96 protein-coding genes and 4 pseudogenes (2 of these 100 cut by a window edge) are annotated in these 115343 nt (G+C 42.6%); 56 read left to right on the top strand and 44 right to left on the bottom strand.

Annotation, left to right across the window (positions count from 1 at the left end; genetic code table 11):
• Both L4D20_RS02105 and L4D20_RS02110 read left to right on the top strand, forming a co-directional pair.
• Positions 1-531, top strand: the 3' portion of a protein-coding gene (locus tag L4D20_RS02105; protein WP_428799907.1) for a 2-hydroxy-3-oxopropionate reductase. It extends 384 nt beyond the left edge of the window; 531 of the gene's 915 nt are visible here — the last part of the coding sequence; its start codon lies beyond the left edge, outside the window; its stop codon occupies positions 529-531.
• 382 nt (positions 532-913) lie between these two features.
• Positions 914-1531, top strand: a complete 618-nt coding sequence (locus L4D20_RS02110) for a TetR/AcrR family transcriptional regulator (RefSeq protein ID WP_428799908.1) — start codon at positions 914-916, stop codon at positions 1529-1531.
• Between the two features lie 36 nt (positions 1532-1567).
• Here the strand turns inward: L4D20_RS02110 and L4D20_RS02115 are convergent, their stop codons facing one another.
• Positions 1568-2485 (bottom strand): LysR family transcriptional regulator, encoded by a 918-nt coding sequence (locus L4D20_RS02115; RefSeq protein ID WP_428799909.1) that lies wholly within the window; start codon positions 2483-2485, stop codon positions 1568-1570.
• A gap of 90 nt (positions 2486-2575) precedes the next feature.
• Between L4D20_RS02115 and L4D20_RS02120 the strand changes: the two genes are divergently transcribed.
• Positions 2576-3478, top strand: coding sequence for a PhzF family phenazine biosynthesis protein (locus L4D20_RS02120; RefSeq protein ID WP_428799910.1), 903 nt, complete (start codon positions 2576-2578; stop codon positions 3476-3478).
• A gap of 86 nt (positions 3479-3564) precedes the next feature.
• Here L4D20_RS02120 and L4D20_RS02125 read toward each other — a convergent pair whose 3' ends face one another.
• The gene (locus L4D20_RS02125) at positions 3565-3741 is read right to left on the bottom strand and encodes a hypothetical protein (RefSeq protein WP_428799911.1); all 177 of its coding nucleotides are present in this window, start codon (positions 3739-3741) and stop codon (positions 3565-3567) included.
• A 273-nt stretch (positions 3742-4014) separates the two neighbouring features.
• On the opposite strand from L4D20_RS02125, the gene L4D20_RS02130 reads away from it, so the two are divergent.
• A complete protein-coding gene (locus tag L4D20_RS02130; protein ID WP_428799912.1) occupies positions 4015-4608 on the top strand; it encodes an HAD family hydrolase in 594 nt (197 codons plus the stop codon).
• A 252-nt stretch (positions 4609-4860) separates the two neighbouring features.
• Here L4D20_RS02130 and L4D20_RS02135 read toward each other — a convergent pair whose 3' ends face one another.
• The 3 genes from L4D20_RS02135 to L4D20_RS02145 all read right to left on the bottom strand — a co-directional run bounded on the left by L4D20_RS02135 (position 4861) and on the right by L4D20_RS02145 (position 7267).
• Positions 4861-6018 (bottom strand): GGDEF domain-containing protein, encoded by a 1158-nt coding sequence (locus L4D20_RS02135; protein WP_428799913.1) that lies wholly within the window; start codon positions 6016-6018, stop codon positions 4861-4863.
• A gap of 186 nt (positions 6019-6204) precedes the next feature.
• Positions 6205-6633, bottom strand: a complete 429-nt coding sequence (locus tag L4D20_RS02140; protein ID WP_428799914.1) for a MarR family winged helix-turn-helix transcriptional regulator — start codon at positions 6631-6633, stop codon at positions 6205-6207.
• A 4-nt stretch (positions 6634-6637) separates the two neighbouring features.
• A complete protein-coding gene (locus L4D20_RS02145) occupies positions 6638-7267 on the bottom strand; it encodes a cytochrome b/b6 domain-containing protein (RefSeq protein ID WP_428799915.1) in 630 nt (209 codons plus the stop codon).
• A 121-nt stretch (positions 7268-7388) separates the two neighbouring features.
• On the opposite strand from L4D20_RS02145, the gene L4D20_RS02150 reads away from it, so the two are divergent.
• Together L4D20_RS02150 and L4D20_RS02155 are read left to right on the top strand one after the other, a co-directional pair.
• Positions 7389-7850 carry a c-type cytochrome gene (locus tag L4D20_RS02150; RefSeq protein WP_428799916.1) on the top strand — a complete coding sequence of 154 codons (462 nt, stop codon included), beginning with the start codon at positions 7389-7391 and terminating at the stop codon, positions 7848-7850.
• Between the two features lie 104 nt (positions 7851-7954).
• Positions 7955-8425, top strand: coding sequence for a hypothetical protein (locus L4D20_RS02155; protein WP_428799917.1), 471 nt, complete (start codon positions 7955-7957; stop codon positions 8423-8425).
• A gap of 14 nt (positions 8426-8439) precedes the next feature.
• On the opposite strand, the gene L4D20_RS02160 is transcribed toward L4D20_RS02155, so the two are convergent.
• The 3 genes from L4D20_RS02160 to L4D20_RS02170 all read right to left on the bottom strand — a co-directional run bounded on the left by L4D20_RS02160 (position 8440) and on the right by L4D20_RS02170 (position 11519).
• The gene (locus L4D20_RS02160; protein ID WP_428799918.1) at positions 8440-8676 is read right to left on the bottom strand and encodes a hypothetical protein; all 237 of its coding nucleotides are present in this window, start codon (positions 8674-8676) and stop codon (positions 8440-8442) included.
• Positions 8677-8835: 159 nt separating this feature from the next.
• Positions 8836-9462 carry a hypothetical protein gene (locus tag L4D20_RS02165; RefSeq protein WP_428799919.1) on the bottom strand — a complete coding sequence of 209 codons (627 nt, stop codon included), beginning with the start codon at positions 9460-9462 and terminating at the stop codon, positions 8836-8838.
• A gap of 152 nt (positions 9463-9614) precedes the next feature.
• Entirely contained in the window at positions 9615-11519 is a 1905-nt protein-coding gene (locus tag L4D20_RS02170) for a tetratricopeptide repeat-containing diguanylate cyclase (protein ID WP_428799920.1), read from the bottom strand.
• A gap of 244 nt (positions 11520-11763) precedes the next feature.
• Between L4D20_RS02170 and L4D20_RS02175 the strand changes: the two genes are divergently transcribed.
• Positions 11764-12423, top strand: coding sequence for an alpha/beta hydrolase (locus tag L4D20_RS02175; protein WP_428799921.1), 660 nt, complete (start codon positions 11764-11766; stop codon positions 12421-12423).
• Between the two features lie 63 nt (positions 12424-12486).
• Here L4D20_RS02175 and L4D20_RS02180 read toward each other — a convergent pair whose 3' ends face one another.
• From L4D20_RS02180 to L4D20_RS02190, 3 genes are all read right to left on the bottom strand, one after another.
• Positions 12487-14034 carry a glutamate synthase-related protein gene (locus tag L4D20_RS02180; RefSeq protein ID WP_428799922.1) on the bottom strand — a complete coding sequence of 516 codons (1548 nt, stop codon included), beginning with the start codon at positions 14032-14034 and terminating at the stop codon, positions 12487-12489.
• A 208-nt stretch (positions 14035-14242) separates the two neighbouring features.
• On the bottom strand, positions 14243-15226 hold the full coding sequence (locus L4D20_RS02185) for a glutathione S-transferase family protein (protein ID WP_428800737.1): 984 nt from the start codon (positions 15224-15226) through the stop codon (positions 14243-14245).
• A gap of 57 nt (positions 15227-15283) precedes the next feature.
• Positions 15284-16141 carry a pirin family protein gene (locus L4D20_RS02190; protein WP_428799923.1) on the bottom strand — a complete coding sequence of 286 codons (858 nt, stop codon included), beginning with the start codon at positions 16139-16141 and terminating at the stop codon, positions 15284-15286.
• A gap of 159 nt (positions 16142-16300) precedes the next feature.
• Between L4D20_RS02190 and L4D20_RS02195 the strand changes: the two genes are divergently transcribed.
• From L4D20_RS02195 to L4D20_RS02215, 5 genes are all read left to right on the top strand, one after another.
• A complete protein-coding gene (locus L4D20_RS02195; protein ID WP_428799924.1) occupies positions 16301-17206 on the top strand; it encodes a LysR family transcriptional regulator in 906 nt (301 codons plus the stop codon).
• An 82-nt stretch (positions 17207-17288) separates the two neighbouring features.
• On the top strand, positions 17289-17648 hold the full coding sequence (locus tag L4D20_RS02200; RefSeq protein WP_428799925.1) for a DUF6559 family protein: 360 nt from the start codon (positions 17289-17291) through the stop codon (positions 17646-17648).
• 274 nt (positions 17649-17922) lie between these two features.
• A complete protein-coding gene (locus tag L4D20_RS02205) occupies positions 17923-19437 on the top strand; it encodes an Lcl C-terminal domain-containing protein (RefSeq protein ID WP_428799926.1) in 1515 nt (504 codons plus the stop codon).
• 76 nt (positions 19438-19513) lie between these two features.
• Positions 19514-19819, top strand: coding sequence for a DUF1330 domain-containing protein (locus L4D20_RS02210; protein WP_428799927.1), 306 nt, complete (start codon positions 19514-19516; stop codon positions 19817-19819).
• Between the two features lie 429 nt (positions 19820-20248).
• Positions 20249-21871 (top strand): ATP-binding cassette domain-containing protein, encoded by a 1623-nt coding sequence (locus L4D20_RS02215; protein WP_428799928.1) that lies wholly within the window; start codon positions 20249-20251, stop codon positions 21869-21871.
• A 66-nt stretch (positions 21872-21937) separates the two neighbouring features.
• On the opposite strand, the gene L4D20_RS02220 is transcribed toward L4D20_RS02215, so the two are convergent.
• Positions 21938-24328: a PKD domain-containing protein gene (locus tag L4D20_RS02220; RefSeq protein ID WP_428799929.1), complete on the bottom strand. Its 2391-nt coding sequence runs from the start codon at positions 24326-24328 to the stop codon at positions 21938-21940.
• A 265-nt stretch (positions 24329-24593) separates the two neighbouring features.
• On the opposite strand from L4D20_RS02220, the gene rsgA reads away from it, so the two are divergent.
• The gene (gene rsgA, locus L4D20_RS02225) at positions 24594-25643 is read left to right on the top strand and encodes a ribosome small subunit-dependent GTPase A (RefSeq protein ID WP_428799930.1); all 1050 of its coding nucleotides are present in this window, start codon (positions 24594-24596) and stop codon (positions 25641-25643) included.
• A gap of 166 nt (positions 25644-25809) precedes the next feature.
• Entirely contained in the window at positions 25810-30423 is a 4614-nt protein-coding gene (locus L4D20_RS02230; RefSeq protein ID WP_428799931.1) for a response regulator, read from the top strand.
• A gap of 241 nt (positions 30424-30664) precedes the next feature.
• Here L4D20_RS02230 and L4D20_RS02235 read toward each other — a convergent pair whose 3' ends face one another.
• A complete protein-coding gene (locus L4D20_RS02235; RefSeq protein WP_428799932.1) occupies positions 30665-31705 on the bottom strand; it encodes an alkene reductase in 1041 nt (346 codons plus the stop codon).
• A gap of 140 nt (positions 31706-31845) precedes the next feature.
• Here L4D20_RS02235 and L4D20_RS02240 point away from each other — a divergent pair, with 140 nt between their 5' ends.
• Positions 31846-32424: a TetR/AcrR family transcriptional regulator gene (locus L4D20_RS02240; protein WP_428799933.1), complete on the top strand. Its 579-nt coding sequence runs from the start codon at positions 31846-31848 to the stop codon at positions 32422-32424.
• 5 nt (positions 32425-32429) lie between these two features.
• Here the strand turns inward: L4D20_RS02240 and L4D20_RS02245 are convergent, their stop codons facing one another.
• The 6 genes from L4D20_RS02245 to uraH all read right to left on the bottom strand — a co-directional run bounded on the left by L4D20_RS02245 (position 32430) and on the right by uraH (position 38822).
• Positions 32430-32849 carry a GNAT family N-acetyltransferase gene (locus L4D20_RS02245; protein ID WP_428799934.1) on the bottom strand — a complete coding sequence of 140 codons (420 nt, stop codon included), beginning with the start codon at positions 32847-32849 and terminating at the stop codon, positions 32430-32432.
• Positions 32850-32915: 66 nt separating this feature from the next.
• Positions 32916-33356, bottom strand: coding sequence for a hypothetical protein (locus L4D20_RS02250; RefSeq protein WP_428799935.1), 441 nt, complete (start codon positions 33354-33356; stop codon positions 32916-32918).
• Positions 33357-33623: 267 nt separating this feature from the next.
• Positions 33624-34982 carry an 8-oxoguanine deaminase gene (locus L4D20_RS02255; RefSeq protein ID WP_428799936.1) on the bottom strand — a complete coding sequence of 453 codons (1359 nt, stop codon included), beginning with the start codon at positions 34980-34982 and terminating at the stop codon, positions 33624-33626.
• 167 nt (positions 34983-35149) lie between these two features.
• On the bottom strand, positions 35150-36580 hold the full coding sequence (locus tag L4D20_RS02260; protein WP_428799937.1) for a nucleobase:cation symporter-2 family protein: 1431 nt from the start codon (positions 36578-36580) through the stop codon (positions 35150-35152).
• Positions 36581-36921: 341 nt separating this feature from the next.
• Positions 36922-38262: an NCS2 family permease gene (locus tag L4D20_RS02265; RefSeq protein WP_428799938.1), complete on the bottom strand. Its 1341-nt coding sequence runs from the start codon at positions 38260-38262 to the stop codon at positions 36922-36924.
• Between the two features lie 206 nt (positions 38263-38468).
• A complete protein-coding gene (gene uraH, locus L4D20_RS02270; protein WP_428799939.1) occupies positions 38469-38822 on the bottom strand; it encodes a hydroxyisourate hydrolase in 354 nt (117 codons plus the stop codon).
• Between the two features lie 434 nt (positions 38823-39256).
• On the opposite strand from uraH, the gene puuE reads away from it, so the two are divergent.
• From puuE to L4D20_RS02300, 6 genes and pseudogenes are all read left to right on the top strand, one after another.
• Positions 39257-40168 (top strand): allantoinase PuuE, encoded by a 912-nt coding sequence (puuE, locus tag L4D20_RS02275; RefSeq protein WP_428799940.1) that lies wholly within the window; start codon positions 39257-39259, stop codon positions 40166-40168.
• A 27-nt stretch (positions 40169-40195) separates the two neighbouring features.
• Positions 40196-40711 (top strand): 2-oxo-4-hydroxy-4-carboxy-5-ureidoimidazoline decarboxylase, encoded by a 516-nt coding sequence (gene uraD / locus L4D20_RS02280; RefSeq protein WP_428799941.1) that lies wholly within the window; start codon positions 40196-40198, stop codon positions 40709-40711.
• 98 nt (positions 40712-40809) lie between these two features.
• Entirely contained in the window at positions 40810-41817 is a 1008-nt protein-coding gene (alc, locus tag L4D20_RS02285; protein ID WP_428799942.1) for an allantoicase, read from the top strand.
• A gap of 88 nt (positions 41818-41905) precedes the next feature.
• Positions 41906-42481: an ureidoglycolate lyase gene (locus L4D20_RS02290; RefSeq protein WP_428799943.1), complete on the top strand. Its 576-nt coding sequence runs from the start codon at positions 41906-41908 to the stop codon at positions 42479-42481.
• Positions 42482-42532: 51 nt separating this feature from the next.
• A pseudogene (locus tag L4D20_RS02295) lies at positions 42533-43460 on the top strand (urate hydroxylase PuuD); the annotation flags it as partial.
• A gap of 92 nt (positions 43461-43552) precedes the next feature.
• Positions 43553-43807 (top strand): annotated as a pseudogene (locus L4D20_RS02300) (urate hydroxylase PuuD); the annotation flags it as partial.
• 138 nt (positions 43808-43945) lie between these two features.
• Here the strand turns inward: L4D20_RS02300 and L4D20_RS02305 are convergent.
• Together L4D20_RS02305 and L4D20_RS02310 are read right to left on the bottom strand one after the other, a co-directional pair.
• Positions 43946-44647 carry an SDR family NAD(P)-dependent oxidoreductase gene (locus tag L4D20_RS02305; RefSeq protein WP_428799944.1) on the bottom strand — a complete coding sequence of 234 codons (702 nt, stop codon included), beginning with the start codon at positions 44645-44647 and terminating at the stop codon, positions 43946-43948.
• A gap of 246 nt (positions 44648-44893) precedes the next feature.
• Entirely contained in the window at positions 44894-45769 is an 876-nt protein-coding gene (locus L4D20_RS02310; protein WP_428799945.1) for an AEC family transporter, read from the bottom strand.
• Positions 45770-45983: 214 nt separating this feature from the next.
• Here L4D20_RS02310 and L4D20_RS02315 point away from each other — a divergent pair, with 214 nt between their 5' ends.
• From L4D20_RS02315 to L4D20_RS02325, 3 genes are all read left to right on the top strand, one after another.
• Positions 45984-47132, top strand: coding sequence for a sugar diacid recognition domain-containing protein (locus tag L4D20_RS02315; RefSeq protein ID WP_428799946.1), 1149 nt, complete (start codon positions 45984-45986; stop codon positions 47130-47132).
• A gap of 173 nt (positions 47133-47305) precedes the next feature.
• The gene (locus L4D20_RS02320; RefSeq protein ID WP_428799947.1) at positions 47306-48661 is read left to right on the top strand and encodes a GntP family permease; all 1356 of its coding nucleotides are present in this window, start codon (positions 47306-47308) and stop codon (positions 48659-48661) included.
• Between the two features lie 22 nt (positions 48662-48683).
• Complete coding sequence (locus L4D20_RS02325; protein ID WP_428799948.1) at positions 48684-49817, top strand: glycerate kinase; 1134 nt, start codon at positions 48684-48686, stop codon at positions 49815-49817.
• A 122-nt stretch (positions 49818-49939) separates the two neighbouring features.
• On the opposite strand, the gene L4D20_RS02330 is transcribed toward L4D20_RS02325, so the two are convergent.
• The gene (locus L4D20_RS02330; RefSeq protein ID WP_428799949.1) at positions 49940-50905 is read right to left on the bottom strand and encodes a DUF2860 family protein; all 966 of its coding nucleotides are present in this window, start codon (positions 50903-50905) and stop codon (positions 49940-49942) included.
• Between the two features lie 404 nt (positions 50906-51309).
• On the opposite strand from L4D20_RS02330, the pseudogene L4D20_RS02335 reads away from it, so the two are divergent.
• From L4D20_RS02335 to L4D20_RS02355, 5 genes and pseudogenes are all read left to right on the top strand, one after another.
• A pseudogene (locus L4D20_RS02335) lies at positions 51310-51396 on the top strand (DNA-binding response regulator); the annotation flags it as partial.
• Positions 51397-51664: 268 nt separating this feature from the next.
• Positions 51665-53146, top strand: coding sequence for a DUF1800 family protein (locus L4D20_RS02340; RefSeq protein WP_428799950.1), 1482 nt, complete (start codon positions 51665-51667; stop codon positions 53144-53146).
• A 6-nt stretch (positions 53147-53152) separates the two neighbouring features.
• On the top strand, positions 53153-54910 hold the full coding sequence (locus L4D20_RS02345) for a DUF1501 domain-containing protein (RefSeq protein ID WP_428799951.1): 1758 nt from the start codon (positions 53153-53155) through the stop codon (positions 54908-54910).
• 316 nt (positions 54911-55226) lie between these two features.
• A complete protein-coding gene (locus tag L4D20_RS02350) occupies positions 55227-55376 on the top strand; it encodes a hypothetical protein (protein ID WP_428799952.1) in 150 nt (49 codons plus the stop codon).
• Positions 55363-57555: a hypothetical protein gene (locus L4D20_RS02355; RefSeq protein ID WP_428799953.1), complete on the top strand. Its 2193-nt coding sequence runs from the start codon at positions 55363-55365 to the stop codon at positions 57553-57555. Before L4D20_RS02350 ends, L4D20_RS02355 begins: the two co-directional genes overlap by 14 nt.
• 58 nt (positions 57556-57613) lie before the next feature.
• On the opposite strand, the gene ykgO is transcribed toward L4D20_RS02355, so the two are convergent.
• Positions 57614-57757 (bottom strand): type B 50S ribosomal protein L36, encoded by a 144-nt coding sequence (gene ykgO, locus L4D20_RS02360; RefSeq protein ID WP_428799954.1) that lies wholly within the window; start codon positions 57755-57757, stop codon positions 57614-57616.
• Positions 57758-57770: 13 nt separating this feature from the next.
• Positions 57771-58028 (bottom strand): type B 50S ribosomal protein L31, encoded by a 258-nt coding sequence (locus tag L4D20_RS02365; protein ID WP_428799955.1) that lies wholly within the window; start codon positions 58026-58028, stop codon positions 57771-57773.
• A gap of 183 nt (positions 58029-58211) precedes the next feature.
• Between L4D20_RS02365 and L4D20_RS02370 the strand changes: the two genes are divergently transcribed.
• Together L4D20_RS02370 and L4D20_RS02375 are read left to right on the top strand one after the other, a co-directional pair.
• Positions 58212-58568: a hypothetical protein gene (locus tag L4D20_RS02370; protein WP_428799956.1), complete on the top strand. Its 357-nt coding sequence runs from the start codon at positions 58212-58214 to the stop codon at positions 58566-58568.
• 119 nt (positions 58569-58687) lie between these two features.
• Positions 58688-60190 (top strand): PepSY-associated TM helix domain-containing protein, encoded by a 1503-nt coding sequence (locus L4D20_RS02375; RefSeq protein WP_428799957.1) that lies wholly within the window; start codon positions 58688-58690, stop codon positions 60188-60190.
• A 124-nt stretch (positions 60191-60314) separates the two neighbouring features.
• On the opposite strand, the gene L4D20_RS02380 is transcribed toward L4D20_RS02375, so the two are convergent.
• Positions 60315-61100, bottom strand: a complete 786-nt coding sequence (locus tag L4D20_RS02380) for a hypothetical protein (RefSeq protein ID WP_428799958.1) — start codon at positions 61098-61100, stop codon at positions 60315-60317.
• A gap of 624 nt (positions 61101-61724) precedes the next feature.
• Here L4D20_RS02380 and L4D20_RS02385 point away from each other — a divergent pair.
• Positions 61725-63218: a DUF1214 domain-containing protein gene (locus L4D20_RS02385; RefSeq protein WP_428799959.1), complete on the top strand. Its 1494-nt coding sequence runs from the start codon at positions 61725-61727 to the stop codon at positions 63216-63218.
• 92 nt (positions 63219-63310) lie between these two features.
• On the opposite strand, the gene L4D20_RS02390 is transcribed toward L4D20_RS02385, so the two are convergent.
• Positions 63311-64960 carry an SgrR family transcriptional regulator gene (locus tag L4D20_RS02390; protein ID WP_428799960.1) on the bottom strand — a complete coding sequence of 550 codons (1650 nt, stop codon included), beginning with the start codon at positions 64958-64960 and terminating at the stop codon, positions 63311-63313.
• Positions 64961-65092: 132 nt separating this feature from the next.
• On the opposite strand from L4D20_RS02390, the gene L4D20_RS02395 reads away from it, so the two are divergent.
• On the top strand, positions 65093-65656 hold the full coding sequence (locus L4D20_RS02395; protein ID WP_428799961.1) for a porin family protein: 564 nt from the start codon (positions 65093-65095) through the stop codon (positions 65654-65656).
• Between the two features lie 54 nt (positions 65657-65710).
• Positions 65711-66952: a YadA C-terminal domain-containing protein gene (locus L4D20_RS02400; protein WP_428799962.1), complete on the top strand. Its 1242-nt coding sequence runs from the start codon at positions 65711-65713 to the stop codon at positions 66950-66952.
• A gap of 135 nt (positions 66953-67087) precedes the next feature.
• Here L4D20_RS02400 and L4D20_RS02405 read toward each other — a convergent pair whose 3' ends face one another.
• The 6 genes from L4D20_RS02405 to L4D20_RS02430 form a co-directional block, all read right to left on the bottom strand.
• Positions 67088-67303, bottom strand: a complete 216-nt coding sequence (locus L4D20_RS02405; RefSeq protein ID WP_428799963.1) for a hypothetical protein — start codon at positions 67301-67303, stop codon at positions 67088-67090.
• 197 nt (positions 67304-67500) lie between these two features.
• On the bottom strand, positions 67501-68835 hold the full coding sequence (gene guaD / locus L4D20_RS02410) for a guanine deaminase (protein WP_428799964.1): 1335 nt from the start codon (positions 68833-68835) through the stop codon (positions 67501-67503).
• A 45-nt stretch (positions 68836-68880) separates the two neighbouring features.
• Positions 68881-69729, bottom strand: a complete 849-nt coding sequence (gene xdhC / locus L4D20_RS02415; RefSeq protein ID WP_428799965.1) for a xanthine dehydrogenase accessory protein XdhC — start codon at positions 69727-69729, stop codon at positions 68881-68883.
• A 281-nt stretch (positions 69730-70010) separates the two neighbouring features.
• Positions 70011-72398, bottom strand: coding sequence for a xanthine dehydrogenase molybdopterin binding subunit (xdhB, locus tag L4D20_RS02420; protein ID WP_428799966.1), 2388 nt, complete (start codon positions 72396-72398; stop codon positions 70011-70013).
• Positions 72391-73836 carry a xanthine dehydrogenase small subunit gene (gene xdhA / locus L4D20_RS02425; protein ID WP_428799967.1) on the bottom strand — a complete coding sequence of 482 codons (1446 nt, stop codon included), beginning with the start codon at positions 73834-73836 and terminating at the stop codon, positions 72391-72393. The genes xdhB and xdhA overlap by 8 nt, the downstream gene beginning before the upstream one ends.
• 426 nt (positions 73837-74262) lie before the next feature.
• The gene (locus L4D20_RS02430; RefSeq protein ID WP_428799968.1) at positions 74263-74994 is read right to left on the bottom strand and encodes a GntR family transcriptional regulator; all 732 of its coding nucleotides are present in this window, start codon (positions 74992-74994) and stop codon (positions 74263-74265) included.
• A 748-nt stretch (positions 74995-75742) separates the two neighbouring features.
• Here L4D20_RS02430 and L4D20_RS02435 point away from each other — a divergent pair.
• The 5 genes from L4D20_RS02435 to L4D20_RS02455 all read left to right on the top strand — a co-directional run bounded on the left by L4D20_RS02435 (position 75743) and on the right by L4D20_RS02455 (position 83024).
• Positions 75743-77521, top strand: coding sequence for an extracellular solute-binding protein (locus L4D20_RS02435; RefSeq protein WP_428800738.1), 1779 nt, complete (start codon positions 75743-75745; stop codon positions 77519-77521).
• An 11-nt stretch (positions 77522-77532) separates the two neighbouring features.
• The gene (locus tag L4D20_RS02440) at positions 77533-78621 is read left to right on the top strand and encodes a microcin C ABC transporter permease YejB (RefSeq protein ID WP_428799969.1); all 1089 of its coding nucleotides are present in this window, start codon (positions 77533-77535) and stop codon (positions 78619-78621) included.
• Between the two features lie 43 nt (positions 78622-78664).
• Positions 78665-79717 (top strand): ABC transporter permease, encoded by a 1053-nt coding sequence (locus L4D20_RS02445; protein WP_428800739.1) that lies wholly within the window; start codon positions 78665-78667, stop codon positions 79715-79717.
• Positions 79718-79719: 2 nt separating this feature from the next.
• A complete protein-coding gene (locus tag L4D20_RS02450) occupies positions 79720-81342 on the top strand; it encodes an ABC transporter ATP-binding protein (protein ID WP_428799970.1) in 1623 nt (540 codons plus the stop codon).
• Positions 81343-81545: 203 nt separating this feature from the next.
• Positions 81546-83024 carry an esterase/lipase family protein gene (locus L4D20_RS02455; RefSeq protein WP_428799971.1) on the top strand — a complete coding sequence of 493 codons (1479 nt, stop codon included), beginning with the start codon at positions 81546-81548 and terminating at the stop codon, positions 83022-83024.
• Between the two features lie 187 nt (positions 83025-83211).
• On the opposite strand, the gene L4D20_RS02460 is transcribed toward L4D20_RS02455, so the two are convergent.
• Positions 83212-83496: a malic enzyme-like NAD(P)-binding protein gene (locus tag L4D20_RS02460; protein ID WP_428800740.1), complete on the bottom strand. Its 285-nt coding sequence runs from the start codon at positions 83494-83496 to the stop codon at positions 83212-83214.
• Positions 83497-83844: 348 nt separating this feature from the next.
• Here L4D20_RS02460 and L4D20_RS02465 point away from each other — a divergent pair, with 348 nt between their 5' ends.
• Entirely contained in the window at positions 83845-86187 is a 2343-nt protein-coding gene (locus L4D20_RS02465; protein ID WP_428799972.1) for an exo-alpha-sialidase, read from the top strand.
• A 268-nt stretch (positions 86188-86455) separates the two neighbouring features.
• Positions 86456-88201: a methyl-accepting chemotaxis protein gene (locus tag L4D20_RS02470; RefSeq protein ID WP_428799973.1), complete on the top strand. Its 1746-nt coding sequence runs from the start codon at positions 86456-86458 to the stop codon at positions 88199-88201.
• Between the two features lie 249 nt (positions 88202-88450).
• Here L4D20_RS02470 and L4D20_RS02475 read toward each other — a convergent pair whose 3' ends face one another.
• Positions 88451-89350, bottom strand: coding sequence for a LysR substrate-binding domain-containing protein (locus tag L4D20_RS02475; protein ID WP_428799974.1), 900 nt, complete (start codon positions 89348-89350; stop codon positions 88451-88453).
• 130 nt (positions 89351-89480) lie between these two features.
• Here L4D20_RS02475 and L4D20_RS02480 point away from each other — a divergent pair, with 130 nt between their 5' ends.
• Positions 89481-91358, top strand: coding sequence for an alkyl sulfatase dimerization domain-containing protein (locus L4D20_RS02480; protein WP_428799975.1), 1878 nt, complete (start codon positions 89481-89483; stop codon positions 91356-91358).
• A gap of 78 nt (positions 91359-91436) precedes the next feature.
• Positions 91437-91928, top strand: coding sequence for a hypothetical protein (locus L4D20_RS02485; RefSeq protein ID WP_428799976.1), 492 nt, complete (start codon positions 91437-91439; stop codon positions 91926-91928).
• A 147-nt stretch (positions 91929-92075) separates the two neighbouring features.
• Here the strand turns inward: L4D20_RS02485 and L4D20_RS02490 are convergent, their stop codons facing one another.
• Positions 92076-92714, bottom strand: coding sequence for a DUF2268 domain-containing putative Zn-dependent protease (locus L4D20_RS02490; protein WP_428799977.1), 639 nt, complete (start codon positions 92712-92714; stop codon positions 92076-92078).
• A gap of 112 nt (positions 92715-92826) precedes the next feature.
• Here L4D20_RS02490 and L4D20_RS02495 point away from each other — a divergent pair.
• A pseudogene (locus L4D20_RS02495) lies at positions 92827-93099 on the top strand (response regulator); the annotation flags it as partial.
• 11 nt (positions 93100-93110) lie between these two features.
• Here L4D20_RS02495 and L4D20_RS02500 read toward each other — a convergent pair.
• The 3 genes from L4D20_RS02500 to L4D20_RS02510 all read right to left on the bottom strand — a co-directional run bounded on the left by L4D20_RS02500 (position 93111) and on the right by L4D20_RS02510 (position 95784).
• A complete protein-coding gene (locus L4D20_RS02500) occupies positions 93111-94403 on the bottom strand; it encodes a hypothetical protein (protein ID WP_428799978.1) in 1293 nt (430 codons plus the stop codon).
• 379 nt (positions 94404-94782) lie between these two features.
• Positions 94783-95205 carry a hypothetical protein gene (locus L4D20_RS02505; protein ID WP_428799979.1) on the bottom strand — a complete coding sequence of 141 codons (423 nt, stop codon included), beginning with the start codon at positions 95203-95205 and terminating at the stop codon, positions 94783-94785.
• A gap of 156 nt (positions 95206-95361) precedes the next feature.
• The gene (locus L4D20_RS02510; protein WP_428799980.1) at positions 95362-95784 is read right to left on the bottom strand and encodes a PPC domain-containing DNA-binding protein; all 423 of its coding nucleotides are present in this window, start codon (positions 95782-95784) and stop codon (positions 95362-95364) included.
• A 469-nt stretch (positions 95785-96253) separates the two neighbouring features.
• Here L4D20_RS02510 and L4D20_RS02515 point away from each other — a divergent pair, with 469 nt between their 5' ends.
• A complete protein-coding gene (locus L4D20_RS02515; RefSeq protein WP_428799981.1) occupies positions 96254-96760 on the top strand; it encodes a YgjV family protein in 507 nt (168 codons plus the stop codon).
• 174 nt (positions 96761-96934) lie between these two features.
• Positions 96935-97489 (top strand): RNA-binding S4 domain-containing protein, encoded by a 555-nt coding sequence (locus tag L4D20_RS02520; RefSeq protein WP_428799982.1) that lies wholly within the window; start codon positions 96935-96937, stop codon positions 97487-97489.
• 129 nt (positions 97490-97618) lie between these two features.
• Here L4D20_RS02520 and L4D20_RS02525 read toward each other — a convergent pair whose 3' ends face one another.
• Complete coding sequence (locus L4D20_RS02525; protein ID WP_428799983.1) at positions 97619-98371, bottom strand: NAD(P)-dependent oxidoreductase; 753 nt, start codon at positions 98369-98371, stop codon at positions 97619-97621.
• 95 nt (positions 98372-98466) lie between these two features.
• Between L4D20_RS02525 and L4D20_RS02530 the strand changes: the two genes are divergently transcribed.
• Complete coding sequence (locus tag L4D20_RS02530) at positions 98467-99378, top strand: LysR family transcriptional regulator (RefSeq protein WP_428799984.1); 912 nt, start codon at positions 98467-98469, stop codon at positions 99376-99378.
• 182 nt (positions 99379-99560) lie between these two features.
• Positions 99561-100400, top strand: coding sequence for an isopenicillin N synthase family dioxygenase (locus tag L4D20_RS02535; RefSeq protein WP_428799985.1), 840 nt, complete (start codon positions 99561-99563; stop codon positions 100398-100400).
• Positions 100401-100620: 220 nt separating this feature from the next.
• Here L4D20_RS02535 and L4D20_RS02540 read toward each other — a convergent pair whose 3' ends face one another.
• From L4D20_RS02540 to L4D20_RS02550, 3 genes are all read right to left on the bottom strand, one after another.
• On the bottom strand, positions 100621-102075 hold the full coding sequence (locus L4D20_RS02540) for an amidase (RefSeq protein ID WP_428799986.1): 1455 nt from the start codon (positions 102073-102075) through the stop codon (positions 100621-100623).
• A 60-nt stretch (positions 102076-102135) separates the two neighbouring features.
• A complete protein-coding gene (locus tag L4D20_RS02545; protein ID WP_428799987.1) occupies positions 102136-103812 on the bottom strand; it encodes a M28 family peptidase in 1677 nt (558 codons plus the stop codon).
• Positions 103813-103930: 118 nt separating this feature from the next.
• On the bottom strand, positions 103931-104947 hold the full coding sequence (locus tag L4D20_RS02550; RefSeq protein ID WP_428799988.1) for a helix-turn-helix domain-containing protein: 1017 nt from the start codon (positions 104945-104947) through the stop codon (positions 103931-103933).
• A gap of 289 nt (positions 104948-105236) precedes the next feature.
• On the opposite strand from L4D20_RS02550, the gene L4D20_RS02555 reads away from it, so the two are divergent.
• From L4D20_RS02555 to vctC, 6 genes are all read left to right on the top strand, one after another.
• On the top strand, positions 105237-106619 hold the full coding sequence (locus L4D20_RS02555) for an MATE family efflux transporter (RefSeq protein WP_428800741.1): 1383 nt from the start codon (positions 105237-105239) through the stop codon (positions 106617-106619).
• A 139-nt stretch (positions 106620-106758) separates the two neighbouring features.
• Positions 106759-107835 carry a PQQ-dependent sugar dehydrogenase gene (locus tag L4D20_RS02560; RefSeq protein ID WP_428799989.1) on the top strand — a complete coding sequence of 359 codons (1077 nt, stop codon included), beginning with the start codon at positions 106759-106761 and terminating at the stop codon, positions 107833-107835.
• A 176-nt stretch (positions 107836-108011) separates the two neighbouring features.
• Positions 108012-108953: a siderophore ABC transporter substrate-binding protein gene (locus L4D20_RS02565; protein ID WP_428799990.1), complete on the top strand. Its 942-nt coding sequence runs from the start codon at positions 108012-108014 to the stop codon at positions 108951-108953.
• A gap of 25 nt (positions 108954-108978) precedes the next feature.
• Complete coding sequence (gene vctD, locus L4D20_RS02570) at positions 108979-109917, top strand: iron chelate uptake ABC transporter permease subunit VctD (RefSeq protein WP_428799991.1); 939 nt, start codon at positions 108979-108981, stop codon at positions 109915-109917.
• The gene (gene vctG / locus L4D20_RS02575) at positions 109907-110857 is read left to right on the top strand and encodes an iron chelate uptake ABC transporter permease subunit VctG (protein WP_428799992.1); all 951 of its coding nucleotides are present in this window, start codon (positions 109907-109909) and stop codon (positions 110855-110857) included. The genes vctD and vctG overlap by 11 nt, the downstream gene beginning before the upstream one ends.
• A 5-nt stretch (positions 110858-110862) precedes the next feature.
• Complete coding sequence (gene vctC / locus L4D20_RS02580) at positions 110863-111618, top strand: iron chelate ABC transporter ATP-binding protein VctC (RefSeq protein ID WP_428799993.1); 756 nt, start codon at positions 110863-110865, stop codon at positions 111616-111618.
• A gap of 32 nt (positions 111619-111650) precedes the next feature.
• Here vctC and L4D20_RS02585 read toward each other — a convergent pair whose 3' ends face one another.
• Positions 111651-112457 carry a hypothetical protein gene (locus L4D20_RS02585; protein ID WP_428799994.1) on the bottom strand — a complete coding sequence of 269 codons (807 nt, stop codon included), beginning with the start codon at positions 112455-112457 and terminating at the stop codon, positions 111651-111653.
• Between the two features lie 234 nt (positions 112458-112691).
• Between L4D20_RS02585 and L4D20_RS02590 the strand changes: the two genes are divergently transcribed.
• The gene (locus tag L4D20_RS02590) at positions 112692-113405 is read left to right on the top strand and encodes a DNA alkylation repair protein (protein WP_428799995.1); all 714 of its coding nucleotides are present in this window, start codon (positions 112692-112694) and stop codon (positions 113403-113405) included.
• Positions 113406-113440: 35 nt separating this feature from the next.
• Here the strand turns inward: L4D20_RS02590 and L4D20_RS02595 are convergent, their stop codons facing one another.
• Complete coding sequence (locus L4D20_RS02595) at positions 113441-114661, bottom strand: cyclic di-GMP phosphodiesterase (RefSeq protein WP_428799996.1); 1221 nt, start codon at positions 114659-114661, stop codon at positions 113441-113443.
• A gap of 330 nt (positions 114662-114991) precedes the next feature.
• Between L4D20_RS02595 and L4D20_RS02600 the strand changes: the two genes are divergently transcribed.
• Positions 114992-115343 carry the beginning of a succinylglutamate desuccinylase/aspartoacylase family protein gene (locus tag L4D20_RS02600; protein ID WP_428799997.1) on the top strand. Its footprint extends 647 nt past the window's final position, so only the first 352 of its 999 coding nucleotides appear in the window; it begins with the start codon at positions 114992-114994; its stop codon lies off the right edge, out of view.

A 115343-nucleotide genomic window follows, 5' to 3' on the forward strand; every position in this document is an offset into this window, starting at 1 on the left:
CCTGTTTCAGGTGGTGAAGTTGGTGCAGTAGGCGGTACGCTAAGCATCATGGTGGGTGGCGACCAAACGGCATTTGACGTGGCAAAACCTCTGTTTGAAGTGATGGGTAAAAACATCACACTAGTGGGCGACAACGGCGCAGGTCAAACAACGAAAGTAGCAAACCAAATCATTGTTGCACTGAACATTGAAGCGGTTTCAGAAGCCTTAGTCTTTGCTTCTAAAGCAGGCGCAGATCCAGCGCGTGTTCGCCAAGCTCTATTAGGTGGCTTTGCTAGCTCGAAAATTCTAGAAGTGCACGGTGAACGAATGATTGAAGGGACGTTTGATCCAGGCTTCAAAATCGCACTTCACCAGAAAGACCTTAACTTGGCGTTAAGCGGTGCAGAAGAGCTGAAAGTAGCTCTTCCTAATACAGCAAACGCACAAGAGTTATTTGGTGAGTGCGCGGCATTAGGTGGTGAAAACTGGGACCACTCAGCACTGATCAAAGCAATTGAAAATCGTTCAGACCATTCGATTCGTAAGTAACTTTACGTTGAGAATGAATTGATCAAAGAAGGCTAGTATTTACGCTGTTTGGGCCGTTATGTTTAGATTATTTCCACTAAATTATACCGACTCAAATAGAAGCAGCGTAAATACCCTATAGAGTGATTACTTGGGCAGGCGATCACTCGGATTTTTCCTCGCAAATCGCGTAGTTTCGTCTCCTTTTATGCGCGTTCCCGTCCCTTGAAGACAAAGCGAATAGGCGCTTCACCTATTCATTCTTAGCAGGCGCTTTTGATTCAAGGTCGGGATTTTTTCTTTCCCGCTTTATCCCATAAATAGTTTTAACTCTTTATATCTATTGGACTTATCGAACAAATTAATTACTATGACAAAGAAGACCCTATGGATAGGTAAACGCATGTCTCGGATTAGAGAGAAAAACCAACAGCTTATTATTGAAGTTGCCAGTGAACAGTTCGCCATAAATGGTTACGCTGCCACAAAAATGGTCGACATTGCCAAAGCTGCCAACATTCCGAAACCCAATGTATTCTATTATTTTAGTAGCAAGGACAAGCTCTACTATGCGGTACTGGAAATGGTTACTCAGCCGTTACTGGAAGCCTCCCGTCCTATCGAGCATCTCGACAACCCCGTCGAAGCGTTAACTCAATATATTCAAACCAAATTACGTATCTCTCGTGATTACCCTTATGCCTCAAAAGTATTTGCTAATGAAGTTATGTCGGGGGCAAAAGTATTGCCTACTGAAGTGGGTGAAGAGCTTTTCAAGCAGTCTCAAATGATTCTAGATAAATTTAAAACTTGGTCTGATAACGGCTTAATGGACGTAGTCCCACCACATCATTTAATGTTCACTATATGGGCAGCAACTCAAACCTACGCTGACTTTAGCTGGCAGATCTGTAATGTGATGGAAAAAGATACCCTAGATAATGAAGATTATGCTGACGCAGCAGAGTTCTTAACACAACTTGTGATCAAAGGATGCGGCGTAAAAAGCGCAACTGAATAGTTCTAATTTGTCACGCTTGTTTGTACATAACTATCATTAGGTTCGTTTAATTTCCTCTTTGAGCCATTGGTATAAGGATTCAAAACGCTGGCTCTCAGAGAAACTTGGCTTACACACTAGCCAATATCCTGATTGGATTACGACAGGTGGGCCTACCTTTTTTAAAAATCCGGACTGAATATCCTGTTCAATCAGTAGGGTACGCCCCAAAGCAACGCCAATACCGTTAATAGCGGCTTGCAGCATTAAATCGGCGCGGTCGAACTGATGTGTGGATAGTTTCGATACATCACCATCATAGCTAGTTCCTTCAAAGTAACTTTTCCAGTCGAATTGAGTACGATCTTTTTCTCCAAGACGATCACCCAATAGCGTTGTATCGCTGCCAATAAATAATGATTCAACGTCTTCTTCAAAGGTTCTCATCAACGCAGGGCTAACGACAGGCTGTAACGAACAGCGGCTAAGACGTGTAGAGTGCAACCCAGGATATGGGCCTGTTCCAAACCTAATGACAACATCTATAGGTTCATGATCAAAATTCACAGGTTCATCACTCACATTGAGCGAAATATTAAGGTCATGTGATTGTGCATGACTCAGTATCGGTATCATCCACTTCATTGCCAGTGATGAAGAGAGCGAGAGTTTTATTTGTGCAGTCGATTGTAACTCACTGAGCTTATCAAGTGCCTTTGGCCATATCGATTGGGACTTTTTAGCTGCATGGCATAATACTAAGCCAGCCTCGGTTGGCACGAGTTTCCTTGTTGTGCGTTCAAAGAGCGTAACGCCTAGAGCTTGCTCGAGAGATCGAACTCGATGACTCACTGCCGATTGCTGAATATTGAGTGTATCAGCGGCTTTGGTAAAACTCAGTTCTTCCCCAATAGCGGCCAGCATCGGTGCAGCTTGGCTCAGGCGAATGAGTAACTTCTCTTTATTGTCATTCATGAATTTAACTCATGTTTATATGAGTATTTATAGTAGTCGAACCTATCTATTATTCCTAACAACAAGATGAAACTTTGATAGGGAAATAGCATGAATACTGAACAACGTCATATAAAAGCGCACATCGTGAATGGTTTCGTAACTAACGGGCAAGGTGGTAATCCCGCGGGTGTGGTTCTCAATGCTGATGATTACTCTGAAGCGGATATGTTGAACATTGCACAGCGTATTGGATTGTCTGAAACGGCTTTTGTTTCTAAATCGCAGACTGAGGCATTTAAATTAGACTTCTTCACTCCCAATCGCCGAATTGCCCATTGTGGGCATGCGACTATAGCGACTTTCTCTTATTTGGCTGAAAGTGGCACAATCAAAGAAGGCGACTCAAGCAAAGAAACAGTGGACGGTCCGCGGAAAATACTCATTAAAAATGGCGCGGCTTATATGGAGCAGTTAGCCCCAAGGTACTCTCAAGAAGATGATTGGAAATCGAAGGGCGTTACCACCGACGATGTCCTTGCATCATTAAATATCTCAGAACAAAGCTTGGCTCCTAGCGCACCGATTACATTAGTGAATACCGGAAACAGTTTCATTATTATCGGCGTACGAAGCGGTGAGGATCTAAGAAATATAGCGCCGAATTTTGAACAGATCGCTGAGATTAGTGAGAAGTTGGATTTGATTGGCTATTACGTATTTACAGTTGATGAAACGGTGACGGATAAAGACGCAACGACACGTATGTTTGCACCTCGATTCGCTATAGAAGAAGAGTCAGCTACAGGTATGGCCGCGGGACCATTGGCGAGTTATTTACGAGATTATCTTGGTGTGAGAAAAACCACGCTTCTTATAGAACAAGGCGCTTATATGGAGCCTGCTTCGACGAGTTTAATCACGGTCGACCTTGAAGTCGAAAAGGGGAAAATTACAGGACTAATGGCGGGTGGGTATGGTCAGGTAATGCGTGATTTGGATATCTATATTTAGTTGTGTAATGAATGTATGGGTAAATAAGAATTCATAGAGAAGAAGTCTACATTTTAGACTTCTTCTCTAATCATTTAAACCATGCGCTAGTTAACTGCTGCTTCTAAAGATCTGTGTTCCTCAATGTGAGGTACTTCAGCGTGCGTACTGAGATCAAGTTGGTAGGCATCATAAGTGCAGTCTCCAATGGCGTGTCTTGGGCAGACATGAACATTGGCTCTACCGATCAATTCTGTATGGCAGTTTGGGCAGTACTTTTCCATTGTAACCTCCAGATTAGCTAATGATTGTCCCAGCCAAAATTGGCGTGGAATTTAAACTCTAGTCAACAAGTTTACTATCTGTATGAACAAACAATGCTAACTTACATCTATTAACCTTTGCTTACACTTTTATGAATTGTGGCTCATATTGGATGATGTTGTATTGCGAACGTTTCTAATCCGCGTAAAGTGGAAGTTAAATGGTGTTTTCGTCAATGTTTACAACAAAGTAAACGCTCGAAGCCCCTAGTTACCTTTTCTTTGGAGATACGATTGAACCTTTCTCATATTAAAGCCGTTATTTTTGATCTTGATGGTACGCTGGTGGACTCGAAACTCGATTTTCATCAATTAAGACAACAGCTTGGTTTTCCTCATGGGGAACCAATTCTTGAATATATTGATAAAATGGAGAGTGAAAAGGAAAGAATCTCGGCGAATAAAACGGTTTTTGATTTTGAAATGAAAGCGGCTAAAACTGCAACCCTAATGCCCGGAGCGTTAGAGCTTATCAACGCGTTACATCAAGATGACTATCCAACCGCTATTCTGACTCGAAACATAAGGCCTGCAAGCCAAATGATGCTCAGCAACTTAGCCTTACCGATTGATTTGATGCTCACGCGAGAAGATTGTCCGCCTAAACCAAGCCCTGAAGGATTATTCATTCTTGCTAACACACTGAAGCTAGATGTCAGCGAGCTGGTTTATGTGGGTGATTATAAGTTTGATTTAGAAGCTGCTCGCAATGCCAATATGCTCGCGTGTCTTTTTGATAGAGACGGCGACAGTGAGTTTAAAAACCAAGCCGATATAGTGATTAATAATTTTGAACAACTCCTAGGCATGCTAAGAGCTGATGCATAATTGATAGGACGTTACTCATTCCACTGAGGTAATAGAGTAGAGGTCTTGCCTTTTCCATTGCAGCCAGTAAGCTACTGGCACTTTCAAATATCCACTTACTAGGCTCAGTATGTTTATCTTTATTCGTCTTTTTAAACTAGCGATCATTTGTGCGCTGTTTTTCACTGTTTTTGATCTTATTGAATCAGGGGAAATTACTTGGGTTGGCCGCTTAATGACTAGCGTTAATCTGTAAGCCTTTCGAACGCTTTTCTAATCACTCACTACAACACGATTTCTACCTGCGCTTTTTGCGTCATAGAGCGCTTTATCTGCACGCTCAATAGCTGACTCCCAATGCTCGTCAGCTTTTAATGCGCTAACTCCGAAGCTGGCGGTACAAAACTCTCGGTTACTCGGCAGCATAGACGTTCTTTGGATTACGCCTTTCAATTTTTCAGCAACAATTTCTGCGTGGTGTCTGGTCGTTTCAGGTAACAAAACTAAAAACTCTTCCCCACCATAGCGGAAACAGAAATCATTACTGCGAGTTTCTACTCGTAAGATTCGGCCAATATCACGTAATACCTTGTCGCCCGTTTGATGCCCATAGACGTCGTTAATATTCTTAAATTTATCGATATCGATGAGAAGTATTGATAGCGAGTGGTCGAATCGTTGGGCTCTAGCGGCTTCTTTTGGGACGAGTTCTTCCAGTGCTCTTCGATTGTAGAGTTTCGTTAACTCATCTTTGAGTGATGAATCGTATATCGTTGCCACCAAGCGTCCTGTCAGCATCCACGTAATAGAGAGCCCGATAAAGATAATCAACGTAATGATTGTGACAAACGTAAGTTGCTGCACTACATTCGCCGCCATGAAGTCTTCAATTCGTTCGTCGAAAGGCAGCCGAATAATTCGAAATAATGAATAGAGTGCATAGATCACTAGGCCCGTAGAGAGTAAATGCTTAGCGGGTACTATGTCATCCACGGTTCCTTTATGGTTGGCATAAAAAGCAAGAATGCTTATTAGCCCCGTGTGCGTTGCCATTATAGCGATGCGCGCGTCGGTAGAGGTGGAAAAATAGGTGAAGTAGGTTAATCCAATCACCACGGCAGGTAAGGAGTAATATCCCCAGTTTGCTATGGCGATAGGGTAGCCTCTAATCCGACACACACCATGTAGAATCAGAGTGTAACTCACTGATATGAGGGAGTTCGCGAGTATTTTCGATACCCATAGTGTCGTGTTGTTACCAAAGCTTAAAAGAAGAAAACCGACACCGAGCAAGAAGAGTGCAAAAGCAATGATGCTAACACCGTGGATGCTCGGCTGAAGCCTTTGAATGAGCGCAAGGCTAATGCCGTATGTGAAAGAAAGTAACACGCAGACGATAGATAAAGTGGGTATATCTAGCTCGATCAACATACAGCCTCTCATCTGTGATTATATCGTTCAGTGTAGGTCATATCTGAGCAATGGTAAGGACAGGTCAGTGCTTATTGATGAGCATTGATATAAACAAAGGAGGGGCAATGAATTAGTCGAGTCACCAAGCGTGATATCGCTGTTGGTGACCCGATGGTAACCCGATTTATTAAGATTGTTTTCTTTCTAAACGACTGCGACCATTTTCTGTAATAGCCTAATCATCTCAGCTTGCTCGCCTTTATCTAACGAGCTAAGCATATCTTTGTTCACGGCAAGAGGGATCGGCAACAGCACTTCTTTTAAAGCGTGTCCTTGATCGGTTAAATAAATACGAAAAGATCGTCGACTATTAGGATCATCACGCCTTTCAACTAGCCCAAGTTTTTCGAGCTTATCGAGTGTTCGGGTCGTGGTGGAGTTCTCGACCTTAGATTTTGCTGAAATATCCCGTTGAGTCACGCCTTCTTCTTCCCAAAGGCACATCATGGTTGGCCAAAGGGCGAGGGTTAAGCCGTGTTTTTTTAGCTCTACTTCAAATTTCTTAGCGGCTTGTCCTGCGATGACATTGATCATCCACCCAAAGCTTGTTTGCCTACTAAACTGTTCTGTCATTTCGTTATGCCATTGATGGTGCAATTATTGTCATGGTAACTAATCCTGCAATAACTAGCATTAAAAAAGCGCGTCGGTGAGAGACAAACTTCACTGCCATAGGGCCTGATTTAGTTGCTTGGCTTCCAGTCAACATCGCCTTTAGTAAAGGTTTTCTTTTGAACTTATAGACAATAATAGCTGCGACATGGAGAACAACGACGAGCGGTAAAATGTTGGCGAGCAATAAATGCGTTGACTCTAGCCAGTCGAATACGCCATCAGTTAGCCAAATATCTGAATTGGGTAAACTATCTAAAAAACCTGAAAGTGCTAAACCAGAAATACATTGAAGCAGCAGTAAAGAAATGAGCCCGATAACCATAAGAGCTCCGAGCGGGTTATGCCCGATATTGGTTTGAGGCTGACCTTTTAAGTATCGAATGATCTTAATAGGTGACACAACAAATTGAGTGAAACGATTGGTATCACTTCCCCAGAATCCGAGCAGTACTCGCCAGATTATTAAACTCAAAAGCGCTAACCCTAATAGAGTATGTGGGCCATTCCCTGAGAAACCAGAAATGAGTAATCCACAAAAAATTGCGGCTTGTAACCAGTGATAAACCCGTGTCGCTAAATCCCAAACTTTCATGTTTTTTCCTCGGTATTAATTATGTTCGAATTTAATTTACACCGCAACAGTTGCAATCGCAACAGTTGTAATGTAAATTGTCAATCAAAGGTCAACGAGGAACCCGAAAAGAGGACTTACCATGAAGAAAACAGTTGTTGCTAAAAAGACGATAATGCATGCATTACTGGCAGTAGCGCTAGTGATTCCAATTGTTGCATTAGCGAGCGGTTTTGAGAAACAAATCGATGATAGGCAAAATGCGTTCTCTCAAATTGAACGTGAATTAAAGTCTGCAAAAAATGTTATTGATGGAAGCAGCACTGATTGGTACGAGCTGAATGAACGCAGTCAGGCGTTACAAAGTTATGGAGATACCTTACACGCCTCATTTCCAGTCGGTAGCCAAAACGGAAGTAAGGCCAAACAAGAAGTATGGGATAACCCAAAGAAGTTTAATTCGTTACTGAGTCAGATGACGTCGAGTTTCGAAGCGTTAGAGAGAGCAAGTGAGAGTAAAGACGTAGCAAAGGCAAACTCAGCGCTTAAAAGTGCTAATAGTACGTGTCGAAGTTGTCACCGAGCTTACCGTTCTCGCTGGTAAAACATGTTTGTTCAAAGTGTACGTCTATATAAGTATTTCCATAAATGCCTGCCTATAACTGAGTATTGCCATTTTTACCCTCAAGCTTCATTAGGATTATAACGATGAAAACTACAATTACAGCCATACACCGAATCGCAGCCATGCTGGCGTTTTTAATGATATTTTCATTTTTCACGAGCACAGTAGTAGTTGAATTATTCGGTGATCATCAGGACGTTTATCAAGTCAAAACGGTCATCTCTTATGCGGTATGGTTGCTTATACCGATGATGGCGATCACGGGGTTCACCGGAGCAAAAATGGGCGGGAAAAGTTCGTATCCGCCTATTCTAGCAAAGAAAAAGCGAATGCCTTTTATCGCGATAAATGGGTTATTGATTCTCACCCCATGCGCCTTTTACTTACAGTACCTAGCTGAACAGTCTCAATTTAATGATATCTTTTACGCTGTTCAAGGACTGGAACTGATGGCTGGAATGATCAATCTCACCTTGATGTCGCTCAATATTCGAGATGGCTTAGCGATGAGCAAACGAAGAAAGAGCTCATCTAATCGAACAATTAAAAGCTAAAATCCTTGTTGAGTTTAACGAACTTCTAGACCGAGATTATATTGGGCTAAGCAGCGTGTGACGTAACTGATCTTTAGAAATGCCGCGATGATAATCGTACTGAGATGCGCGGCAATTTGTACCGGCAAAGAGAACTGGTTAGCCAATGGGTACGCAATAATAATACTGGTAATCATGGCAATCACTGTGAAAGCTAAAATGATATTGGATACTGAAAGAAGTGTTTGAAATCGTTGAGTAGTGTTCGACATAGTAATCACCTAAATAGTAATAGTTACCATTATCTATAGCGAAAACCATGCCAATACATAAAACTCATATAAATCAATTGAATGGAAAATTCATTGATTTAAATCATGTAATTATGACATAGTATAAATTAAGTCATAATGACTCTAGTGTGTTTTTTGTTACCAGCTTCTAAAACCACAGGTATCAATGTGGAATCGAACGCCAGAATAGAGCCCTAATCCAACTTCATATTTTTGCCCATTTTTAGCATGGATAGCTTTGAGTTTTTTATGTAAATCAGGGCGAGAAATATCAGAGGAAGGCACAAGGTCTAAAGCGCAAAAGTCTAAGTGCTTACTACGCAGCGCTCCTCCAGCTTGTTGATTATAAATGTCGGTTCTTTCTCCCGATACAGGGATCACGACACCAATTTCAGGTTCAATATAGGTTTGAATGAAGATGAGCGTACGAATCATGTTAGGGAGGTGTTTCGAGTTTGGCAGCGTGAACAGGGTCGTATTACTCATCACCCAATCCGTCCCTTGTAATAAGATTAAATGCAGAGGCATAGTTGGTTTTATCCCTGCGTCTCTTAACTGCTTTCCTATTTTTAATACCTTGTCTTCGGCATGGTTCAGCAGTGTCCAACCCCGAAAGGCGACCCGCGTGGGAAGCTTGTAACCATGAACATCAACAATCAAATCGTCGTAGTTGATTTCAGTTTCTTCAGTGTAGAGCTTTTGCAGATCATCAGAATGAGGCTGGGAGGTCATCAGGAGCAAGGAAATAAACAGGTGAGAGTACATGGCGTCGCTCCAATGTTTGAGGTCTATTGAGTATAGACGCTCGTTTATTTCTTATTGATTGATGTGATTTTAAGGCGAGTTTCAAAAGACTTAGGCATGCTCCACTTAGAGGGGAGCATAGTTTTTGATTATCGACAGCCCGTTGGAAGTGGCTAAGGAAAGGTCGCTTGATTTCGACCGTTTTGTTTTGACTGATACAAGAATGTGTCGGCCTCAACAAACGGGGAGGAGTCATGGCGAAGCGAAGCAATACGGTTGGGTTTACTAACGCCAACGGAGATCGTAATGGTCAATTCTCCTGCTTTGGTTAAGTAAGGATTTTCACCTATCTGTTGCAGAAGTAAGTTGATGCGAGGTTGGATATCTTTACTCTCTTTGATTAACCACAAAAACTCTTCGCCGCCCCACCGAATGAGCAGCTCGTCGTCATTGATGCATTGCTTAAGCCTTATCGCGGTTTGGATTAACACCTCATCACCCACATCATGCCCATGGGTATCATTAATACTTTTGAACCAATCTAAGTCGATGAGAACTACGCGATATCGAGTGGCTTTGTCTAGCTTTGAACCTGACTCCAGCTCTTTTTGATAGTATCTACGGTTATTCACATTTGTTAGTGGATCTTGATAGGAAAGCTGCTGAAGCTCGGTGTTTTTACTCCTAACGATTAGGGTTTTACGAACGACAAGAACGAGTAGAAGTAGACCAACTGTTCCCCAAATAGACAGTATTCTAAAATGCAGTTTTTCTTTACCAAGTTGTAAGGCATTTAATTTGTTTTGTACGCTGAGCAAATCACGCTCTTGCTGAACTTCTTGGGTATCAAAAGCAAATTCTAGAGCGTATATTTCATTAATGAATTGCTCACGCTCTTTATCATTATATTCTTTATAAATGCGTAGAGCCTCCGTTGAATTCCCTTGAAGCTCATATATTTCAGCTTTGGCTTTATAGGAGTTTATCAACCACCGATCATGCTCAATTTCCTTGAATATGGCGATTGCGCTGTTTAACTGATCCATAGCCTGAGCGTAATTCTCTAAACCGATAAAGCTTTTGGCTGTGATAAATCGGCATATTCCGAGTTGTTTTGGGTAATCTTTGGCAGTTGGATAGGATTGGCAATCCATAGATACATTATTCGCTTGTTCATATCGGTTTTCGAGTAACAGCAACCGAGCTTCAACTTTAAGCTTTAGGATTTGGTAGTAGTCACTCAAATCAGAATCAAAGTACTTTAGTGCTGATTCATAGGTATTTCTAGCGGCGGTGGCATCTAGTAGTTTGTTGTAGATAAATGACTGATTGAACAGTACCACTAACAGCCTTTGTTTAGGGGCGTTGTCACTGGATTCGAACGTGGTATAAGCCTGTTTTAAGTAAACTAGCGCCTTTTCCCATTGCTCTAAATGAACGTAAAGTAGACCAAGATTATTGTAAAATCGTCCGTTGTATTCGTTTTTCGGGTACTTCTTTCCTAGTTCTAAGCCTTTGTGAAAGTACAGTTGTGAGGCTTTGAGTTGGTTTGATGCATTATAGAGAGCGCCGGCTGTATTATAGGCTCTCAATAATAAAAATTCCGCGCGGTTACGTTCAGCCATCTCAATAGCCTTTTTAATATTTTCTATTCCGGTATTGATTTCACCACTCTTTACTGTTTTTTCAGCTTGCTCTATGAGTAATTGGGCTTGAAGCCATTCCACATCCTTCGCCAATAGAGTCAGTTGTTGATTTAGATCTAATGCTAAAGATGCAGCGCTTTGCTTGTTTGCAATATCACGCTTTAAAAGCAAGTTGACAATGTTTTCTAGTGTACTCCATGTCTTATTTGACCGAGCTTCTAATTCTTTTAAAGCTTGATGAGCTTTAATTGGATCTTGATGGATGAGTTTACCAATGCGAATAAGTTCGTAACCGACCGTGCTATCAGCCAACTGTTCATTTGGGCTTAACATTATGGTGGCTTTTTGAGAAGGTAAGTGATTGGTACTGAATAAAAAAACTTCAATTGTAATGATTGCAAGCATTGTGAACAGTGACGCTACAATGATCAATCCAACTCTTTTAAGAAGCGTATCTTTGCTAATCAATTTCAATTCTCAATTACTATGAATGTAGCCACTGCTGCTTAAAGTGGCATTGGCCTAAGTATAGCGTGAAATGTTTAGTAGTAGACGATTACATAACTACTTATTATTGAATTACTTGGGGCTAATGCGATTGTATTATAATATTTGGCCATCAAACATAGGTGTCAATGGAATCTACTTAGCCTATGAACATATATGAGAAGTGATTATGAAATATTTGTCGAGTGTTGAAATTGAACCAACAACTAAAGCGACCGCTTCGGTAATTTGGTTGCATGGTTTAGGGGCTGATGGTCATAATTTTGAGCCAATAGTAGGGGAGCTGAATCTTCCTGAAAGCTTAGCGGTTCGCTTTGTATTCCCTCATTCCCCTTCTATACCAGTCACGGTCAATGGAGGAATGGTCATGCCCGCGTGGTACGACATTTTGGATATGAGCATTGAACGAAAGGTGGATTTGCCGCAGTTAAATGATTCAGCCATTGCTGTACAAGCGCTAATCGACCGTGAAATAGAGCGTGGTGTTGAACCTAACCGTATTATTATCGCAGGCTTTTCTCAGGGAGGTGCTGTCGCGTATCAAGCTGCATTGACTTATGAAAAACCATTAGCGGGATTATTGGCAATGTCGACGTACTTTGCTACTAAAGAGTCTATTCAAATACACGAAAGCAACAAGAGCATTAACATCAGCATACAGCACGGTAGCCTAGACCCTGTTGTTGCACCTTTACTGGGTGACCAAGCGCTAAAAACATTGGAAGATAAAGGATTTCAACCAAGTTATAAGCAGTACCCTATGCAACATTGCGTGTGCGAAGAGCAAATAGCCGATATCTCGGTGTGGTTACAAGAGCGTTTAATGTAATAAAAAGCGCGACTCATAGGTCGCGCTTAAAGTTTCTAGTGATTAATGAAAATTACTTGGTCTCTAATTTAGCTTACTCGCTCCCGAATACTTAACTCCAGATAGCATCGCCATTTCTCTGTCCCATGTTGCTAGATCTTTCGGGTTAAATTTACTGAGGTCATCATGACCACAGGCTCGTGACATCACTTGCATTAACTCAGTTGACGCCTCAAAGAAATTCTTGAGTTGTTTTGATGCTTTGTCGACATTCAAACGTTGGCGCAAATCTGCTTTTTGTGTCGCTATTCCAGCAGGGCAGTTATTGGTGTTGCACATACGAGCAGCAACGCAGCCAATGGATTGCATTGCGCTGTTTGAAATCGCTACCCCGTCGGCGCCTAATGCCATCGCTTTAACGAAATCCATTGGAACACGCAGACCGCCAGTGACGATCAATGTGACACGTCCGCTCGCGCCTTGCTGGTCTAAATAGCGTCTGGCTCGTGCTAGTGCAGGAATAGTAGGTACGCTAATATGATCGCGGAACATCTCTGGCGCTGCCCCTGTACCGCCGCCACGTCCATCTAGAATGATGTAGTCAGCCGTTGCATCTAACGCAAACTGAATATCCTCTTCAATATGGTTTGCGCTAAGTTTAAAGCCAATAGGAATACCGCCGGTTACTTCACGAACTCTGTCCGCAAACGCTTTGAAGTCTTCTACTGTATTTAGGTTTGAGAAAGTAGGAGGGGAAATTGCTGGTTCACCTTCAGGGATGCCGCGAACTTGAGAGATCTTTCCGATATTTTTATTACCAGGGAGGTGACCACCCGTGCCTGTTTTTGCGCCTTGCCCGCCTTTAAAATGGAACGCTTGTACGTTCTTGAGTTTTGACTCGTCATAACCAAAGCCTGCACTGGCGTATTCATAGAAATAGCGAGAATTCTCAGCTTGTTCTTCGGTGAGCATTCCACCCTCACCAGAACAGATACCCGTGCCAGCGAGTTCAGCGCCTCTCGACATCGAGACTTTTGCTTCTTCCGACAGCGCGCCAAAACTCATGTCAGAAACAAACAGTGGGATTTTAAGTGTGAGTGGTTTTTTAGCATCAGGTCCAATGACGAGTTCAGTAGCAACAGGTACATCTTCCATCAATGGCTTAGTTGCCATTTGTGCAACCATGACTTGTAGATCATCCCAGTGGGGTAGGAGGTGTCTTGGCACTCCCATAGAAGTCATAGGACCATGATGCCCAACTTTAGAAAGACCATCTCGCGCCAACTGGTGAATAAACTCGACCGTAGGCTCTTCTATTGTTGCAGTTGCTGTAGGGGAAGCATCCACTGATTGAATTTGAACGCCAGGGCCTTCTTTCCCAACTTGTTCGGTCGTAAATTGTTTATGGGAACCGTCGCAAAAAGGCGTGTTCGCCGAGTGCTTACACTTACAAAGGTAAGCGTCGCCACTCTCTTCAGCAACAAAGCTTTTTGACTTCATGCCTGTTCCAGCGTGTGAGCCGTCGCAGTAAGGTTGATTTTTGGAACGTCCACAGGCACAAAAATAGTAGGTTTGATCTTTCACCAATTCGACTTTAATTGGTTTGTTGTCCGCGATTATTGGATTGCTCATGCTGTTTCCCTCTCCATGGGGTTTTTATCATTATGATTTGATTTTTCTTTTACAAGTAAGCTATTCGTTAAGAACTAAGCATAGGAAACGCAAAGAGAATTAGCGCAGATTTATTTGCGATATCAACGCTAATTCTATGTGTAACGCCTACATAAGTTTCATTTCTCCTATTCACTTTAAGGTCAATGCCTGTAAGTAGGTGTTTGCCTTATAGGTCAACGCGGTGGTGAGGTGTGGTGAAATCCAATTCAGGGCCTTTTGGAATCACAAGCGTTGGGTTTATGGTCTCGTGGCTGCCGTAGTAGTGCGCTTTGATATAAGGAATATTAACGGTTTCAGCAACGCCCTCAACTTGATAGAGGTCGCGCAGATAGCCCCAGATATTCGGGTAGTCGACAATGCGCTTTAGGTTACATTTGAAATGGCCAACGTAAACTGCATCGAATCGAACCAAGGTAGTAAATAAGCGCCAATCCGCTTCCGTTATGGTGTTACCCATTAAATAACGCTTGGTCGATAAGCGTTCCTCAAGCGTATCAAGAGCGTTAAATACGTCGACAACAGCTTCATCATAAGCAGTTTGAGTGGTTGCAAATCCTGCTCGGTAAACACCGTTATTGATATTTGGGTAAATGAACGCATTAAGCTCGTCAATTTCAGCTTGAAGCGCTTGTGGGTAGAAATCGAGAGGTGTCGTGGTCGTCTCAATATCATCAAACGCTTCATTAAACATACGGATAATTTCCGCAGACTCGTTGCTCACAATCGTTTCGGTTTTCTTATCCCAAAGAATGGGCACCGTGACTCGACCAGTGTAATCAGGATCTGCTTTGGTATAGATCTGGTGAGCAAATTTTGCATCCATAATTGGATCTGGGATCACACCGTCTCCCGCCTCAAAATGCCAACCGTTTTCACCCATATAGGCGTTAACGACCGACATTGAGATGATATCTTCTAACCCTTTTAGCGAGCGATAGATAATGGTTCGATGAGCCCAAGGGCAGGCTAGTGATACATATAGGTGGTAGCGATTCGCTTCTGCTTTAAAACCATTATTACCGGTTGGCCCAGCGCTGCCATCCTTTGTTACCCAACTACGAAAGCTCGACTTTTTGCGTTTGAATTTTCCGCCGGTTGATTTAGTGTCATACCAATCTGTATGCCATTCGCCATTAACTAATAATCCCATCATATTCTCCTTTTCAAATCGTGGTAGTGCTAAGTAATTAGTGGAAAGCAACGAGTGTTAAGCAAATTTTCCGCTGCTGTAGTCTTGAAATGCTTGCATCAATTCTTGTCTGGTATTCATCACAAATGGGCCGCCTCTTACCACAGGCTCGTTCAGTGGTTTCCCCGCTAAAAGCAGGAACTGTGCATCGCTGCTTGCTGTGATTGAAAGTTGCTCTTCGCCTTTGCTAAGAATACCGATGTACTTCTCTTCAACAGATTGGCCATCAATATAAATGCTACCTTCGATAACGTAGACAAAGGCGTTGTGTCCTGCCGGAATATCTTGAACAAATGTTCTGTTATGAGGCATCGACACATGCATGTAAGTCGGTGACGTGTAGGCATTATCAACGGGTCCCGTTGTCCCTTGATTAGTCGTTCCTGAAATAACACGAATCGATGTACCATCTTCGCGCTCTTCGAGTGGCGTACGTTCCGGTGGAAACTCTTGGTAGCCCGGCTCAACCATCTTGGAGTCTTGAGGAAGGTTTACCCACAATTGATAGCCCTTGAGTAGTCCATGTTCTTGCTCTGGCATTTCAGAGTGCAGGATCCCTTTTCCAGCTGTCATCCACTGTACGCCCCCGGGTTCAATCACACCTTCATTGCCAGTGCTGTCTTTGTGGCGCATCTTACCGTTTAGCAAATAAGTGACCGTTTCAAAGCCTCGGTGCGGGTGAGTTGGAAAACCGCCTACGTAATCAGACGCTTGATCACTTTCAAAACAATCGAGCAATAAAAATGGGTCGAGCATATCGAGTTCGTTAGTCCCGATGATGCGAGTCAACTTCACGCCGTCACCATCAGAGGTATTCACGCCTTTGTAGACTCGGCTGAGCGTACGGTATTGAGTTTTCGTTTTTGTCATGTCCATCGGTTAATCCTCGTTGTCTCTCTGATTCATCTGTTTCTTCAATAAACCTGTTTTTCAATAAACTAATACTAGTTGTTGATAAAAACGCATTAAACAGCAAGAATGAGAAATGATTGTTCTCATTTCGAGATTAATGGGCAAGGTTAGGAGAGTGCTGGTATGGGGCAGCTAGAGAGTATTCACATATTCATCAAGGTTGTTGAAACGGGCAGTATTACTAAAGCTTCTGAGCAGCTAGGTTTAGCAAAGTCAGCCATCAGCAAAAGGCTCAGTGAGTTAGAGCAGCAATTGGGCGTGAAGCTGATAAACCGTACCACACGTAAATCGAGTATTACTGAAGCGGGCCAGATCTACTTTCAAAAAAGTAAATTGATCTATGAAGAGCTTGATGAATTGAACTGTGAGATCTCCTCAGTACAAAAGAACTTAATTGGGACGTTAAAAATCGCCGTACCACTCTCTTTTGGTATTGAGCATTTAGTCCCTGCTCTTGATGAGTTCTCAAAGTTGCATAGTGAGCTAAAATTGGATGTCGACTTTTCAGACCGAAGGGTAGATTTGGTTCAAGATGGTTTTGACCTCGCGCTTAGAATCGGTCATTTGGCAGATTCCACACTCAAAGCGAAAGCCATCACGCCTATCCGACACATATTATGTGCAAGCCCCGCTTATCTTAATGAGTTTGGCATTCCAAAATCGCCAGACGATCTTAAAAACCATAAGTTTCTTAGGTACAGCCAAATGTCATTATCAGGGTTGCAGCTTATGGATGAAAACAAACAGAAGTTCATGGCGCAGATTGATGTGGTTCATAGTGCTAACAATGGTGAGTTTCTTAAAAGTATGGCGACATCAGGGCACGGCATTACCCACTTACCAACATTTATTATTTGGAAAGAGTTGAAAAGTGGTGCGTTAAAACAGATCCTAACGGCATACACGCCGGAGCCACAAAACGCTTATATTGTTTACCCAGAGACGCGTTACTTACCTCAAAAAAGCCGTGCGCTGATTGATTTTTTAGCTGACTACTTTGGTGATGTACCATATTGGGATGACGAGTAATCAAGGTTATTGATGTAAAGAAGTGGGCTCGGAAGTTGGGCCCTATTGGCGATACTTCTGACAAACAGAGCGAGAAATCTAAGTGATAAGATACATTCAACGACGCCGTATTAAAAAGGTAATAAAGTTACTTTCTGCGCGCTTGGTTAAGAGTTATGGGAGTAGAGAATACTTTTCTATTGGTCAGGTCAAGACCTCCACCAGTGAGCTAAATAAACGTCAACAGCAAATCGCCTTGGCGTTGTACGCCAATCCACAAGATTTGGATCAAGAGGACAACTTGGCACTTCACTCACTGCGCAGTGACGTATCGAACGATTTTTTTGGTGGATGTGATTACACAGGCCAAGACGTTCTCAATTTACTGGGTTCAGGCGGTTGGAAAGGCGGCCGGATGAACGATGATATGTCACACCGATTTGGTATGGGGAGTCGGTATTAAGTTGCGTACTACTGTTTCTGGGAACTAGAAAAAAACGCCCCTATATTGGGGCGCTTTTCGTTTGTTGATACTTCCTGTATCCATAGACAAGTCCAATCTGCAGCACCTTTACGGAAAGCCAGATCATCGATATCTCCAGTTGTGTATCACTGTCGAGTTTAGCACAGTGATGCTTTGAAAGCTGACTGTTCTTTACGCAACTTTACGGCCTGACACTGTTTATTTACTTAGCAGCATCTACAGTATGATGAGGATTCATTGTAGGGAAATTCAAATGACTATCGATCATCGCATGACACCCATTAAATTGGCTTTAACACTAGCCTCAACAGTGGGCGTACTTCTATCTGCAAGCAGCTTTGCGTCGACGTTAACGACCCCAATTGTTGATACCAACCAAACCCAGTGCTTTAGCAATAAAAACAGCAGCAGTTGCTCTAGTAATGTCGGTCAGGATGCGCAGTACCAAGGCAATCTGCCAAACTATACAAATAATGGTAATGGAACAGTCAGCGATAACGTCACCCGTCTAATGTGGACACAATCAACAGACTTGGATAATAACGGTAAAATCACCGTAGATGACAAGTTAGGGTATGAAGACGCGTTAGAGTATGTGAAGTCAATTCGAACAGGTGGCTATAATGATTGGCGTTTACCTACTATTAAAGAACTCCATTCATTGGTGCTGTTTGACGGACAAGACCCAAGTGGTTTAAAGCCGTCGGGAGAGGTGAGTTTAGTGCCGTTTATTGATGCTCGATATTTCGTGATTAATGCGGGAGATACCGATTCTGGGGAGCGATTAATCGACAGTCAGTTTGTCTCTAGCACCAAGTATGTCTCTACCACGATGAACAAAGATGAAACCGTGTTTGGGGTGAATTTTATTGATGGGCGAATTAAGGGTTATGGTATTGAGCACCCACGAGGCGGTAAGAAAACTTTCTACGTATTAGCGGTTCGTGGTAATACCGATTATGGCGTTAATCAGTTTTCAGATAACCGTAATGGAACGATTATGGATTCGGCAACAACCTTAGTGTGGCAACAGTCAGACAGCCAAAATCAGATGGATTTCCCCAAAGCACTCTCTTATTGCGAAAGCCTTTCCATCGCAGGTCGTGATGACTGGCGTCTGCCGAATGTAAAAGAGCTACAGTCCATCGTCGATTATTCACGGTCTCCCGCAACCACAGACTCTCCCTCCATTGACCCTATCTTTTCGAGTACTTCAATTAAGAGTGAAGGGAATCAAAATGATTACGCGAATTATTGGAGCAGCACGACGCATATCAACCTTCGAAATGGCGCTAATGCTTCCTATGTTTCATTTGGCCGTTCAATGGGGTATATGAATGGAAAGTGGATGGATGTACACGGCGCAGGGGCGCAACGAAGCGATCCTAAAGTAGGCGATGCAGGCGACTATCCTACAGGGCATGGCCCGCAAGGGGATTCGATTCGAATTGATAATATGGTGCGTTGCGTCACCGGAGGTTCGGTTCAATTTGTTGAGCAGCCTGATCTTATTCCGCGCCCTGCCATGACGTTCAAAAATAGTGCATCTAGTTCCGCAAGTTCAAGTGGGTCACAAGGGGTTTCAAATAAACAACCAATGAGACAGGGTAGCGGAAAATCAGGTAATGGGCATTTTGAAAAAATGGACCGAAATGGTGATGGGAAGCTTTCCAAAAATGAAGTGAAAGGCCCGTTAGCGAATGACTTTAAACGACTTGATAACAATAGTGATGGATACATATCTAAAGATGAAATGCCTAAGCGGTGACTCGTGAGCGTATTTGATCTATGAATACCGTAATAACTTCTATACTAAATAAGCAAATTATCAATAGGAGTTAAAAATGTCGGTTTATTATTCGGTAGTGGAAGTGACCCCAACCAGTGAAGACTGGATCCCAAGTTATATTGAAGAGGTGACCAAGTTAGTTGCTAAGCATGGTGGTAAGTATCTTGCGAGGACGGGCAACCATAAACAGATGGAAGGCGACCGTGAAAGCCCTGCACTCTGTGTCATTTTGGAGTGGCCATCAAAAGAAGCGGCTGAACGTTTTATGGAAGATCCCGCTTACGGACCTCACTTTAAAGCGCGAACAGAAGGTGCAGTCAATCAGCATGTGTTCATCGAAGGTAAGGACGATTTTGCTTGAAAACAGTGTTACCTAGAGCATTCAGATGCCCTGTCTATTTTGATGGGGCATTTTTATTTCTAGTGATTGAGTAATTAAAATTGTGACTACTAGCAGTTGTAAATTGCTTCGAGTTACGGTTACAATCTGTCCATCCCATCTTTAGGAGTCTACGCCCATATGAATAACTAATACCTGTCATCCACTTTTTTACATTATTTTTTGGATCCACAGGGTTAGTAGGCGTAGCTTTATCGCTCGTATCGAGCCGTATTTTTTTGCTCATACCGAGCGCGACTTCCAGCACAGCACTACATTATTTAGAACGCATTCGATGACGTTTATTCGTTAATTATGCTGCGATCTATCTCGGTTTTCGTCTAGATACTATCTAGGTCAATACCGTAATCTGGCTACGTCTAACGCCCCTGTTTAACAGGAGGCTTTTTTATGCCACAAGTACACATACAATCAACAATACATACCACACAGATAGCGATACAAGCGAACAATCTGAGCTACCAGTTCGATAACGGGGAAACTCTGTTTGAGGGTATTTGCTGCACATTAACTCATCGACGAATTGGTTTAATTGGTCGAAATGGCGTTGGAAAATCAATTCTGGCGTCGCTGCTCATTAAAGAGCGAGAACCCTCTTCGGGAAACGTTACGTTACATACACAAGTTGCAAGCTATAGCCAATTACCGTCGTCGCTTCTTAATGGCGAGATAACAATAGCGCAGTACCTAAAGCTAGATACTGTGTTTACGGCCATTGAGCGAATAGAGCAAGGAGAGTGTGATGCTGACCTATTTACAATCGTTGGAGAGCAATGGTTAGCCAAGCAGGAGTTAGAACAACAATTAGTGGAACTCGGTTTGCCAAAAGATGTTCATTTTCCTTGCCAATTACTCAGCGGAGGCCAATTGGCACGGCTCCGTTTATGGCAGCTGTTTCGATCAGATGTTGGTTTGCTCGTGTTGGACGAGCCGTCTAATCACCTAGACGCCGAAGGTCGAACTTGGTTGATCAAGCAAATGAATCAATTTTTAGGGCATGTCTTACTGATCAGCCATGATCGACAGCTACTAAGACAAATGGAGCGAATTTGGGAGCTGTCGACGTTAGGGCTTACACAGTTTGGTGGCAGTTTTAATTTTTACGTTGAGCAAAAGCAGCAAGATTTGTTCGCAGTTGAAAGGCAGATAAATAGCGTTGCTAAGCAGCAAAAATGTTTGGAAGTGGAGGCGCAGAAAAACAGGGAGAAGTTCGAGCAAAGAGTAGCCAAAGGGAATAAGGAGAGAGCAAAGGGGGGAACACCTAAAGTTGTTCTCAATCAACGCCGCACTAAAGCGACTGCAAAGGTTTCAAACCGAATAAAAAATGAGAATGGTCGGCGTGAACTGTTACAAGAGAAAGCGAACGGGTTGCAGGCTCGCCAAGAGCGTTTGAAAAATCAGAAAATGTATCTTTCAGACGGTGATCAACGATCGAAAAATTTAGTGTCGATTGTTGATGGGGTACTCCCTTTTGGCAACAAAGCTTCGATAAACCTGAAAATTAACAGTTCGATGAAAATGCACCTTCAAGGAGGTAATGGTAGCGGTAAATCTACGCTGCTTAAAGCCATGCTAGGTCACGTTGAACGTGTTGGTGGCTATTGGAACATCAATACGCCGATGGTTTATTTGGATCAGCACTTTGGCTTAATGAAAGGGGATAGCTCTGTACTTGATAATGTCTGTCATTATTGTGAAGGCATTCAGCAAAGTGATGCGAGAACCCTACTGGCGGGTATTGGTTTTCGTCGTGATGATGTGCATCGGTTGGTGGACCAACTCAGTGGTGGAGAAAAAATGAAACTCGCCATGTTGGTGGTGACGCATCAAATCGATCAACCGTTGCTTTTATTGGATGAGCCGGATAATCATTTAGATTTAGACTCAAAAATCACTCTATCGAGTGCACTTCAGCAGTATAAGGGCGCATTCGTGATAGTCAGTCATGACGACGAATTTGTACAAGAGTGCGGGGTGAATCGTACTTATTTATTAGAAAAATACGATGAATAGCTAAACAGGCAAACTATAAAAAAGCGGCTTCATGTTCGAAGCCGCTTATTGATTTACATGTGCTCCTTATGGGGAGCTAATACTGGTTTCGCCACCAAAGTCATAACCAGATTTACTGATGTTCGTGACAGTCAAAGTGATGCCTTCACCTGCTGGGATTGAACTTGAGGTAAATGATACGACTCCTCTTTTATTGGTTCTTCCTGATGCAGTTTGAGTACTGCTGGTTCCCCAGTCCCAACGAACGCTAACATTGGCTCTGCGAATAGTATCGCCATTACCGTTATGGTCTTTAACAGTGGCTGTAACAGTATAGGTAGTGCCAGAACTTCCACCATCATCGCCCCCTCCTGAGCCACCGCCGCCTTTACCTTTTCCGCCTCTTGCTTTAGAGACTGTAATGTTTTGGGTAATGGTCAGGTTAGCTTTCATGTCATTGAGTGTCGGGTCGGAGTCGACGGTGACATTAACACTATCATTACCCGTAGCGCCGAAATCATCTGTGACGGTGAGTGTCGCAGTGTGGTTACCTGTAGAGCTGTATGTATGGCTTGGGTTCGCTTGTGTAGAGCTATTACCATCGCCGAAGTCCCAGCTATAACTCACGATAGTACCGTCACTGTCGGTTGAGCCCGTGCTTGAGAATTGCACAGAGGTTCCTAGGATAACAGAACTAGAATCGACGGATGCTTGAGCCGTAGGCGCTGTGTTGGTTACGTTGATGATTACGGAGTCTTCACTGCTATTACCATTGCTATCCGTAACGGTGAGTGTCGCCGTGTAACTATCGGGCGTCATATAGGTATTGGTAGGAGTGAGTCCTGTATCTGTATTTCCATCCCCGAAATCCCACTCATAAGAGCTAATAGTTGTGCCCGGTTCGTTCGCAGATGAACCGCTAGCGTTAAATACAACTGGTAGCGGGTAATTACCAGAAATGGGTGTTGCGCTCATCTCTGCTGTTGGTTTGAGTACTCCACCAGCATCAGGATAGCTACCACTAAGCGTATAGTTCCCTAAGCTACCGTAATCGGTATAGCCTGAAGGGGACGAACTCATTGGCGATCCGATGCCTACGCCTTCGACGGAGAGGTAGTAATCATCAAGCGCAACTGGATAATTAACGATAGTGGCAGATAGTGAAGGGCTTGGGTTGAAGCTAGCAAGCATGCCACCACTGCTATCATATAGAATCGCCATAATATCTAAGTTAGGGCTTTCTACATGAGGCTCTATGGTAATACTGAGATCGCCTGAACCTGATTCAATACGATAGAAATCTACATCGTTGGTACCTGAAATAATACTGGATACAGCATCAAGCGTTACGTTAGAGCCATCACTGCTCCCTGTAAGTAGTTCAGCACTAGGAAGGCCATTATTGCCATCAACCAGTAATTTGGCTCCAAAGCTATCAATGACACTAAGATCGTCCTCATTGTTATTAGCGCCGTAGTAGTCTCCTTTACTCCACTGCACAAGTGGTTCATCGTAACCAACCCCCATGATAGGAGCCCAACCAAGCGAGTTGGCGGTACCACTGTGCCCCCAATAGTAACTGGTTCCCGGGCCACCATCATGAGAAAGACCTAAATTATGCCCAGCTTCATGAGAGGTTGCCTCAGCGATATTTTTTGCAGAATTTGATAGGTTGTCATAAAACACAAACGCTGGTTTATACCAACCTGCGGAGTAAAAGCCAGGGTAATAATCAAATACGCCCACGTAAGCAAATCCACCACAATTACACGCATTAGGGCCTGCGGTGAAATCTTTTGTGATCACGACTCGGGTCCCATAGAGACTATCACCCGAGTTGTCTCGCATGATGGCGTCAACGCCGGGGTCTTGTGTCGTTACATCCACATCAAAGGGTGCATAATCTTCAGCAACCATCTGCCATACTTTTTGAATAGCGCTATGCTCGCTGCTACTAAATGTATTTGGAGAGCCATCTAAATCAAATGGAGTTGCGTTGAAGTTACCGTAACTGTTATTCCATGCCGTGTTGATAATATTACTATCACCTGTGAAATCGAGGTATATCACACGACTTGATCCGGGGCGGCTATGCAACAGAAAAGTTTGCGAATCAGGAAAGGCACCTTCTGATATTTCAGATTCGCCTTCGGGTTCTGGTGCTAGCTGTGGGCTTGGCTCAATAATGAGCATACGACCAGTTTGATCTATCCATATCGACGGGTCATCGCGAATCATTTTGACAAATTCAGCCACAGTTTTACCATACCACGCGGCGACTTCAGGAAGCTTATTCCCCAGCGCAACAATAGCAACTTGCCCTTGAGCCCTTTCTGGTAGTTGTATGTCGGGGAAAGGAGGCCGATTTTCTTGCGCAGCTTGAGTAACACTGGTGGTAAACAGTGCCAGCAATAGAACAAGCGAAAACTGGGCGATCAGTCTATAGGCATACCGAGGGTGTGATAAATAACTTGTCATAACAACGTCCTAGTAAATACTGCATGTAGTAAGGAGCAAGCCAACGTTATTTTAATATTTAGTTATCCATTAATTTTAGTCGATCAGAGCAGTTTGTGCGGATTAATTAATGGTTCTATCAATAGTGATTAGTGTTGCTATTAATTGATGTGAATATGAGATTAACTTGACCTGTCTACTGCTCTATAGTTTAAAGTACTAATAGTAGAACGAGCATCAATAGTCATATAGAAATTAACACCACCAATACGATATAAGGTTAAACATGAATAGCGACATCAGCCCCACTCTTCCTCAACTAGGCTGGAGACCATTCTTTCAACAACAACTTAGCTTAGAAGACCTTGAAAACTTGCAAGTTGGGCGCGTGTTAGAGCAGCATCGTAGCCAATTAGTCGTCATGAGCGAGCAAGGGCAAGTTAGTTTATCGCTGACCCCAAATAGCGAGCGAGCGTGTGTCGGGGATTGGGTCATATTTGATGATTCACTTCGTTTACAGCGTCTATTAGAGCGCCAGTCTCTGTTTCAAAGAAAAGCACCGGGTTCCAAAATCGATACACAGTTGATCGCAGCTAATATCGACAGTGTCTTTATTGTCTGTTCATTGAACGATGACTTTAATCTAAGTCGAATTGAGCGCTACCTTGCAATAGCAAAAGAAGCAGACGTTGAGCCAGTGATTATTTTGACCAAAGCTGACTTGTGTGATGAAACCGATGAAAGGCGTCAGCAAGTTCAAGCACTTGATCCGTTTTTAATGGTGCATGCCATCAATACCTTAGATGCTAGCCATCTTGATGAGTTATGCCATTATTGCAAAGTGGGCAAAACCATTGCCTTTTTGGGCTCATCTGGTGTCGGTAAATCAACGCTAGTCAACGGGTTGATGAGATCTGAGGTGATGGATACGGGCGCGATCAGAGAGGACGACAGTAAAGGGCGCCATACCACTACATTTCGAGCGATTAAGTGGCTACCTCAAGGTGGTCTGTTGATGGACACACCGGGAATGCGAGAATTGCAATTAAGTGATTGTGAGCAAGGTGTGAGTGATACTTTCGGAGAAATTACCGAACTTGCCGAGCAATGTAGATTTGGCGATTGCAGTCATGGTTCAGAGCCTGGATGCGCTATTCAAGCGGCGTTAGCACAAGGCACACTAGAAGAGAGACGTTTTGTTAGCTATCAGAAGTTAATGCGAGAGCAGGCGTTCAACAGCGCCACATTGGCAGAAAAAAGAGCCAAAGATAAAGCGTTTGGTAAGATGGTGAACAACGTACAAAGTGAAGCAAGATATAGGAAAAAAGGGCGTTAGCTGGCGCATATACCAAAGCTTATGTGAGTACTTAATTTAGCTCCTCTAAATATTCGTTGGCTAATGATAGAGAGGCTTTAATTTAAAGATACTCAGCGTTTGACCAAATCCTTGTCTAGACTTTTAGCTAATATTATAAAAGTTAATAGTGGCTAGGGTTAGGCTTATGAATGTACGTTTTAACAAACGTAATATGTTCGTGTTCGCCGTTATCGGGTTGTGTTTAGTTCCCATTTTCCTCAATGTTTTTGGCATGGGTTTTGAATCTAATTCCTTAGCTTTAACCCCCGATATGTTTTCAGATGGGTCGATTAAAGTTGACCTATTATTTAAGGCACTGAGAGGGGCGTTGCATCATGCTTTGCTAGAGTGGACTGCGGTGACCATCGCGTTCATCGCGGCGCTTTCCTCCTTTCTACATTATTCAATTCGCAAAGATATCACTGTGCCTATTATTGGCATGGCAATTTTTTCAGCCGGCATGGTTGATGCCTTTCATACCTTAGCGGCTTTGCGTTTGATTGAGGCCAATGCTCCTAACTCAGACTTCATTCCTTTTACTTGGGCGCTATCAAGAATATTCAATGCGTCAATAATGATTGTTGGCGCGAGTATTAGTATCTGGATTTCGAGTCGTCGATTACGAGTAAGTAAAGACGATCCTGGTTTTTCTCATGACCCGCGACAGCTGTATGTTCTACTTGGTATTAGTTTATTGTTTGTCGGGTTATCTTATTCGGTTGTGCATGTCGCTGCGGTCAGTACTACCCTGCCACAAACCATGTATCAAGATGCGTTAATTACACGACCATTTGATGTGTTGCCTTTAGCTCTATTTTTATTTGGAGGGACACTTTTTTGGGTATGGTATAAACAAGATCGTACGATAATTAAGTTTGCCTTATTGGTCAGTATCATCCCTGAAGTTGTAACTCAGGCTCACATGGCTTTTGGTTCAACAGCTCTGTTTGATAACGACTTTAATATTGCCCATGCGTTAAAAATACTGGCGTATAGTACGGTGCTATGCGGCTTAGTGTTTGACTTATCGTTAAATAATACGCTCGCCAAATCGAGTGAAAAACGTGATCACTGGAAAGAGGAAGAGAAAGCTTGGAAACAGATTCAAACAGAAACGCTAAATGTGGGAAGTGCGAATCGACCACTGGCAATTAAGCTTCCGATTGCCGCTTTCATTTTAGCACTCTCAGTTGCGATCGTTGTGAGTGTAAGTTTCTACCTAGAAAGTGAACGACTAATATTGAATCAAGAAGCCGAAGAGCTACATTCTGAATCGACGATTTTAAAACCAACCATTACTCAGATTTATAAACAATCAGTCAGTGATTTAATATTTTTGAGCCGAACGCCCCCCATTCAAGGGATTATATTCTCTGAATCAAACCAAGATTCGGTTAACTACGCGTTATGGCGAGAGCGGTTAGAGCAGATATTTGAACAAATGATGCGAAGTAAATCGTCCTACTCTAAGTTGCAATACGTAGGCGTTGCTAATGATGCGACTGAAATAGTGGCAAGTGTTAGGACCGATTACGGTATCAATACCGTTCCTGCTTCCAGATTGGCTAAGACCGCAGGTGACACGCTAGTTACTCAAACATTGTTGCTTTCAAAGGGGCAAACGTTCCATTCAGCTTTTGAACGAGACCAAGGCAGTTATGGCGTGGAATTACGCATCTCAACGCCGATATTTGATGAGAGTACGGGAGATGTTTATGGTTTAGTCGAAATGAACATCAACCTGTCGCTGTTTTTAGAAGACTTCGTTGAAGACAATTTAGATAACTTTAATGTGTATTTGGCAGACAACAAAGGGCAATTGTTGATCGAGCCGAGTCATGACCACGAAGTGAGGAAGGACCATAACTTATTCGACATATTTCTAAATTTAGATAGGGAACTCATTAAGCGTGAACAAATGGGCTTTTTCTATGAAGACGACGTAGAGACAGAACAAAGCATTTCATCCTACTTTTCCAAAATCAAATTAACCGATATTAGAAGTTCTGATTTTTTCTACATGGTATTGCAGCGTCGAAATAATTTAACGTCGGGCCAATTGGAAGATTTTCGAAACCGAAGTTTAATACTCGGAGTTTCTCTTTCTTTGATTGCGCTTGCCTTTGCAGTCGTTGCGTCTAGACGGGCGCTAAAACCGTTATTGACCCTTACAACCGCAGTTCAAGAATATGAGAGCACGGGACGAATTGTAGAGGTTCCCATTGATGCAAACGATGAAATAGGCGTTTTGTCACGAAGCTTTAGTAACGCGTTGAAAAGAACCAATGACGCTTTAGCGTCAGAGCAAGAATCATCGAAAGAGGCGCATGATAACCTCATAAAATTGCAAGGTATTTTAGATTCCGTTGCCGATGCCATTATCACGGCTGATGAGTTTGGCTGCATTCAGTCCTTCAACCCTGCAGCGGAAAGAACGTTTGGTTATACTGCCGAGGAGGCGATTGGTCAGAATCTTAAAATGCTTATGCCCAATGAAACCGCGAAAAACCATGATGATTATCTGAAAAATAGAAACCGATTAAAAGAAACGTCCATTCTGGTTAATGGTGCTGAGCTAGTTGCTGTACGAAAAGGAGGAGAAACTTTCCCCATTTATTTATCGGTTACGGAAGTTCAATTAGAAGAGAGCGTGCTATTTACAGGTATTGTTCGGGATATTACGGCAGAAAAAGACGCTGAAAATTTGTTGATCATTGAGAAAGAGAAAGCCGAAGTTGCAGCGACGCAAAAGTCTGAATTCTTGGCTTGTATGAGCCACGAGATTCGAACACCAATGAACGGTGTACTGGGTATGTTAGGGCTTCTTCTCGACACCAAATTAGACAAAGGGCAACAGCATCAAGCCCAAGTAGCACAATCCAGTGCGGAATCACTGCTTACCATCATTAACGATATTCTTGATTTTTCCAAGGTAGAAGCAGGCAAGCTAGAGCTGGAGTTAATTGAGTTTAACCCTAGAAACTTATTGGGTGAATTTTCTGAATCCATTTCCTATAAAGCCCATGAGAAAGGTCTTGAATTTATATTGGATACGGTAGACGTCGATCAATCGATTGTGATTGGCGATCCTGGACGTATCAGGCAAATATTAACCAACCTTGTCAGTAATGCGATCAAGTTTACCCAGAAAGGTGAAATAACAATTCGAGCGCAATTGATGCCGATTGAAGACGATCGAGTTAAGTTTACTTGTGGTGTTTTTGATACAGGTATTGGTATTGCTGCAGAAAAACAATCTTCACTGTTTGAATCATTTACTCAGGTTGATTCGTCAACAACACGTTTATATGGCGGTACTGGGCTAGGGCTTTCTATCTGTAAACAGCTTTGTGAAATGATGAATGGGGAAATAGGTGTATCAAGTGTATCTGGGCAAGGAAGCCGTTTTGAGTTTAGCGTCGAATTGCAAAGCAGTGAAAACTCTAGACTGGTTAAACCTTCAGTGAGTATTGACGACGTACCAATGCTAATAGTGGACGATAATGAAACCAATCGATTTGTAACGCGCAGCCAATTAGAAAGTTGGGGAGCTAAGGTTACAGAGGCTCATAGCGGGACACGAGCACTTTCATTATTGGATGACAACCATTTTTCAGAAACGCTTTCTCAATTCAAAGTGGTCTTTATTGATATGCAAATGCCCGGAATGGATGGTGCGCAGTTAGGAGCGGCTATCAGAAAAGAAGCACGTTATAACGACGTTCAATTAGTCGTAGTAACGTCCATGGCGCAAAGAGGGGATGCGAAAAAGTTTGCTGATATTGGATTTAACGCTTATCTACCCAAACCCACGACATCCTCAGATTTGCTCGATACGTTATCGGTCGTTATTGAAGGCGGTGAAGTGTTGGCTCAGGCCAAGCCGTTGATTACATCCCATTACCTCAATGAATTACAGCCGTCAGATCCTGAAGAGGAAAGTCGTTGGTGTAAGCAGACAAGACTACTACTTGTGGAAGATAACGTTGTTAACCAACAAGTAGCCCAAGGCATTCTAAAACAATTAGGGTTAAGTTCAGATATAGCCGCGCATGGTATCGATGCGATTACTAAGCTTGAAGAAGCGGACGAACTAAATCCATTCACGCTTATTTTTATGGACTGTCAAATGCCAATTCTGGATGGCTATGAAGCGACCAGAAAGATCCGTAATGGGGTTGCGGGTGATAGATATAAAAATATACCGATCATTGCGATGACGGCAAATGCGATGTCGGAAGACAGAGAAAAATGTATCGACGCAGGCATGGATGATTATTTATCTAAGCCAATTAGCACGCGTAACTTACAAGAGATATTGAAAGGATATATTAAAAAAATGACACATAATGAAAGTGCGGAATTAGCAGGCTTAGACACCAACAATGGTGATGATATGGATACTTTGAAAGTATGGGATAAAGCCGAAGCAATGCTTAGGATTAACGATAAAGATGAGTATATGGTCATGATCATTAATAGCTTTTTGGGGTCTATAGATCCCCAGGTTGAATTGCTTGTAAACGCAGTTCGTAATGACGATTTTGAAATTGCTCAGTTGGAGTCCCATTCATTTAAAGGTGTGGCGGGTAATATTAGCGCACATGAATTAATGGGAATTGCGGGAGAATTAGAAGTTTTTTCCAGAGAGAACAATGCAGACAAGTTGACCGAGAAACTCCCTGAGTTTTTAACCAAGCTCGAAACTTTAACTAAGGTACTGGAAGAGTATGTCGCGGGTGTAAATGAAGCAATATAATCGCTGTAAAATAGGACTATAAAAATAAAAAACCGCCAAAGATATTGGCGGCAAAGTTAAGAATTGAAGCGAGCATAGCAGACACCGTATTTAGCAATGGAACGACAGAAAAGGCAGTGCTGTGGTCAGTATTGGTGATAGGTACCTGCTACTTATTGGCTCTATAAAATCAATTTCAAACTAAAGATAAAACTGATTGCTGACGTTACACAACGCCAGCAATCAAAAATAAGTAATGAAACTAAACGAGTTCCATCAACATTTCGTCAGAGTAGGTGACTAGGTCATCCCCTGATTTTACTTTGGCAACATAATCAGGGTTTGCGATTAATGGACGGCCGATAGCCAGTAAATCAAACTTGTTGGCTTCGATAGCTTCACTGCCTGATTGCGCAGTATAGCTGCCGACACCGACCAAGGTTTTAGTGTAGTTAGCTCGGATGTAAGCCGATGCGCTTCCATCTAGATAGTCAAACATTGTCGAATCATCAAAAATACCTACATGCAGATAAGCGAGGTTTCGTTTTTCAAGTTCTACGAGCAAGTAATCAAACACACCTCGGTCACGAGCGTCTGTTTCGATATTGAAATAGGCACCCGGAGAAACACGTAGAGCTGTGCGATCTTCGCCGATTCTTTCAGAAACAGCATCGACTACTGCTAGTGGGAATCTAGCCATATTCTCAGAGTTTCCACCGAATTCATCATCACGAGTATTACTACTGTAATGAAGGAACTGGTCGATGAGGTATCCGTTAGCACCATGTAATTCTACGCCATCAAACCCTGCTTCAATCGCATTCGCTGCAGCTTGACTGTAATCCGCTACTAACTGTTCAATATCATCTTTTGATGCTGGTTTTGGAACGATATACGTCAATTCACGCATACGCGGTACAGTGCCTTCTACAGCAATAGCTGACGGCGCTAGTACGTAATCACCGTCATAGAAATGCGGGTGAGCTACTCGGCCTGTATGCCAAAGTTGAGCAAAGATCTTACCGCCATTTTGATGGACAGCATCGGTTACTTTCTTCCAACCGGTAACTTGTTCAGCCGTAAACAGGCCTGGAGTGTTTGGGTATCCTTGGCCATCAGGTCGAATAATAACGGCTTCGGAAATGATCAACCCAGTATCAGCACGGCGAGCGTAGTAGTCAGCCATCGCTTGAGTAGGAACAAGATTATCATCGGCCATGCAGCGTGTTAAAGGCGCCATCAAAATGCGGTTTTGTAGAGTAATCGTATTGTTTAAAGCAAGTGGTTGAAAAAGGTTTTCCATGCTGATCCTTCCGTTTCTATTGTTTATTTCTTGAATGTCCATTCAAATTAGACGAACTTGAATGATCATTCAAGAACTTTTTTGAACAATCATTCAAAATAGGATAATATGAGCTGCAGTTATCAAATGAGAGAATCAATATGCGCAGCGCTGAATTTGATCGAGAAAAAGTACTCCGATCAGCAATGGATGCCTTTATTAGCAAGGGTTACAGTAAAACCAGTATGCAAGATCTAAAAAAGGCAACAGGGCTACATCCAGGCTCTATTTACTGTGCATTTGAGAACAAACGAGGCTTACTGGTTGCCGCTTTAGAGCACTATCGCTCAGAAAGAAATAACGAGTTTAATACTTTGTTCGACAGTAAAGGCTCGGTTATGGAAGGCTTAGAACTCTATCTTGATGGGGTTGTGGCCGAGTGTGAAAGTGCTCAGATTAAGCAGTGCCTGTTGCAAAAAGCCATGAGTGAACTTGCTGACCAAGACGAAGAGGTCGAAGGTATTATTAGCAACATGCTCAATGATTGGCAGCACGCCTTTACAGACAAACTGAGCCAAGCACAGCTGAACAAAGAGATTTCATCGGATCGAGATTGTGAGGAGCTATCTCAGTTTCTCGTGATGGGAATTTATGGTATTCGAACGTTTTCCTATACTCATCCAGAGAAAGGTTCGCTAGCACGGTTAGCCAAGCAGTTGTTGGATTATATTAGGGGCTAGTTATTTTATTTTTGGGTAAGGGACTTTACCAAAAATGATAGGGATGAATCTTTGGGATAATTATCGAGTACCATTTGGCATTCATAGCCGTGTTTCTCGTAGAAGGGTTTAGCTTGAAAACTTAGAGTGTCGACAAGTGCAGATTTACAACCTTTAGATTGTGCATATTCTTCAATAAGTTGAAGAAGTTGACTACCAATTTGCTTCTCTCGCATTGAATCATCAACCCAAAGAAACTTGATCAGTAACCAGTTACCCCATAGGTCTGCGATAATACCACCAACTTTGTTCTCCCCCTCAACTGCATAGTACCCAACTTGTGAATTAGGTATACCTTCCAAAAATGGTGTGTTGTGTTTGATTAGTCCACCACGAATTTCGTTTAAGTCACGGTCTGAAGGTTCTATATCTAGTTTATATTCCATGTGTATCTTAACCTCCTTCGTTGGCTAAGCCGATTGGAATCCAGTTGAACAATTTGTTAAATACACTTAACTACGATTTACCTTTTTATATTCGCCCTTACAAACAGCGCAATTATAGCTAGGTGCAAACGAAGGCATGTAACCATTACTTGTACTTCCCTTAAAGAAGGTCATATGAATCAACTTAGATTCGTCCTCATAGCACTTTGGACAGTAAGGAGAAGGGTCATTTTCTGCCCAATAAACTTCAGTCTTATGATCATATTTAATCTGAATTTTTTCATCTAATTTTTGTTTTAGCTGTCTAATTTCTTCATTTTTTTGTGCTAACTGCCCTTGCAACTGAGCAGCTTCTACCATTGTCATAGATAATTGCTGAGTTAAAGTTGCCAAATGAAGAGTAATCTTCTCTCGCTCAGGTTCTTCTTGCTGAACTAATTTTAATGTCTCCAACGATTTATTCAAAAAATCGATTAATGTTACGCCTGCAGCTAATGTAACTGACATTAATTATCCTCGTAATTGATTTGTGTATATAACGGTTTTAGACAGAATTTTTCTGTATAACCTTTCGTCTATCTTGCTTACTCTTTTTATACAACTCAAGCCGTATTATAAGGTTATGTGATTCGAAGGTTGTTGGTATGGATTTTAACAATGAAATTGAAAATAGAGGGTATTTGGGTGATTGCAAACTAAATAGGGGGAATTAAAAAGAGCATACACCAATCAGGTAAGTGCATGCTCTGTAGTATCTAGAGGTTTATTCTAATACTAATTAACAGACAACTTCGCAAGCCTAACAGCTGCAGCTTTGTGCCTGTGGATCAGTGATTCCAAATCAACACCAATGACTTGTCCATCATGCACTCGCCATTGACCTGCAATCATCACGCGATCAGCCTGTTGAGCGCCGCAAAGTAGTAGTGCTGCCAGTGGATCATGGCTACCAGAAAAACGAATGTCATTGAGTTTAAACATGGAAATGTCCGCTTGTTTCCCGACTTCTAGTACGCCAATATCATCTCGTCCCATAGACAGAGCAGAACCTTTAGTTGCCCAGCGAAGCGCGTCAAAATGGCTGACATTGCTAGAGCCATATTGAAGGCGTTGTAAATACATCGCCATGCGAACTTCACCAATCATGTTCGAACCGTCATTGGAGGCTGAACCATCCACGCCAATGCCAACTTTTACACCCGCCGCTTCAAGTTCATTGTTTCGGCAAATACCTGACGCCAACATCATGTTTGAAGTAGGGCAGTGACTTATGCCAATCTTTGCATCACCTAATCGTTTGATTTCATCAAGGTTAAAGTGAATGCCGTGGGCCAGCCAAGTTCGTTCGTTTAGCCAACCCACATCTTCGAGGTAATCGACAGGGCGCAAACCAAACTTCTCTAAGCAAAAATCTTCTTCATCAATGGTTTCGCATAGGTGGGTATGCGTCATCACATTTTCTTGCTTTGCTATTTTTGCTGTCTCTTTCATTAGATCGGTAGTGACAGAAAAAGGAGAGCAAGGAGCCAATGCAATTTGCGTCATTGCGCCGTCAGACTTGTCATGGTACTCACGAATAAGTCTTTGACTATCATCAACAATCGCTTGTTCCGTTTGAATAGTGTGGCGCGGAGGTAATCCACCGTCATCTTCACCTAGGCTCATTGAACCACGTGTGAATACTGCTCGAACACCTAACTTTTTAGCGCTCTCTACTTGCAGATCTATTGCGTTTTCTAGGCCGTTGGGCAGCAGATAATGGTGATCAGATGCGGTGGTGCACCCTGACATCATTAATTCAACCAAAGCCAGTTCGGTGGCGACACTCATCATTTCAGCATCAAGGTTTGCCCATACGGGGTAGAGCGCTTGTAGCCACGGGAACAGTTCTTTATTCAACGCGTCAGGGTAAGCCCGCGTTAGAGTTTGATAGAAGTGATGGTGTGTATTCACTAACCCCGGAGTAATGACATGCTGTGATGCGTCAACGGTATAGTCGACCACAACACTGGGCTCTTGGTGACGAGCTAGCAATTCGACAATCGTGGTACCTCGCACAACAATACCGCCTTCAGCTTGTTGATTGGTGCCTGTGTAGATTGCCAGTGGATTCTTAATCCAGATTGTTTCCATTCATGGTATTCCTTAGCCATCTCAACCTTTTCAGGGAAGAGGGTCTTTATATTGTGTATTTGAAATGTATAGCAATGCTTAGGTGAGATCGAAACATTGCCCTCGCGCTTTTCTTTCGTTTTGAAATTCGTCATTGCCACTGACTTGGTATTTCCAAATCAATAACGTTAACTTTTTGATGATTCCAGTGACGTAGTAGGCTCTGAATCAATCGTTGTTGTTTCTAATACAGTATCGCTTAGTTCAGGAGCTTGCTCTGCCATCTCTTCCGCCACTTGTGACTGACTTTCGGCCAATGCTTCTTGTTGCTCTTTGGCTGTCGATTTAGGCAACACCAGATTAAGTAAAACGGTCACAATAGTACCAGTCGTAATACCTGAATGAAGAAAGTTCGAAAGGTCATGAGGTAAGTGTTGTAGTAGTCTTGGCTCAAAGGTAACCGCCAAACCAGAGGCTAGTCCCACACAGATAACCAATGCGTTTCGCTTAGTATCAGCAGCTTTGATCAACATGCGAATACCCGCATAGGCAATCATGCCGAACATAACGAACCCGACACCGCCTAATACAGGTTTAGGAATGGTTACTGCAAAAGCGGCCAGTTTAGGGAATAGTCCACCAAGTATCAGGAGTACGCCTGTTGTCGCAACAACGTATCGACTCGCAACGCCTGTGATACCGACGATACCAACGTTTTGGCTAAATGACGCTAAAGGCATAGCGGTTAATATTGAAGACAACGTACTGCCCACACCATCAGCCAATAAGCCGCGTTTTAGATCTTTACCACTGACTTTGGTATGACAGTTATTACCCAGTGCCATAAAGTCACCGGTCGCTTCAGCGATAACAACGATGTACACCAAGCTCATACTGATAATTGCGCTAAAAGAAAAGGTTAAGCCGTATTTGAAGGGCTCTGGACCACCAATCCAAGCAGCTGAACTCAACTGTTCTAGATTTACCATTCCAAGTGATAATGCAACGATATAGCCGCCAGCTAAACCGATAACGATAGCAGATGCGGCAACTGCACCTTTACAGTAAACAGAAACGGCAACAACGATACCCAGTGAAACCGCTGCAAGAAAGAGTTTGGGCAATGTAGCAAACTCTTCACTCACTGTTGGTGAGTCACCAACCCAGTTCATGGCAACGGGCAAAATGGTTAAGCCGATTAATGTCACCACGACGCCACTAACAACGGTAGGGAAAAGTTTTCGTACTTTATCCATATAGAAGCTGGCCGCAATGACGACAAACGAACCGACCAGTGCGGAGCCCATAATACTGGCGACACCCCCTTCTTTCCCTATGGCGATGGCGACACCCAAAAAGGCAAAGCTTGATCCCATAACAACAGGTAAACGTATACCAAGTGGACCGAATCCCATGCATTGTGCAATGGTCACAATACCGGAAGCCAACAAGGCAGCGTTAATGAGTGAGACGATTTCTCCACTAGGTAAACCTATCGAAGAGCCGACAATGAGCGGGACAGCAACAATACCGCCGATAGAGGCAAGCATATGCTGAAGTGCGAGTAAAAGCGTAATCCCTTTTGGGGGACGTTGATTTAAGGTGTAGAGAAGTTTCATGTTCTGTTCCTCAAGAGTGTATTAGTTCACTCTTAGTTGTTGAAAAACAATGACTTCTACAAACTGCGTAGGGTCAACTATATCAGTCTCAGTATTGTCTGAGCCGAATTTTTGGCGTACAAAGCTCACGAAGGGGCGATGCCCATCATTAAGCAGAGTTCGGGTATTTAGTTGTGTTAGAGCGCAGGACTTATCAATAAAGCTGTTTACCACTGCTTTGACGAGCAACATAACTGCCCAACAGCGGGCGAGCTTTAAAGTAGAGCGAGCCCAATTAAAAGCCAGTTTTCCCTTAACAATCTAAGAAGAGAACTGGCTTATTTTGAATTGCTCAGAGGTGGTTAGATGTAAATAAGCTTAGCGACGAAGATTGCCGTCAAGATATACATCGAGATAGAGACATCTTTCGTTTTACCTGTCGCAACTTTTAGAACCGTGTAGGTAATGAAGCCTAGTGCAATACCGTTAGCGATAGAGAACGTTAATGGCATCATAAGTGCGGTAATAGCGGCAGGAGCACCGTTAGTAAAGTCTTTCCAATCAATGTGTTGCATGCTGCTCATCATTACGAATGCAACGTAAATAAGAGCGCCTGATGTTGCGTAAGCAGGGATCATTCCAGCCAGTGGCGATAAGAAGATAGCCGCAATAAATAGCAGGCCAACAACGATAGCCGATAGACCTGTACGAGCACCTGCAGCTACACCCGCCGCACTTTCTACGTAACTAGTCACTGGTGGACAACCTACACATGCACCCGCAACACTTGCAATACTGTCGGCTTTAAGCGCTTTGCTCAAACCTTCGATACGGCCTGTGTCTTTGTTGATAAGGTTTGCACGGTCAGCAACACCCATCAATGTACCGGCAGTATCAAACATGTTAACAAACAAGAAAGCTAGGATAACGCTGACCATCGAGATGTTAAATGCACCTGCGATGTCCATTGCCATGAAGGTAGGCGCAATGCTTGGTGGAGCTGCGAAAAATCCATCATATTGAACAAGGCCAAGACCCATACCAATCAATGTAACACTTAAAATACCGATAAGTACCGCGCCGAAAACGCGTCTTTCACTTAATACAGCAATGATTAAGAAAGCAACGGCAGCAAGCAGTGCATTAGGGTTAGTGAAATCACCCAGTGATACTAGAGTTGCTGGGTTTTTAACGACGATGCCTGCTGTTTGAAGACCGATAAGGCCAAGGAACAGACCAACACCCGCAGTCATTGCGTAGCGCAAGCTGTGAGGAATACTTTCTATAATCCACTCACGAATTTTGTAAAAGCTCATTCCAACAAAGAGGATACCAGAAATGAATACCGCACCTAGCGCGACTTCCCAGCTATAACCCATTTCACTTACAACAGTAAAAGAGAAGAAGGCGTTAAGCCCCATACCCGGAGCAAGACCAACAGGCCAGTTCGCGAATAGACCCATCAAGATACAGCCGATTGCAGCACCAATACAGGTAGCGACAAAGACAGCGCCTTGATCCATTCCTGAAGCGGCCATAATTTGAGGGTTAACAAAGATAATATAAGCCATTGTTGCAAACGTTGTTACGCCGCCCAGTAGCTCGTTTTTAATACTACTTCCATGTGCTTTAATTTTAAAAAAGCGCTCTAACAAACCGTTTGAAGGTTGTTCGTTGAGTACATCTGCTTTACTGTCATTCATTGCAGCTAGTCCTTTTTCTTATTTATATTCCGTTATTGATTCTGTAAAAATCGTAACAATATTATTAAGTTATATCCCGCTGTTGAGCTGATCGTTACTGAGCTCGTTACTAAATAGCTAATAGGTACAAATCTATTAGATAAACAGCTAGCGGAAATGTTTAGATGAAATAAGTGTGTTGCAGTTACCGATACTATCGGCGTAAATCAGCTACCTCGGTAGGTTGAAAAACTGTATGGCGAAACGAGTAAAGGCACATGATAGTGAGAGTCTTCATCACTAAGCCCAAATCGGATCACGACATCATCAAGAAAAGGAACGTCATCTAGATTAACGCCTTGTCCCTCAAAATAACTTGCGACATGAAAGACCAATTGATATTTCCCCGGAACAAACTGTTCGTCTTCCAATAATGGTTTATTGGTACGGCCATCATCATTAGTAAATGTCTGACCAATCGGTTGATATTGCTCACCATCAAACTTGAATAGTTCCACTTTGATCTCTGAGCCTGGTGTACCTTTCATTGTATCTAGTACGTGTGTAGTTAGTTTTCCCATGGTGACTCTGCGCGGTAGCGCACTCCTTGATAGCTTTTGTTAATCGATAGCTTTTACAAATTCATTCTCTCTACAAACAACAAACAAATCGTTGTTCGTGCTGCTGTGATATTAATATGTACACAATTTTTGAAATAGTAAAGCTTAATGTTGCAGGTTTGTTACGTTGAAAAGATGATTTTATCGGTGCTCTCTCACAGAAGTTACTAACAATCATGTGTAAGGTTGATCTTAAGTTATTGAAAAGTAGGTGTGATTTTAAGTTAATTAACTTAATAAACAATTTCTTTACATTAAAATAAAAAATTGTATACAATGTAAGTATGAAGTTTGTAGAAGCAGTCTGATTATTGAATTGAGAATTAACTCTTCAATTAGCATTGTTTCTTTTATTAATAACGGTTTCTTAAAAGAATCGAGCAAGGAGCATTTGGATGAATAAGGATTATTCGAGAGATTTAATCGGCTATGGCCAGAATCCCCCTCATCCCCACTGGCCGAATAATGCCAAAATCGCCATTTCATTTGTTCTTAACTATGAAGAAGGTGGCGAGCGTTGTGTACTTCATGGTGATGAAGAGTCTGAAGCTTTCCTGTCAGAGATACCCTCTGCGCAGCCTATTAAGGGTGAACGCCACATCAGTATGGAATCGATCTATGAATACGGTAGCCGGGCTGGTGTATGGCGCGTATTACGTTTATTTGATGAATATGAGATTCCACTCACCATATTTGCCGTTGCGATGGCGATAGAACGCTACCCAGATGTTGCAAAAGCAATGGTTAAGGCGGGGCATGAGATTTGTAGCCACGGTTATCGCTGGATTGATTATCAATATATGGATAAAGATCTTGAGCGTGAGCACATGAGTAAAGCTATTGATATTATCGATCAGGTGACAGGGTCACGCCCATTGGGTTGGTACACAGGTCGAACAGGGCCAAATACTCGTCAGCTCGTTGCTGATGAAGGTGGCTTCTTATATGACTCAGACGCGTATGACGACGATCTGCCTTATTGGCACACACAAGGTGAAAAGCCGCAACTTGTTATCCCATACACGCTTGATGCGAACGATATGCGCTTTTCAACCGTTCAAGGCTTCAACAGTGGCGAGCAATTCTACCAATATCTGAAAGATACGTTTGACACTTTATACATGGAAGGCGAAACCGCGCCGAAAATGATGTCAGTTGGTCTTCATTGCCGATTGATAGGTCGCCCGGGTCGAATTGCTGCGCTGCGCAAGTTCTTAGACTACGTTAAACAGCATGATCGAGTGTGGCTAACGCGACGCGTTGATATCGCGAAACACTGGCACGAAGTACACCCATATTCAAAGTAATCATCATTAATGCTCAAGGAGGGCAACATGACCCAGTTTAGATTTTGTAAGCCAACCCAAATGGACAAAGAAGCCTTTGTTTCTCATTTTGCGGATGTGTATGAACACAGCCCATGGGTGGCGCAAGTCGTATTTGAACAAGGGCTTAGTGATGAAGATAACAATGTAGAAAGCTTACATTTAAAAATGGCTTCATCACTGCTCAACGCTGACCAAGACAAACAGTTAGCACTGATTAATGCTCACCCAGATTTAGCTGGGCGTGCAGCAGTTAACGGTGAGCTCACCGCAGCCTCTACGTCAGAGCAAGCTGGAGCGGGAATTGATCAATGTTCCCCGCAAGAGTTTACTAAATTTACCACCTATAACGATAGCTACAAAAGTCGCTTCAACTTTCCCTTTATCATGGCGGTAAAAGGGGCCAATCGTTACCAAATTCTCGAGTCGTTCGAGAAGCGATTAGGCAATGATAGTGAAACTGAGTTTGCTACTGCGATTCAAGAAATCAACAAGATTGCCCTGTTTCGCCTCCGAGATATGTAAGTCAACAGCGACAACTATTTCGGCTTAAAGCGAGCGCTGAATAAAGCCCTCGATACTCATTTTATTATTAATTGAACAATTGGATAGGATTCAAACGAATGACACAAGAACTTGGACAAACAAATCGCTTTCAAGATTACACGAACCTAGCAGACGAGCGACTCGGTGCTGAAGCACTTTATGCAACGGATGATTTCTTTGCAGACAAATCTCGCATGTTACGTCGTGAAGCGCCAGAGTGGAAAGATGATGTCTATGATGATAACGGCAAGTGGATGGATGGCTGGGAAAGCCGTCGTAAGCGTGGTGAAGGTTACGACTACTGTGTAGTAAAACTTGGTCTAGCGGGCACCATTGCGGGTGTAGACATCGACACAACATGGTTTACTGGTAACTTCCCTCCATCAGCGTCTTTAGATGCCTGTTACAGCCCAGAGGGTGCGCCTTCTGAGTCTCAAGAGTGGGATGAGATCATCGCGTCGACTAGTCTTCAAGGCGACAAGCATCATCTAACCGAAATTGACAGTGACAAAGTGTACACACACGTTCGCCTAAACATTTACCCAGATGGTGGTGTTGCGCGTCTACGTATCTACGGTCGTCCAAGTGTTGATTGGGTAAATCTAAGTGCTTCTCAGCAGCTTGATTTCGCAGCGGTAGAAAATGGCGGTCGCGCACTGGCATGTAGTGATGAGCACTATGGTACAAAAGCAAACATTTTAGGGCCTGGTCGCGGCGAAAACATGGGTGACGGTTGGGAAACCGCTCGTCGTCGTACGCCTGGTAATGATTGGGTCATCGTTGCGCTTGGTCACTCTGCAAATATCTCACGTGTTGTGGTTGATACCGCTCACTTTAAAGGTAACTTCCCAGACAGCTGTTCGATTCAAGCAGCTTATGTAAGCGGTGGTACAGACGATCAAGTAGAGACACAAAGTCTATTCTGGCGCGAACTGTTACCGGCTCAAAAACTATCAGCGCATGAGTTGCATGAGTTCAACGAGCAAGTGAACGACCTTGGTGCGATTACTCACGTTCGACTCAATATCTTCCCAGATGGTGGTATCAGTCGTTTACGTTTATTCGGTACTAAAGCCTCGAAGTAAGGGCTTCGAAGTAACCGTATCGAAGTAAAAAATAAAAAAAAGTAGTTATTAGGTAGCAGCTAAGTAAAAGCGAATAAAGGGAAATCAAATGAGCAACGGCAATCGTCAACTTGAACTATCACGTTTAAAAATAGAGCCATTAACAAAAGCAGCGTTTGCTGAATTTGGAGACGTCATTGAAGCTGAAAACAGTGATTTCTTCATGATTAATAACGGTTCGACTAAACGTTTTCATAAATTGGCGAGTGCAGATGTAGAAGAGCAGGGCGGTCACACCATCATGAGTATTTTTGAAGCAACACCGCTTGAGTACCCATTGACGATCAGAATGCTCGAAAGACACCCGTTAGGCTCTCAAGCTTTTATTCCATTACTTGGTCAGCCTTACCTATTGGTTGTCGCTCCAAAAGGCGACAACCCAAGCTTATCGCAGTGTCGCGCTTTTCTAAGTAACGGCAAGCAAGGTGTGAACTACTTAAAAGGGGTTTGGCATCACCCAGTATTGGCATTAACTCCTCAAGATCGTTTTCTCATTGTCGATCGAGCAGGAGAGGGCAATAACTGTGACGAAGTGCATTTTGAAGACAATTTAGTCTCTTTGCATTTGGATGACCTCCCTAGTGTAAATAATCAGGATGAAAAGCAGCTGGCTGTCGCGAATTAACCGTCTGGCTATTAGACGAACGAAAGCGCAGATGCATTAAAGGAGTAAATTATGGATCCGCATGTTACTGAATGGTTGAATTTGGCAATTCGCTGGGCTCACATGATAGTGGGTGTTGCATGGATTGGTGCCTCTTTCTATTTTGTATGGCTAGAGAACAACCTTAACCGTGTTAATCCAAAAACAGGATTGTCAGGGGATTTATGGGCAATTCACGGTGGTGGTATCTATCACCTAGAGAAGTACAAACTGGCGCCACCAGAAATGCCAGAGCACTTACACTGGTTTAAGTGGGAAGCGTACTTTACGTGGATCACAGGTGTTTTACTGTTAGGTGTGGTTTACTACCTCAACGCAGAAATTTACCTGATTGCACCAGGATCTGGGCTTGATTCAACCACAGCCGTTGCTATTGGTATTGGTGCGTTGATCGCGGGTTGGTTTGTCTATGATCTTCTTTGTGATTCACCATTGGGTAAGAAACCAGAACTATTAGGTTTTGTGCTGTTTTTAGCCTTAGTGGGTGCCGCTTACGGCTTGTCTCAAGTGTTCAGTGGTCGCGGGGCTTATATCCACGTTGGTGCAATCATTGGTACCATCATGGTGGGTAACGTATTCCGCGTTATTATGCCAGCACAGCGTAACTTGGTTAAAGCGATTGAAGAGAACAGAGAACCTGATCCAGCGTTGCCGGCGAAAGGTCTATTACGTTCACGTCATAACAACTACCTAACGCTACCAGTGCTGTTCATTATGATCAGTAACCACTTCCCAAGCACGTATGGGCACGAGTATAACTGGGCGATTCTAGCTGGTTTATCAATTTTCAGTATCTTGGTTCGTCACTACTTTAATACGCGTCATGGTAGCCAAAAGTTCGCATGGACCGTACCTGTTGCAGCACTGGGTATGATTACCTTAGCGTTTGTAACGTCACCGTATGCGAAAAAGTCGATGGCACCTGTTGCGGTTAAACCTACGGTTGAGCAAGTGCAGCCTGCAGCTGATTCGGCAATCTCTACACAAGACGTTGCAGCGACAGAAGCGCATGGTGATTCAAGCATGATTCCGTTTAAGCAAATCAATGATGTGATTCAAGAGCGTTGTTCGGTATGTCACTCAGCGACACCTTCTCACGCGGCCTTTGCAGCTGCGCCAGCAGGAGTCATTCTTGATACGCCTGAAGAGATCAAAGCGAATGTTCCTAGAATTGTGGCTCAAACGGTAACAACTAAGGTAATGCCTTTGGGTAACTTAACTCAAATGACCGATGATGAGCGTGTGCTCATTGGTGAGTGGGTTGAGCAAGGTGCGGTGATTCAGTAATTCAGTAGTAAAATCGAACGCTAAGTTTGCCGTCATGTTTTTCTCGTTACATCATGGCATGCTTAGCGTCGATAGCGGTTTTCTTAGATAGCTAGTAACAATCTTAACTAACAAGTAACTATCTCAAATAACCAGTAACTATCTCAGATAAGCACCATCGTTAATATCGACAGTACTGCCGTTTATGTATTGAGGGCTTTCTGTCCCTAGCCAAGTAATGGTTTGAGCTACTTCGTGAGGCTTAGCAAAACGGCCGGTTAAAGCGGATGCTTTGATTTGGTCTAAACGTTCTTTAGCAATTGATTCCATCATCGGTGTCATTACCGGACCGCTTGCGATCGCATTAACGGTTACGCCATACGAACCCAGTAATTTAGCGAAGCTTTTGGTTGCGTTAATTAAGCCCGCTTTAGTAACGCCATACCAAATGTCAGGGTGACCAATGTGACCCGCAATAGACGCGTTATTAACGATTCGCCCATGTCCTTTACGTTTCATGTTTATAGACACTTCGGTGATTAATGCAATAGGCGCTTCTAAGTTGACTTTAATGGTGAGCTCTTGCTTTGATAATGGGTAGTTTTCATAAGGTGCAGAGATCATAACGCCTGCGTTGTTAACCAATGTATCGACAGCAGGTAAAGAATCAATAAGGTTAGGAATACTCGCGATATCGGTAAGGTCAAAATCGACACACAAGACTCTTTCATGATCGTTAAATACAAAGTTTTCAAAAGAGTTCGATAAAGCGATGACGTGATAGTTTGCATCAAGGAACTGCTGACAAATTTCGCTACCGATTCCGCCAGTTGCTCCCGTAATCATTGCGTACTTTTTCATTCGTTACTGCCTCTCATGTAAATTATTGTTTATGGAATGTCTTGTTCCGGTTTATGGGATTTTGTCATTGGTTGTTGAGAGTGACGAGTAAATTAAAATGATAAAAAGTAAGAATAGACAGTGGGTATAAGGACAAGCATGGGCTAGGCACACAGTCTAGAGTGCCCATGTTTATTAGGATTTAGGATAATTTTGGAATCTTTAGAGCACTCTGTGAGCAGTTTAATTGATGCTAGGTTCTGTGGTTTACAAAGAAAGCGCGAATAGAAGCAAAACAGGCAAGGTAATAACGCTTAAAAAATTACCAAACAAAACCATCGATGCAACGTTAACAGGCTCGACATTAAAACGTTCTGCAAACAGATAATTCATCACAGCAGGCGGTAGCATGGTGAACAACACCATCATTTGTAGGTGCAGAGTTGGCAGCGGAATGAAAAAGTAAATGATGGCAAATGCCACGATTCCGGTGGTCAGTGACTGTACAGTGCAAAGCAGTCCAACTTTGAGCCCACTGATGCGTAGATTTACCATTTGGGACCCAAGAGATAGCAGCATAATAGGCACAGCCGCTTGGCCCAGTAATGAACTTGCTTCATACAAAGGGTTCCAAACCGCAATTCCAGATAGGTTTAAAAACATGGCAAGAGAAGCGGCTAAAAATACAGGCATGGTGATAATTTGTTTAAAAGGGTTTCCTGTACTGAGTAATGCTAAACCAATACTGATGTGAACACAGGCAGACATTACAAAGAGTAAAACTGCAGGTGCCAATGCAGCATCACCGAAGGTATAGGTAAATAGTGGAATAGCCAGGTTACCGCTATTACGAAACATATGCGGTGGAGCCCAAGCCTTAAAATTTAACTTAAAAATTTTACATATTGGAACCATTAATAGGCCGGGTATCAATATAGCTACTAAAGAAGCGTAAATGAGAGGCAGCTGCTCAGTATCGAGTGGCATGGTGGCTAACGAAGCAAACACCAACGCTGGAATACAGACGTTCATGTTGATTTGATTAATGGGTTGAAAATCAGGCTTTAGCCAACGGCCAATAGCAAAGCCTGCGAACGCAAGAGCAAAGACGGGGAATAGAATATTAATCACTTGCTCGAACATGGGAATCCTTTTCCAAAAGAGAGACTGAGTTAGCGACGTTAGATCATTAAGTTATCAATATTTTACGGGGCCGTCACTTGAGTTCTCTGAGTTTACAAACGCAAGTGTGAGATTGAAGTGAAAGAACATGAGTTTGAATATATTTTTACTAAGAACAAAAATATCAGCCCAGTTTGGATATACTGAAAACTGATTAATATTAAGAGCTTCCGTCATGCAGTTAAATTCACTGATCGCGCGTCAGATTGTAGAAAGAGCAAGTAAGATTATTCAATACCCAGTCAATGTAATGGATGAAAATGGTCAGATCATTGGTTCCAGCGACCCTGCTCGATTGCATCGAACCCATGAAGGTGCACTGCTCGCCATTCATGACAACCGAACGGTTGAGATCAACAAAACCGTCGCCAGCACGCTGATTGGAGTGAAAGAGGGGATTAACCTCCCAATCGTTTATCAAGAGAAAGTGATTGGTGTCGTTGGCGTTTCAGGGGTTCCTGATGATGTGAGAAGTTTTGGCGAATTGGTTCAAATGACGGCGGAATTGATTGTTGAGCAAGCTGCGATGATGGCTCAAATGCAGTGGAATAACCGTCATAGAGAAGAGCTGTTAAGGCAGTTAATAGAAGGGTCGAGCCTTAATGACAACCAGTTGATGTCCATCGCTGAGCGTCTTGATTTGGATCTTGTACAGCCTAGAGTGGCAGCGTTAGTCAGAGTGGTACCCAAGTTAAATGAACCCGTTACCCAAGCACAATTGCAAAAGCTGGTGAATTTATTGGAGTACCCTGAGCGGGATAACATTGTCGGCATTGTATCTGTATCAAATAATGAAGTGGTGGTGCTAAAACCCATCACAATAAAAGAAGACCAGTGGTGCATTGATGTTGAAAAAAAACGGGTAGAAAAGCTGATTAAACGGGCAAAGAAAGAGTGTGACTTTGCCATTCAGATTTTCGTTGGAGGCTATTTCACAGGGTTAACAGGGCTAGCTCGATCGTATGAAACGGCGAAAGCGACACTAGACTCATGTATGCCCACATCGAAGAGTGCCCTGTTTTTTGGTGATCATAAGCTTTCGGTCTTTATTAGTAGCTTAAAGCAAGATTCTTGGAAAAAAGAACAGCTCATGAATCCGGTGAACTTATTAAAGGATCACGATAATAAGGGGACGCTAACTCGAACTCTTAACCAATATTTCGATCAAAACTGCGACATGGCGCAAACTTGTAAACTGTTACATATACATAGAAATACGCTTAGGTACAGGTTAGATAAGGTTAGTGAAGTTACCGGTTTAAATATCAATAAGTTAGAGGATATGATTCAGCTCTATTTGGCGCTTAAAACCATTAAGGATTAGTACCTAATTTGTGCGTGCGCACAAAGTTAAACGTTATAATTGTCAATAATTTGTTAATGTGCCTAAAGGAATATAGGCAGTATATCTTGATAATGGTGATGTCCCTACAGACTCACCCAGCATAAGCAATGATGCGATACTGCTGAAAAATATATAATGAACAAGGAATTATCATGACACTTATCTTGATACTGTTGGGGGTGATAGCATTTATCGTCCTTTCAACCACTAAATATAAAGTACACCCATTTTTGGCGTTGATACTCGCGGCATTTTTAGCTGCGTTCGCTTATGGCCTACCTGCAGATAGCATCGCGAAAACTATTGCTTCAGGCTTTGGTGGAATATTAGGTTACATCGGTCTGGTTATTGTACTTGGTACGATCATCGGTGTGATTCTGGAAAAAAGTGGCGCTGCGATTACCATGGCAGACACCGTTATCAAGGTTCTTGGTGAGCGTTATCCAACACTAACAATGACCATTATTGGTTACATCGTTTCTGTTCCTGTTTTCTGTGATTCTGGCTTCGTCATCCTCAACTCATTAAAAGAGTCGTTAGCGAATCGCCTAAAAACATCTAGTGTTGCTATGAGTGTCGCGCTTGCGGCGGGTCTTTATGCGACTCACACGTTTGTACCACCGACTCCGGGACCTATCGCTGCTGCAGGTAACCTCGGTTTGGAATCTAACTTAGGTTTAGTTATCGGTGTTGGTGTCTTCGTTGCTGCGGTTGCTGCTCTTGCGGGGATGTTGTGGGCAAACCGATTTAAAGATGTTGAGCCCGATGGTCAAGTTGATGAACTAGCCGAAGCTAACCAAGATTGGAAGACACTTAAAGCATCTTATGGCGAACTTCCTACAGCAAGTCAGGCGTTTGCACCCATTTTTGTACCTATTGTACTTATCTGTTTTGGTTCAATTGCACGATTCCCATCACTTCCACTTGGCGAAGGGTTTATCTATGACACGCTTAACTTCTTAGGCCAGCCATTAACGGCGTTGATTATTGGTCTATTGCTTGCGACACGTCTATTAAAAACAAGCGATAAGATTGCCGAATTTGGTGAGCGTATTAATCAAGGTATTACTGCTGCTGCACCTATTCTACTAATCACTGGTGCAGGTGGTGCGTTTGGTGCAGTACTTAAAGCAACGCCACTGGGTGACTACCTAGGCACAACGTTATCAGCTCTAGGTGTTGGTATCTTTATGCCATTCATCGTAGCAGCGGCATTAAAATCTGCGCAAGGGTCATCAACGGTTGCACTAGTGACTACCTCAGCATTGGTTGCGCCTCTACTCGCTCAGCTTGGTCTTGATTCGGAAATGGGTCGAGTACTAACAGTAATGGCGATAGGAGCAGGTGCAATGACAGTTTCACATGCCAACGACAGCTTCTTTTGGGTGGTATCTCAATTTAGCCGTATGTCGGTAGGGCTGGCGTATCGTGCCCAGACAATGGCGACTTTGGTTCAAGGTGTAACGGCAATGACGCTTGTCTACATCTTAAGCTTAGTCCTTTTATAATTATAAAAATCAGGAAGATCCTATGAAAGTGGTTATTGCACCGGATTCGTACAAAGAAAGTTTAACGGCAATGGAAGTGGCAACGGCTATTGAGCGTGGTTTCAAAAAAATCATGCCTAATGCAGAGTATGTGAAGTTGCCAATGGCAGATGGCGGTGAAGGCACTGTTCAATCACTCGTTGATGCAACAGGCGGTGTTATCGTCAAGCAGAAAGTCACAGGACCGTTAGGAGACACCGTTGAAGGTTTCTTTGGCCTAGTCGGTGACGGTTCGACGGCCATTATCGAAATGGCTGCGGCTTCTGGTCTTGACCTTGTTGAACGTAATAAACGTAATCCACTAATAACCACTTCATATGGAACAGGCGAATTAATTAAAGGCGCGCTCGATAAAGGCGTGAAGCATATCATTATTGGCTTAGGCGGCAGTGCGACTAACGACGGTGGCATAGGTATGGCGCAGGCATTAGGCGCTAAGCTGCTTGATGAAAATGGTATCGACTTAGCCTTTGGTGGTGGCAGTTTGCACCGTCTAACTACGATTGATTTGTCACAGCTTGATCCTCGCTTGAAAACGGTAACGTTAGAGGCTGCTTGTGATGTTGATAATCCACTTTGCGGACCAAAGGGTGCTTCAAGTGTCTTTGGACCTCAAAAGGGCGCGACACCAGAGATGGTTAAAAAGCTAGACTCTAATCTTGCTCATTATGCGAAGATTATCTATCAAGCAACGGATAAAGACGTGAAAGATATTCCAGGAGCAGGTGCTGCTGGTGGTCTGGGAGCCGCTTTGATTGGTTTGTTTGACGCAGACCTTCGCCCTGGTATCAACATTGTTATGGATGCGGTTAACCTTTCTGATGTTGTGAAAGATGCCAATCTAGTTATCACTGGTGAAGGTCGTATTGATAGCCAAACTATTCATGGTAAAACACCGGTTGGTGTTGCTCGCACCGCGAAACAATTTGGTTTACCTGTGATTGCTATTGCTGGATCAACGGCTGCAGATTGCGAAGTTGTTCATGAGCACGGCATTGATGCGGCATACAGTGTTGTGCTTGGTGCGACAGATTTACCGACAGCGCTTAAAGAAGCGGCATTCAACGTGGAAATGACCTCACGTAATATTGCGAAGGCATTAACCATTAAATTATAGAATGTCGTTAGGCATGGTTTGAGTTTATAGACAATACGAGGGGGCTTAGGCCCCCATTCTTGTGCTTTGTATAAGGTGAATCCCAAGATTTTTCCTTTCGCTACATTGTAGATCAGATAATTTTAAAACTGATAATTCAAGCCGACCGACATGAGATACTCATCACTCTCATAGAAGTCAAAATTGGAGGTAGTGATGGACGCGCCAGCAAAAGATGTGATGCTCCAATTATCCCAGTTCTCTAAATCTCGGTATTCATACGCTAAGAATAAGAAATAAATATCGTCTTTACGGTGACCACCAAAGTAGGGGTGGGCAGCGTCATATTTTCGGTTTCCGTAGCTGCCTGTTAAAGAGACAAAGTGTCTAGGCGTGTTATAAAAATAAGTCACTTCCCCTGTGTATTGATCGAACGATGCCGCGTCACCTTGGGCGTCGTGATTAATAACGTTAACAGCGCCAGTGAATCCAGTATGAGGTGTTAGCATTGTTAGGTGCTGAATCTTGTAATACAGACTGTCACTCTCGCGGTGAAGGGACTGATCAGATATTTCTTCGTCATCAAATTTGGCAATAGCGTAGGCCATGTCAAATGAGAAACGGCTTTCCATTATGTTGGTGAACTTAAATCGATACGCTCTCCCGTCGACATCCGTTGTCACTCTTTCGCTCCCAGTCGCATAAGGATCTGACCACATTTCATTGGCGACGATAGTGGGTAGGAACGCAAGATCAAGCTTCGTCCCTCGTCTTGATGTAAAGCGATAACCCAACTCAAAGGCAAGGGTTCCGACTGCGAGGTCATCTCTAGAGGTACCTAGATACACACTATGAAAGCGTTCTTTATCAAACTTATATTCGAAATTTCCTAATGGCCCGACGAAAAAGTCCGTATTGCTTGAGCCCTTGCTAGTAACGTTGCCAAGGTGGTTGTCTCCCTCAGGATTGAGATTAGAGTTTGACGATGTCATACCCGTGTTAATTGAAAAGTTGCCGCTAAATCGTTTGGCATCAAAAGCGTGTACCGAGAAGCTGGCGGTGCAGGTTAGTGCAATGAATGTAAAGAATGGGATGAAGTGGTTGGTCATGAACTCTTTTCTCTCTTGCTAGATGTGATGAAAGTCACAAGGCGCTGCGGTATTGGCAGTCTAGACAATGAGTTGAGTTATATGAAATGAATTGAAGTGAAATTAGATAAATACAGTGGCAGCGACGGATACATCAGAAAAAGTAAAATGTAATATAAATTATAAAAAATCATGGGCAACCATACGGTTACACTGTCGGTCAATATGCATTGTTATTACATAAAAGGGGCACCAAGTTGGCGCCCCTTTATAGCGTTAAGGCTATGTATTATTAGACTTTTCGTATTTTGGCTGGCAATGCTTGTCTTGCTGCAGCACCGACAACCCAGTCAAGCATGACCCCTTTTCCTTCGCGAGCACCGCCAACACAGGTTCAACACCAGCGGGCAGAAATCCTTCTTCTAGTCGGCGTGCACAGAGCGAGTTTGTTAAAAAAATTCAACACCAAAACTGTCGCAGAGCTTACTTTTATCTATGGGCAACTTGCGTAATACACAATACTCTAACTAGGTTTTTTCTGCCGCCTAACAAGCCTTGGCGCAGTTTTGACATGATGATCCTGTTTGAGTTTTAAGTCGGGTTATAGGCGTGTACTCGAGCTAAACTTCAATGTGTCAATGCTACTTAATTGAGCTAAGTAATGGTTTTGTTAATAGTTTTATTATTGGAATAACACTTCAGGTTTTATAACGCATTACGCATATCATATGATTTCATCGGTATATTTTTTTGCTGAACTTAAGTTAGCAAGGAAATCGAATGCAAACTATTGAACAACAAAAAGCTCATCAAGTGCTGTTACAAGCAACGATGGGATTTAATCATAATGATGTTACTAGAATTATTGATGCGGGAAGTATAGATAGCTGGGTTGATGAACAAGTGAGTATTTGGAAGCCCTCACTGTTTAGCCAACAAACCAAGATTAAAGAATCGCACCCGAAGAAAGAGTGGACAGACGTCCACTTTAATATTGGATACACTTCACTGCTGCTTAATCATAATGATATTCTTCGCCATAGAATTAGCTATATTTTGACTCAGCTGTTTGTGGTGAGTAAAAACAATACAGTGTTGAAAAATAACAATATTCGTCCTGCTTTCGCTAAGTATTACGACAATTTATCCTCTGGGTGTTTTGGTGATTTTCGTACGTTATTAAAAACCATGGCGGAGTCTCCGCTAATGGGGCAGTACCTAACTTATCTTAATAATGACTATGCCGAAGGCGTTGCTGCCGATGAAAACTTTGCACGTGAACTGATGCAACTGTTTACCATCGGTCCGGCAAAGCTAGATATGTACGGTGATGTTGTATTGGGGAGTGATGGTCGTCCAGAGCTTTCATACACACAAGACGACATCGAACAGGGTGCGAAAGTTATGACGGGCTGGACATTAAATAATGGCGATTGGGAGAGCCCAATGTCCGAGAAAGTGGGTGCTCATAATACGCGCTCAAAAAATATTCTAGGCTACGAGTTCCCAAAAGATGCTAGTGCAGAGGAAGACTTAGATCAATTCCTAGATATTCTTTGCGCACACGATAATGTAGCACCATTTATATCGAAGTTCTTTATCCAGAAAATGGTCACTTCTAATCCTTCACCAAAGTATATCTATCGTGTTGCATCAGCATTTCGTAACAGCGATCTTGATATGGTAGTGCTGATCAAAGCCATCCTAAATGATGAAGAAGCGTCTTACACTCGTTTAGATCGAACGAATGGTCTTATCCGCGATCCTCTTATTACCCTTTCTCATGCTCTTAGAGCATTGAATGTCACACTTAAGCCGGGTAAAGAGATTCTACCCAACGCATTCTCATGGTCAGATCGCCGATTTATTCTTGATGGGCCGAGCGTCTTTTACCATTACCAACCGGATGAAGCTCCGAATGATGAGCGCTTTGAAGGCATTGCTGCGCCTGAGTTTAAGTTATACAGCTGGGATGATGTGCATCATTACTACAATCAGATTTCATCCCTCGCGGTGAAGCTTGAACACGATGGTGTTGATATGTACATGAATCGACCTTCTCTTAGCACCCATTTCTACGATACGGAAAATAACGAGAAGTTGATCGAGGAGATAGATAAGCACCTTTTCGCTTCAAATATGAGTCAAGAATCTAAAGATGTCGTGTTTGATTTCTTGAAATCGGCGCCACGCCGAGACGGTTATTTTCGAGCGCTATTCATTCAGTTGCTAATGTCACCAGAATTCATGACTCAGGGGTAAAGATCCATGCAAGTTTCAAGACGTTTATTTTTAAAAGGCAGTGCGTCAACCGCTGGAATAGCAGCACTGAACCTCTCTTCACCAATGGCTCATGCTTTTTCAGAAAGTTGCGATAACGATATGCCACATAAAGCTTTGGTGGGTATTAACCTCGGTGGAGGGAATGACGGTTTTAACTGTTTTATCCCAAAAAATGAGAAAGAGTACAACGAATATAAAGGGCTAAGAGGAAGTCTTGCGTTTGAAAGCAATGAAGTGTTAGACCTCGATTTACCAGGTGATGATATAAAGTTAGGTCTTTCTCCTGAGCTAAATGATATCAAGTGGTTATTTGATGATGGTTTAGCGCTTCCTGTCGTTAATGTTGGCCCATTAATGCAAGAGCGGAAGAATGATACCCATATCGATGATCTCAAGCCGATACATATTTTTTCTCACAACCATCAAAGTACAATTACGCAAACCAATACTCGAGAAACAATTGGGAGTCAGGGGTGGGGGGGATTATCTGCCTATATTCTAGATAACAACTATGGACTTGAGGAATTACCCCCATTGTTTGAAGTGGGCTCTCAAACGGTTTGGACTAACAGTATTCCTAAATCAGCGAATAGAATAGGAACGTCACTACCCCCAGCCATGAGCTTGGAAGAGCACGGTGCGGAACTGTATGCTGGTTTTCGTCGTGGCCACTTAACGGAAGATTCTTTGTTCAAGGAATATTATGCAGAGATGTGTGATGATGCGAAGAGCAATTTTGAAGAGTTTGAGCAGATTTTTGATGAAGATAATGACTACGGCTTTGATACTAAAACCTCAATTGGTAAACAGCTAAAAACGGTTCTTTTGCTTTTGAAATCAAGAGATAAGTTTAATCATCCGGTACAGTTTTTCTCGGTAACTCTAGGGGGGTTTGATACCCACTCTTCACAAAAAGAAGATCAAGGTGAATTACTGCGTCTGCTGGCTTCACAAGTTTCTAATTTCTATAGCCAGCTAAAAATAATGCGCTTAGTTGATTCGGTAACAACATTCACTTTCTCCGAGTTTGGTCGTACTTTGGAGCCTAACGGTTCAGGTACTGATCATGGCTGGGGTAACTGCCAAATGGTTCTAGGCGGTGATGTACTGGGTGATCGTGTTCTTGGTCAATGGCCCGATCTAACAGAAGGCAGTAAAGACTTAATGACAAGAGGCCGTGTTGTACCAACAATGAGTGTCGATCTTTTCCATGCATCGCTTCTGAACTGGGTTGGCGTTAAGGAAAGTGGCCTTGAGCATTTATTCCCTTCTCTAGAGGAGTTTGACCAAAAAGCACTGCCTATATTCCGTAGCTGCGACAATGGTAATGACGCTAAGTTAGAAATCATTGGAGCAACTGCGAGTGCAGAAAACCCAAACGGTAACGATAAGATAGCTGATGGTATTGACGGTAATATGAACACTAAGTGGTCAGCCAATGGTGATAGTGTTACATACACTGTTGAGCTAGCAACGTTATCGACATTACATTCCGTTCGTTTCGCTCAGGTAAAAGGCAATGAACGACGCTATCACCTAGCGGTAGAAACAAGCCGTGAAGGCGATAGTTTTGAAAGGCAAATCAGTATGTCAACGGAGGGTGATAGTGATGGTATGCTGGAGTATTCATTAGGCTCTGTTCAAGGGCGATTCGTCCGTTTTGTTTGTACTGGAAATAATGACAACGATGCTTCACTCCGAGGCTGGACGAACTTCCGTCATATAGAAGTGCTCGGTCGATAACCCCTCTTTTAACACCGGTATCAACTGATCAATAAAGCTAGCCATTAGGTTAGCTTTTTTGTTCGGTACGAATGAATATCGAATATCGTGTGATCTTGGTTCGTATTTTTGTTGTAATTAATGATAGTTGTCTTTTTAGTTGGAATAACTAAATATATGAGCTTAATCATTTAATTCAACGTATCTTGTGTTTTTATAAGTTTTAGGTCTAAACATATTCTATTTTTCTATAACGCCTGAGACAGGGTTCTCTACTGTTAAGTTAAGACCACAATGACTGTGGTGGCTTATTTTAGAACTCTTGTCAGGAGGCAATATGATTCATCCTCTCTTGAAATACCTATCCATTCTATGTCTTATCGTTGGAATTAGTGCATGCAGCGATAGTGATGGTGCAAGCGCTACATCTACATCCTCATTGCAACTACCAGAACAACTGGAGGTAGTGACCAATGAAACTGACTAATATAACTGTTGCTATCTGCGCGTTGACACCGCTATTTTCTTACGCTGCATTTAATGATTCAGGAACAGACTACACCAATGCTAAGGTCAATTCTCATGTATGGAACGCGGCATTAGAGCCGATTGATTTGGTGAACAGTATTTTGTGTTTCACTGCGCAGTTCAATAGCATTGAATTTGTTAACGAAGGCGCGTATTCCGTTCTTGCCGATGAAGCGGCTTGTTTTGATGAAGAGGACGATGGCTCATCTGGGCAGTCATCGGGGGCTAGTAATACAACTACCTACATGAAGGCCATTTCTACGGTTACCCGTGATAACGACTTTTCACCTCTTATGATCAATGTCTGGCTACCAGAAATGTCCGGTGGTGACGGTGAACAGGCCATCAAGTTTAAAGCGGAGATTTCTGAAGGAGCCTCGAGCGATAATCCATTTGGTAGTTTCACGTTTAACTTCGACTTCTTTGATAACTTCACCTCTGGTAATCAATATGGAGGAGGGGAGGTTATTACGGTTGATACTATTCCAGGCTCAATTGGTTTCACCTTGTATGAATCGAGCACTCAGGGAAGTAACAGTTACTCTCAAAGCGCCAGTGTTGTTATGGCAAGCGATAGGTCTAGCGGTGTTGCTTTAACGGGTTTTGATAGAGGTGGAAACGGACAGACTTCATATGCACTGGCGTTTAACTCAACACATGTACTGGTTCAGAGTGTTAGTGGTGACTTTGCAGATCTACCGTATAAGTCGGGCAGCAATAGTGGTCAGTGTTTAAGCCGTACTAGCTTCGACAGCTTTGCATATCGATATGATTTATTTAACGCTACATCGGGAGCTCAAATTGATATCAACAGTGGGTTTTCGATTAAATACGATAGTGATAACAACGGAAGCTACGACAGTTACGGACACATAGGTTATTGGGGAGCTTGGACGGAGACAGACGGAGCATTGTCGGACGGGGATACGGTAATCCGAGATGAAAACGGAACTCAAACTTCGTACACCTATGTGAATGCCCCGGGGCGGTTAATCAAAAATACGGTGAAAACACTGGCGTTAAGCAGTGCAAGAGGTATTGGGTTTTCGTATTGGGACAGTGCAGCGTTTGCTGATAACAGCTTTGATCAATGGGTTGTGAACTATATGACCGCTGCCGACGACGGTGTTGGCTCTGATGGATTCTATAAAACAGGCAAGCTTTCCTGGGGAAGTAATGGCTCAACCGTCACATCACAAACGCCGGTTCAAATTCCAATTAATGCCAACGAGTCGTTGTATATGTATTCGGAGCAGCTCGGCGGAGAGGTGAAATATCTGGATGGTCAAAGCTCGCTCACCTATTACGAACAAACCTTTATCAATGGCAGCGAAACTGGCTCTGGTGAACTACTAAACTCAGGTACAGTGACACTGACTTGTTATGATAATTGTCCTATTGGAACATTTGATTTGAGTGATTTAACTGACTTTAGTGGCAATGATAGTCCATTTGAAACGGGTTCCGGCCCGTATTACTTTACGTTTGCGACATCGGGGGGTAACACATTAACCTTGGTTAGCGTAACAAGCAGCGAGCCTGTACGTTATAACGCGTCACTGTCACAATCTAATATTGACTCTACACCACACAGCTGGGGTGTAAGAAGTGGACCTATGATTTCGGGCACTGTGAGTAACTCATGGGATATTTACGATCCGTCAATCACCACTGAGTTTTATGTCTGGGAAACGGGCTTACAATCATGGAATCAATTGTCAACGGTAAAAGATGGCTCGGGCGATGTAGTTAGCTTTGAACGACCGCTACAGTTGGCCTATCAACATTCTGATGCAAAAGATCGTAGTGGTAATGCAGGAGATTACGACGGTCAAACCTTCTTGATTAATTATGGTGGCAATGGGGATTTATGGGGGATTCCGAGTAATAGTGATGATGGTCAATATCGACCAGACTTTTCTATCGCTGATGGAGTGCGAATGGGAAGCTCGAATCAATACGTTGTGAAAGCGATTGAAATAGAGCAAACAATGCAAGTTGTGTCTGGACAGTGCTCAGCTCTAACTCTTGCTGACCCTGCCGTTGATGTACCGACATCGGTTCAAGGCAGTGCTGACATAGGAGCTATGCCAACCGTGACTGATGACCCCGCTGTAATTGCTGGGGTGACTCAATAAAAGAAAGGTTATTGACCTAAAGGTAAACCGCCGGCTATCAGCGGTTTACCTTTTGTGGCTACTTTTTATTTTTCACTCCCCCTTGTACCGCTTTAAAGCGTGGGTTTGTCTTGCATATAACGTAAGTTCGACCTTTGCGTTTAACCACTTGGCAATCACGATGGCGCGCTTTCGCACTTTTTAAAGAACTGAGTACTTTCATATGTTTTCTTCCATTATTTCTTAGTGCTTAATGCACCAAACTTGCGATTAAAGTTCGCAATACGGCCTTCTTGATGAACAACTCGTTGTTTGCCCGTGTAGAAAGGGTGTGACTCCGAAGAGACTTCAATTGTCATATATGGGTAGGTCTCGCCGTCTTCCCACTCAATGGTTCGTGTGGTTTCCAACGTTGAACCGACCAAAAAATATTTATCGACACTCGTATCATGGAATACAACGGTTCGGTAATTGGGGTGAATTCCCGGTTTCATTTTTCCCTCCAGCAATTGTTACGTTATAACATAATTAATGATACTCATTATCAATTGACGCGTCGAGTACTTTTTAATTTGCTTGTTACTAAAAAGTTATGATCTTGGTTGGATTACTCGTCAGTCGGGGAGGTAATTGTCTTTTACTTGTTGTATTTTCTCGTCTTCTTATTTGAGGTGTGAATGATACGCGATACTAAATTCAATCAATCAATGCTAATTGCAAGTGTCCTGAGTTGGCTGCTTGTAAGTCTAATGCCAGTCATTAATGCTCATGGAGCAAGCGCTGGCGTTTGGGCTACGCTGTGTACTCTAAATGGGTTTGAACTGGTTCAAGTTGAAGAAGGGAAAATTGAGACACAACACAGTAAACCTTGTCCCTTCAGTCATTTCTCTCGTTTACATCAAGACTCTATATCTGCTCTCCAATATTCAGGGAGACAGATCTTCGCATCGTTAGAAATTTATTCTTACTTTGTTCCTAATGTTCGATTCCAACTGGCTTTTACAAGAGCCCCTCCAATAGTCCATCTTTCTTAATTTTTACTAAAACAAATAATAAATCAATAAGTTACTGAATAAGTAAAGTTCAGAAGCGGTACCGATCTCTCTTCATTTTGATGAGGGGGACTGGGCTGCATTCAGAAAAGGAAAATGCAATGTTGGATAGTCAAACTCAGACAATACAAATGGAAATATCACCTCAATCAACTCGCCAGAAGCAGGCTAAATCTCGCTACTTTCTTACTTGGCGTTGGCACTTTTATATGGGGCTATTCGTTATCCCCTTTATGCTTATGCTTAGCCTAACTGGGTTGGTTATGCTGTTTGATGATGAAATAGAATACGTTCGATACGGAGACATATTGTCCGTTGAACCACAGGAAAAAAAAACGTTAGCTTCGGTGCAAATTGAAGCGGTAAGAACGCTCTATACTGATGCATCGGTCACTCAGTTTGTTGCTGCTCATGATGCTGACGTAGCAAATAGGGTAAGCATTCGACTTGAAGATGGCCGTTCGATATTTGTCATCGTCGACCCTTATACAGCCCAGATACTGGGGGAAATCGACCGTAGTGACAGTTGGTATCAATTGGCGAACGATATTCATGGAACGCTTTTGATTGGGAAGTGGGGCGATCATTTGATAGAAATCTCGGCGAGCTTAAGTATTTTGCTGCTCGTAACGGGCATCTATCTGTGGTTGCCGACTGACAATGCTTCTAAATCGGGCTTTATGCAAATACGACTTTCAGCCGGGAAACGTATCGTAATGCGAGATATCCATGCAAACTTAGGCGGCGCTTTATCGATAATCCTATTGTTATTCTTGCTCTCGGGCTTGGCATGGGCCGGAATATGGGGTGCTAAGATGGTGCAAGGCTGGAATACTTTTCCTACCTATTACACATGGGGAGATAAGCCAGAGTCTGACGTATCAAAACTCGTTGTAACGCCAAGTAGTTTAGAAAATAGCAGCTTAAATCACAGCAGTTTAAACCATGGAAGTGAGGAAGAGATGCCTTGGAATCTTGAGTTAACACCTCTACCTGAATCAAACGTTCATGACCATTCCAACCACCAAGAAGATGAGATGGCGAGCAATAGTAATGTTGAGCCCGCAGTTTCGATTGATACGATTATTTCAAAAGCCAAGCTAGCTGGTCATACTCATTTCAAGGTTTTCCTGCCGAGCTCTGAAACAGGAGTATTTACCACTGCGGCAAACTCGATGGCAGGTGATATTGATGATCCGCGTTTAGATCGTACGATTCATTTTGACCAATATTCAGGTGATGTATTGATGGATATCTCTTGGCAGGATTACAGTGTGGTTGCTAAGTTAATGGCCGCTGGGGTGACACTGCATCAGGGCGACGCAAGTATCGTTAATAAACTGCTCAATGCTCTGTTCTGTTTTGGCTTTATCGCAATTTCGATTACCGGTGGGATCATGTGGTGGATTCGTCGACCAATTGGCGCGTCTAAGTTAGGCGTTCCCCCTCGTTTTGAACAAGATGGGATTTGGCGAGTTGGTCTTGGAACGGTGGTTATTCTAGGGTTGTGTTTTCCATTAGCAGGAGCGACGATCATTGCAGTATGTTGTATTGACTGGCTCGTGGTTAGCCGATCACAACGCTTAAAGCACTACCTGGCATAACCTTTACTCGCGAATGTTGTGTTTGCTGATATTAAGTTGTGATTTTTCCATAACGAAATATCAATAACGAAGAAATCGCTGTTAATTCAGCGGTTTTTACATTAATGCTTTTGTTCGTGTTATTTCAATGATTGACGGTATAGGCGTAGGTGGAATTAACACGCTCTAGAGAGATGGTTAAATTGCTGTTTTTTGACCATATCACGTTGAGATGAGATGAGGTAACCGGCTCTATATGCCCACTGGCCGATAGCTGCCCCGCTTCAACGATGTGACTGTTATTGTTAATGCATTGGGCAAGGATACTAGGCCATTGGTAGTGGCTATACCAAAGTGGATTATCAACGCGGCACTGGAACTCTTCAGTATTCTTGGTAGGCGATTCAATTTTTATTATGAACGTTTCTGGTTGGATAAGGGATTCCTCTAGAGACGCTATGCGGCCCACCTCAATGCGTTCATAGGCTTGAGTGTGAAGCACATTCACATAACCGGTTGTGGTTTCATTTTTTGTCCCGTCGTTGTTTTGGAAGGAATAAGTGATGAATGTGATCAAACAGTAGCTGGTGTCTTTAGTTAATCCGTCGATGATAAATTCTTTATCGCCAATAGGTGTTAAGGACTCTTGATAAATGGGAATTTGTATCGGGCTATTGCTATAGCACTCTTCAAAGTTGTCGCCTTCATAAACAGCGCTTACAAGCCTATACGCGGATAACCCACCGATCGAGTTGGCATTGAAGTGATAAAAAGGGCTTTCATATTCAGTAATCCAAGCGCTAATACTATTTGTAGATATGTTATTGACCGTTTGCAGGTGAAGATCAATATCGTTATCTGGAAGGTAGCTTGCGTTTATTGCGCTAACCCAAAGACATGCCACTGCTGCTGACCACGTTATCCATTTCATACGGCTTTCCTTGCTCAAGCGTTTCGCACTTATATCCGTATAAATGCGGCTTTGATGTTAGTGACTTGTTAATTAATTTAGGTGATCTGCATATGTAATTCAATGCGCATTATTCTAATAATTACTTTGTGTGAAATGGCTCACTGGTCAGCCAGTTCTTACGTTTTTACTAATTTAGCTGTCGCTTTATGGTAAATCATGAGGGAGGGCATATTTATGTTTTCGAAGGTGGTGGAATGAGTAGTCAATCCGTCGTTGTCTACAAAACGGTAAATTCGTTCAAAGCATAGGAGACCCCAAAAAAGGGAATAACGGTTATACCTAGTCATCGGATTATAGGGTGCTTAATATTGAATGCGAAGAGGGTGATGTTTGTTCCGGCTTTGCTGTTTTAATAATGATTGCTTGGTGAATAGTCAGCAGAAAAAGTGAGAAGAATCAATGATAACGAAAGCCATTGTTGTGGTTTGGATTGTGTTTATTTGTACTCACTCAGTCGGAAAATACACGCTGAATCGTCATCACACGATAAAAATAAATCAGCTTTGTAATAAAGCAAAAATGAAAACTTAAGCCCTACAAAATGATCTATTTGTTCGTAATTCCCTACATTTCGGAGTTGTTATGAAAAGATTACTGCTGGCCGCACTGGCTCTTTCTCCAACCGCATTTGCTTCCACTCAATATACTGAAGTTCCAGATAACATTACTACGCCAGACGAGGTCATTACCTCTGTAGGCACGTTTCATTTTACAGATGGAAACCCTGATCGGATCACAGTGGAACGAGCTTATGAATTGCTCGGTATTCAGCGTGCCTCTCAGGTGTTTTTAGAGCACATACCTTCTGCTTCTATCTATTCAATGATGGAAGGCTTTAAGAATATGGGGCAAGTTGAACCCAATCAAGTATTGCTGCTTGAAGGTTTAATGGATGCCAAAAACATCTTTCTAACCGGTAATGCCGATACGGTTTATTTCTTTGCTCAATACAATGTAGAACAGTCGCCTGTTGAACTAACCATTCCACCGAATACCTTAGGCATGTTTAACGATGCTCGCTTTCAGTGGATGGAAGATGCAGGGCGCAGTGGGCCTGATCGAGGCAAAGGTGGCGTGTTCGTAGTTGTTCCCCGTAATATCGATATTGCAGAGCGAACCCAGCTCGCTAATCATTATGGCGAGTCGTATGTGATTACGTCACCATCGAACAACTTTGCGTTCATTAGCCGTGGATTTAAAGACCCACAAAGTGGAGAGCACCAAACGGCGGTTGAGAATATAAAAACGCATTTTAAAGCAAGGTACGTAAATGCCGAGCAGAAGCCTATGCAGTTTATAAACCCTAATGGCGTATCGGTATCGACCATTCATGCGAATGACGAGCACTTCTACGTAGAGCTAAATGAGGTTATTCAAAGAGAGCCTAAAGAGCTTTATTCTGCTCACGAAAGAGGAGTGATGGAGCATATTGGTATCGTGAAAGGTGAACCAATGGACCAAGAAAAAGTAGACTTAGTGCAAGCGGCAGCCGTTGCTAATGCACAAGCTCGATCGTTAACGTTACGCCCACACCCCGACTTTTTCCAGTATGAAGGTAACCCACAATGGCACATTCCATTTAATCGAAATCCTAGTCACGATTACATGTCGAAAAAAGGTAATAAAGACTTTGACGCGCAGGTTTATTTTCATTACCCAGCAACGGCTGTCACCCCCGCAATGGCGCTGGAGCTTATTGGTATTGGTTCAAAGTACGCGTTCGCCACCTACGACCATAACGGTGACAACTTTGATGGGGGAGAGCACTACGCAGTAACCATTCCAGCGAACGTTCCAGCAAAAGACTTTTGGTCGTTTGTTATCTACGATATCCAGACTCGCTCCATGCTACAAAACCCGATTAATAAGCCAGGTGTAGATGGATTTGTAGCACAGCCCAATGACGATGGTTCGTATACTGTCCATTTTGCACCTATACAGCCTGAAGGTGTAAACGAGGGTAATTGGATTCAGACGATACCGAATAAATCGTGGATGATCTTATTCCGTACTTATGGGCCATTAGAGTCGTGGTTTGATAAAACGTGGCAACTAGGTGATATCGTTAAGCAATAGAGTTTTAGAACTTTATGTCTGTAGAAAGTCGATAGCCAGTGATAAAACTGAATACGGCCAACGTGAGGAGCATTGGCCGTTCCGGATAGACGTTACGTTCTTCGGTCAAACCATATGTCTTTTAATGACATGACTCCACGCTTGTCCATATTCGTTCCATTTAACATCGCGTGGGTTTTAAACGTCACATGTTTGCGCCATAGGGGGAGGATTTTTATTTCATTAACGAGGAGTGATTCAATCTCATTGAGATGTGGGAGTAGGTTATGGGCTGAACCATCTTGCGAGGCTTTATCATCTAGCTCAACTAGTAATGTTTTTTGTTCTTGTTCCCCCAACGCCGAACGGCTCATATTGCTGACTAAAAGCCAGTAGAAGTAATCAAATGTAGTGTCATTTCCAAATAAAACGTCTTGAGAGCCAATATCTATCGCTTCAATCTCGGTGGAATCGACGTATTTTATACTCAACCCTAGCGCTTGTAACTGTTCAAATAGCTGACGAATATCAGGACTAATTGAAGAATCAATCAAAACAGATCTTTTCGGCAATACTGGAACTGTCATTTCTTCCTCGACAATGACTTCGGTATGGCTGAGTAGACTGTAGGCTGGATTATTATTGGGAGTGTCTTTTAAAATCCTTTTAATATTTTGTTTTATCCAGGCTCTTTCTTCCATTGACAAAGAGGTTGAGTGTTGATGAAAGCAGAGGCATTCAGCACCTTCTAGTTCGCAATGTGTAAACTCATTGTCACTCTTCGTAGGTGAGCCATCATTGACCTGCTCTAAATGTCCGGAGGTTGGGTTTTCTTCTATATCTATAGCCCAGAAGTCCGCTTGTTCAATGATTCCACTATGAGAAAAGTAAGTTTGAAATTTACTTAAAGACCAATGATCTTTCTCACTATGTTGTATTTGATAGGGGCCAGTTCCGAAGGGGATTGCTTCATTTTCTGGGTTATCAAGGAAAATAGCTGAGTGTATATCCGCGAGCGTATGAAGAAACAACGGGTCACTTTGGGAAAGTGTAATCTCTACCCATTGCATCCTTACTTCCACGTTCTCTACATGCCTATAAAATAGTGAAGCGACATGAGGCTTCTGAGCGCGGTTTAAAATATTGTTAGCCACATGCTGAGGGGTTAACAGCTCACCATTATGAAAATAGACATTGGGATGAATGCGAAAGAAGTAGGTATTCGCTTCGACATAAAACTGATGTGCCAAATGTGGAATAAACTTGTCTAAGTTACTGTCATAGGTGATTAAGGTGTCGAACATGGCTGTGACATAAAGCCCTGCATTGATATCGACCATATGCATAGGATGAAGCTTGGGTAACGTATAGGGCGTGAGAGAGATAAGCTTATCAAATGCCTCGTGTGTATCGTCAAGCCATTCGGAAAGTTTTACTTTGAAAACATGGGTATATTTGAATGTATCAGCGTATCTGTAAGCGTCTTCGATTTTCCCTTGAGAAACCATCTCTTTTAATTGCTCTGATAGAACGGAATGGAAACTCTGAATCACGGTTAATTTAGACAGATTGCCTCTGCCTCTTCCTGCTTGCCACTGAATCCATCCAACACTGCTAAGCGTTTTCATTAACTTAGCTATATTACGAGTAGAGCAATAAAGTGCTTCGCTTAAGCGTTCTGTTGTGACTCTAGATTCCACTTGATAGCCATACAGATGTTCAATTTGTTTTAGTCTCTGCAAGAGAATGACGTTTACCGACATATCAATTTCTTCCTTTCATATTCGTCCCTTGAATAAAAGGTGAACTCAATCATGACGACTGTTCATTATTAAGTAAAGTTTTTCGCCGCATACTTCAACCATACCGAAACAAAAGATAAAAAGAGAAACATTATGAATAATCAAATCAAAGCAGTAACACTTATCGCACTTCTCGTTTCTGGTGGAGCAATGGCCGATATTCGTGACGAAACAAGCGGTGTATATGTTCAAGGTGGCGTCGCTGGAATGAACGTCGAGAGCCCGAAACTAAATGACCAGAAAGTAAACGGCGGCGCACTAACGGTTGGGTACGATATCAATAAAATTGTCGGCGTATCTTTGTCAGTACAAGGCGCGAGCGATGAAGACATTAAATCTGCGAATCTAGACGGCTCAATGAATACACAGAAAATTGATGTTGGTGCGTCTCAGATTGGAACGGATATAGGTTACACCTTCAGCATGAGTAACAGCATCACATTGAAACCTTACGTGTCAGCAGGTGTTGGGGCCACTAAATTAGAGAGAAATTTATCAGGCAACACTGAGACTCAAAAAACGGAAGCATTATTCGCTGGTGTTGGCGCAAAAATGACCGTTAAAAAACACTTCATCGTCTCTCTGGATCTTCGTCAACAAGGTAGCTCGGATGAGGCAGCGAAAATATCCATGCTCCAAGCCGGCTACAAATTTTAAAATTTGCAATTATTTTTTGAATTAGAACACCAAATTTATTGAGCGAGAAACATTATGAAAACTATTAAAACTGTATTTGTGACTTCACTTATCGCGTTAGCTGTTTCACCTTCTGTATATGCTGCAACAAGCGCTACTCATAATTATCAACTATCAGGATCTGGTATGAGTACAATAATAGGGAGTTACACTGACGCTGGAGCGGCTAATGCAATACGACTAGCTAAGATGAATCGTGATCAGGGCGGTGATATGAAAATTGTGTTGGCTGAAATCAACGGAGTACATGGTTCTGGGTTTACGGCTCGAGCACAAGCACCGTCGATTACTCCTACATTGAGACCACACCAATTACCTATCGTTGTGTCAAACCAAATGCCAATGGCAACCCCAAGCGCGGTTCCGACGGCTTACGCAGTACCAACTAAAGCGCCAATGGCAACCCCAAGCGCGGTTCCGACGGCTTATGCAGTACCAAATAAAGCGCCAATGGCAACCCCAAGCGCGGTTCCGACGGCTTATGCAGTGCCAAATAAAGCGCCAATGGCAACCCCAATCTCGGTTCCGATGGCTTACGCAGTACCAAATAAAGCGCCAATGGCAATCCCAAGCGCGGCTCCGACGGCTTATGCAGTGCCAAATAAAGCGCCAATGGCAACCCCAAGCGCGGTTCCGGCGGCTTACGCAGTACCAAATAAAGCGCCAATGGCAACTCCAAGCGCGGTTCCGGCGGCTTACGCAGTACCAAATAAAGCGCCAATGGCAACTCCAAGCGCGGTTCCGACGGCTTATGCAGTACCCCAAAAAGCACCAGTGGCAACACCAACTCCGACAGCATATGCTGTTCCTAACAAGGCCACACAAGTATCACCTGAAGTTGCGAAGAAAGATACTCAGGTTAATGAAGTACAAACAACAGCCATTAATCGTAATGCTAACGCAACGCGTCAGAACTCTTATAATGTTGCACTAAATGCAGAACAGACAAACGCCAATGCTAAAGGCATCCAAGAAAATAAAGAAGCAATCGTTGATCTTCGTGCTAGCTTTGAGCAACAAGCTAAGAAACTTAACGGTGTCATGGCATCTAATCAAGCTGTTACAGCTGCACATCCTTACCTAGACCACGGTCAAGTATCTTCAGTTGGTGTTGGTATTGGCGCAGCTGGTAGTGAAGGCGCTTTGTCTGTCGGTTATGCTCAACGTCTAAGTTCTAACTGGGTACTTGATGGTAACGTGGCAACCACTTCTGCTCATGACACATCAGTAGGAGTCGGCGCTTCATATGCTTGGTAATTACTCTCAGTTTAACAAACCGCCTCTATTGGCGGTTTTTCTATTTAGGGAGGGATTAGATAGGGAATTGGTGAAACGCAAAGGTGTGTTCAGTTCACAGGATTTAGGTAGAGCAGAGGTGTTTTCGACGTACGACTATGTAAACCGGCTATATATATGCAGAACAATCAATGTCAGCGTTATAACCAACCAGATTGCACTGAATCGAACAATGTATGGCCTTTGGTTTTCTTTATCGTAGAAAGTGAGGCTGATACCAGCCACCATAAATGGGTACAAGATGGATGTGATTACCAGTGTCGCTAGATAAACTGAGATTGCCATTGATGAATCTGAACCAAACTGCTCCATTGACGCCACCGAATAACCAAGTAATTGGTGATCATAATATATCAGCTGACTTTATAGGGTTATCGAACGAAATGGCTCTGTGAGACGATTCACACCTCAAATTGTAAATGAAAATTTCAAAGATGAGAATTGATTAGTAGATCAAAAAAACCGCTGATGAACAGCGGTTTTTGTTGGGTTTGGATTTGCTAGTTCAACTAGCTAACGAGCTTCTTTTGTTGTTCAAAATTCACATCGTAAGCTTTTTCACCAGCAATATAGGTTTCGCTGACTGTACGGTCATCACCCAAGCTCATAAGAACAAACAGTTTCTCTTCAAGCTTCTTCGCTTGCTGCATTCTGAAGCGCATGAGTTGAGTCGCGTCCATATTAAGTACTACGAAGTCCGCTTCTTTACCTACTTCAAGGTTACCAATTTTATCTTCTAGGTGAAGTGAACGCGCGCCGCCTAATGTTGCTAAGAACAGCGATTTAATTGGGTGAAGCTTCTCTTGTTGAAGCTGCATGATTTTATACGCTTCACTCATAGTTTGTAGAATTGAGAAACTGGTTCCCGCGCCGACATCTGTTCCCATGCCGACACGGATGCCATGCTCTTCCAGTTTTGGAAGTTTGAATAGTCCTGAGCCTAAGAATAGATTTGAAGTCGGGCAGAATGAGATAGCTGAATCGGTTTCAGCAAGGCGTTTACATTCACAATCTGACAGGTGAATACCATGCGCGAAAACAGAACGCTTGTGCAGTAATCCATAGTGATCGTACACATCAAGGTAGCTTTCGCGTTCAGGGAATAGATCCAATACCCATTCAATCTCTTTCTTGTTTTCAGAAAGGTGCGTGTGCATGTATACGTCAGGGTATTCTTCTAACAGCTTGCCTACGGTAGCAAGTTGCTCTGGCGTACTAGTTGGTGCAAAGCGAGGGGTTACCGCGTACAGCAAACGGCCTTTATTGTGCCACTTTTCGATCAGCTCTTTAGATTCTTCGTAGCCGGACTCTGGCGTATCGACTAAGTAATCAGGCGCGTTACGGTCCATCAGAACTTTACCCGCGATCATACGAACGTTACGTTTTTCTGCCTCTTCAAAAAAGACATCAACAGACTCTTTATGAACCGTACCAAATACCAGTGCTGTAGTCGTACCGTTACTCGCTAATTCATCAAAGAATAGATTCGCAACTTTATGTGCGTAGATAGGGTTTTTAAAGCGACGCTCTTCAGGGAAAGTGTAGTTTTCTAGCCAGTCCAATAATTGCTCACCGTAAGAGGCGATCATACCCGTTTGAGGGTAGTGAATATGGGTATCGATAAAGCCTGAAGTGATGATTTTATCTTTGTACTCTTTTACTTGTAGTGTCTTTGGTTGGCGTTCTAGAACCTCTACAGCATCACCAATGTCAACGACATGACCATTTTCTACAACCAGAATACCATCTTCGAAATACTCGTATGAGTCTTCAATTCCTACATCTTTTGGGTCAGCAATGCTATGCAAAATGCTCGCGCGATACGCTTTGCGTTGAGTTGTCATTATTACTTCCTTTTAATCTCTCTAAAGACAATATGGCCTTTAGATCTAAGCGATTTTATTTTTTATATGAGATTCGCTTAGGCTATTTTCACTGTGCATATCAGGGCGCTTTTGTTCAAGCGTCTGACCTTGATAATGTGCGATTAGTTCACCCGCAACCGATACCGCAATTTCAGCAGGGTGTTTTCCAGTCACAGAACTAACGCCAATAGGGCAGATCATGGTATTGATTTGCTCTTGGCTGTAACCACGTTGCTCTAGTCGATGGTCGAATTTTTTACGCTTAGTTAGCGATCCGATCATGCCAAAGTAACAGCTGTCTTCACGGTTGATAATGGCTTTCGCTAAATCGAAATCGAGCTGGTGGTTGTGTGTCATCACTAAGTAGTAGCTGTTAGGTGGCATGTGTTTAACTTCGCCAACAGGATCGTCAGAAACCAGTTTCTTCACCCCTTCAGGCAAAGTTTCTGGAAACTCTTCTTCACGCTCGTCTATCCAAGTGACTCGGAACGGCAGGGTAGACACGATATGAAGCAGTGCCTTGGCAACGTGTCCTGCTCCAAATAACACTAAGTGATTTTGTTGTGTACCAATGGGCTCGAAGCTGAGAGTTGCCATACCGCCACAACACTGCCCTAGACGAGCACCAAGATTAAAACGTTCGACCTTTAGAGATTTCTCTCGGCCGATGAGCATTTCACGCGCCATTTTGGTCGCAATGTGTTCTAGGTGACCACCACCAATCGTTGCGATGAGCTTGTCACGTGTTACCAACATTTTAGTACCAGCATCACGTGGAACAGAGCCACGATCTTCAAGAACCGTCACCATGACGCAGGGTTCATAGCTCTCTTCTAACTTAGCTAATTCATGAATCCAATTATCCTTAAACATCAATACCTCCTAAAGCGATGCGACTACTGCTAGCGTTTATTCTTTACTAGCGTGTTACTAATAGTTAGGGAGTGGCCGACCTGCTGTATAGAGGGTGGACGAGCAGGTGACCACTGATACATTTCGTACTTGAAGGTGCAGCTTTGTTAACGGCGATTATTCGCCCCAATCACATAGGCTAGCTATGCTCATGGGGTCTCATTCTCTTGTTGCCTCACTGCAACTCCAATTACTTTGGGTATATCTTTGTTTCTTTATATAGTTATTCTATAACCTTAACGTTAAGCCGTTTCAGACTTGCTGTTGACGGTTGCTGTTTGTGGCTTCGTGACTTCTTGCACTGCCATCAATACACGTTCTGGTGTTGCTGGTGTATCCAGTTTAGGAATTGCGCCTTCAACAGCCACAGAAGCAACGGCGTCTTTTAGTGCACTCCAAACTGACATGCCTAACATAAACGGCGGCTCACCGACGGCTTTCGAGTTAAACACCGTATCTTCAGGGTTGCTGCGGTTTTCAAGCAAATGCGTTCTAAAGTCGATTGGCATATCGGCAATCGCTGGAATTTTGTAACTTGCAGGGCCATTAGTCATTAATCGGCCTTGTTCGTTCCATACCAACTCTTCCGTTGTTAACCAACCCACACCTTGAATGAATCCGCCTTCAATTTGGCCGATATCAATCGCAGGGTTAAGTGAAGCACCCACATCATGCAAGATATCAACGCGCAAGATTTTGTATTCACCCGTTAAGGTATCGATCACAACTTCTGAACACGATGCGCCGTAGGCGTAGTAGTAGAATGGGCGACCTCTTGCTTTCTCGTGATCGTAGAAGATCTTCGGAGTGCGGTAGAAGCCTGTACTTGATAGTGAAATCTGGTTAAACCAAGCTAGCTCGACAAAAGAATTGAAGCTCATGATCTCATCACGAATCTGAATCATGCCATTTTTAAAGACCACCTCTTCTGGTGAAACTTTAAAGTGCGATGAAGCAAAGTCAATCAAGCGTTGCTTAATCGTTAGTGCGGCGTTCTGGGCTGCTTTACCGTTGAGGTCGGCGCCCGATGATGCTGCGGTTGGTGATGTGTTCGGTACTTTGTCTGTGTTGGCTGAGGTGATCTGGATACGTTCGACATCGACTTGAAACTCCTGTGCAACGATTTGTGCAACTTTGATGTTCAAACCTTGGCCCATTTCAGTGCCACCGTGGCTCAAATGAATACTGCCATCGGTGTAGATATGAATTAGAGCACCAGCTTGGTTCAAGAAAGTAGCGGTAAATGAAATACCAAACTTAACCGGTGTAAGCGCAAGACCTTTCTTAAGGATCGGGCTTGTCTTATTGAACTCAGCAATTTCTTTACGACGAGCGTGGTAGTCACTGCTTTGTTCTAGCTGTTCAGTGATTTCAGGAAGAAAGTTATCTTCTACTTTTTGGTAGTAGTGAGTAGTATCTCGTCCCTCTTCTCCGTAATAGTTCGCCTTACGAACTTCAAGAGGATCTTTTTTCAGGTAACGGGCAATCTCGTCCATGATATGTTCAATGGTCATCATGCCTTGTGGGCCACCAAAGCCGCGGTAAGCAGTGTTTGAGGCTGTATTCGTTTTACAGCGGTGACCCGTTACTGTTGCATCACCTAGGTAATAAGCGTTGTCTGAGTGGAACATAGCACGGTCAACGATTGAGCTTGAAAGATCAGGCGAGTAACCACAGTTACCAGTTACAACAATGTCAGCACCTTGAATCACGCCATCGTCATCAAAGCCTACTTTGTATTGGTTGTAGAACGGGTGACGTTTACCCGTTGTGCTCATGTCTTCATTACGCATCAAGCACATTTTGGTCGGGCGACCGGTTAATAGAGCGATGACCGCAGACATACAAGCTGGTGAAGCGGCTTGTGTCTCTTTGCCACCGAAACCACCACCCATGCGGCGCATATCAACAACAACTTTGTGCATTGGTACGCCAATAACTTCGGCAACCAGCTTTTGAACTTCAGTTGGATTTTGCGTTGAAGTGTAGACAATCATGCCGCCATCTTCGGTCGGTACAACGCTGCTGCTTTGTGTTTCAAGATAGAAGTGCTCTTGACCACCGATATCTAAGTCACCCTCGATAACGTGTTTTGCGCTCGCTAGTGCTTTGTCTGAATCGCCACGTTTTTGTTGGTGGCTTTCGGTAACAAAGCTTTTCTTAGCCAAAGCTTCTTTCACATTAAGAATAGGAGGCAGTGCTTCGTATTCGATGATAGCAGCTTGAGATGCTTTACGAGCAAGCTCAAGACTTGATGCTGCAACGGCGATGACCGGTTGACCGTAGTACTCAACCTTGCCATCAGCAAGAAGTGGGTCACCAGGTAAGATAGCACCGATATCAAGCTGACCAGGGACATCATCAGCTGTGATAGCAATCGCGACACCTTCAAATTCGTAACAAGGTGACACATCAATCTTGGTGATTTTTGCGTGCGCTTGAGTACTTAGGCGAGCGTAGACATGAAGCTGATTAGGGAACTCTAATCGGTCATCAATGTAGAGTGCTTCACCAGTCACTTGCATAGGGGCGCTATCGTGTTTCACGCTTTTGCCTACACCAGTTTTTAAATCCTGTTTAACTATGGCGAGCATTTCCTCGTGAGTCATAGTGTTGTGTGCGTTAGACATAAGACGTTACCCTTGTTTCGATTTGGTTATCTTTATTCTGCGTTTCAATAAAGTAGCGACGCAGCATGTTTGCAGCTGTTAACGAGCGATATTCTTGACTTGCTCTGAAGTCAGACAATGGTTCGAAATCGTTATTCATTTCCGCCATCGCTTCGTCGATATTCGCTGAATTCCACGCTTTTCCTAGCAATAAGTTTTCACAGCGCGTTGCACGTTTCGGTGTTGCAGCCATTCCGCCAAAAGCGATTCTTGCCGCGACAACCTTGCCATCTTTCAGAGCGATGTTAAATGCGCCACATACTGCTGAAATATCATCGTCTAAACGTTTAGAGACTTTGTATGCTCTAAAGCTTGAATCGGTCGGTTTTGGAATGATGATCTGTTCAATAAACTCACTTGGCTGCTGTGCTGTAACCTTGTAGCTAATGAAGTACTCTTCAATTGGAATGATTCGAGTCTTTTCACCACAGCGAAGCTTAAGTTTTGCATCCAGAGCAATCAAAAGGGGCGGCGTGTCGCCAATGGGGGAGGCGTTAGCAACGTTGCCGCCAATAGTCCCTTGATTACGTACTTGCAGCGAAGCAAAACGGTGTAATAGTTCACCAAAATCTGGGTAGTACTTGTGAAGAAGCGGGTATGCTTGGCTGATTGGAAGGTTTGCACCAATCAGAAGATCCGTGTCGGTTTCTTCGCAGGTCTTCATCTCTTCAACAAGGTTTACGCTGATCAGTGTTTCAATCTCGCGGTGGAACTGAGTTACTTCCAGAGCCAAATCTGTACCACCAGCGACAAGCTTAGCTTGAGGGTGAGCAAGATAAAGCTTGGCTAACTCATCCACACTCTTTGGAGAGAAAGCAGTGAGGTGACCATCGCGTAAGTTTGCATCTTGATCTTGAATGCTAACGAGTTTGTCGATTGTTGCTCGTTCAAGCTCATTAAATTGGTCTAGAAGAGGTTTTTCGTTTGAAAGCGACAGCGCAGCATCAACAATTGGGCGATAACCTGTACAACGACATAAGTTACCCGCTAGTGATTCCATCACGTCTTCTTTGCTGGCATTAGGTGTTGTTTTACCTAGTGCGAACATTGACATGATAAAGCCTGGTGTACAGTAGCCACATTGTGAACCGTGGAAATCTACGACTGCTTGTTGAACGGGATGCAGTGACTTGTCTTTGTTTTGTAGGTCTTCAACCGTAATTAACTGCTTACCATGAAGTGCTGAAACAAAGGTAAGGCATGAGTTAACAGAACGATATTCGAGTTCGCCATTGACTAATTCACCCAATACAACGGTACAAGCGCCACAATCGCCTGAACCACAACCTTCCTTGGTACCTGTTTTATTAATCTTAGTGCGAAGATAGTTCAGCACCGTCATATTGGGAGACAAGTTTTCTTCTTGTCTGATTTCCTGATTGAGTAGAAAAGTAATCAAGAGACCTCCTTGTGCAATGACACATTTATAGTTGAAATTATTTTCTGACCTTATGGTCAATAATTAGATAATCTGACCCAAAGGTCAACTAATTATTTACAATAGTGCAACATTACATTGTGTGCAATTTCACGTACTGGCTACAAAGGCATCGTAAGCTCATGTTTTTATGAATCTTTGTAGCCAAGATTGATTTACTCAATAGGAGCAAATTATTTACAGTTGTTACTTATAATTGTATGCAATTTTGAGGGGATTTCATGTGCGAAAGGAATAAATGAGTATTGAAGAAGGCGCTCTTAGATGAGTAGAGTTAAGTGGTTGAAGTTAGGATAGGTTTTTCGACTAGAGACAAAACACCCTGCTGATGAGCGCCATCAGCAGGGTGTTTCAGATTGAATTACATTTCTCTTTTAGCTTTAAGGCTTACTTACTTTTCAAAATATCAGAGAAAACCACATGCAGATCATTCGATGTAGAAGAGTTATCCAAGTTGAGTTTCGAGCGAATATGATCCAAGTGCTCTTGCATCAACTCTGTGGCTTTTTCTACGTCACCTGATTCGATGGCATCGAGTAATATCGAGTGCTCATCAAGGGAACAATTTGAATGGCTGCCCGTTTCATATTGCGCGATTAGCAGTGATGTTTGAGAGACCAAGCTGCGTTGGAAAGCGAGTAGCGGAGCGTTCTCAGCCATCTCTGCCAGTTTAATATGGAATTCACCAGAGAGACGTAAGCCACTCCCGTAGTCTCCATGATCAAAAGCAGCGTTCTCTTTGGTTACCAGCTTACGACACTCGTCAATTTGAGCCTTAGTTGCATTCTCGACCGCAAGCTCCGTGATAGACAGTTCCATAATTTCACGTGCTTTGAAGATCTGCTTTGCTTCTTCTACCGTAGGAGCTGCAACCACAGCCCCACGGTTTGGTCGAATAACGACGACCTGTTCTAGCGAAAGTCTTAATAGAGCACGACGAATAATAGTACGGCTGACGCTGAAAATATCGGCAAGGGCTTCTTCACTCAGCTTTGTCGCGGGTGGTAGCCTTTGTTCCAAAATGGCATCAAAGATATGACAGTAGACGACGTCATCTTGCGTCTGTCCTGCAACTTTGGTTTTAACGTTTTTACTGACTGAATTCTTAAGGCTTGTCATGTGTATTGATAACCAAGGAAATATTGATGTTATTAATAAACAATAATACTTCAGTTTGTATACAAAAGACTAGTGTCTGTTGCGATTTGCTTCTAACTCTTCGCAGAATTTTTGGATTGTATGACTAACCTGTCATAAGAGCAGGAATTTGCCCTGATTCTATAAGGCAATAGTGGACAATAATTACTACTTTTGGTTGAGATAGTAATGATCTAAGTAACGGGAAATGGAAACTAATTTTTGCATTGGTGTCGTTACAAAAAAAGAATGCTTCATACTAGGTATGAAGCACAAGGAGATAGTAAGCCTTTCTTATTGTATATAGAGATGATGTATATAGGAGCCTGACGCTTAGTGAATTTTTTGCATTTTGTCTAACTCTTCAACTTTAGTAGTGATTCTATAAATAGCAAAAAAGAATTATTGCTATGCACTTGGTCTCACTCTGTTTTGTGATCTTTATTCAAGGCTTTGAGCTGTTTTCTTCTGTTAATCGCACTTTTATTTGCCGTTCGAGGTCATATTCCTTCTTGGCATGAAGCAATCAAGATTCAATTGGTGAAAGCGTTAAGAACAAATACTCGCATTGAATGAACTTGAGTATATACTTATCCAAGTAACTGAATTATTAATAGTATTTTGTATGCTCTCGGCAGTTGAGGGGATACATCGCATGAAGCACTATAAAAGCTATAAAAGGGAGCAGGGCATGCAGCAGCGAAAGCATATCGTTTTAGGGTTGGTTTTGATGATGTTTGGCGCAGGAATACAGGCCAAAGTCATTGAATCAACCAGCTTAGTCGGTTTCGGGGAAGCAAAGTATCCAGACAACTTCGCCCATTATGATTATGTTAACCCCGACGCGCCCAAATATGGCAAAGTAACGTATGGGCAAATGGGTACCTATGACAATTTTAACCGCTACGCTTCCCGCGGTGTTGCAGCGGCTGGAAGTGGTCAACTTTATGATACTTTAATGTCTTCCCCAAATGACGAAATCGATACTTATTACCCTTTGATCGCCAGCAATGTACGTTACTCGGATGATTTCATGTGGTTAGAGCTCGATATTAATCCAAAAGCACGTTTCCACGACGGTGTCCCAATTACAGCTCATGATGTGGCATTTACCTTCGACAAATTTATGACAGAAGGTGTCCCTCAGTACCGTTCATACTACAAAGCAATCAAATCGGTAACCGCCAAATCAGACTTAGTAGTCAGAATCGACATGGCTGAACCAGATCGAGAAAAACTGTTTAGCTTTGCACAATCCACCCGCGTTTTACCTAAGCACTTTTGGCAAGATAAAAAATTTAGTGAGCCACTTAACGAGCCTCCGGTAGGCAGCAGTGCGTATAAGATCGTGGAATACAAATCGGGTCAAAGTGTGACTTATGGATTACTGAAGGATTACTGGGCAAAAGAATTGCCCGTCAATATTGGCCGTAATAATTTTGAAACTGTCCAATATGACTACTATCGAGATGACACAGTCATGCTAGAGGCCTTTAAAGCCGGTGAGTTTGATATCCGAATGGAGAGTGAACCAAAATTCTGGGAAAACTCCTATACTGGCACCAACTTTGATAAAGGCTTTATTAAGAAAGAAGAGATCCCACATCAACAGGCTCAGTCGGGGAAAGGCTTTGTATTCAATACTCAAATAGATGTGTTTAGCGACCCGAAGGTTCGTGAAGCGCTGACTTACGCTTTAGACTTTGAGTGGATGAATAAAAACCTTTTCTATAGTGAGAACAGCCGTACTCGTAGTTACTTCCAAAATACAGAGTATGCCGCGACCGGATTACCTTCTAAGGCTGAATTGGAGATCTTAGAGCCAATCAAAGATAAGATCTCGCCCCGCGTGTTTACAGAAGAGTATCAACCACCTGTGACCGATGGTTCTGGCCGTATTCGTAACCAGATGCGCGCAGCCTTTAACATATTTAAAGACGCGGGTTGGGAATTGAAAAATAAGGTGATGACTAACACCAAAACAGGCGAACCAATGAGCTTCGAGCTGTTGATTTATAATCCGAACGTTGAAACCTATGCCATCCCATTCCAGAAAAACCTACGCTTGATGGGGATCGATATGAAGATCCGAACGGTTGATCGTACGCAGTATATAAAGCGTTTACGTGATCGTGATTTTGACATGGTTTCATCAGCTTACTATGCCAACCCTTACCCGAACTCTAGTTTGATGATTGTCTGGAACTCAAATTACATTGATTCGACTTACAATACTGCTGGTGTAACGGACCCTGCGGTTGATTATCTAACTCAAGCGATTGCCGATAATCAGCAAAACCCTGAGAAACTATTGGCTTTGGGGAGATCGTTAGATCGAGTATTACAATGGAATTTTTATATGGTTCCCCAGTGGCATTACAGTAAATACCGCGTAGCGACTTGGGATAAATTCGAACGCCCTGATGTTCGCCCTGACTACGATCTAGGTATTGATACGTGGTGGGTGTCGAAAGAGAAAGCAAGTAAATTACCTGAGAAAAGACGTTAATAGGAAATAGCATGGCCGCGTATCTATTTAGACGCCTTTTATTAGTCATCCCCACTTTGTGGGCGATCATCACCATTAATTTCTTTATCATCCAAGTGGCCCCTGGTGGGCCTGTAGAGCAGGCTATTGCCCAAATGCAAGGGTTAGAGTCTGGTTTAATGAGCCGTTTTACGGGCGGAGGACACGCTTCAGAGTCGGTCATTGTCGAAGAAGCGTCTTCAACGGGTTATAAAGGATCTAGAGGTCTTGACCCTGAAGTGGTCGAAGAGATCAAAAAGCAGTTTGGATTCGATAAACCCATACACGTTAGATACTTCGAGATGCTCAAGAACTACGTTACGTTTAACTTTGGTGATAGCCTCTTTAAGGGAGGGAATGTCATTGATTTGATCGTAGAACGTTTGCCAGTGTCCATTTCTCTTGGGCTCTGGAGCACACTGATTATCTATCTGATTTCGATTCCCCTTGGTATCTTAAAGGCGATCCACCATGGCTCTCGTTTTGATGTATGGTCGAGCGCTATGGTGATCATCGGCTACGCTATACCTGGTTTCTTATTCGCCATTATTTTGATTATTCTTTTCGCTAGCGGTAACTACTTTAACTGGTTCCCACTGCGTGGGTTGGTATCGAGTAATTTTGATCAACTGAACTGGTATCAGCAGATTCTTGATTATTTCTGGCATCTAGCACTTCCTATATTTGCGATGGTTATTGGCGGCTTTGCTACGTTAAGCATGCTGACTAAGAACTCCTTTCTGGATGAAATCAATAAACAGTATGTTGTGACAGCCCGAGCGAAAGGGTTGGATGAAAATACCATCTTATACAAACACGTATTTCGTAATGCCATGCTGATTATTATTGCTGGATTCCCAAGCGCATTCATCAGCATCTTCTTCACAGGTTCAATGCTGATAGAGGTTATGTTCTCGCTGGAAGGGATTGGGCTGCTTGGCTTCGAGTCAACCATACAGCGGGACTATCCCGTGGTATTTAGCTCTCTGTATATCATGACGTTGTTGGGATTAATCTTGAGCATTATTTCCGATCTAACTTACACGTGGGTTGACCCTCGAATAGATTTTGAGGCTCGATAATATGTTGAAAAGACAAGGGTCTATGTTTAAGAAGTCAGGAACGATGTTTAAAGCAAAGATTAAGAAAACAACGAGCAACCCACTCAATCAAGCCAGATGGCTGCGTTTTAAATCGAATAAACGAGGCTATTGGTCACTGTGGGTTTTTGGTGCGCTATTCTTTGTGACGCTATTTGCCGAGCTCATTGCCAACGATAAGCCGTTGATGGTTAGCTACGACAGTGGTTGGTATTTCCCAATTGCTCAGCAATACGCAGAGACAGAATTTGGTGGTGAATTTGAAACAGAAGCGGATTATACCGACCCATTCGTGACAGACCTCATTGAAGAGAAAGGCTATATCATCTGGCCTCTTATTCGTTTTAGTTACGACACGATTAACTTTGATATCGTTGGCAGTGTTCCATCAGCACCGGACTCAGTTAACTTACTTGGAACCGATGATAAAGGGCGCGATGTTTTAGCACGGATCATCTATGGCTTTAGGATATCGGTACTGTTTGGTTTCATATTGACGATTGTATCAAGCGTTGTCGGTGTTGCTGTGGGCGCGACGCAGGGTTATTACGGTGGTTGGCTCGATCTTATTGGTCAGCGTTTTATAGAAGTTTGGTCTGGCATGCCGACACTGTTCTTATTAATTATCTTATCGAGTTTCGTGGAACCGAATTTTTGGTGGTTGCTCGGCATTATGGTGCTGTTTAGTTGGATGGGCTTAGTTGGTGTTGTACGAGCAGAGTTCTTACGCTGCCGAAACTTCGATTATGTTCGTGCGGCGCAAGCTATGGGTGTCGATGATAAGCGTATTATGCTTCGTCATATGTTACCCAATGCCATGGTTGCCTCATTGACGATGATGCCCTTTATTTTATCTGGTTCGGTAACCACTTTAACGTCACTTGATTTCTTAGGTTTTGGTTTGCCAGCAGGATCCCCTTCGTTAGGCGAGCTTCTTGCTCAGGGTAAAGCGAATCTACAAGCCCCTTGGTTGGGTATTTCTGCTTTTGTTGTCTTATCTCTTATGTTGACGCTGCTTGTTTTTGTTGGTGAAGCGGTGCGTGATGCCTTCGACCCACATGCTCATGGAGGCAGATAGCTATGACTCAGACAGTTAAAGCTCAGACAGCTAAAACTCAAACGGTACTGACTATAAAAGACTTATCGGTTGGCTTTGGCCGTAAGAATGAAATTGAACAGGTCACTAGTAAAGTGTCACTTTCAATCAATAAAGGCGAGACGCTCGCGCTTGTGGGTGAAAGTGGCTCGGGTAAATCAGTAACGGCTAACTCGGTGCTTAAGTTACTGCCAAGAGGTTCGTCACATTACCTTGAAGGTAGTATTAACTTTAACGGAATTGATACTCTAAATTGCTCTGAACGAGAGTTAAGAGGGATCCGCGGTGGCCGAATTGGTATGATCTTCCAAGAGCCTATGGTCTCTTTGAACCCTTTGCACAAGATCGGTAGGCAGCTCGTAGAAACACTCGCGATTCACCGAGGTATGCGCCAGAAAAAAGCGGAAGAGCTTGCGGTCACTTGGCTTGAGAAAGTTGGCATCCGCCACCCAGAGCAGAAAATATCCGCTTACCCTCATGAGCTTTCTGGCGGAGAACGTCAACGTGTCATGATTGCCATGGCGCTGATAAACGAGCCAGAACTTTTGATTGCAGATGAACCGACAACGGCACTGGATGTGTCTGTTCAAGCGCAAATATTGGATCTTTTAAAAGACCTACAGCAAGAGCTTGGTATGGCGATGCTGTTCATTACTCACGATTTAAGTATTGTTCGACGTATTGCCGATCGTGTTGCAGTGATGAAAGACGGTGAATTGGTTGAAGTGGGAGAGAGCCAAACGGTGTTCACGGAGCCTCAGCACCCATACACGATTAAACTGATTAACTCTGACCCTAGAGGTCTACCTGTTGAAGTGCCAGAAACAGCCAAGACGCTACTTGATGTAAAAAACCTGAGAGTCTGGTTTCCTATTACTGGCGGCTTATTCAAGCGAGTTGTTTCACATGTTAAAGCCGTTACTGATATGGCTTTTGAACTCAAGCAAGGCCACTCCATAGGGCTTGTTGGAGAAAGTGGCTCGGGTAAATCGACTACGGGTATGGCGATTTTAAAGCTAGTGAACTCACAAGGTTCTATCGCGTATGAAGGTAATGAACTGCAAGGTCTTAATCGACAACAGATGCTGCCCTTTCGAAGTAAAATGCAGGTCGTATTCCAAGACCCATTCTCTGCATTGAACCCAAGAATGTCAGTGGCTCAGGTTATTGGTGAAGGCTTAATTGTTCATCAAGAGCTTGATGAGCAAACACTGGATGAGATGATTTGCTCAGTCATGAAAGAGGTCGACCTTGATCCTGAAACTCGTTTTCGTTATCCCAATGAGTTTTCAGGCGGGCAAAGACAGCGTATCGCCATTGCGCGAGCGTTGATCCTAAAACCTGAATTCATTTTGCTTGATGAGCCGACATCATCGCTAGATAGAACAGTGCAAGCGCAAGTATTGGATCTACTTAAATCATTACAGGAGAAGTATAACCTGACGTATCTATTTATCAGCCATGATCTCAATGTGGTCAAATCGTTATGCCATTACACGATTGTGATGAGAAACGGAGAGATAATCGAGCAAGGCGACACGCAGCAGATGTTCAGTCAGCCAACTCATAGCTATACACAGCAATTGGTGTCGCTATCTAGTTTTTAACTCGCATTGATCCAAGCAGACGATCTGCTACGCTGTATCATTATTTGTTTGGTGAATGTGTGAGGCGATTTGTTTTGGTTTGGCTACGTAATGTTATATCGGTTTGTTTTGCTCTGTTACTAACATCGTGCACTTATTTGCAATATTCAGCTATTCACACTGAATATGAGAAAATACAAAATTCAGATCCTAGTCAAGTAAATTTGAAGCACCTTTTAGACAATGATACCTATTTTGTCTGGGGTAAACCGATAGCTGAGTTAGGAAGCTACACTGCTGTTCCCATGGCCATTGCCGCTTACACGAGCCAGTTTAAAGAGCATGAACGAGTTGACACTATGTTCTTTACAGGAACAACGACTCATTATGCGCTCTCTCTTCCTGAGGGGGTATATACGTTACTGATATATGCTGACACTAATGTTGATCAGATATTTGGCCCGAATGAAGTTGTAGGGCAGAAAGAGCTCAAGTTAGGCTCTGCTCAGTATCCTGAAAAGTTGGCAAAAGATATCAATGTAGAACTGACCTTAAGCCATTTAATTCCTTGGGCCGAAACTATTCAGGCACCTGAAGCGCCAGTATTGGAGTCGTCAGTCTATTATCCTGCAGGTGCTATCCGTCGTTTAGGCGACTCTATTTTTGATGAAAATATAGCCACGATGGGCATGTATGATCCTGCCTCGTTTATCGAAGTTGCCCCGACTATGTTTTATGCGTTAGAAGAAGATCAGGCGCATAAAATTCCGGTCGTATTTGTCCACGGTATTGGTGGGAGTTCAAGATCGTTTGAAACCATCGTCGAACGAATGGATAAAGATCGCTATCAACCTTGGTTCTTCTATTATCCTTCTGGTGGTGATTTAGATCAGTTGGGTGACTTCTTTTACAATATATTCCTATCAGGGGAAGTGGTTCTAAAGGGGGATATGCCCATTATCGTTGTGGCACATAGCATGGGTGGATTGATAGTTAGGGATGCGCTTAATCGATATGATGGAGACGAAGATGAAAATAATGTTGGGCTGTTTGTCAGTATCGCGAGCCCATTTGGTGGTCACCCATCCGCTGCGCTCGGAGAAGAACATGGTTTAATAGTGTTGCCTGCTTGGCGAGACTTGAACCCAGCCAGTGAGTTCATCAATGATCTTTATAAAAATCCATTGCCCAAACGAATTAACCATCAGCTTTATTACGCCTACAATAATTCCAGCGTTATCAAAATGGGTGAAAACAGCGACGGAGTCGTGCCACTCTCAAGCCAGTTAAACCCTATGGCTCAAAGACAGTCTCAAGGCCAGTTTGGCTTTAATAGCGATCATGTTGATATATTAAAAAATGAAGAGATGATTGAACGGCTGCTAATCGAAATGGAGTCGGTTGAGAATCCATTTCCGGAATCACATTTAAGCATATTGAAAAATGGTGGTATTGATGTGGCGATGCCGGATACGTATAGCCCAGTAACCAAACAACTCATCGGTTATGCCGGTAAATATTTGGTGCTGCTGGTTAAGGGAGGCATTGAGCCGATTAGCGTAGAACAAGAGCGGTTTATTCAAGCTGTAAGAGGAGACGTTGCAGCAACGAGCGATCTTGAAATTAACTTTAAGCGCTTTATGCAAGAGTACCGGCAGCAGGTTCGATTGGTTTTAGAAGAGCATGAGGCCAATCAGCAATAGAGTAGGCGGAGTTTAGACTAGAGGGCTTACTTTGAATCAAATTTCTCGAGTGCAAATCACTAAATCGGCAGAGACGCTAACGCGTTTTATATGCGAAATAGGGACATTCCAAGGTTGATTTGGAGCATCCCTTGTTCGTAACACTAAATGAGAAGTGGCAAGTTTCCCTTTCTAATCTGTTTTAACATTAAAAGGAAGTTCGGCGATACTGTCGGTATTCTGGTCGCCAAAAGCACGCTTCAATCTCTTTGAGGACTGCTTGGTCGGAAATCGGTAGTGCCAAATCCTCGGCCATTGCCTGTTTTGCTACCGAAAAAGCAATATCTCGGCTGATTGACTGGATTTCTTTTAGTGGAGGGAGAATAGCGCCATGGACCAATTCAAACTCTGATGCCGCTTTAGCTAAAGCCTCACTCGTCGCCATTAACATAGCGTCACTCACGCGTTGCGCTTTAACAGCAATAACACGTATACCGACACTGTGGGTAAAGTGCTTTCAGAGTCCACATTAAGTGGTAGGCCAATAACACTCTGCGTTCAGCCGCATTACGCAACTCTCGAACATTTCCCTATTAATGCAAGACGATAACAACCCAATCTGGTACTTAATCACCACAAACGCATCACACATCTAGTACATAATTATAACAAATATATTTTTTGTTACACCGATCAAAGATAAAAATTACCTTCATGCCATCCTATATGCAGAAGTACATTAAGAACAGGGCACGGAACTGGCTGACAAAAAGAGTCCTTTTTTGTCTGCTTAGCAAATTGAATGGTTCAAACATTACTAATTATGGAAGAAGGAACAAGCATGAACGTTAAAGTCACTCACATCAGTCTAATACTCGCATCGGCCCTTTTTGTGGCTCCCGCTGTGAACGCAAAGCTAATCAATTATTTGGCTACCAACGACTCAGCACAAGATGAACCGATGGAACAAGGTTGGCTCGCTGACCATAGCGGCAGTGGTAATGGAGCTACTGATACAGCAGACGGCTTCCCTACTTGGATCGCAAAAGGTGAGAATGGCCGTGCCCAATGGAAGGTCGTTCCAATAGCAAGTGAACACGCGCAAGCATCTGATTATGGGTGGCGACTGACTACGGATATGAAGGTGATCAGTGGTGGTATGATCACTAACTATTACGCGAATGGCACCAATCGTGTGTTGCCAATCATTTCACTAAATGGAAACGGGGAGTTGGTTGTCGCTTTCGAAGGTCAAAGTGGCAGTACAGTATTAGCGACTGGTGAGTCTGCGACCGACTATCATCGTTATGAGCTTATCTACCATCCAGGTAGTACACCTACAGCGAGCTTTTATTTCGATGGGCAATTGGCGGTTGACCAAATTTCACCAGTATCGACCACACAAAATATGATGGTTTGGGGGAACGGTTCTAGTCATACTAACGGTGTTGCAGCTTATCGGGAAATTCAATTCGAAATTCAAGGTGATATGATTTTTGCAGGGCCAGACCGCATTCCTTCTATTGTAACAAGCTCTTTAACACCGGGCGTTGTTACCGCGTTTTCTGAGAAGAGAGTCGGCGGCGGAGACCCAGGGTCAATCAATAACACAAACGATATTATTACACGGGTATCTCATGATGGTGGCGTAAGCTGGGGAAATGAAATTAATCTCACAAAGCAAATCAATGCAAGTGATAGCTATGACTTCTCTGACCCTAGACCTATCTATGATAAAAATACGGACAGAGTGCTTGTTTCTTATGTTCGCTGGCCTACCGATGCGGCGCAAAATGGAGACAAAATAAAATCTTGGATGCCCAGCGGCGTGTTTTACAACACCTATGACGTATCAACCGATAACTGGCAAGCTCCAATAGACGTTACTGATCAGCTTAAAGAAAGAAGCTTTCAAATTGCAGGCTGGGGAGGCTCTGAAATTTATCAGCGTAATGCCAATCTAAATAGTCAGCAAGATTGGCGAGCAACCGCGAAAGTTAAGGTCTTCGATGGCGCTGAAAACAGACTACAAATTGCAAACGGTATCCAATCATTTGAGCTTACGCTTGCAATTGATTCTCTTGGCCAGTTGACTGCATCTCTTAATGGTGAAGCGACACCGATAGTACTTAAGCCCGCGGGCGACCGAGTTACCGCTTTTTATGAATATCAATTTGAATATTCGGCGAGTAGTGGAGCGGTATCTCTATCAGTAGACAATGTTCAGATAGCCAGTTGGCAAGGACAAGTTTCAACTGATAATTTAGTCGGATTTGGCAATGCAGATAGTGCCGTTGATGGCAGGATCCATCTACAATCTATTTCATTGACTCAACAGGGAGCTAGCCTTGTAGCACTTGATGCCTACCATCTAGCCCAACAAAACCCTGCTGATACAGTGACGGATTTACAACAGCTTGGCTGGACCAAAATTAAGTCAGGTAATACGATGAGCTTCTATGGTCACGCGAGTGTCAACCCAGGGCCAGGGCATGGTATTCAACTAGAGAATCAACAAAGTATCATGGGGACTAATAATGGCCGTATGATTTACCCTGCGATCACACTTGATCGATACTTTCTTAATGTATTGTCGGTATACAGTGATGATGGTGGACTAAATTGGCAGTCTGGTTCGAGCTTACCTTTACCATATCGCTGGAAAAGCGGTACTAGCATGGAAACTTTAGAACCAAGTGAAGCTGATCTTGTGGAGCTAAATAATGGGCACTTATTACTCACAGCCCGATTGGACTTTAACAAAGTCGTAGACGGTGTAAATTATGGTCCTCGTCAGCAGTTTCTCAGCACAGATAGTGGCGAAAGCTGGCAGTTAATGGAAGGAAATAACGCTACTGTTTTCTCTGGAATGAGCACAGGAACGGTGGATGCTTCAATCACACGTTTTGAAGAAGCTGATGGAAGTCGTTATCTTTTATTTACCAATCCTCAAGGATCACCATCAGGCACTAATGGTAGACAAGAACTTGGGTTGTGGTTCAGTTTTGATGAAGGGTTAAGTTGGAAAGGTCCAATTCAGCTTGTTGAAGGCGCATCTGCATACTCTGATATTTATCAGCTGGATTCAACCAGTGCGATTGTTATTGTTGAAACTAACAGCTCCAACATGCGTATCTTAAGAGTACCTATTACTTTATTAAAACAAAAAGCAATGGCACTTTAAGTGCATCAAAAGAAACTAGGCGTAACGGGCGTCTGGTTTCTTTATAGAACGTTTCCGCTGTCTGCTCTTGCTTCAGCATTTTATCCATTATTTAAAACACGCAACTTCTGAGTAGTAATACTAATGGGCTGAATAACCTTTGGAATATTAGCTAGTTTTCGAACGTCTCTGAGTGGAATTAATCTTCATTATAAGATCGCAATCATGAAACTTAACTCCGTCATCAGCTAGAATATCCTCAGGACACAAAAAGGAATTGGTACAGCCCATGAATAAAACCCTCCCTTTCAAGCTGAAAATTATAGGTATTTTCATCATTATCACTTCAATTACTATTCTGACGTCATATTTCAGCGCTCGTCACCATATTAGTAATTATATTTACCAAAGTGATACGCAAAATATCAACAGTCGCATAAACCTAGCAAAAGACAAACTTGTTGACGATATCAACAATAAAATCACGCTGGCGGAAAACTTAAATTTTGGATTGATTGCGATAAAATCAACACAGGACAAAACTGGCTTTCATAACATCGTAAAGGTCGTTAGCGACTTAGTCTTTAATGCTCAAGGTAGCATTGATAACCCTGACGAGGCGCAACAATTTATCGATATGATTTCTGCAGCAAACGGTGAAGTGACCGTAAGTAACATCATTTATGAAGAGGGAAAACCACTTCTTAGCATCACTGTTCCAAGCAAGAATAACGGGGGCGATATTTTCTATATTGACCTTAGCCAAACACAGGCACTTCTGGCTTCTTCTGCTGTTGAGGGCAGCTATATGGAATTGACCGACCCAAACAACACTGTACTTTTTTCAAACAAAACTGTGGGCGATTTTATTCCACTAGCTAATACTTTTGTTCTTCGCGGAAATGAATGGAGCCTGACCGGTTATATTGATAATAACTATATTTTGCAAAATACCGCAAAGCTTAATAACGCGATTACCCTCGCTTTAGTTATCTCAGGCATCATCATCATCGCTCTTAGTATTGTGGCGGTAAATATCGCCTTCAAACCGATTGTTTCTCTACGAAATATTGTCACGGATCTATCTCAAGGCAATGGTGATTTGACCCGCCGCTTAGAAATACACACGCAAGATGACCTTGGAAAAATCGCTACTGGTATCAATCTTTTTATTCAAAAGCTGCAAGATATGATGCTGGATGTGGACAAATCAAGCCAACAAATCAAGAATCAAATTGACGTGGTCACTGAAAGCGCAGACTCCAACCAAGTCTTACTCACCGCCCATTCAAAAGAGACTGAACAAGTCGTAACCGCTATCACTGAGATGAGCTCGACCGCAGAGTCCGTCGCGCAAAGTGCAGCCAATGCAGCAAAATTAACGCTTAAAACAAACGATGAAGCTAACAACTCTAAAGACGTTGTGCAAGAAGCAGTTTATAGTGTTTCAGCGCTGGTGGATGAAGTAGCGAGCATGTCTAAGTCTATTACGACTATGAGTAAAGACACTGACAAGATTAGCTCAGTTCTTGGGGTTATTGGTGAGATCGCAGAACAAACAAACCTATTAGCGCTTAATGCCGCCATTGAAGCTGCTCGCGCTGGTGAGCAGGGGAGAGGCTTTGCCGTTGTCGCTGATGAAGTACGAGCTTTGGCTGCTCGTACTCAACAGAGCACATCTCAAGTTAATGAAATGCTCACTAAACTCCGTAATGGAAATAACACGGTTGTGAGTGCAATGGAAACCACAAAATCTAGCTGTGAGCAAACATCAAAAGCGACAGCTCGTGTAATGAATTCATTGGATACAATGACTGATTCAATCGTTGAGATTAATGATTTAACGGCGCAAATTGCAGCATCAGCTGAACAACAGAGCGTGGTTACCGAAGAGATCAACCACAATATGAGCAGTATTCAGGAGATGATAAATAATATAAATAACAATGGGCTACAAACGGTGAATAGTACCCATCAGTTAACGAAAACCAATACTCAACTTGGCGATGTTGTTGGCCGTTTTAAGTTATATTGATAACCTGTAATTCACACTAGCGAGTCTATTTTTGACTCGCTTCTCTAGATAGATTTCCCCTCATTTATACTTCTTTTTATAATACATCTACTCAAAGTAGGTTCTGGACATTTCCGTTTTAGTGGCAATGCTAATTTAGATAAATATGAATTAACTCAGGTATGGAAAAAGCTATTTACTTAAAGTTTCGTGTTAATGGACCAAACCTTAAATTCTCAATAAACATACTTCTACGACAAGTAGATATATTTACCTTACAGCTAATTTAATTCGTTCTCTTAACCACTGATGAGCACTGCTATGAGTATTCGCTTTGTGCCACATCAAATAGTACTTCAAATTTGACATTTTTATCGGTGGCGTAATGACTTGAAGTTGCAGTTTTTCTTGATAGCGCTTTGCAATACTCAAAGGAACATGCGCAAAGTAATCTGTCGTGCTACATAAGATTAAGCTTCCAAAGAAAGAGTCCGTTTCATACACGATATTACGGTTAACTCCTAAGGTAGTGATGTAAGCACTTAATGGGTATTTGTTTCTGCGTCGTTTACTTAAGGCAACCTGAGGAAGTACTTCATACTGTTCATTGGTGATAGCTTGATTAATGACAGGATGATTAACACGGCAAACAAGAACGATTGGCTCTTCAAATATTTGTTCTGCATCTAACATATTTGAATCAAAGAGACTGTTATCAATTACAACATCTACATTTCGTAAACGTATGTCTTCAAGCGCATCCTCTTCACTTGAACTGTACTCTCTTAAAGCAAATTTAATATTAGAATTATTTGGATAGGGTAATACTTCCAAAAATAGTGAGTTCAATTGCTCAGGAGAGGTGATACGAAAAAGGTTATGGTCATCGATTGGCGAAAAATCAGCAACTGCATTGAGTGTGCTTTCTATTAAGCTAAGTGATTGACCAAGGTTTTGATGTAAAGAGTTCGCAAATTGGGTGGGGCGAATACTGTTTCCTTCTCTTAGAAACAATTCATGGCCGAGTTTTTTCTTTAGTCGGCTAATAGAGAGGCTGACTGCCGAAGGAGAGCACTCTAAGACCTGACTAGCTTTGGTAATACTTTGAACTCGCATTACCGCACTAAACGTTTTTAGAAGATTGAGATCAATATCTTCAAATAAATTCACTGATACACCGTGTTAATATTTGGTTAATGGATTAACCAATGTTAAATCCATATTCACTTCCTGACCCATGGTAGCCTCTTGTTCTTCATTTGTATACTGGCTCTATTGAAGACCCCAATAGGAAAGTACGATGAATATTAAAATCTCTACACTGGCAATTGCGATGAGTGCTATCGCTTTCGGAGTAACTGCAAAAACACTTGAAGTTGCTGATCACGGTTTCTCATTCGGTGCAGGTGAGCGTGTTACACCTGTGCATGTTTCAGGTGATAACATATCATTTGCTGGTGGCGAAGGTTACGGTGATGACCGCATTCACCCACTTTTACAAGAGTTGGGCAAATCTCAAGCTCAAGCTGTGATTAAAGTTGATGACAACGTTTATAAAATCTTCGGCTACGGTCTGACTTCTCCAGTAGTTTTTGTTGGTGATAGCGGTCTTATCGTTATGGATCCAGGCGAGTCTACGGAGCACGGTCTAGCAACAGAAAAAGTATTTCGTGACGTAACAGGTATTGATTTACCGGTAACGGGTATCGTTTACTCCCACAACCACTTCGACCACCTTGGTGGCGTAAAAGGTTGGGTAAATGCTGAAGATGTTCAAGCGGGTAAGGTTGAAATCTACGCACACACTAGCTTAACTAATGCAGTAGCTAACTGGGCATCTAACGTAGGTGTTATCCTTGGTCACCGTACCACTTATACTGCTGCTGTTTACGCTGGTCGTGAATCAGGTGTTCATGGTTCTGTTACTGATGCACTTGGTCCACAAGTACAGCTAGGTGAAGTTGGTTTCTTACTGCCAACAACTGAATTTGATGATGTTCTTAAAGTAAGCAATGGTGGTGTGAATTTCGAACTACATTACGTTCCATCTGAGACGAATGATGAAATCGTAATGTGGCTACCAGAGCAGAGGATCCTTCATGCTGCTGAAGTTCTACAAGGCGAAAATTTCCCGAACCTACACTCTATCCGGGGTACTAAAGCTCGTGATGCTGAAGTATGGTTCAAAGGAATTGACTACATGCGTAATACTTTCCATGATGCAGAAATCATGGTGCTAGCGCACGGTCGCCCTGTTGAAGGCAACTGGGAAGTGATGGATGTTCTAACTTCTTACCGTGATGCGCTACAGTTTGTTCATGATCAATCTGTACGTTTCATCAACCACGGTATGACTCCGTTCGAGATGATTGAAAACGTTAAACTGCCTGAAAACCTACACAATCATGCTTGGCTACACCAGCGTTACGGTACAGTTGCTCACGCAGTCCAACAACAATACAGCAACTACATCGGTTTCTTCCACGCTGACCCATGGCAGCTAGAGCCAATGGCTCACATTCAGCGCGCTGAAGAGTACGTAAACCTAATGGGTGGCCGTGACGCTATTATTAGCTCTGCGAAAAAGTACATCGAAAATGGCGACTACACTTACGCGGCAGAAATCTTGACTTACCCAATCCGTGTTAATAATGATGATACAGAAGCCCGTGAACTAAAAGCACAAGCTTACACTCAATGGGGTTATGAGAAAGAGAACGTTAACTGGCGTAACTGGGCTATGACAGCCGCAGGTGAGCTACGTGGCGAACTTGATTACAACAACAAAATTGATTATTCATCAGCTGACGTTATGCAGAATCTTCCAACTGAGATGGTTATGGACATGATGACAGTACGTATGAAAGGCGCTGAAATTGCTGACGTACGTGATACTGTCAGCGTAACGTTCACTGATACTAACGAAGCGTTCACCTACATTGTGCGTAACGGTGTTGCTGAGCTAAGCACTATCGCTCTAGATGATGCAAACACGAAAATCGTATTAACACGTTCACTACTAAACCGCATTTTAGGTCAAGGCCAAGCTGCATTAGCCGCTGGTATTGAATCTGGCGAGTTTAAGTTTGCTAAAGGCAATATGGAGTCTTTCCAAACGTTCCTAGGTTACTTCGAGCAACCTAAGACAGGCGCTGATATTCCTCTAATCGTTCGCTAATAAATGTTTGATTAAATGAGATACAAGGGAGTGGCGGGTTCACTCCTATATTTTTTGTTATTAATTGAGAATTATGCGATGAAAAAATTAATCGGCTTAGTAATCTTAACTCTTTCGTTTAAAGCGATAGGTTGTGCGGTTGATGCAGGTGGTTTTTCTGCTGGATTACCACAGCATCGCGGTGCGCTAACCACATTAATGAATATTGCAACAGCTCGTCAAAGTGACGATTTACCGGCTCGTACCATGCCAGAGCAGGTACTAATATGGCAGCTAGCGCAACAGTTGGGGCAAACTAAGCCAGATTTAGATATTACGTTCTACCAAGCGATTGAAGGACACTATTCTAAGTTTTCATCCAGTAGCTTTAGTATCTTTAAACCTTACCCAGACAATACAATGCCCACAAATCAAGAGTTGATGGTGATTTCAGAGTTTGATGTATTAGCTGCTCTGCTAAATAAGGAATTGACATGGAAACAGGTTTTAGAATATAAGCTATTGATTATTAATGGAGAAACTGAAGAGATTGAACAAGTTCAGGAGTGGTTAAAAACCGCGTTTTCTTAGTCTCATATTTTGTAACTGGTTGTCATCAACTTAACCATAACGAACCATCTAAACTTCAAGTTGCCCGGATTAGAAAAAATAAGTCTAATTACATTGTAAAGAAATGCACTGTTAACACCTCTAAACACATAAAGGGGCATAGATAAGTTAGCTTAAAATGAACTCTTTGGGGTTAAGCTTAACGAGTTCAGTAGCTGAAGTTCCTGTATCGCTTACATAACTAGTCACAAGGTTGTACCCCACCCAATACCCCGCATAACGCGGATATTTATTTGGGTTTTCTCCTAAAAAAAGCTCATTGAAAGGAAAAGAACTACTAGCTAAAAGTGGTTTCATACTGTCGTATAAAATAACCCAATCAATTTCATCCATTTCATGAAACATAGATGAAGCTTCTCCACCATTTATAACCGTTTCAAAGTGGCAGGCTAGCCCTTCCATTACCAAGTCGTCTAAAAGTGTAATGTTCTTATAACCATGCCCTTTTCTGATTGCATGGTTAATTTCATGTCCCAGCACCGCAGTTAACTCTCGTTCAATTACACTTTCCAAATCGCTTCTAGTACTGTCCAAAAAGATCTCTACTCGATGAGCATTCAAAGCAAACCCTCCTATACCAAAAGGAGAAACCTTCTCTTTAGAAAAAGGACTAACTGTAATATCTAAATCGGGTATTTCTATATGATATTCAATAACTTTCAGTGATTTTCTTATCTGAGAATCTAGGAAAGCCATATTCCTTTCAAGCTTACCCGTAGCATTCAATACACTAATATTTACTGCCATTATTTTACTTCCAATATAACTATTAAGCTTACTTCTGCGTATTTTCGTACATGAGAGAAAGTAGATCAAAGGAAAGGCAGTAAAAGTGGGCTGTTGAGTTGAGTATGGGCAACAAGCGCTGGATATGGCGAGAAGTTGGTACTACGATTTGATTTTAATGGACAATCAACAGCCCTCCATCAGTGGCATTGAGACGACCACCGCGCTGCGCGCATCAACCCACCCAAATGCCGCCATATTTGGATGTACCGCTGATGGATTGATTGAAACGAAAGACGCGTTTATGGAGGCGGGGATGCAACTAGTATTGGTTAAGCCCCTTAAAGCGAAAGAGTTGCACTCAGCGTTGGTGCAGTTCAAATCTCTCATCGAGGCGTCGGTTTGAGCCAGCTGGATTTACGGATCGACAACAGGGCGAAAATCAATGTGGTGGTAGGGATTATATTTCGACTCAGTGGCTTGGTCTAACCCATTGACCGCGGCATTCACAACCATGACATCCACAAAGAAATCCGATAAGCATATGTGTAACTCTTTGACTAAGTTACAGTTCCAAGGGGCCTCTTCACGAATGTCGTTTCTCATCTCTTTGACGGGGGTTCCCTTTTCAAAATCCGCCACATACAAGGCATCATGAAAATAGGACATCGAATTAAACGACTGTTCGCACGTGAGCGAGCTTGTACCGGACTTAGATAATTTTTTCTGTAAAATCGTTGTAACGGCTGGGTTGTTGATTGTAGAACTCTGAGCGGAAGTATTCCACGCATTCATCACCCCAAGGACCTCACCAAAATCCCACCCATTGTTCATAAACTGCGGGTCTGTGAGGGTTTGTAAATTGCCATATTTATCGGTCATCGCTATCGCGTTGAGTCTTTTGGCGTCTTTTTCGTACTCGAATTTGGTGTCCTCGCAAACAAAGAGCCCCGATTCTATCGACGTCACCACCTCATAATACTTATCATACTCACACTCTTGGTCACAGGTCTTGCCAACGTCTTGAATCTCGCCGTGCTTAATAACCAGGGCCGACAGCAGGGCTGTAAATGTGGCCTCGTTGTTCATCTCGCTAAGCGCACGCGTTGAGTCCTTTGTTAACGTGTTGGTCAGATTACTCGAATACGCGAAACGAACTTCACTCCTAGATAGCGCCTTAAAGCGTGCCATGGCGTAGCGTTTTTGAGGACCATCAATGACGCTATACTGGGCCTTCTTACCCGTATTAATGACTTCTGTGATGGACGCCAATAACTCCGATGGTGAACTCACTTCTATGGAATCAGGCGGGGTAACGACACTTATTTGGCTTTGTGAGTGATACAAAAATGGGTGGTAGCGATACGCATTGCCACTGGCTTCTTCAACCGCAATAAAGTAACCACTGGGCATGCGTTCATGGCGGACCACTTTCATGATATTCAAGACTTCATCATTGTCGCCATCGGCAAAGTCTGAATACACGACTTGCAACATCGTGTTACTCAGATTCAGAACGTTCAGGTATTTCGTGCCCCCGTCCAACTGATACACAGACGTATTTTCTTTGAAGAAAAACGACGGCTTAAAACTGCGCATTCCAGCGGTTAAATCTTGCTGAGATTCGATTTTACACCCCGAAATAAGCAGCACCATGGTGATCATAAAGAAGAGTTTGATGGGGTTGCGTGGTTTAAATGCCAAGTCCATTACGATGTTTTCCTGTCACGGTGATTAGGGTGATGCACTAAAGGCACGGTAAAGGATGTTACAATAATGTAAATCACATCACAACTGGCTATCATCTCTTTGGGGTGACGGTCGCTATGGCGCCAAAACGCACTCTGGGGGATAGTGGACACCGTTATTTCAAGGATGTGCCACGTGAATGTGTGTTGTAGTGGAATAGCAAGTTTGGCCACATAGTTAGATAAGGAAAAGTAAGTCAAAGATCTCTTTGGTGAAGTGCGTGTCGAATCAGTTGAAACAAGGAAAGGGGCAGAAATTCGCCCCGCCAGATTTGATATAACCACAAACGCGAAATTGGGATAGATAACGGTACCTACGTTAGCAAAGCATTTAATACAAATTAAGGGCAAAGCTCTTTAGAAAACTCTTTTGGAGAGTTCATTCGGCCGCATAAGTATGCTTGTTTTGCTTCGTCTAATCGCCATTGTTGATGATGCTTTGTAAAATCGAGTTGATAAAAAAGGCCACGTACTGAATCGTCCATTAAACCGTCCAGAATAATAGTGACACTTGCCTCTGTTGGGTTTTCCCCTGAGTTGTCTTGCTTTTTAATGCTCATGAATCGAGCGTCAGGGTAGGACAAAAACTCCAAAGCCAATGCCACGACTGATTGATGAGAAGAACGTTCAATCAAATCGTTGTTAAACACAGCGACTTCAAGTGTTTCATACGATTTAACGTCATAATGTTCAGCTTCGCTCGCTTGTAGATAAAAGCAGCTGAATAAAGCAGCGATTGCGGGCAACACGAATATTTTTTTCATAAAATGCTCTTATGTGATGAGTTTCTATTAACGCTCAACCCAGTTTTTAAGAATGAGACGATAGGTATAAGAGAGAAGGTAGCAAATTCGAAAATGGTTTCAGTTAGATGCTTGTTATTTAATTAGCAGCATTTCTTTTGTGCTCATCATCACTAATTATCTTCTTTCCTCTATCTTCTTTCCTTTATCTTCAATGGCCAATTCTGTAAACCCTGTTTCTACATCAAACTCACGAGAGAAGGAGAGGTTAGAGTACTTGTGAAGAATAAGTTCGGCTGTGGTATCGATAATATTCCCATCAAGCAGATGTCCGCCAAGTACCTGCCCTGATTGATCTGCGATAGAGATATGAATATGCTGATGTTCAGGCGTCAGTGTTCCCATCACAGAGACAATCTCAAAAGGGTCGGTAAGTTGGAGTGTTTCAGTAGCACCCGCTAAACGAAGGCTAACAGAAGATAAACAGCCCACACACGATGCAATACTACCCGCTTGAATGCCATGTTTGATAACTAGCTGCGAAATTGAGTGCTTTAAATCAGCCCCTTTAGTTAATCGAATTGCGATGGGTGTCAGCATGAATTGGTTCCGTTAGGCAGATTGAATTGTATTGAAAAGTAACAGCGAGTGTATTTGTTACAAGTGAACGTATACACTGCGAATACCACTTACGATAACAACTATGAGGAATAAAGTAATGCTCTGTTTAGCTAGCCTAATGTTCTCTGATACTTATCGTACGAGTCTATCTTCTCAAGCTTTCGCGATTTACCTCCCCAGACTTTAATCTGTCTACTCGCTCGATCAATGGTTCGAATACGTTGAAATCGGTCGGAGTGAAAGATCGACTGTAACAATAGATAAGTAGCGCCTATACGTTTTGTTCTCTTTTTAATAGAGCGTGTTGCCAACCTAGTCTTGTCATCATCCTTTCGTTTGCCTCCTTTCGTATTCCTCCTTTTGTATTTCAATATGTCATTGTGAGCATTTTTATACGTAAATTTTAGGATTTTCACCGCATTACTTATGTCGTCTTAATGGAGGACACGTGTCACTTTTTATCGCTTCTCAAATATTAGTAGGAATAGCCTCGCTGTTTGATATTGCTTCGTTTCAGTTTAAAGATCGGAATAAAGTCTTAGCAATGTTATGTATCTCTGGCTTGTTTATCGCCGCTCACTTTGCTTTGCTAGCAGAGTGGACAGCCACGTGGTTGCTGGTGATTGGAGCTAGCCGTTTCTTAGCGGGTATATATATATCCGACCCCAGAATGAAGTGGCTATTTTATGCTGTGACACTATTGGCAACGGTTTTAACTTTTAGCGGGATGACCAGCACATTGAGCTGTATCGCTTCTCTAATCCTCACAAAAGCGTCGTTTACTCAAAATGATAAGCTTATGCGCTGGTTGATGCTCATCGGTGTTGCTGTTTGGACAGTACACGACGTTCTTGTAGGCTCTCCAGTCGCAGTATTGATGGATTTTTTCTTCATATTAAGCAGCGCCGTTGGCTATTATCGAATTCATATAAAGAAACCATTGCCTATTGCATAAGCACAACAGATCGTTTGATATGCAATGGGCGAGTGGTTAATTGTATGTCAAAGGTCGCTTGGGATAATGGATGAGAAATAGCGCTGAAACCTAACTTTAGTTTATTTGTTCTAAGCTAACGTATACACTGCCGATCATATCAACGAAGACAACTTAGAATTTAGCGATCACACTATGAATCAAGACCAACACGACCAAAATCCAAACTATCAAGAACCTGACTATGATGAAGCTTCTCATGAAGAAGAGTTCGAGGGTGAAGAGATAGAAATTGAAGCGATTGGCATTGATGTATCATCTCAGCCAATTGAGCTATACAAAGTGTTTAAGATTGCGAACTTAGTTGGTGGCGGTGGTGAAGCAAAGCACATCATTTCAGAGGGTTACGTTGCGGTTAACGGTGAATTAGAAACTCGTAAGCGTCGTAAGATGTATGACGGAGACTTCTTTGAATTCAACCAAGAGTATTATGTTGTTGTGTGCGATGCGCCAGTAACCGAACCACAAGATAAGAAACAAAAAGAGTTAGAGAAAAAGGCTGCGGAAGAAGCGAAGAAAAAAGAAAAAAAGAAAAAGAAAGCAGACAAAAAGAAGGCTGAACAAAGCCTAAATACGGATAAAAAGAAATCCGCTAAAAAGAACGAGCCTCACACATTAAATGCGAAAGCTGAAAAACCGACCGAGAGCAAAGATAACAATGGCGGAAGAGGCTCAATCGATTTCTTCTAACTTAATTCTTGTTGTTTAAAACAGGAATATAAATACATAACAGCCCAATGAACGAGGCTGTTATGTATTATTAATTAACATAGTGTTTGGCTGAATAGTGCTCTATTTCTCAATCTTAACCACTCTATATTATACCTTCACCGATACCATCTGAGCACTGTCATAAATAACCGGTAACTTACTTTGCCAATGACTCCAGAGTTGGGGTCTAGTGATTAATTCAGCCATAAAATGCGCTACGTTTATTCTGCTGGTTTTCTTTGCGTCGAATATTGGATCATTGGTTGGTGATGAGTGCAGATCGTATGGTGCCGCATCTACTTGGTTAGTAAGGGAGTCTGGTCGCACAGCAACCCATTGGATAAATGGAGACTGATCTTCAACATTATGTTGCAAAAATGCCACCGCTTTTTCGTTATCTATATGAGGAGGCAGCACCAACCTTAAGAACGTAATGACGGCTTTATGTGTAATGGATACCTTTTCATAGACCGTTCGGTTCTGAACACCAGTACTACTCATGAGCACTAATTTTATTGGAGAGCTTGGCCGAGCTTTTATAATTGCCTGAGTCACCCTTTCAATTGTATTGGTGACTAGACGTCTAGGCTCTCCAAACATTCCCTTAAGCGTCAAATTATGACCAAGGCAAGAGACAACAGCATCACAGCCTGTCACTAGGTGAAGCAGCTCGTTTTCACTTAACTCAAGAATATTCGCGTAAGTGATTTCGACTTTTCTATTATTTAATAAATCAAGTGATAGAGAACGAGTAGAACGAGTAGAACGAACGACAATCCTTACTTTTTGTTCCCTTTTTAAAAGTTCATTTACAACCAGTCTTCCCGTTGCCCCTGTTGCCCCTAATACTAATACTGTCATTTTCACTCCTTGACCGTGTCTAATCTGTCGTTACTATATATATGTAATATTGATGGATTAAGTGTCTAAATTGGTATGGAGCTATACGTATTTGTATGAATTGGGAATCTGTTTGTTTTGACTGGAATCGTACACGTGCTTTTTTGGTGACCGCTGAAGTAGGCACATTATCTGGTGCTGCTACTGCTCTGAATATGACTCAGCCAACATTGAGCAGGCAAGTCGCCGCATTAGAAAAAGAAATTGGCGTGACCTTATTTGAACGCGCAGGCCAACGATTGGAGCTAACAACGAGCGGTTTAGAGCTATTAGAAGTCGCTCGGCGAATGGGTGAGGCGGCTTGTGATTTTTCACTGACAGCAAAAGGGCAGTCTCAAGCTCTTGAAGGCAGCGTGATAGTCTCAGTTTGCCAACTTGATGCGGTATACCGTCTACCAAAGATCATTGCTAACCTGCGTAAAAAAGAGCCGGGTATCACTATTGAAGTGGTAGTGACCAATAGCGTTAGTGACTTAAAGCGTAGAGAGGCTGATATTGCTATTCGAAACTTTAAACCGACTCAACCGAGCTTGATAGCAAGAAGGTTAGGCGATGAAATAGTTCACCTTTATGGGACAAAGGATTATTTAACCTCTTTCCCTGAAGAATACCCGCCAGGTGATATTGACGATATCCAAATCATTGGTTTTAACAGCAGTAATGTGATTTCGGAGCAACTAAATAACCAAGGCTGGAAATTAACATCAAGTAATTTTAAGGTGATAACAGAGTGCCAATTGATGCAACAACAGCTTTGTAAAACGGGGTTAGGGCTTATCTATCTAACTCAGGATGTTGGTGATGTAGATACCGATTTATTACGAGCCTTTGATGACTATGTCACTCCCATTCATGTACCCGTTTGGATTGTATGTCATGAAGAACTTCATACGAACCTTCGCATTCGGCGTGTATTTGACCTAATAGCGGAGGAGATGAAGGTGTATTTAGCAAAGCAACATAGTTAATGGCATGAAGTCGGTTTTCATTTGGCGTTTACTAATGCTGTTGAAAAGTACTTGGTTGGCTCAATTCCTAGCCACACAGACTCATGCATTTCATTAAAGTTTGATTTACATCTTAGTCACTTTTAAAATTAATCTCTCAACAAAATAAAACTAACTATCCACATATAAAAAAAAGAGCAGTCATGAAATTAGAGACAGTCAATTACCTTGATGATGATGCCGCTGAGCAATTTGTAAAGTCACTAAGAGAAACAGGATTCGGTGTATTGAAAAATCACCCAATCCCTAAGGAGCTTGTTGAATCAATCTACGAGAACTGGTACCAGTTCTTTTCAACTGAACGTAAGAACGAGTTCAAGTTCAACGTAGAAACTCAAGACGGATATTTTCCGCCAAGTGTGTCTGAAACAGCGAAAGGTCATAGTGTAAAAGACATCAAAGAGTATTTTCATGTCTACCCTTGGGGTCAGATCCCTGAAGAGTTAAAAGCACAGATCATGGATTACTATCAACGTACCAATGCATTTGCTGAAGAGTTGCTTGGTTGGGTTGAAGCTCACGCACCAAAAGACGTACAAGAAAAGTTCTCGATTGCTCTGTCTGAGATGATCAATGGTAGCGATAAAACATTACTTCGTGTTCTTCACTACCCACCAATGACTGGTGAAGAAGAGCCGGGTGCAATTCGTGCGGCAGCGCATGAAGATATTAACCTATTAACGGTTCTTCCTGCCGCTAATGAGCCGGGTTTGCAAGTGAAAAGTAAAGAGGGTGACTGGATTGATGTGCCGTGTGACTTCGGTAACTTGATCATCAATATTGGTGACATGCTACAAGAAGCGTCAGGTGGGTACTTTCCAAGTACGACACACCGAGTAGTAAACCCAACTGGTGGTCGTCAAGAGCACTCTCGTATTTCACTTCCTCTGTTTCTACATCCTAAGCCAGAGGTTGTGCTGTCAGAGCGCCATACGGCTGATAGTTATTTGATGGAACGTCTACGAGAGCTAGGTGTGATCTAACTAGTATTTAAATTTTGATCGGGGTTTCACTGAAGTCATACCAATACCACCATGTAATAAGATTGTATTGTATGAATAGGTATATAGCTCTCAACGAATTTAGATATAGAGTGTGAGCTTATTAAGCTGATGAAAAAGCCATGGTGGTTTATAGCCCATGGCTTTTATTCATTGCAAATAACTAACTAAACAACTTTAGTGTCAAGTCGAGACAGTTTTCTTATTGCTGCCATGTTTTCAACGACACTGAAGGCCAATTATCTTTCCATGGTTTTGCAATTTCAAGCTCGTAAGCGAGTTCGTAAATAGTTTTGTCCTCGCCACTCTTGGCAATAAATTGATTACCAATTGGCATCCCCGTCTCATCATCCCAGAAAAGAGGTAAAGACATCGCTGGGTTACCAGCAAAGTTGATAGGTAGCGTGAATTTAAGTAAACCACAGGTATAGTTGAGTAAATCGGCGTCTACATTAAAATCTGGGCTAAGTTTTCCTACGAGAGGGCTAATGATTGGGCTAACAGGTGTTAATACAATATCGCAATCTACAAACAATTCGTCAAAAAGATCAGGGAGAGTATTGAAGTAATCAACCCCATCTTTAGCGTCTTGTTCTGTGAATTGTTCATTGTAATCCAGTAGACTCGCTAATAGCTTAGTGACGAGCCCAGACTCTGCTGGTGTTTTCCCGGTTATTTGCTCAATGGTTGGTTTTAGCATGCTTGATTTTGATGAAAAGAATCCTAAATATGCGTTTGTTAATTGTGTAGCATCAATGGGGTTTGATTTTTCGACAACGGTATGACCTAAGCTTTTTAAAAGCTCAATAGTGCTAAGAAGTGAAGCATGGACTGCTGGTTCAACATCAAGTAAGCCGGTAAAGTCTTTAATCACACCAATGGTTAGGCGACGTTCAGAAGAACCTGTCACCATTCCCATAGGTGGGTAATATTCTCCAGACTTGTCTTCTGTTGCATCTAACATTGCTGCACTGTCTCTAACCGTTCGGCTGATCATTTGGTTAGTTTTTGCAATGTCATGGCCGCTATCAATTTCGCCCGCCAACATTCGGTATCGACTAGGCTTCATTCCAATAACGCCATTTGCAGAAGCTGGCAACCTGTTAGAGCCTGCACCATCACTTCCATGTGCCATTGGTACTGCACCACAGGCAACAGCGACAGCTGAACCACCGCTAGAACCAAAAGCTGTATATTGGCTATTCCATGGGTTAATGGTTTCGCCATACAAATCATTGTGAGTCGTTAGGGTACAAGCAAATTCTGGAACATTGGTTGTTCCCAAAATATTGGCTCCTGAGGCTTCAAGGGCTTCAATAAAATCGACATTCTCTTTTGGTATATTGGTCGACATAAGACGGGAACCGTCGGTACGTTTAACGCCGCCAATATCGATCATATCTTTAATAAGGATAGGTAAGCCCGAAAATTTGCTGCTATTACTGATACTCGATGTTCGCTCACGAGCGCGATCAAAGGTAGTGTTCGCCATGAAATTAAGCTTAGGGTTAATGGCCTCAATGCGTCGAATGACGATTTCGACTAAGTCTTGTTGGCTTAACTTATTTATCTTAACTAAATTGGCAAGTTCGATAGCGTCGAGAGAAATATACTCATCAAACTCGATTGTTAAATCTGTATTTTTTAGAACGTTCATATATCACCTAAAGTGCGTTTTACGCAACGAGACAGTGCCTAGTTGCGTATCAATCAGGGGTTACCAGTCACCAAGTGTCAGAATGGTAGCGTCCGAGTTATAAATGTTGTTCTCCGCTGTATATGGAACATCATTTTTACGCAGGTCTGATTCTGTGATTTTGAAAACTTGATCGATAATATAAGCATGTGCACGAGTGTATTTTTCTACTGCGTCAAAGCTAATTAGTGACTGCTCTACATCTGCTGTTGTGTGGTAATGCAATCCAGTTTGGATCCAACCGACACTGATTGGCATTGGCTTACCTTCTGGTGGAGTGTAATGAGGTGGGTAAAATGCCATCTCATCGGCAGAAGGGTCGGTAATTGCTCGGCTAGAGCTAGGAAGAGTGTAAAGGTGCTGTGCTTCTTCTAGGATTTTAATCAGAGCAGGGCTTTGGTTAGTCAGTGTAAGCAGCAATGGCATTGTTACATTCGAATCACCGTCTATGACACCTTCATCCATCTTCGCTTGCATACCCAAATGCTCTGAGCGAATAACAAGAAGAAGATTTTCATCTATTTCTTGCTTCCATTTCTTCACGTACTCACGGGTACCACCTAGTCCAGGAACTTCATGGTCACCATGGAACATGAACACTAAACCATACTCACGCTCATCTTGCGGTAATGATGCATAGTACTTAGCCAGCGCCATATTTTTAGCAATCGCAACGCCGTTATCATGAAGACCGTAGAAGTAACTATCCATGTGACTCATGATGTGAATAAACTTCTCTGATTTACCCGGTAAAATACCGTAAACATTTCCGGTCATACGGTCTTCAGGTTGATCCATAACGCCTTGAATATTTAAGTAAGCAGTCACCGGCTGAGTTTCATCAGAACGGTCAAGTAACTTACGCAAGTAGACACCATCTTCGTAATTAATCCCAGTCCAAGGGATTGCGTTACCAATTTCATCAGCACCGCCTGGAGCACCAACTCGGCCCGCAATGTTTGATACTTTAGGAATATCAAACCAAATGATGACACCGGCTGGGTTGCCCCATTTTCCAGAAGCAATACGAGAGTAAGCTACTCGTGCTGTTGACATCAATGCACCTGGGTTAACACGCGCGCGTAATAAAACAATTTTACCCTCAAGATCTCGCCCTCGAAGTTCTGAGTTTGTACCATCACCAACAAAAATCAGCTCAGCTTCAACGCCTTCTACTGGTGTTGACTTAGATTCAAACGCTGTTAATGCAGTTGTAAGCTCTAAAGCTTCGAAGCCATCAATGCTTGGTGCTGACACGATACGTAATTCATTTTTCGTAGGACGCCACTGCTGTTGGCCTGAAGGGAACTTATCGTGATGAACTTCTTTGATACCAAAAGACTTTAGCTTCTCTTCTGCCCAATCTAATGATTCGCGCTCATATTTGGTGCCTTGAATACGTCCCCAAAGGATATTGCCGTCGTCTTTCGATTGCTTAGATATTGCAACTAAATCGTCAGTCCATTTGATCATTTCTTCTTTGTTGATCGAACTACGAGGGTCAGTATCAGCATCGATTCGTTGCTCTAAGTGTCGTTGTTCAATTGTGAAAGTACTGCTTTCTAGTGCAGCAGCTTTACGAACAAGGTACTTTTGTGGGGCGCTAAACGCTGCGTCTGAGATCAGTTTGATTAATTGTTCAGGAGTACTGGCTAGAGAGCCGCTTTTGTTTTCTTGGTCATTGGTTTTGTCAGTCATTGTTATTTTCTCAACATTCATGTGTGTTATATGTTGAGGTTATTAGAACAGTTTATCGTACTGGTCGCTTCACCAATACAGACATTGATTTATCTTATTGGGCCAAATTATAATGAGGTTATCTATGTGCTAGAACAATGGAAGGTGACTTTCCTGTCCATCGTTTAAACGCCCTAGAAAAAGAAGACAGGTTTCTAAATCCTAGTTCTAAAGCTATGGTCGTAATGTCTTGTTGCTCATTGAGTAGGGTTAGTGCTTTTTCGAGTTTATAGCGCTCAAATATTTGGTTGAAACTCACTCCTTCAAGAGCCAGTCGACGAGTAAACGTCCGACGACTGAGAAAGAGAAGTTTTGCGGTCTTATCTAAGGAGATCGCTGCAATGTCATGAGATTCAAAGATGGTATAGATTTGTGGCAGTAAGCTTCTTTTTTCAATCTGTGCTCGTTGTTCATAGGCCAGTGAAGTCATAGCGTAGTGAACACTTGCGTTACTGTTTTTCAAAGGCAAATCAAGATACTTGTCATCGAAACAGATTCGTCGAAAGTCACTCCCTGTCTCTATCTTAATATTGTACTGTTGCTCAAAGTCTTTGCGTAGCTGGTCTGGGTAATACCAAGATATGAGTTTATAAATGAAGGTAAATTCAGAGCTTGAAACACAATGCCGAATGAAGTTGATCATTACCATTGAATAAATTAATTGTAATTGATAAGCCGTATCTTCTTCATTGTTATACATTTCTGGGTTTATAAGCCACAACTCAACCCCGTGTGGTACTGGTTTATGTATGATGCGGATCGACGGAAGAAAATGTACATATAGCTCAGAATACAATTTTAAAAAGCTACGAAGTGTAGGCGCAGTAGAGAGTGCGATACCTGCTGGACCAAAGGCGATTGGGTCAAATTCTTCTGCACAGTGCCTTGCAATTGTCGCGCTGTCGCCCATTTCCGTTGCGCGAAGAATAGCTTGTTTAAATTCAGTGACATCGATGTGATCGCTTTTCTTTAAGCGTTTAATATTCTCTTTTCCCAAAAATGCTTCTTCAATATCCACATTTGATTTAACTAACGCTGATTCAAGCATTGCGAACCATGCTTTATTTGCGGTGAGGTGTAATTTGGGTTGAATCATATCTAGTATCTTAAAGTTAAATAAGGGACCGCTAACATTAGCGACTGAACATATTGGGCCAAGTTAACTAATTATGATGACTATTGCTATGACTTAAAGCGATCCTTATCGTAGACGTGATATACACCAAGTCCTAGCGCCACAACATGTGGTAGCTAAAACCCTATGAACAAGCCTTGACCCTGTAGAGCATGGCGTTTATATTACCGCCGCCTAACGGGCACATCCTAAAATGCGTACTCGCTATCCTGCCTTCATTGGCGCATTTATATTGGTGTTTGAACTTCCCATGCTAACGAAATTCCGTCCTTTTACTCGTGAATCGGGTGCTTTGATGCATCTATCTATTCCTATTATTTTTACCCAAATTGCCACTCAGGCGATGGGGTTTGTTGACACGACAATGGCAGGCCAAGTAAGCGCAGCCGATTTGGCTGCGATCGCACTGGGTACCAGCCTTTGGATCCCTGTGTTGCTGTTACTCCGTGGGATTATCATGGCTCTGACACCTGTCGTAGCGTATCACCGCGGTGCTCGAGACTTTGAAAGTGTCTCTGTTGAATTTTTCCAAATGGTTTGGTTAGCGTTGATCTCTAGCGTAATACTGATCGCCTACTTAACCAGCGCAAGATCCATTTTGGAATGGATTGGAGTCGCGTCTGAAATCATCCCGATTGCTAGCGATTACGCTTTTGCACTGGCATTTGGTGTGCCGGGTATAGCCTTGTTCTACACCTTGAACGGCTTCTGTGAGGGAATGAACAATACCAAAGTACCGATGATCATTTCGGTCGTGGGTTTACTCGTAAATATTCCGGTTAACTACATTCTGATTTACGGCAAATTTGGATTCCCTGAATTGGGCGCCGTAGGCTGTGGGTGGGCAACGAGTTTAGTCTATTGGCTGATGTCTGGGTTGCTGTATTCCTACATCAAAGGGCATCACCATTACAAAAATATTATTCGTTCTTCAAACGCGACACCAAGGGCAAAAGAAATGTTTCATCTATTGAAACTAGGCTTGCCGATCGGAATGAACATTGCAGTTTGCGGCAGTATTTTTTCAGTTATAGCGCTTATGATTGGCCGTATAGGAGCCGAAAATGTCGCCGCAGCACAGATTGCACTCAATATTTCGAGTATGACATACGTCATTCCAATGAGTATTTCATTTGGAATTACTATTCGTGTTGGCCATGCGCTGGGTGAAAAAGATGAATTAGGAGCGATTGAGCGTAGCAAGATAGGGATCATAGTTGCGGGTTTAATATCACTGATGTCTGTTGCAACTTTCTTGTTATTTCCTGATTGGATCATTCGTCTTTACACCACTGACCCTGCCATCAGCGCAACAGCGGCAACGTTATTAGGTTTTACCGCGCTGTATCAATTTAGTGACGCTCTTCAAACGTCTGCCAATGGCGCTTTACGTGGCTATAAAGACACTAAAGTTCCGATGTTTTTAGCAATAGCGTCCTATTGGGGGTTAGCATTACCTCTTGGTATTGTTTTAGGACTGACAGATTACATTGTCCCTGCAATGAGTGAAAAAGGATTTTGGATCGGAATTCTAACAGGGTTAACCGTCGCAGCCGTACTTATGCTGCTGCGGTTGCAATACGTCATTAATAGGCGTTCGTCACTACAGCTAAATAATGCCCCGCTAAGCTAATACGCAAAGGCAATTAAATAGCACCTCCATGTTATCGCTGTTTTCTTTCAATGTTACGTTTTAAACAACATTATTCACAGAATCGTTTCTTATCAAACGCTATGCTTTAGAAAAGCTAAGTAATAGGTTAGAGAAAGGGATGAACAATATTCAAGGAGTCGGCGTGATTATCTTTTTGATGCTTGCATCGACCAATGTGTATGCCTGGAATGTAGAAAAAATCGCGAGTGGTTTTGCGATTCCGTGGGGGCTAGCCTATGTTGATGACAATACCATGCTCATTACTGAGCGAAATGGTGCAATTAGGCAAGTGGACCTATCAACAGGTACGCATCATGTGGTGGCTGAGATCGCTAGCGTTTGGGCAAAAGGTCAAGGGGGCATTTTTGATATTGCACTTTCTCCATTTGATGACAATAAGATATACGTCACTTACAGCAAAGATGTTAGTGGGGAAGGGGCGACGACACTTGCTCTAGCAACCTATGTCAATGGAACAGTCTCTGGTTGGCAAGATCTACTTGTGTCAAAGTCTCGTACCGATACTGGCCGTCATTTTGGTAGCCGCATTGCGTTTGACGGTAATAGCGTTTATTTTTCCATTGGTGATCGTGGTGAGCGCGACAATGGCCAGAATACTCAGACGCATGCTGGCTCGATCTTACGTCTGAATCCTGACGGAACGGTTCCATCTGATAACCCTTATGTCGACAACCATTCGGTACTTAATGAAATATGGAGTTATGGTCATCGAAACCCTCAAGGTCTGTTTTTTGATACGACTACCCAAAAAATGTGGTCAATAGAGCACGGTCCCCGTGGTGGTGATGAAATTAACCTAATTAAGAAAGGAGCTAACTATGGCTGGCCGATAGTCTCTTTTGGAAAAGAGTACTGGGGACCTATTCAAGTTGGTGAGCCGATTGAAAAAGAGGGCATTGAGCCTCCTGTTAAGATTTACATCCCATCTATTGCGCCTAGTAGCCTAGTTTTGTATCAAGGTAACAAGTTCCCAGAGCTAAAAGGTAAACTCCTAGCGGGTGCACTTAAGCTAACTCACATAAATATCGTAACGATTGATGAAGAAGGGAAGGCGGTAGCAGAAGAGAGGATTATGGAAAAGCTCGGAGAGCGCATTCGAGACATTGAAGTATCGTCAAAAGGAGATATTTTCTTTAGTACTGACAGAGGCAATCTGTACCGGTTAATACGCTAATATCCCACACTTCATTCGCCGCAGAATACGATGATAAAGTGATCGTTCGTTGGACGATTGATTTAGTACACAACTGCCGTTAATTCCGATCAAAAACGTCAAGCTAGTTGATATGCCTATATAAAATATGTATATTCGCGAATCTAAATACAAACGATTTGCATTAAGGGATTTACATGGCAGTTAAAGCAAGCCTTCTTATCATTGGCGCAATTGCGTCGTTTTACTCCTTTACAAGTATTGCACTTGCTAATTCTGCGTCAAACAACACGGTCGAGGTGACGCACCGTCTGGGCAGCGTTACACTTGAAACACAGCCTAAACGAGTTGTAGTAATCGGCTTAGGACCATTAGATGCACTAGACCGTTTTGGTATTGATCCCGTAGCGATTTCAAAAGCGGCAACGCTTCCAACGTATTTGAATAAGTACAAAGGTGAACAGTACGCGTCATCAGGCAGTTTGTTCGAACCGGACTTCGAAGCTATCTATATGCAAAAGCCAGACGTTATTATTGTCGGTGCTCGAGGTGCGAGTAACTATGAAGAACTAAGTAAAATTGCGCCGACTGTTGTCTTTGCTGCTGAGGCTGATCAAGGTTACTGGAATAGTACACAACAGCAGTGGCGTAACCTAGGTAAGGTCTTTAACATCGAAGAAAAGGTTGAGCAGAAAATCGAGTCACTCGATCAGCAATTCGAATCTATACGTCGCTATAACCAAAACCACAGCATCGATGCACTGACAGTGATGAGTTCAGGTGGCAATATCACGACCTTTGGTGAAAATTCTCGTTTTTCTTCAATCTATAAAGATTTTGGTTTTAAACAAACGGTCGAAGGAATTAAAGCAACTCGTCATGGCGATTTGATTTCTTATGAGTTCATTGGCAAATCTAATCCCTCTACATTGCTGATTATCGATAAAGATAAGTTGGTCAATAAAGGCACCAGTAACACTCAAGCAGAGTTTGAAAATGAATTAGTACAAGCGACGAAAGCGTATAAGAATGGCCATATGGCTTACCTTGATATCAACGCCTGGTATCTTTCAATTGCGGGTGTAACAGCCACAGAGCAGATGATCACCGATGTAAAAGAGTCAATCGGTCTTAACTAAGATATAGATCAAGCAGAGGTTAGCTGTGAAAAGGTTATTGCTTGGTATGTTGATATTAAGTGCTCTATCGCTCTTTGTCGGCGTTGGAGACTTATCGTTCATATTACTTGTTAATGGTGACCCCGATGCGTGGGCGCTGTTGTTCTTAAGCCGCGTCCCAAGGCTACTCGCTATTTTACTTGCTGGTGCTGGGCTTAGTATTGCCGGACTTATCATGCAGCAGATCAGCCAAAATCGATTTGCTGCACCATCGACATCTGGCACCATCGAGTGTGCAATGTTTGGTTACGTGTTAAGTCTTGTGCTCTTTGGCAATGGTAACAATATCTGGCTGATATTTGTGACAGCGATGCTTGGCACACTAATCTTCATCCAGTTTATTCAGCGTATTCAATTTAAGAACGCGATTTTTGTGCCACTTATCGGCATTATTTTTGGCAATGTTGTGCAATCTGCTGCGAGCTTCATTGCTTACAAATACGATGCGGTTCAGAACATGTCAGGGTGGGCGGTTGCCAACTTTGCTAATATTCTTCAAGGGGACTTTGAACTACTTTACATCGCACTTCCTGTTGCCATATTTAGCTATTTATATGCTGCTCGTATATCGGCGGTGGGTATTGGTAAAGATTTTGCCACTAACTTAGGACTAAATTATCAGCAAGTGGTCGTTATTGGCGTGATACTGGTTTCGGTTATGTCTGCAACGGTGGTAATGATCGTTGGTCAGCTTCCATTTCTAGGGCTGATAGTGCCAAATTTAGTCAGCCACTATTTTGGTGATAATTTAAGAAAGAATATTCCGCTGACTGCGTTGCTTGGTGCAATAGTGGTGCTTGTCTGTGATCTGGCAAGTCGCATGATTATATTCCCATATGAAGTTCCTATTTCGATGATCATTAGTATCATTGGTGGAGGCGTATTTATAACGTTGATTCTGCGAGGTCAAAAGAGTGCAGGATAAAACAAAATTAATACTACTCTCACTGTTTTGTGTCGTGTTTACTTCACTATTTATTGGCCTAGGTTTAACAGCAGATAATTATCAATATTTCCTCTCTAGGCGTGTACCTAAAGTGGTTGCGATGATATTAGCCGGTGTTGCGATCGCTCAATCGTCGCTGGCGTTTCAAACCATCACCAACAATCGGATATTAACGCCAAGTATCATGGGGTTTGACTCCCTTTACCTGCTTACACAAGTGATTGTAGTCGCGCTGTTTGGCGGTTTTAGCGTTGTTGTTCTTAACGAATACATCAATTTCGCTATTTCTGTTGTGATCATGTTGGGTTTTTCACTGCTGTTGTTTTATTTTTACTTCAGAAGCGGAAAGCACAATTTAATAGCGCTGCTATTGCTAGGCGTGATCCTTGGCCAGCTGTTTTCAAATATCTCTTCATTTTTAATTATGTTAATGGACCCTAACGACTTTGCTTCAGTGCAATCGAGTATGTTTGCCAGTTTTAATAATATCAAAGTGGAGCTGGTCTATTTATGCGTGCCGATATTGTCGATTGTCTGCATTAGCTTATATCGAATGCATTTTCAGCTAGATGTATTTTGGTTAGACAGAGACAACGCAATTAGCCTTGGTGTGGATGTTCGTAAGGTGACAATGCGAGTTCTGGTGCTTTCAGCGGTACTCATAGCCATATCTACCGCATTAATTGGACCAATCATGTTCTTTGGTATTTTAGTAACCAACTTAACTCGGGAGCTGTTCAGCACCTACAAACACAGTGTTTTGCTTATTGCATGTTCTCTTTCTGCGGTAGCGGCTTTGCTTAGCGGGCAGTGGGTCGTCGAAAATATATTTAGCTTCTCGACAACGCTAAGCGGGGTGATTAATTTTATTGGTGGTGTCTATTTTCTTTCGATGCTACTGCGCAACAAAGTGACTTAAACTTTATGATCAAACTGAAAAACCTGACCAAGGCATTTGGTGAAAATAACGTCGTCGATGATGCGAGTGCGGAATTTGAAAAAGGCAAAGTAACGTCAATCATAGGCCCCAACGGTGCAGGTAAAAGTACCTTACTTTCAATGGCGAGCCGTTTAGTTTCGAAAGATCACGGTCAGGTTATTGTAGACTGCAAAGAGATTGCAGAGTGGGACACTAAAGAGCTGGCAAAAAGACTTGCGGTTCTTAGGCAATCAAACAGTGTCACGATGCGCTTTACCGTTCGCGAAATGGTTTCATTTGGGCGTTTCCCATATTCGCAGGGTAAGTTAAATAAGCATGACGAGAGTGTCATTGAGCGGGCAATTGATTATCTTGACCTACGTTTGATTCAACATAAGTATCTGGATGAACTCAGTGGTGGTCAGCGTCAGTTAGCTTATATTGCGATGGTGATTGCCCAAGATACCGATTATGTATTTTTAGATGAACCGCTTAATAACCTCGATATCAAGCACTCGTTGCAGATCATGCGTAATATTCAGAGGTTGGCACACGAGATGGACAAAGCCGTGGTTGTGGTCATTCATGATATCAATTTCGCAGCCTGCTATTCCGATATCATCATTGCTTTAAAGAGCGGAGAAATCGTGGTAAATGGCAAAGTAGAAGATGTGATTCGCTCTGATGTTTTGGCTGATATTTACGAAACGCCATTTAATATTGTTGAAGTAAATGGCCAGCGTATGTGTACTTACTATTAAGTGTTGAACTCGGTATCTGTTATCAAGCGCTATTATTGCGAGTAGACTGGCACGATAACTTTAGCGTGATTGATAGCGAAATCGCGAGCCGATTTTTCATCTTCTCTTAGGGCTATTTCAGACACTCTAGGAACAACGACTAAGATCACTTGTGCACCTTCAATGACGTTATCTGTACGTTCACCATCTTGGTTCATTTTATACGCATCGATATAGACAGTCAGTACCGTAGGTTTCGTATCATTATTGAATATTCGAGATGAATCAAGTTGGTGGACTGCGCCCCAAATAGTATTGAGTGGCTTTTCTTGTGCACTCGGAAGGAATAGGTCGTAGCTACGAGCTGGTATGGAAATGTTATTTAGTGTTGTAGTCAGTCGATTGTTGACGTATTGACCGTAGATAAAAGGCTTTCCTTCTAATTTCGAATGGCTACTAACGTTGTTTTCCTTACTGTTAGATGGACTGATGCTAGACGTATCATTGCATGAACTCGCCTGAGGTTTTTCTGAATAATGGCGATAGCTAACACATGCAAACTCCCCAACGATATTTTGAATTCCTCGCACCAATGAAGAATTTACATAAGCGTTGAGTTCATACTCTCCTAATTGTTCGACTTCTTTAAATAGATCGGCACGATGATCTTTGAATTTTTGATTGTAACGAAGGGGAATAAAGCGATTTTGTTCGATGGCGAGTTTAACTACATTATTCGTATCAACGAGCCGAGTTCCGTTGGAATCAATCGTTGTAGAACTAAGGCTAGGGTAGTCAGCGTAGCTTAGTGGCGACAAAAATAGAAATGATAGTGGAATAAAGTGTCGTAACTTAAGCATATAGCCTCGTTATAATTGGATAAAGAATAACCTAAAGTTCAATATGCATCCTATCCCACTATGTCAGCTAGAAAAAGGTTCCAAGTCACGGAGTTATAAAATCAAGGTTTAAGAAGATATGTTTGAGCTTTCCAGTTTCGAGCTATTGATTGAATACTGGAGGACAAAACTACAACGACCGCAATTTAAAGTGTATGGTGCGAACTGTACTCTCAACAAAGAATTAGGTTACTTATGCATGATTTGGCGGGTCAATCACTACCTAAACATCATTGGGTTCAAAGTGTGAAAAATGCACTTATTCCTCTAGCCAACGCTGAAAATGCCAGCTTTATGAAGTCTTACATGCGTGATCAATATGCGTATTTTGGCATTCAATCTGGACCACGCCGGACAGCTTTGAAGGAGCTTTTCACTAAGAGTGTACTTCCATCAATTGAGGAGCTACCGGCTGTAATCGATGAGCTTTGGGCTATGCCTGAACGAGAATTTCAAATGGTGGCGGTGGATCTTCTTATCAAGCTAAAAAAACAGTTACCCACAACCATGTTGGTGGCCCTAGAGCGTTGGATCACGACAAAATCGTGGTGGGATACCGTTGACATGCTTGCCACACATATCGCTGGAACTCTGTTTCTCAACCATCCTGATGAAACAGGGGAATATATTAACAAATGGCGAAATAGCGATAACATTTGGTTACGACGAACAACGTTGCTCTTTCAGCTAAAATACAAAGATAACACTGACCCTGAGCTTCTGTTTTCGCTGATTCGAGAAAACCAATCGGATAAAGAGTTTTTCATTCAAAAAGCGATTGGTTGGTCTCTTCGGGAATATTCAAGAACGGACGCGAATGCGGTCGTAAATTTTATTAGCACCCAAGGTATTCAAGGGTTAGCACACAGAGAAGGGCTCAAATTACTAAAAAAGGCAGGGAAGGTCTAAGTTACTCTCTAGAACCCAAATACTACCATTCCTGATTACTCGTAAAATGGGGTTGGGTCCACTTTGATAGATGATGGAGATATTGCTCTTTCAATCTTCAAATTACTGCTCTTAAGGTCGACGAGCGCAACATCGGTAAAACGTTTGTATTTATTTGAATAAAAGCACTTCACTTCGGGCTTTAGCGGCTGTGAGGGATTTGACGTCCAAACAATGGCCACTCTGCCGTCTGAAAGTTCTATCAATGAGCCGACAGGGTAAACACCTATACAATTAATAAATTTGTAGACCAATTCTGAGTCGAGGTGAAATGGCGTTAAGCCAAGCATGATTTTAAAGGCTTCAGCAGAGCTCATTCCTTTTTTATAACAACGGTCAGCGGTCAGCGCGTCGTAAATATCAACAATACATGCCATACGCCCATGCTGCGGTATCTCTTCTCCTTTGAGGCCAAGAGGGTAGCCATTACCATCGAGTTTTTCGTGATGCATCAAACAGACATCGCGGCTAACGTCACTCAGACCTTCGATATCGAAAATCAATTTACCAGCAAATACTTGATGCAGCTTAATATGCTCAAATTCATCTGGCGTCAACTTAGCGGGTTTATTTAGAACTTCATTCTTAACTTTGGTTTTCCCAATATCATGAATGAATCCTCCAATAGCCATCTGTTTGAGTAAGGCCTTGTCTAAATCTAAATGTTTACCAAACGTGACGAGCAAACAGGCTACATTAACGGAGTGCTCTAACAAATATTCGTCTTTTTGCCTCAAAGCCGACACACACCTTAGAGCATCGGAATCGACGAGAAGAGACTCAATAATATTCTCTGCGAGCTCGCCAATCTTATCGAGTTCGATTACCTTACCTTCAAAAGTCTGGCTCATCACACGATTAGCTAGCCCTCTAGCATCATCAATCAGTTTTTTCGCTTTTTTTTGATTAGCATGTCGGCTAAAGGTTTTAGGCTTTTTCAGTTTAGTAGGTATAGCAGAAGAGGCGGCTTGCGTGTTTTCACTTTCAACTTGCGCAGCTTGAATAGGTTTTATTATGCAGCCATCTTTCGATAGTTTAGGGTCTACCCAAACAAATTTAATACCGTTGCTTATTAACTGGTCAATAGCCGACGCGGAAGAGACTCGTCCTGCATTAGACAAGTTCACGCGCTTTGTGTTTTCTATTGCTGTTACAAACATGCCAACAGACAACGTCTCGATAGATATTTTTATGGATTCTTCAATTTTATACAGCATAACAAAGGAAGGTTCAGGTTCTGGCGATCACTGGTTTGATTCTACCTCTTTATAGTGTAGCAAAAATACATATAGGTTATAAAAACCTGAATAAAATATGTTAAATCTATCAATAGTGAGATCTATCATAAGTTAGGTAAACATTATGTGATTAATAATTCACCATGTAATGTTTGGGTTCAGAGTGACGTTCGATTTACTTTGATAGTATTATGTTAATAACCCTATATATATTAAGTATATACAGTGCACTTTACTGCAATTATACCTAAGCGTGATCTTCTTGTTTAAGTTAGTATGAGAGTCATGGTTTAGTAATGGAAAAGCATAATGGCCCGTTCTTTTAACGAATGTATTGTACCGATGTACCCAACCATTCAAGCATTGGATGTCAATGCTCTTGAAGCGGGTGAACATAAGTTTTGGTTTGCGGTTGCGACCGATGCTATTGGCCATCCTCAAACCTTAGCGGTTAGAGTCTTTAAGGGTAAAAAATCGGGTAAGCGAATAATGATTACGGCCGGTATCCACGGAGATGAGCAAAACGGTATTTTAACCGCTCAAAAATTAGCAAGAACGTTAGTAGGTAAAGATCTCGCTGGCTCGGTCATCATAGTACCCACGGTGAACCTTTCAGGTATTGCCCGCCATAGCCGTGATTTCCACTCAGCGGCGCCCGATA

Origin of the sequence: Vibrio kyushuensis (assembly GCF_050337325.1) — a bacterium.
GTDB lineage: Bacteria > Pseudomonadota > Gammaproteobacteria > Enterobacterales > Vibrionaceae > Vibrio > Vibrio kyushuensis.

Coding starts and splice junctions, on each gene's coding strand:
- L4D20_RS02165 (WP_428799919.1), bottom strand. CDS start 9,462: ATGTACTCTCACCTGTTTATTTCCTTGCTCCTGATGACCTCCCAGCCT.
- L4D20_RS02125 (WP_428799911.1), bottom strand. CDS start 3,741: ATGGAAAAGTACTGCCCAAACTGCCATACAGAATTGATCGGTAGAGCC.
- L4D20_RS02195 (WP_428799924.1), top strand. CDS start 16,301: ATGGGGCAGCTAGAGAGTATTCACATATTCATCAAGGTTGTTGAAACG.
- L4D20_RS02140 (WP_428799914.1), bottom strand. CDS start 6,633: ATGACAGAACAGTTTAGTAGGCAAACAAGCTTTGGGTGGATGATCAAT.
- L4D20_RS02240 (WP_428799933.1), top strand. CDS start 31,846: ATGCGCAGCGCTGAATTTGATCGAGAAAAAGTACTCCGATCAGCAATG.
- L4D20_RS02325 (WP_428799948.1), top strand. CDS start 48,684: ATGAAAGTGGTTATTGCACCGGATTCGTACAAAGAAAGTTTAACGGCA.
- L4D20_RS02470 (WP_428799973.1), top strand. CDS start 86,456: ATGAATAAAACCCTCCCTTTCAAGCTGAAAATTATAGGTATTTTCATC.
- xdhC (WP_428799965.1), bottom strand. CDS start 69,729: ATGTTTAAGGATAATTGGATTCATGAATTAGCTAAGTTAGAAGAGAGC.
- alc (WP_428799942.1), top strand. CDS start 40,810: ATGACACAAGAACTTGGACAAACAAATCGCTTTCAAGATTACACGAAC.
- L4D20_RS02110 (WP_428799908.1), top strand. CDS start 914: ATGTCTCGGATTAGAGAGAAAAACCAACAGCTTATTATTGAAGTTGCC.
- L4D20_RS02380 (WP_428799958.1), bottom strand. CDS start 61,100: ATGAAATGGATAACGTGGTCAGCAGCAGTGGCATGTCTTTGGGTTAGC.
- puuE (WP_428799940.1), top strand. CDS start 39,257: ATGAATAAGGATTATTCGAGAGATTTAATCGGCTATGGCCAGAATCCC.
- L4D20_RS02435 (WP_428800738.1), top strand. CDS start 75,743: ATGATGTTTGGCGCAGGAATACAGGCCAAAGTCATTGAATCAACCAGC.
- L4D20_RS02370 (WP_428799956.1), top strand. CDS start 58,212: ATGATACGCGATACTAAATTCAATCAATCAATGCTAATTGCAAGTGTC.
- L4D20_RS02465 (WP_428799972.1), top strand. CDS start 83,845: ATGAACGTTAAAGTCACTCACATCAGTCTAATACTCGCATCGGCCCTT.
- L4D20_RS02505 (WP_428799979.1), bottom strand. CDS start 95,205: ATGAAAAAAATATTCGTGTTGCCCGCAATCGCTGCTTTATTCAGCTGC.
- L4D20_RS02595 (WP_428799996.1), bottom strand. CDS start 114,661: ATGCTGTATAAAATTGAAGAATCCATAAAAATATCTATCGAGACGTTG.
- L4D20_RS02220 (WP_428799929.1), bottom strand. CDS start 24,328: ATGACAAGTTATTTATCACACCCTCGGTATGCCTATAGACTGATCGCC.
- guaD (WP_428799964.1), bottom strand. CDS start 68,835: ATGACAACTCAACGCAAAGCGTATCGCGCGAGCATTTTGCATAGCATT.
- L4D20_RS02485 (WP_428799976.1), top strand. CDS start 91,437: ATGAAAAAATTAATCGGCTTAGTAATCTTAACTCTTTCGTTTAAAGCG.
- L4D20_RS02245 (WP_428799934.1), bottom strand. CDS start 32,849: ATGGAATATAAACTAGATATAGAACCTTCAGACCGTGACTTAAACGAA.
- L4D20_RS02345 (WP_428799951.1), top strand. CDS start 53,153: ATGCAAGTTTCAAGACGTTTATTTTTAAAAGGCAGTGCGTCAACCGCT.
- L4D20_RS02565 (WP_428799990.1), top strand. CDS start 108,012: ATGGCAGTTAAAGCAAGCCTTCTTATCATTGGCGCAATTGCGTCGTTT.
- L4D20_RS02545 (WP_428799987.1), bottom strand. CDS start 103,812: ATGACTGACAAAACCAATGACCAAGAAAACAAAAGCGGCTCTCTAGCC.
- uraD (WP_428799941.1), top strand. CDS start 40,196: ATGACCCAGTTTAGATTTTGTAAGCCAACCCAAATGGACAAAGAAGCC.
- L4D20_RS02405 (WP_428799963.1), bottom strand. CDS start 67,303: ATGGAGCAGTTTGGTTCAGATTCATCAATGGCAATCTCAGTTTATCTA.
- L4D20_RS02480 (WP_428799975.1), top strand. CDS start 89,481: ATGAATATTAAAATCTCTACACTGGCAATTGCGATGAGTGCTATCGCT.
- L4D20_RS02450 (WP_428799970.1), top strand. CDS start 79,720: ATGACTCAGACAGTTAAAGCTCAGACAGCTAAAACTCAAACGGTACTG.
- L4D20_RS02510 (WP_428799980.1), bottom strand. CDS start 95,784: ATGCTGACACCCATCGCAATTCGATTAACTAAAGGGGCTGATTTAAAG.
- L4D20_RS02525 (WP_428799983.1), bottom strand. CDS start 98,371: ATGACAGTATTAGTATTAGGGGCAACAGGGGCAACGGGAAGACTGGTT.
- L4D20_RS02320 (WP_428799947.1), top strand. CDS start 47,306: ATGACACTTATCTTGATACTGTTGGGGGTGATAGCATTTATCGTCCTT.
- L4D20_RS02265 (WP_428799938.1), bottom strand. CDS start 38,262: ATGAATGACAGTAAAGCAGATGTACTCAACGAACAACCTTCAAACGGT.
- L4D20_RS02490 (WP_428799977.1), bottom strand. CDS start 92,714: ATGGCAGTAAATATTAGTGTATTGAATGCTACGGGTAAGCTTGAAAGG.
- L4D20_RS02250 (WP_428799935.1), bottom strand. CDS start 33,356: ATGTCAGTTACATTAGCTGCAGGCGTAACATTAATCGATTTTTTGAAT.
- L4D20_RS02190 (WP_428799923.1), bottom strand. CDS start 16,141: ATGGACATGACAAAAACGAAAACTCAATACCGTACGCTCAGCCGAGTC.
- L4D20_RS02590 (WP_428799995.1), top strand. CDS start 112,692: ATGCATGATTTGGCGGGTCAATCACTACCTAAACATCATTGGGTTCAA.
- L4D20_RS02230 (WP_428799931.1), top strand. CDS start 25,810: ATGAATGTACGTTTTAACAAACGTAATATGTTCGTGTTCGCCGTTATC.
- L4D20_RS02530 (WP_428799984.1), top strand. CDS start 98,467: ATGAATTGGGAATCTGTTTGTTTTGACTGGAATCGTACACGTGCTTTT.
- L4D20_RS02440 (WP_428799969.1), top strand. CDS start 77,533: ATGGCCGCGTATCTATTTAGACGCCTTTTATTAGTCATCCCCACTTTG.
- L4D20_RS02535 (WP_428799985.1), top strand. CDS start 99,561: ATGAAATTAGAGACAGTCAATTACCTTGATGATGATGCCGCTGAGCAA.
- L4D20_RS02365 (WP_428799955.1), bottom strand. CDS start 58,028: ATGAAACCGGGAATTCACCCCAATTACCGAACCGTTGTATTCCATGAT.
- L4D20_RS02235 (WP_428799932.1), bottom strand. CDS start 31,705: ATGGAAAACCTTTTTCAACCACTTGCTTTAAACAATACGATTACTCTA.
- L4D20_RS02135 (WP_428799913.1), bottom strand. CDS start 6,018: ATGTTGATCGAGCTAGATATACCCACTTTATCTATCGTCTGCGTGTTA.
- L4D20_RS02395 (WP_428799961.1), top strand. CDS start 65,093: ATGAATAATCAAATCAAAGCAGTAACACTTATCGCACTTCTCGTTTCT.
- L4D20_RS02185 (WP_428800737.1), bottom strand. CDS start 15,226: ATGGGATTATTAGTTAATGGCGAATGGCATACAGATTGGTATGACACT.
- L4D20_RS02555 (WP_428800741.1), top strand. CDS start 105,237: ATGCTAACGAAATTCCGTCCTTTTACTCGTGAATCGGGTGCTTTGATG.
- L4D20_RS02560 (WP_428799989.1), top strand. CDS start 106,759: ATGAACAATATTCAAGGAGTCGGCGTGATTATCTTTTTGATGCTTGCA.
- L4D20_RS02255 (WP_428799936.1), bottom strand. CDS start 34,982: ATGGAAACAATCTGGATTAAGAATCCACTGGCAATCTACACAGGCACC.
- L4D20_RS02350 (WP_428799952.1), top strand. CDS start 55,227: ATGATTCATCCTCTCTTGAAATACCTATCCATTCTATGTCTTATCGTT.
- L4D20_RS02160 (WP_428799918.1), bottom strand. CDS start 8,676: ATGTCGAACACTACTCAACGATTTCAAACACTTCTTTCAGTATCCAAT.
- L4D20_RS02115 (WP_428799909.1), bottom strand. CDS start 2,485: ATGAATGACAATAAAGAGAAGTTACTCATTCGCCTGAGCCAAGCTGCA.
- L4D20_RS02215 (WP_428799928.1), top strand. CDS start 20,249: ATGCCACAAGTACACATACAATCAACAATACATACCACACAGATAGCG.
- L4D20_RS02400 (WP_428799962.1), top strand. CDS start 65,711: ATGAAAACTATTAAAACTGTATTTGTGACTTCACTTATCGCGTTAGCT.
- L4D20_RS02310 (WP_428799945.1), bottom strand. CDS start 45,769: ATGTTCGAGCAAGTGATTAATATTCTATTCCCCGTCTTTGCTCTTGCG.
- vctC (WP_428799993.1), top strand. CDS start 110,863: ATGATCAAACTGAAAAACCTGACCAAGGCATTTGGTGAAAATAACGTC.
- L4D20_RS02205 (WP_428799926.1), top strand. CDS start 17,923: ATGACTATCGATCATCGCATGACACCCATTAAATTGGCTTTAACACTA.
- uraH (WP_428799939.1), bottom strand. CDS start 38,822: ATGGGAAAACTAACTACACACGTACTAGATACAATGAAAGGTACACCA.
- L4D20_RS02315 (WP_428799946.1), top strand. CDS start 45,984: ATGCAGTTAAATTCACTGATCGCGCGTCAGATTGTAGAAAGAGCAAGT.
- L4D20_RS02290 (WP_428799943.1), top strand. CDS start 41,906: ATGAGCAACGGCAATCGTCAACTTGAACTATCACGTTTAAAAATAGAG.
- L4D20_RS02155 (WP_428799917.1), top strand. CDS start 7,955: ATGAAAACTACAATTACAGCCATACACCGAATCGCAGCCATGCTGGCG.
- L4D20_RS02175 (WP_428799921.1), top strand. CDS start 11,764: ATGAAATATTTGTCGAGTGTTGAAATTGAACCAACAACTAAAGCGACC.
- L4D20_RS02500 (WP_428799978.1), bottom strand. CDS start 94,403: ATGGACTTGGCATTTAAACCACGCAACCCCATCAAACTCTTCTTTATG.
- L4D20_RS02390 (WP_428799960.1), bottom strand. CDS start 64,960: ATGTCGGTAAACGTCATTCTCTTGCAGAGACTAAAACAAATTGAACAT.
- L4D20_RS02445 (WP_428800739.1), top strand. CDS start 78,665: ATGTTTAAAGCAAAGATTAAGAAAACAACGAGCAACCCACTCAATCAA.
- L4D20_RS02520 (WP_428799982.1), top strand. CDS start 96,935: ATGAATCAAGACCAACACGACCAAAATCCAAACTATCAAGAACCTGAC.
- xdhB (WP_428799966.1), bottom strand. CDS start 72,398: ATGTCTAACGCACACAACACTATGACTCACGAGGAAATGCTCGCCATA.
- L4D20_RS02355 (WP_428799953.1), top strand. CDS start 55,363: ATGAAACTGACTAATATAACTGTTGCTATCTGCGCGTTGACACCGCTA.
- L4D20_RS02180 (WP_428799922.1), bottom strand. CDS start 14,034: ATGAGCAATCCAATAATCGCGGACAACAAACCAATTAAAGTCGAATTG.
- L4D20_RS02340 (WP_428799950.1), top strand. CDS start 51,665: ATGCAAACTATTGAACAACAAAAAGCTCATCAAGTGCTGTTACAAGCA.
- L4D20_RS02375 (WP_428799957.1), top strand. CDS start 58,688: ATGTTGGATAGTCAAACTCAGACAATACAAATGGAAATATCACCTCAA.
- rsgA (WP_428799930.1), top strand. CDS start 24,594: ATGAATAGCGACATCAGCCCCACTCTTCCTCAACTAGGCTGGAGACCA.
- L4D20_RS02540 (WP_428799986.1), bottom strand. CDS start 102,075: ATGAACGTTCTAAAAAATACAGATTTAACAATCGAGTTTGATGAGTAT.
- ykgO (WP_428799954.1), bottom strand. CDS start 57,757: ATGAAAGTACTCAGTTCTTTAAAAAGTGCGAAAGCGCGCCATCGTGAT.
- L4D20_RS02305 (WP_428799944.1), bottom strand. CDS start 44,647: ATGAAAAAGTACGCAATGATTACGGGAGCAACTGGCGGAATCGGTAGC.
- L4D20_RS02260 (WP_428799937.1), bottom strand. CDS start 36,580: ATGAAACTTCTCTACACCTTAAATCAACGTCCCCCAAAAGGGATTACG.
- L4D20_RS02120 (WP_428799910.1), top strand. CDS start 2,576: ATGAATACTGAACAACGTCATATAAAAGCGCACATCGTGAATGGTTTC.
- L4D20_RS02385 (WP_428799959.1), top strand. CDS start 61,725: ATGAAAAGATTACTGCTGGCCGCACTGGCTCTTTCTCCAACCGCATTT.
- L4D20_RS02330 (WP_428799949.1), bottom strand. CDS start 50,905: ATGACCAACCACTTCATCCCATTCTTTACATTCATTGCACTAACCTGC.
- L4D20_RS02210 (WP_428799927.1), top strand. CDS start 19,514: ATGTCGGTTTATTATTCGGTAGTGGAAGTGACCCCAACCAGTGAAGAC.
- L4D20_RS02585 (WP_428799994.1), bottom strand. CDS start 112,457: ATGCTTAAGTTACGACACTTTATTCCACTATCATTTCTATTTTTGTCG.
- L4D20_RS02550 (WP_428799988.1), bottom strand. CDS start 104,947: ATGATTCAACCCAAATTACACCTCACCGCAAATAAAGCATGGTTCGCA.
- L4D20_RS02145 (WP_428799915.1), bottom strand. CDS start 7,267: ATGAAAGTTTGGGATTTAGCGACACGGGTTTATCACTGGTTACAAGCC.
- L4D20_RS02150 (WP_428799916.1), top strand. CDS start 7,389: ATGAAGAAAACAGTTGTTGCTAAAAAGACGATAATGCATGCATTACTG.
- L4D20_RS02430 (WP_428799968.1), bottom strand. CDS start 74,994: ATGACAAGCCTTAAGAATTCAGTCAGTAAAAACGTTAAAACCAAAGTT.